The following is a 115343-nucleotide window of genomic DNA, read 5'->3' on the forward strand; positions in this document are numbered from 1 at the left end:
CCCCTCCAGGGTGTTTTCCTATCTAACATAGGCTCAATTGAAGTTTTCCCAACGATTCAATCGAGGTTTTCTTATCTCTAAGGAGCTAAGAAGAATATGGTGGAGGGGGACGGATTCGAACCATCGAAGGCGGAGCCGGCAGATTTACAGTCTGCTCCCTTTGGCCACTCGGGAACCCCTCCAGGGGTGTTTTCCTATCTCTTGGTGGATAGGCTTAAGAAATGTTTTTCCCAACGCATCTCTCAAGTGCGGAGCGCATCATAGCAAACACGTTTAACCTGTAAAGAGTTTTTCTTATGGTTTTGTGTTGAATGCTGCCTTTTTGGGCAAAGATAGCGAAAAGTGCGCGTTTTGCTCGGTAAGTGAACATATGTTCTGGCTGTACCGTATTGTCATCCTAAATTATTGAGCCCGTAATAGGGGCTCAAATAGCAGTTAAATGGACATAAGCGACGCTTACTTCAATTTGAACGCTATGCTATAGCCTCGAATGTCAGCGGAATTTAGCTACATTTACACTTCTTGACGTTACTCGACACTATCAGTTGATAGAATACGGTTAATTACTTTATAGAGATCTCGAATCTAACTTACAGACTATCGTTATGACACATAAATCCATTTTATCTCTACTTAGCTTATCTATCATCTTGGCGTCTCCAGCCGTAGTCGCTAAGCGCATGGGACCAAGCGCAGTAACCGTGGTTACTGAGCAGGTCGATATTCATCAAGTTAACCAGTCACTTTCACTCGTTGGTAAGCTAGAAGCGGAACAATCCGTGATCATCTCTTCGGAGATCTCTGGCAAAGTGGATTCTATTCACGTTAAAGCTAACCAAGACGTTAAGAAAGACCAATTGTTGGTTCAGTTGGATGACGATAAAGCGAAGGCCGCCGTGGCTGAAGCAAAAGCATATCTAAAAGACGAGCGTCGTAAATTGGCAGAGTTTGAGCGTCTTGTGAAAAGAAATGCGATTACTCAAACAGAAATTGACGCACAGAAAACCAGTGTTGAAATCGCGTTAGCAAGATTGGACGCGGCAAATGCCAACCTAAAAGATCTTCATATTTCAGCACCATTCTCCGGCACCGTGGGTTTTATTGACTTTAGCCGCGGCAAACTCGTCAGTTCAGGTACTGAATTGGTGACACTGGATGACTTATCTGTGATGCAGTTAGATCTTCAGGTTCCAGAGCGTTACCTAGCGATGCTTTCAAAAGGTATGACAGTAACAGCACGCACAAGCGCATGGGGCGATACTGAATTCTCAGGCACTGTCGTGGGTATCGACTCACGCATTAACACAGAAACGCTAAACCTGCGTGTTCGTATCCACTTCGATAACCCGAATGACTACTTAAAACCAGGTATGTTGGTTTCAGCTGAGATGGACTTCCCAGCAGTTGAAGCGCCAATCATCCCAGTACAAGCTCTGCAATATTCAGGCACTAAGCGTTATGTGTATGTTGTAGGCGAAGATAACAAAGCAACCCGTACCGAAGTATTCCTAGGCGCTCGTATCGATAACGAAGTGGTGATCGAGAAAGGCATCAATATTGGTGACAAGATCGTGGTTCAAGGCATTGTGAATATGCGTGATGGCGTACAGGTTCAAGAGCTTGGTGTGACGACGTCAGCAAAGCGTCAACCTCAGCAAGAGGAAGCTAACTAATGCTGTTATCTGATGTTTCAGTAAAAAGACCGGTCGCCGCACTGGTTCTAAGTTTGCTGTTAGTGGTGTTTGGTATTGTCTCTTTCAGTAAGCTTGCTGTACGTGAAATGCCAGACATTGAGAGCCCTGTGGTCTCGATCAGTACTCGTTACGAAGGTGCTTCTGCGACCATCATTGAAAGCCAGATCACCTCCAACCTTGAGGATCAGCTTTCTGGTATCAGTGGTATTGATGAGATTGAGTCGACGACACGTAATGGCTCGTCACGTATTACTATCACCTTTGAGTTGGGTTACGACCTAAATACTGGTGTAAGTGATGTCCGTGATGCGGTGGCGCGAGCTCAGCGTTCTTTGCCAGATGAGGCTGACGATCCGATTGTTTATAAGAACAACGGTAGTGGTGAGGCATCTCTTTATATAAACCTTAGCTCTACGGAGATGGACCGAACCCAACTAACCGATTACACCGAACGTGTGCTTATCGACCGATTCAGTCTGATTTCAGGTGTGAGCTCGGTGGACATCTCGGGTGGTCTCTACAAGGTAATGTACGTCAAGCTCAAGCCCGAGCTGATGGCAGGTCGTGGTGTAACCGCTACTGATATCACCACGGCGCTTCGCAATGAGAACATTGAGAGCCCGGGTGGTGAGGTACGTAATGACGCGATCGTAATGTCGGTTCGTACTGCACGTTCATATACCCAAGCTGAAGATTTCGAGTATCTGGTTGTTAAGCGTGCATCGGATAACTCTCCTATCTACCTAAAAGATGTTGCGGATGTCTATATTGGTGCTGAGAACGAAAACTCGACCTTCAAGAGTGACGGTATCGTCAACGTAAGTATGGGTATCGTGCCACAATCGGATGCTAACCCGCTTGAAGTTGCCGATCTGGTCCACAAAGAAGTTGAGAACATCCAAAAGTTCTTACCGGATGGTACGCGATTGGCGATTGATTATGACTCAACTGTCTTTATCGACCGTTCAATCTCTGAGGTATATAGCACCCTGTTTGTTACCGGTGGTTTGGTTATCTTGGTGCTGTACGTATTTATCGGCCAAGCTCGTGCGACCTTGATCCCTGCGGTGACGGTGCCAGTATCGTTGATCTCATCGTTTATCGCTGCCTACTACTTTGGCTTCTCGATCAACCTGATCACGCTGATGGCACTGATCTTATCGATTGGTCTGGTTGTGGATGACGCGATCGTAGTGGTCGAGAACATCTTCCACCACATTGAACGCGGTGAATCACCACTTTTAGCTGCCTATAAAGGCACTCGTGAAGTAGGTTTCGCGGTTATTGCAACTACGCTGGTTCTAGTGATGGTGTTCCTACCGATCTCCTTTATGGACGGTATGGTGGGTCTGCTGTTTACGGAGTTCTCAGTATTGCTGGCGATGTCGGTGATCTTCTCGTCGCTGGTTGCTTTAACCCTGACGCCAGTATTGGGCAGCAAGATCTTAAAAGCTAACGTGAAACCGAATCGCTTCAACCACTTCGTTGAGCGTGTTTTCGGCAAGCTAGAAAAAGGCTATCGCAGCGTTTTGCGTCGTGCGCTGGCTTGGCGTTTGGCTGCACCAATCATCATCATCGCGTGTTTGGGTGGTAGTTATGGCCTGATGCAACAAGTGCCTGCACAGTTGACTCCTCAAGAAGACCGAGGCGTTATCTTTGCGTTTGTTCGTGGTGCGGATGCAACCAGTTATAACCGCATGTCTGCCAATATGGACTTGGTTGAAGAACGCTTGATGCCATTGCTTGGTCAGGGTTTCTTGAAGTCGTTCAGCCTGCAATCGCCAGCGTTTGGCGGTAATGCAGGTGACCAAACGGGCTTTGTTATCATGATTCTAGAAGACTGGGATGAACGTGATGCAACCGCTCAAGAGGCGTTAGGACAAGTTCGTAAGGCACTCAACGGCATTCCAGATGTGCGTATCTTCCCATTCATGCCGGGCTTCCGTGGTGGCTCGAGTGAACCTGTTCAGTTTGTTCTTGGTGGCTCTGACTACCCTGAACTGCAAAAGTGGGCAGAGATCCTCAAGCAAGCAGCTGAAGACTCGCCAATGATGGAAGGCGCGGACATCGATTACTCAGAGAAAACGCCTGAGCTATTGGTGACGGTAGATAAACAGCGTGCCGCTGAACTAGGTGTGAGTGTTTCCGATATCTCAGACACACTAGAGATCATGCTGGGCGGTAAGAGTGAAACAACCTTCGTTGAGCGTGGTGAAGAGTACGACGTTTACCTGCGTGGTGACGAGAACAGCTTCAACAATGCCAATGATCTCAGCCAAATTTACATGAGAACTCAATCGGGTGAATTAGTTACGCTGGATACGTTGACTAAGATTGAGGAAGTGGCATCGTCGATTCGTTTGTCTCACTACAACAAGCAGAAATCGATCACTATTAAAGCCAACTTGATGGAAGGCTACACCTTAGGTGATGCCCTTGATTTCCTTGATGAACAGGCGATTGAGATGCTGCCGGGTGATATCTCGGTGAGCTACTCTGGCGAGTCGAAAGACTTTAAAGAGAACCAATCGAGCATTCTTGTGGTGTTTGCCTTGGCGATGTTGGTAGCGTACTTGGTACTAGCTGCTCAGTTTGAAAGCTTCATCAACCCACTGGTGGTGATGTTCACTGTACCTATGGGGATCTTTGGTGGTTTCTTAGGCTTGGTGCTGATGAGTCAAGGTCTGAACGTCTACAGTCAGATCGGTATGATCATGTTGATCGGTATGGTAACTAAGAATGGTATCTTGATCGTAGAGTTTGCCAACCAACTGCGTGACCGTGGCATTGAGTTTGAAAAAGCGATTGTTGATGCGTCGGCGCGTCGTCTGCGTCCAATCATGATGACGGCATTTACCACGCTAGCGGGTGCGATTCCATTGATTACCTCAACGGGTGCGGGTTACGAGAGCCGCGTTGCGGTAGGTACGGTTATCTTCTTCGGTATGGGCTTTGCGACGCTGGTAACGCTGTTTGTTATCCCTGCGATGTACCGCCTGATCTCGGGTGCAACAAGAGCTCCGGGTCACGTAGAGGCAGAGCTAAACAAAGCACTGAGTCACGACACGGTAGGTCGTACCTCACACGGATAAACAGTCTTTTGACTGAATACTAAAAAGCTCGGCTTCTGAATGGAAGTCGAGCTTTTTTATTGTTTGGAGTATGGGAGAGGAGCTGTTAGCTGTTACGCTCTCGCGATAACCTCTTTCACCAAACGTTCGATACCTGAGTTGGCTTCCGAAATAGAGCCAGCCAACATATAAGCAGGAGTAGAGACAATATTGTGCTGATCATCGATAACAATATCATCTACTGGGCACTCTTGGTGCGCACCTCCTAACTGCTGGAATGCGCTAGCGGTGTCTTCATCGTTACCGATTGTGCCCTTTGCTTGAGAAGCGTAAACCATAGGAATGATCACTGGCGCAATACACATGTAGCCAGCGGGTTTCTTAGCTTGTGAAAAAGAAAGGCATGCGTTCTTAACATCTTCATTGATCTGGCAATCTGCTTGAGCAACAGCAAAGGTGGTTAAGTTCTTCGCTGCACCAAAACCGCCCGGCACAATCAAGGCATCAAAGTCTTGAGCAACGAGCTGTTGGACATCCTGAACATTACCTCGAGCAATTCGCGCTGACTCGACCAGTACGTTTCGCGACTCTTCCGTTACCTCGCCAGTCAGGTGGTTGACCACATGTAACTGGTCGATATTAGGAGCAAAGCAATGCCATGTCGCCCCTTCTTTTTCAATAGCGTGTAGCGTTAATACCGCTTCATGGATCTCGGCTCCGTCAAATACACCGCAGCCACTTAAAATCACAGCAATCTTTTTCATGGTAGTCCCTAAGGTTTGATGGTCATTGTTAATGGTGCTCAACGTTTAATTGGCTCGAACATCTTTAACTCAGAGCCTTAACGTTGAACTGTTAATTTTGTTGTGTCGTTTGGGTTTCGAGGTATTGCAGTGTGTTTAATAGGTCTTGTACAGAACTATGGCCTTTAATTCGTACTAGATACTGCCCATTTACCACGAAGCTGGGGATTCTCGTAATTTGTGCTTGCTTAGTTTTAGACTCCGCATTTTTCATCAAAAAATCAACCTGTTGCTTCTGATTTATTGACATCTGTTCGGGTACTAATAAGTCGTATTTCTCAAACAATTCTCGTCGCTTGTTTTGATTGTTTGAAGAATATTTTTGTTGAAAATGAAAAAGGTCATTGAGCATTTCACTACTAATGCTTTTTTTCTGAACAAGGAACGCATAATAAAGATTTGCTGAAGCTCGGGTAGAGTCGTTGAATACTACGTGAACGCGGTTCAGTTCCAACTCACCAGATTGTTCACTGGGGTGCAATATAGAGGTCATCTTCCAGCACGGTCCACATGTTAACGAAAAGAACTTTTCATGCGGGTGGCTAGTTTCGTATGGTTCACTTAACTTTGAGTACTGCTTACCTTCAATTGGTGACGAAAAGCCAAGAGTGCTATGCAGTAGTAAAGCTGTCGAAATTAATATCTTAGTTAGATTGTACATAACACCTCTGTTTACATGATTAATTAAAATATCTCTCCATTATTGAAAATAATATATAAGAAATTAAGTAAGATAGTTTAAGGGACTGTAAGTCGCGTATCATATAGTTATGTTCACTTTTCTTACATTCTCTTAATATATATATCAGTTATTTATTGTTAGTTTTTTCTGGCTTGAAAAATTAGAAACACGATGGTTATGTTTTTATCTTGAGTTTAGCCATTATGTTGTTAGATAAACCAAAAAATCTGAGAAAATTATGTTCACAAAACTATACGTAAACACAAAGCTTGCACTATCTGAATTCAAAAAAGACCAGCAAGGTGTAACTGCAATTGAATATGCAATTATCGGTGTGGCAATTTCAGCAATCGTTTTGGCCGTATTTAACGGTGATAATGGTCTGAAAAGTGCACTTCAAGGCTCAATGACAACAATCACAGAGAATATTACTGAAGCCAATAAGTAAGTAAAAACCTAATGATCGGTAACCTTTCATTGGTCTGGTGGCTATTATTAGCCACCATTTCAATCTTAATTTGTTATTCTGATATCCGTTACCGAAAAATACCAAATGAATACTGCTTAATGGTTTTGGTTCTTTCGCTGATTCTATGGGTATCTTCAGAACGTGATTGGGGAACAATAACAATAAGCTTAATTTTTCTAATCGGCGGTTTTTTTCTTTTTCTAATCGGCGTTTGGGGCGCTGGGGATGCAAAGCTAATCGCTTCTTTCAGTCCTTTGTTTGATCCTAGTTTGTTACCTTTAGGTTTTTTTATTACCGCCTCTACTGGGGTCACTATTGGAGTCATACAGATAGCGATAAGCTATTTATTTGGCAATAACGAGAAGCATAGAGGTGTTCCATACGCCGTTGCGATATGTGTAGGGTCTTTATTTACAGCGCTTGCGAGCTTTTAGTGGTTTTATATGAAAACAAAAATCTTATTGGTCTTACCGATTTTGATAATTACGCTTGGTGTATATAGCTTGATACAAAGGTTGTCTCTTGACCAGATTGAAAGCACAGAAATCAAAGTTGAACCAGTTAAAAAAGTAATGGTTTATCGATTGAATAAAAATGTAATAAAAGGCGAGAAGCTAGAACGAAGCCATGTTGTAATCGAAAGTTTGACTGAGGAAGAGTCAAATAACATAGGCGTTAAAAAAGATGTGGAAATAGACTTTATTCTTGGCGGTTTATTTTTAGATGACATGGAAGGAGGAGAGTATCTGTTTCCAAATGACATGATTCGACCTGATGACGAAGGCTACATAAATTTCATTATATCTAAGGGTAAAGTCCCTTATTCCATAGCGTTTCCCCAATCACAGGTTTTCGGTAGTGGAATTGTTCAAGACAGCTATGTTGATATTATCTCTATTTCAGAGTCTGATTCTATCGCAGAAAATTATGTATCGATTGAACCGTTATTCATGAATGTTCGGGTATTAAAGGTCCAAGAAATAGAAAGCATTAATGATGATGTCAGTGAAACATCGATTAGCGTCATTTTGGAGCTGACACCTAAACAATTAACCCAGTTATTAGTTGCAAAAAGAGTTAGTGATTTAGATATCTACCAATCTACAGGCGAGAACAAGATTAATACGCTTCAGGCAGATAGTGGAGATGTTTTACCTTACTTTCATGCTGTTACTGAGTTTCGCGCCAAGAGTAAAACATTTAATTAGGTCAAAACATGAAATCATTATTAAAAGCGCTTTGGTTGGTTTCTCTGTGTTTGTTATGGACCAGTAAAGTGAGTGGCCAGTCAGATATGAGTCTGCTAGTCGATGAAGCGACAACACTTGCAACAAAAAGCTCAATCAAGTCCGTATTTATTGCTAATCCAGAGGTTGCAGATTACCAAGTGATAGGTAAAAAGCAGATTGCCGTATATGGAATCAATGTAGGTACGACTTCGCTAATTGTGTTTGATCATGATGATCAGGTGTTGTTGTCAAAAAAAATTGAGGTCGAGCGTAGTTTTAAATCGATCTCCCGACAAATAAAAAAACGATTTCCTGAATCAACCGTAGAGATTAGTAACCTTGATCAGCAAGTTATTATTAGTGGAACGGTTTCTTCACACAAGATAAAAGACCAAATCTATGCTCTCGTCGGTTCAATGTTAGATAAGAAAAAAGAGCAGCAACAATTTCACTGGACTTTTGAAGATGAAGAGTGGCCAGTTGATTTTATGACTCGTGATAAATACAAAGGTGTTATTAACAATATTGAAGTTGCTGCCGTCAAACAAGTTAACGTCAAAATTACTATTGCGGAAGTATCTCACCGAGTACTTGAAGAGTTTGGTGTTCAATACTTTAACAATAGCCTAGGTGAAGCAGGCGTATTCGTTAATAAACTTAGTTCATTCAGTGCATCGGATATCGTTTCTATTATTACTGCTTCAAATAACGGCAGCATTGGACAGATATTAGCCGAGCCAAACCTATCTGTTATTTCAGGTGAAACCGCCAGTTTCTTGGTCGGAGGAGAGCTACCTGTAGTAACCGTCATTGACGACAAAACCAATGTTCAATTTAAAGAGTTTGGTATTGGTCTCAACGTGATGGCGAAGGTTGCTCAAGACGACCAGATTAAGCTGTCGTTAATTCCGAAAGTCAGTTCCCTTGATACTCAATATGCCAATGATGCCTATGATTTACCCGCGCTCAAAACACGTCGAGCGATGACGACGATTCAATTGGGCGACGGGCAGAGCTTTGTATTAGGAGGATTGATGAGTTCAGAAGAGAAAGAGAGTCTGAATAAGATCCCCTTTGTAGGCGACATTCCTGTTCTAGGTGCTTTATTTAGACATACCCAAACTGAACGCAATAAAACAGAGTTGATTATTGTCGCAACAGTTAGCTTGATCAAACCGGTCACTTCGACAGAGATCCAATTGCCTGTAATGGAAAGAAGTTCGACATTGGGGCGCTTTTTTGCGTTGCCTGATACCTCCTCACCTGAGAGTAAACGTTGGGCGAAAGAGATCTTTTCAACTGGAGGTTTCATCCAATGAAACAAAATTTATTGTTACTAGTTGTCGTTGCAAGTTTGGTTTCTGGTTGCGCTGTGAAAGATAGAAAAGGCGCAGAACTGGAGCTTGTTCCTGTAACCCACTGTTTTCAAATTGACTTTGCCCCTGATGAGAATAAGTCGTTCAACCAACAGTTAGATGTTTTCCTAACCAGTAATCGAGCGCTGATACTTAGCAAACCTCTTGTTATTACTTGGGCTAATAAGCCCGGTTTAGAGTTTGCGACCAAAACTCGAGAGTGGCTTCTTAAAGTCGGTGTCGATAGCAGAAACATAACGTTTAGAGAAGACCCAAAAGAAGCCGATTTTACAATTAAATTTACAGACTATGTCGTGCGAAGTGGTGTTTGCAATTATCAAAAGCTTGGGAATTTTGACCAGAATAGTTTGGGCTGTTCGTTAGATGGGCTGCTTTGGAAGTCAAAGGTTAACCCTGAAAAAGTGATAGAGCGTAATTGATAGGGCTTGCTTGAGGTAAAAAATATGTTTGATCTTGTTGATCTACTCAAAACAGATTCGGTTAAAGAAGCGTATGAAGAAAGGATCACCACAGTTCTTTTCCAACAAACGCCAGAGTGTCGCAACTTGGTTGAAGAGGCGTATAGATTCGAAGGAATTATGTCACCGGTTGTTGTGAACAATAATGAAGAATCTATTCGAGAGCATGTTAGAGCATCTGCAATCGAAATCGTCATTGTTGAGCTAAATAATAGCTCTAATGTCACCCAAGATATGAGAACGATCAGTCACTTATTACCCAATGAGGCATCAGTCATTGTTGTTGGTAGTGAGGATTCGATTTCGACCATTCGTAATTTAAAAGATATGGGGTTCTATTACCTCTTTTGGCCTATTACTAAGCAGGAGCTTATCGATTTCGTGAGAAACGTGCATGAAAATCGTCAAAGAAAAGCAGGTTTAGGAAAAAATAGAGATGCAAAAAAAGTCGCTTTTTGGGGGAGTAAAGGCGGTGTGGGAACAACTTTACTAACCTCTGAAGTTGCTTATCTGTTGGCCAACGAGAAAGACAGCAAATGTCTCATCGTTGATCACGATTATTTAGGAGGCAATCTAGATATTTTTATGGGGATGAAAGGTTATGGAAAGAAACCCCTACAAACGGGTACGCTTTCAGCAAATCTGGATATCACCTATGCACAAAGCCTAGTCTCTAAGCAGAGCGACATGCTGTCCATATTGGGTGTCGATTCCAATGATATCAGTGAAGAGGAGCTTAAGTCTTATACACGCGCGCTATCAAGCCAATTAGCTAAAGAGAATAACTTTATCATTGAAGATCTGTCTCGTGGCGGTTGCTCCAAACTAGATGCAGAGCATCTATCAAAACATTGTCAGATCATCATTTTAATCGTTGAGCCTACGGTTTCCAGTTTACGAGAAACCGTTAAATTTATCACTCAGATGGAAGAGCTTAATTGCCGTTCTCGATACATAGTGGTGTTGAATCACCCACGTCCTGAACAGAGTGCGACGATTACAAAGAAAGAAATTGAAAAGTACCTCAACCAACCTATCGATGTGGTATTACCTTACGAACAGAGTGCTGGTGAACAGCTCATCTTAGGCAAAAAGCTGAGTGAGGGGAAACTGAGCATTCGTCAAGGGCTCAATGAGATAACGTCTTTATTGCTTGGAGAGACAGTAGCTGCAAATCCATCATGGTTCCAAAGATTGATGAGTAAGCGCTAATGTTAGATCAATTAAAAGATATTTTTATCCAGTTGCGCACGCAAATTTTTACTGCCCTTGAGGTAGAAAATGTTACCCAATTAACAAAGGAAGAGCTGACTAAGCAAGTTGCGAATGCGATCAATGTTCTACTTGAGCGTCAAAGTGTATCCGTTCCTGAAGTTGTTCGGAATGAGTTTGTTAAAAGTCTAGTTGATGAGCTCCAAGGGTTGGGTCCTCTTCAGTCGTTAATGGAAGATGAGTCCATTAGCGACATTATGATCAACGGGCCGGATCAAATCTACATTGAGCGTAACGGCTTACTCGAAGTATCGAAGGTTACTTTTATTGATGAGTCTCAGCTACTTTTAATTGCTAAAAGGATTGCCACACGCGTTGGACGACGAGTTGATGATTCATCCCCAACTTGTGATGCAAGATTAGAAGACGGTAGTCGCGTCAATATCGTGATTCCGCCAGTCGCAATAGACGGCACTTCAATCTCGATTCGTAAGTTTAAGAAGAATTCATTGGGACTAGACTCGTTAGTCAATTTTGGTGCGATGACTGATGAAATGTCAAAGATCCTAATGATCGCTGCTCGTGCCCGTTTGAATATATTGATATCAGGAGGCACAGGTTCTGGAAAAACGACAATGCTCAACGCTTTGTCTCAGTTTATTTCAGATAAAGAGCGAATTGTTTCTATTGAAGATGCGGCAGAACTAAAGCTTCAACAGCCTCATGTAGTCAGGTTAGAGACCAAGGCTGCTGGTATTGAAGGATCTGGTGCGGTAACTCAACGTGACTTAGTCATTAACTCTCTTCGTATGCGTCCAGATCGAATCATTGTTGGTGAGTGTCGCGGTGGAGAAGCGTTTGAAATGCTGCAAGCAATGAACACTGGACATGATGGCTCAATGTCAACGTTACACGCAAATACGCCACGAGACGCTCTCGCACGTGTCGAAGCTATGGTTATGATGGGAACGGAAAATCTCCCATTAGAAGCGATTAGAAGAACAATAGTCAGTGCTGTTGATCTTGTGATTCAGATAAGCCGATTGCACGATGGCAGCCGAAAGGTCATGAGTATTTCAGAGGTAGTAGGCCTTGAGGGAAACAGTGTGGTGATGGAAGAGGTCTTTAAATTCGTTCCCACTTCTAGCCAAGGGCCAAACGGCGAACTACGTGGCAACTTCATGACATCAGGTCTTATGCAACGTTCAGTTCTTGTCGAGAAAAGTCGTTTCTTTGGATTAGAAGAGCAGTTGCAACAAGTGTTTAAAAATGCAGAGGCCTTATGATTTTACCGATCTTTTTGATCACTACCGGCTGCGTCATTTTACTGTTCTCTTTTTTTGCATTTCGTAATAAAGGCAATAAAAAAGAGTACTTGGAATCGTTCGGCAAGACAGTGATTGTTGGTTCTTTAGATACTAATAAGCAGGCGTTTAACTTAAGTGCTTTAAGTAAAGAGTCTTTTATTGAACTACTCCAAAGATACGCCAAGAGTTTAGCGAATCAACTAGGGCCACTCTATCTAATTAAAATCGCCGTTTTTTGTTCGTTATTATTGATGTTCAGTCTGTATTTGAATTCAAACTTTTTGCGAATGAATCAAATGTGGGTCTCCTTGGTAACGCTTTTACTCGGTATGGTTTGGGGTATTTCATTCTTGAACAAGCGAGAAAAAGAGCGCTTCGAATCAACGTTCCCAGATGCTCTCAACATGCTTGCTAGCGCAGTGAGTGCGGGTGAGAGTATCACTCAAGCAATGGCATTCGTAGGAAGAAACCTCGCTGGCCCTGTTGGAAGTGAATTTAAGTTGATGGCGGACAGGCTTCAAGTTGGTGAACCGCCAGAAGTCGTTTTCAGCAAATCTTGCAACCGATTCCCGTATCCAACGTTTTATTTTTTCGTAATTTCGATGCGCGCCAATATGATTCGCGGTGGTCAACTAAAAGAGATTATTAGTCGTCTAAATCGCGTCATGTTTGATGCTAGGGCAGTGGACAAGAAAAAATTTGCCCTGACGTCAGAAGCCAGGATCTCAGCGAAGATAGTCGGAGCAATTCCGTTCTTATTTTTATTTGCACTTCAATACCTTAGTCCAGAAAACTTTGAGTATGTCATGTACTCCGACGCTGGACGCCCAATTCTCTATTACGTTCTCATTAGTGAAAGTATCGGTATGTTTATAGTTTGGCTGTTGATGAAGAGTGTCAGATAAATGTCGATTAAAGAAAGTGTTATGAGCTTGGATATTGCAATCATTACTTTGAGCGCTATTTGGCTGCTTTTTCTTTTAAAGAGCATCCTTTTAAAGCAAAAACGCAGCTCAATGCTCACTAAGAATACTGCTGAAAGCCAAACGATCTCGAAATCAATTCAAGGGATACTCTCCCAATTGAGTTTTTCCGGAAAAGATGACGCTGCGCAACTCTTTTCAGCTGCCGGTTTTTACAACTTTAAATACGCAAACCTGTTTCAACCAACTAAGTACGTCATGCTATTAGTTGGGGGAATAGCGATATGGAGCTACGTGCGCGAAACCCACGAATTGATGACGCAAGTAGCTTGTCTTTCGTTGTGGGTAATTACGATACTTCTATTTCCGGACCTGTATCTTAAACGCAAGAAAGACAAGCTTCAGGCATCGTTATCAAGTCAGTTGCCTTACTTACTTGATCTGATGGGAGTATGTGTGCAAACAGGCATGACGATAGAAGCTTCTTTATCTTATTTGTCTGAAGAGTTGGAAGGCTTTGATAAAGACCTAGCCCATATAGTTTCGCAAACAAACCACCGAGCAAAGGTAGTGGGCTTAGATATAGCGTTAGATGAGTTACAACTAAAAGTACCCACCACCGAAATGCGCAGTTTCTGTGTGACTCTGAAACAGAGCATTCAATATGGCACTTCAATATATTCAGTACTAACCATATTAGCGTCAGATATTAGGGAAGTAAATATGCTCTCTCTAGAAGAAAAAATAGGCAAGTTAGCAGCTAAAATGTCTATTCCCTTAATTACATTCATAATGATTCCAATCGTTATTTTAATTGCTGCGCCTGGTGTAATGAGGATGATGGAAAATGTTTAGAACATTGAGTGCGTTATGTTTGATATTTTTATTTGGATGCACCTCTTCGCACAAGTTTTCACAAGATTGGTTGGTGAAAGAGAAGTTGCTTATTGAATCCGATAACAACCAAGCATTGGTGATCTTATATAAAGAACAGCTGAAAAATCGTAATGATGTTGAAGTGATGATCAAGTTGTCACAAGCTTATCTAAAATTGAATGATACTAAATCTGCTCTGTTTTTTATTGAAAAAGTCAATCTAGAAAACGAACCTACAGAGTTATCTCTGTTTATTGAGGCATCAGCGCTCAATCAGCAAGGAAATAATGAAAAATCTAGAAGAGTCGCCTTATCTGTATTGGATATAAATAAAAAAAATACTGACGCAATTAACCTTCTTGGAGTGATTAGTTCGGAGTTGGGAGCTTATGAAGCCGCAAGTGAATATTTTAAAAAGGCAAAAGCTCTCTATCATGATGACGATGTAGTTAGTAATAACCTCGCTATTCTCCATATACTCAAGGGAGAATATCAGGATGCAGTTGATTTACTAATGCCAATTTTTAACAAAGATAGTGGCAATAGAAAAGTTAAATCAAATTTGCTATTCGCTTTGGCAAAGTCTAAACAAGTCGAGTTATGGTTTGAAGTATCAAGAAGTAGAAATGACCCAATGTGGAAAGAAAAATATATCGCACTTCAAAGTTCCTCTTTAGCCATAGGTGGAAACAATGAAGTCTAGAAGTTTTAACAAAGGTGTTGCGTCTATAGAATTTGTTTTCGGCTTTATGGCTTTTTGGTTGATGTGTGTTTGTTTTATTGAACTTAGTTATTTGTCATTTATTAGCTCAATCAATGACCTAATTATTACGGAATCAGTACGAGAATCAAAGATTAATCAGGGGAGCTATAAAGATAGTTTCAAACAGCTTGTGATTGAAAATACCAATATGTGGGCTGGAATTATTGATGAAAACAAGTTCCGCATGTCAATTTATTATATTGAATCAATAAACGCACTGGCAGGTGTCACTGAATCTTGTGCTTTTGATGAAGGTGAGAGTTTCACTCAGTGTGGGAATCCGAAGGGTAGTGCAATTGCTATTTATCACATCGAGTATCAATATAAAGCACTATTCGACTTTTTATTAACCGATGACTTCATTTTGAAAAGAGAAGTGTTATCTATTCAGGAATATGAACGTGACCAATTCTATATCTAGTCAAAGAGGTAGCTTTTCAATTGAGTTTGCAATAGTTGGTGTATGTTTCAGTTTGCTATTAATTTTTGCATCCGACTTAGTGGTTAAGATGTCAATGAAGGGAAAGTTAGATCGTCTCTCTTTTTCTGCAGTCAGTATTTTGAAAGAGAGAACCCAACTTTACGATCAAGTGAGTTCATCGAATTATAGCCAAGCTAAACAAATTTATGAGATTACTTCCCTTTCGTTAAACCGAATGTCTAACACTTTCAGCCGTGATAGGTTTGGGGTTCACGTAGAGGAAATGACCTTCTCTAAGACCGGCAAAAGGAACCCAATTGTAACGCATCAATTTGGCCTCCCGTTTACGACAAGTCAACTGATTACCGACTTAGAGTCTCTATCAGTACTCTCTAGTTGGGGCCGTCGAGTACCTCTTTATAGAGTTTCCGTCTGTTATCAAACTGATAATTGGTTTGGTAGCTTGATTGGAGCTAACTACGATTTAGTGTGCTCTGAATCCATAATGATAGGACGTTAAATACTATGTTCCGAATAAAGCAGCAAGGAGGCCATGCATCCATTCTCTTTGTTTTATTTATGCCCATGCTTTTTATGTTGTTTACGTTAGCTCTTGATGGTGCACATGCGATGCAAAATAAAGCTAGGCTTGGTGATGCTGCTGAATTAGCGGCATTATCGTTAAGCGCTCATGATGCATCAAATGGCAACTCTAGTGGTGAAGGTTCTGGTAGTAAAGTAAACAGAGATATTGCTATAAATGTGATTAACCATTACCTAGGTGGTAATGGGCAACTTAAAGACCTCAAGATATTTCGCTCTTCATGTGAAGATATTCCTGAGTGCTTGGAAAGACTAAAAAGGGGTGGAAAAAGATACCATCAATATAAGGTGAGTGCGATTTATGAAGAGTCTAGTTGGCTCCCAGGTTGGGGGCAGGATGAGGAAGTTGACAACATACTATTGGTTAGCGGTTCATCAACAGCGTTTAAATATCAAGCTGAAAAAGTGGATGTGTTTTTTGTAGCCGATTATTCTAATTCCATGAATGATAGTTGGAGTGGTTCTGGTAAGAAATATGAGGATATGAATAATGTTATTCAAGAAGTTGTTGATGAACTTAAGATGCAAGATAATCCGGATGTTAGCCGAAAACATCGAGTAGGAATTGTTCCATTTTTTATTGCAACACCGACAAAAGTCATAGGGGAGAAAAGTTATTGTAAGCTTTCTCAGGTTTATGAAAGAAATGAAGACTACGATATAAATTCAGCAGATCCAAAAATACCACAGTTGCAGTTCGAGTCAATAAATTATAGAGATGCCCTTAAGAATATTTGGAAGGAGAAAAGTGAGAAAAATTGTCTACCTATGGTTAAAAAAGACGCATATGTAGAGAAAGGGGAAAAAGCTTTTAGGAAAAACAAGAAACAGAAACGTTATGAAGTCTATACAGAAATGAAGCTTACATCAGACTTTAATTATTTTAATAGCCGTATTTCTGAATACCGTCCACTTGGGTGGGGAACACACTTTATATCTGGTTTAACAAGAGCAGCAAAGTTGTTAGAAGGTGATTCTTATAATTCGAAAAGAATAATTATTATTTTGTCTGATGGTGTAGAGGTTCCAAAGTATATATCTGGAAGTGTCGTTAAAGGTGGGCTATGCAAAATGGTAATGGAGAAGTTAAATACAGGAACAAACGATCTTGGAGAACCATTGCATACTCGAATAGCCGGCGTTGGGTTTGATTATGATACATCTAAAAACGTAGCTTTAATCAATTGTTTGGGAGAGGGTAATGTTTTCAAAGCACAAGATAGAGACGAACTAAAAAGTAAGATCCTAGAGTTAGTATCTGAAGAAATAGGTCGCCTTAAATAGAATGAAAAAAGGTAATAAAATGAACAATATTTATGGTTTAACTGTGGCGTTAGGGCTGTCTATTCTGATGCTAGCTACCAAGGCTTACTCTCAGAGTAATAAAGATGTAGAGGTCTTATGTTATCCGAATCAAACTCAAGGTAACTATCATGTTAAACCTAAAGACAATAAGCATATTGTAGCCTTAAATCAGGGAAGCTTTTCTGTAATCGAGAAGGAAGTGAATAGCCAAGAACAAGGTAGTATATCAAGTGAAGTTCTTAGTAAGGCATGTCATGAGTACCTGATTCGCTTTCGAGATAAAGAGAGCAATTCACGTTATGAAGCAAGAGTGTATTTTGATTTTGACCAGAGCGCCCTAACGGCAGCTTCGAAAGAGATACTAGATGAAATCGCTAATCAGCATCATCACGGAAATGTATTGAGCATTAAGGGGTATACTGACTCTACTGGATCGAAAAGCTACAACTACAATTTGGGCTTGGAGCGCGCAAAACGGGTTGCGAATTATCTAAGTAATAGAGGGATTGAGCTGAGTGAACTCCAAACTGAATCGCTCGGCGAATCGGACCCATTAGAGCCAAATTCCACTGCATCTGGCCGTTCGATGAATAGGCGTGTTATGGTTTCAATGTAATTCCTTTGATTTTCTTGAAAAGCCTGCGTTTGCTCCTAGAGAATCGCAGGCTTTTTTTGTATAACAACAAGGCTCAATAAAATAGAACAGAATAAGGAATGTAACGTGGCTGAATTCAAATATAAAAATCTGTCTCAAGAAGAACAAGACAAGCTGGATGCGGCGACTTTCCGTCGTTTGCTGGCCCACCTAGATGACAACAAAGATGTACAGAACATTGACCTGATGATCTTAGCGGGTTTCTGTCGTAACTGTTTCAGTAAGTGGTATAAAACTGAAGCGGAACAGCAAGGTCTAGACATCGATATCGATGATGCTCGTGAGCGCGTATACGGCATGACTTACGATGAGTGGAAACAGAACCACCAACCAAAGGCTACACCAGAGCAGTTAGCCGCTTTCGAAGCGAAGCAAAAACCAGAGTAAACAACTCGACCCTTGTTAAAAAAGCGGTATGAACCTTTTCATGCCGCTTTTTGTTTTAAGTTTTTCGGTGTTGTTTATACAAACGAGTTTTTACAGCTCGCCAGTTTGGTTAAACACTTTGAGTTTTTCCGCGAACGGTTCGATATCACCGATGTTTTCACGAATCCACTCGTCATCAAAGTAAGTGTCTAGGTAACGTTCACCGCTGTCACACAACAGCGTCACGATAGAGCCTTTCTCGCCACGTGCTTTCATCTCGCTTGCCAGCTGTAATACGCCATACATGTTGGTACCTGTTGAAGCGCCAACTTTACGGCCAAGCAGTTCTGACAACCAGTGCGTTGTCGCAATACTTGCAGCATCTGGAATGGTGCGCATCTCATCAATCACGCCGGTGATGAAGCTAGGCTCAACGCGAGGGCGACCAATACCTTCAATCTTGCTGCCCTTGTCGCCAGTGAGGTCCACATTACCTGTCTTAAAGAAATCATGGAATACCGAGTTCTCTGGGTCGACAACGCACAGCTTAGTTTCATGTTGTTGGTAGCGAATGAAACGACCAATGGTTGCAGAAGTGCCGCCAGTGCCCGGGCTCATCACGACCCATGCTGGGATAGGGTGATCTTCCATCTGCATCTGGTTGAAAATCGAGTTGGCGATGTTGTTGTTACCGCGCCAGTCGGTTGCACGCTCTGCATAGGTGAATTGGTCCATGTAGTGACCATTGAGCTCTTCAGCCAGACGACGAGACTCAGCATAAATCTGGTCAGAACGATCAACTAGGTGAGCTTGGCCGCCGTAGAACTCAATCTGCTCAATCTTTTTCTTGGCTGTGCACTTTGGCATAACCGCAATGAAAGGTAGGCCAAGCAAACGAGCGAAATATGCCTCTGATACTGCAGTACTACCAGATGACGATTCAATGATTGTGGTCTCTGGACCAACCCAGCCATTACAAATCGCGTATAGGAAAAGTGAACGCGCTAAGCGGTGTTTTAGAGAGCCCGTAGGGTGTGTACTTTCATCTTTTAGGTAGATATCGATGCCTTCAACACTCGGCAAATCAAGTTTGATAAGGTGAGTATCGGCAGAACGTTGAAAGTCTGCTTCGATTTTGCGGATGGCATTGTTGATCCATTTATGGTCAGTACACATAGGGGTATCTCCAGAATTTTGACGTTGTTATTTTTATCTTTGCTATGTCACTAAATTAGCGAGATCTGCAGAGAAAAACTTTGCTATATTTACTTCATATTGATGACAAAGTAGAAAAAATTTCTCTTTTATAGGCTTTTATTGAAAACATGATCGACGCCACAGACAAAAAGATACTACGTCTACTTCAGCAAGACAGCACACTGTCACTCAACGATATCGCTGAAGCCGTGAACCTAACCACAACCCCTTGTTGGAAGCGCCTCAAGCGTCTAGAAGAGGAGGGGGTGATAGAAAAACGTGTCGCGCTACTCAACCCTGAGAAGCTGGATCTCTCATTTACTGCTTTCGTATTGGTAAAAACCAGTGATCACTCACATGAGTGGTATGGCCGTTTTGTGGGCACTGTTACCGAATTCCCAGAGGTGATGGAGTTCTACCGAATGGCAGGTGAATATGATTACATGCTCAAAGTGCAAGTGAAGGACATGAAATGCTTTGATGAGTTTTACAAGCGTTTGGTGAACAGTGTTGATGGTATCTCAAACGTGACCTCGACATTTGCGATGGAGCCTTTGAAATACACCACCGCACTGCCGCTATAATTAGAGATAAACAATTTAAATCATAAATCTAAGATGAATAGCCTGCTGTTTCGAACTCGCAATCGAAGTAGCAGTATAAGAAGTTATAAATAGGGAAGTTTATGCAAGCAAGAATCGCGATGGCCATTCAACTGTTATTAGCCACGGCCATATTCTATTTGGGGTACAGTATTTTTTCTTTCACTAACAAAGTCGGAGAGGTGGTCGATACCTACCCGCAAGTGATTGATGATCTGTCTGTTGTGACCAAAGAGCTGCAAGTGGAAGAGTGGCTCGCATTAGCCAAGCATATTGATGAGCTTGCCCCAGAGGTGCTTGTGACGGTGGAAGCTGTGCGCCAGACCGTTGATGAGGTAAACCAGACTGTCGCCTCGGTTGATGGCAAGATCCCAAGTATCTTATCTGAAGTGAAAAGTGTCAGAACCGAGACCGTACCGTCGGTATTGAAAGAGATTGAAGTGCTGCGTACCGACGTCATTCCTCCAACACTCACTGAGGTAACCCGCTACCGTGTCGATGTTGTGCCTCCGGTACTGGCGGAAAGTCAGGCCTATCGTGAGCAGGTGATACCGGTTGTTGTTCAAGAGTCTGAACAGTTACGAGCGGATGTACCGGGAATTTTGACTCAAGCGACAGAGCTGGTGGATAAGAGTAAGGTCTTGGCACAAACGGCCACTCAAGGCGCTGTAGAAGGTACTGTGAAAGGGGTAGTGCTATCACCAATTAATCTTATTCGTGATGCTGGCAACGGAATCAAAGTACGCGTGCAAGGCGAAGAGGTGGAAGTGGTGCCTGTCGAAGAATAAGCGCTGTAGGACGAAATGCAGGACATCGATCAAAAGGGCTTGAGTGTGACTCAAGCCCTTTATTTTTTATGCTCACGCATTACTAACGAATATGGTTTAGCTTACTTAGTGAAGCGCATGACCCCTTCTTGAACCGCCGTTGCCACCAACTGACCTTGTTGGTTGTAGATCTCACCTCGAACTAAACCGCGCGTGTTGCTCGCGGTTGGGCTTTCAATCGCGTACAACAGCCACTCATCCATTTTGAATGGGCGGTGGAACCAGATTGAGTGGTCAATCGTGGCGACTTGGAAGTTTGGTGTCATCAAAGAGACTTCATGCGGATGCAGAGCCGTAACCAAGAAACCCCAATCAGAAGCGTAAGCCAGTAGGTATTGATGAATCAGGTGGTTATCGGGCATTTCGCCGTTGGCACGCACCCATAGGTATTGCTTTGGCTCAGTTTTCTTTGGCTTGAGTGGGTTTACCACGGTTACAGGACGCATTTCGATTGGCTTTTCACCGCAGAAGGTTTTACGTAGTTTCTCTGGTAAAAATTCCGCGATGTGGCTAGCCAGTTCAGTCTCCGAAGCAAAGTTCTCAGGGCCTGGAATATCTGGCATGGTATTTTGGTGCTCAAAGCCGGGTGCATCACCGTGGTAAGAGGCGGTCAGGTAGAAGATTGGTCGACCATTTTGAATCGCTTTAACACGGCGAGTGCTGAAGCTACGCCCGTCTCTTAGGTTCTCTACATCGTAGATGATCGGCTTTTCTGGATCGCCCGGAAATAGAAAGTAGCTGTGGAACGAGTGAACACTGCGGTCCTCTTCTACGGTATAGCGCGCAGCAGATAACGCCTGCCCGAGTACTTGTCCGCCATAGACTTGTGGTAAGCCGAGGTTTTCACTTTGTCCTCGAAATAGACCCTCTTCCAATTTTTCTAGCTGAAGTAAACTTAGTAGTTCTTTTAATGGTTGACTCATTGCCAGCATACCTCTTAATAAAATGAGAGCAGGTTAAAGGGTTAACCGGGCTGCTCAGTCAAATATCTGTCAATAAATCATAGGGTTTCAAGACAGAATATGAAAGCTCTCTTATAATTAGCATTCAGTTTTGCTATATCCGGCAAACACATTGAGAGAAATATCTTATGAAAAAGGCTTTATTAATCGCAACGTCTTTAATCTCATTTGGCTTCCTAGCTGGCTGCCAAACCACTGAACAAAGTGAGGCAGCTCAAGAGGTTGTCGCAGAGAACATGAAAATGGTAACCGGTACGGTAAGTTACCGAGAGCGCATTGCACTTCCTGAAAATGCACTAGTAACGGTAACACTAGAAGATATCTCACTGGCTGATGCACCTTCAAAGGTATTGGCGACTCAAGAATTCACAACCGATGGCAAGCAGGTCCCATTTGCTTTTGAACTGAAGTACGACGCTAGCCAGATTAAGGCGAACCATCGCTACAATGTGCGCGCAAGTATCCATGTTGATAGCAAGCTGCGTTTCACAACAGATACAATTGCACCTGTGATCACAGATGCAGCTAACACAGAATCACTGGATTTGCGTTTGGTTGGTGTTCGTTAATTCATTGTTCTCTAAGAGAACGAGCTGAATAAAGAACAATGGCAGCGTTACGGCTGCCATTTGTATTTTCTGAGTTTAATTTTACCTGTCTCACTCACCTCAACGCCTTCCTCTTCCAAATGACGCTTTTGTCGCTCGAAGTCCTCGCCTTTTAACGAAATCTCGCCTTTACTATTAATGACCCTAAACCAAGGGAGCTGACTTCCCTCTGGTAAATTGCCCAAAGCTTTGCCTACGTGACGCGCATAGCCTGGAAAGCCTGAAAAACGTGCTATGTCTCCATAAGTTGTTACTTTCCCATAGGGAATTTGGTGAATTACAGCAAAGATTTGGGGTAAAAATTGGTCCATACTAACTATTCCTAGTTCATTAATACCACGGATCGGTAGAAGGAGAGAGCTATGGTATTTTCAACGTTTCAGTTCTTAGTGACAACCCTATTAGCGGTTGTTTGTGCCCGAGCTATTAGTTTAAGTGACGGCGACATTCCCGTTTTGGCTATGGTTATCCCCGCGCTATGGATTTTGCCGCAAGGAGGAGTCGCAGGCTTAGCTTTGCTTGCTTCAATGACCGTATACGGCCTAACACTTCCAATGCAGCCTATAACTTTATCAGTCAGTGCGTGGGTGTTGTTCCCTCTTCTGATGGTTGTTTTCTCACGCCGTAGTAGCTTGTCAGTGCTTGTGGTATCAGGATTAATTGTCACGACTCTGCAAGTCGGCATTATGGTGACTCAGTCTGCAGGTAAGCTTGACGGTACGCCTTGGGTTACGGTTCTTCAAACCCTATCAATCATAGTCATCTGGTGGGCGGCGAATCACCTCAAACCGGCTAGTCGACATAGCTGGTGGTCACTGTTTCTGATATTGCCACTCTGGATAGCAGACTTACCTTATGCGGCACTAGTAGCCTTGTGTGTAACGGGCATCATGGCGTCAATGGAGGCGATGACTAAGCTCAAAACCTTCCGCTGGAATAAGCTGTTGTGCTGGACACTGCCCACAGCTGGTTTCGCTGCTCTGGTGATTACACCGAGCATTGAGGTACCGAGCCCAGTATTTGTTGTGTGGTTATGCTTGTTAGGCACTGCGTGGATGACGGACTACATTATTCGTACAGAAGATAACGAAGATATCGATATCTAAGCGTTCATAGCTCCAACGTCAGCATTTGTTTCCTATCTCTCTTTTTCACAGGTAAATGACCAATTTACCTGCGATTTAGTAGTGGTTTGAGTAAAGGATAAGCACTTAGACCACAATTGTTTAAAAATAGGGTGGAAGGGCTTGCAATGGTTGCGGGGATGCTTAATAATCCAGTCACTCTTTGAGGCAAGCCTCTTAGAAAACGAATCTATGGGGGCCTGGTCCTCCCGCAACAATAGCTCGTGAACTCGGTCAGGTCCGGAAGGAAGCAGCCGCAGCGAGTGACTTGTGTGCCGGGATGTGGCTGGGTTCCCACCCTTTAAAAAAGCCGCTCTTCATGAGCGGCTTTTTGCTTTTCTGGCCCCTTCCAATTCACCCTTCCAATTCACCTCTGTTTCTCCTCATCTCTTTGGTTAGAAATTGTTTTCTCTCGCTCTGTAGGCTTGGTATTCCTTGATAGCTTGAGTAATATGAACCGAACCCCCTTAGTTTTTATGGAATTATGACTGAGTTATTTGAGCAAAAAAATCTGCAGCCGCTGTACATTCAAGTCGCGGGAGAGTTAAAGCGTGAGATTGATAAAGGCACTTACCCTGCGGGCAGTAAGCTACCTTCTGAAAATCAGCTGGTTGATCTGTTGAAAGTCAGCCGAGTTACGGTGCGTAAAGCGTTGCAGCAGCTCAATGATGGCGGTTATATCTTTTCAGAGAAGGGCAAAGGCAGTTTTGTTAAATCCAATAAACTGCGTCATGACTTCTTATCTATGTCTGGTTTGGCGCAAGAGGCGGCAGGTGCGGGTCTAGAAGCGACCAATATTGTCGATGCCTTTGAGGTGCAACCTGCAGATGAGCTTGTCGCTCAAAAACTCAATATCGCTGTTGGCGAGCCCGTTAATTTTGCTCGTCGTTTAAGACTGGTTAACGATCAAGTCGTCTCATTTGAAGAGTTCTACATCCCACGAGTACTACTTCCCAACCTAACAAAAGACGATCTCAAGGGATCAAAGTTCGAATATTTGAGTCGTCACGGTATTGAGATGGTCAAGACGCAACAAAAGTTATTACCGGCGTTGCCTGATGTGACAGTTCAGCAATTTTTAGATGTTGGAGAGTTTGATCCCATCTTGATAAACCAATCTCAGAACTACTATGAAGAGCAGAAAATATATGAGTACTCAACGGTTTACTATAAATCTAGTTTGTATGATTTTGAGATAACCGCACGAGTTTAGAGAGTGTCGAATAGCCCACGTTTGTGGGCTATTTTTTTATCTATAGGTTTTTGAATGTAAGCAATCTTATGCATTTCAGGTAAACAACAAGTGTGACGAATAACAAAAAACGACAATGAAAAATACAACCTGTATCTAACCTGTATTAGTATAAATACAAGTTAGATACAGGTTGTTATTTCTTTGCACTCTTTGGAGACGAAATTTATGGCGCGAGATGCGAAAGTTGTAGCGAATAGAGTTATGGCCTTGCTGGGAGGTGAGGGCAATATCGCACAACTGAATCACTGTGCAACACGACTGCGTGTTGTGGCCAAGGAAGATGAAAAAGTCGACGCTGAAGGACTCAGCGCAACGGAGGGAGTACATGGATACTTCTTCCAAAATGGTCAGCACCAAGTGATCTTGGGGACGGGTTTTGTGGGTAAGGTTTTTGCCATCATGAAAGGCAATGACGCCATTGAAGAAGCCCCACAAACTGAAGAGAACAAAGACAAAGTCAGCACGTTCCAAACCGTAACACGTACTTTCTCTGACATCTTTGTTGCCATCATTCCTGCCTTGGTTGCAACCGGCTTACTTATGGGCTTGCGTGGGCTGTTGGTTAACGGCTTCGGTATTGAACTGTCGCCACAGTTAAATACGTTGTCTCAAGTTTTAACTGACACGGCCTTCATCTTTATTCCAGTGTTGGTGACGTGGTCTGCCATGCGCGTGTTTGGTGGTAACCCAGTGCTCGGTATTGTATTGGGTCTGATGCTGGTGGCACCGCAGTTGGCGAGCAAATGGGATGTTGCCTTTGGTAACGCAGAAGCGATGATGATTCCATTCATGGGCTTCGAAATTGCGGTAACTGGCTTACAAAGCTCGATTCTTCCAGCGGTATTTATGGGTTGGTTTGCTGCCTTAGTTGAGCGCACATCACGCAAACATATCCCTGAAGTGCTGGATTTGATTCTGACACCATTTATTACGTTGTTGGTCTCTCTGATTGCAGGCTTGGTGTTCGTTGGTCCAATCCTACTTGGCATTGAAAAACTCATTACCGAAGCCGTGCTCTATTTCTTACAAATCCCATACGGCATTGGTGGCTTGATTTACGGCGGCGCAATTCAATTCATGGCGGTGACAGGCATGCACCACACCATCGTGCCTATCACGATTGCAATGGTGACAGACACAGGCTTTGACTATATCAACCCATTGGGTACGGCAGCTATTGCAGGCCAGTTTGGTGCGGCAATGGCGGTTATGTCGATGCAGACAGACAAAGTGAAGCGTACCGGTATGTTTGGTGCAGCGTTGCCAGCTCTATTCGGCATTACTGAACCAGCCATGTTCGCGATTACCTTACCTCGCGTAAAACCTTTCTTGTATGGCTGTATTGGCGGTGCATTAGGTGGCTGTTTGGGCGCGATTGCGGGTATTGGTTCTGCGGGTACGGGCGCAACCATGTTACCGGGTGTTCTGCTTTACCTTGGCGGCGGTCTAGGAATGTATGTGCTGGTTATGTTGGTGGGTGCGGCTTCGGCTTTCGCATTAACCAAGCTGCTTTACAAAGAGCCTAAATAATTTTTCACCACCTATTTGAGTGAATATCTTTTTCTTGGAGTTGTTATGGATTTTTCTAATCGTCAAAACCGCTTTGTCCGAATTCACGAGGTGAGCGAGGAGTATTTGGCGGATATTGAACACAAAACACAAACAGACCCGTTTTACCCGAGCTACCACATTGCACCAAAGCACGGTCTGTTGAATGACCCGAATGGTTTGAGCTACTTCAATGGCGAGCACCACATTTTCTACCAGTGGTTCCCGCTTGGCCCAGTGCATGGTTTGAAGCACTGGTACCACGTATCGACCAAAGATTTCGTGAACTTTACTGACCGCGGTATCGCGATGTACCCAGACCAAGATTACGACCATCATGGTTGTTATACCGGTGTTGGTGTACCACACGATGACCAGCTGTACATATTCTATACGGCGAATTTAAAAAAGGAGAATGACCAACGTCATCCGACTCAAGTTCTCGCGATTATGGACAAGCAAGGTAACGTGGAAAAGAAAGGTATCGTGGTTGACTTCGATCCGAGTGCGTATACCGCAGAGATTCGTGACCCGGTGTTGGTGTGTCGTGACAACGATTATCACATGTTGATTGGCGCTCAAGATCACAACGAAAAGGGCACGCTGGCTTATTACCACGGTAACGACATTGATGATTACCACCACATGGGTGACATCGATGTGGGCCTCGAAGACTTTGGCTATATGTGGGAGTGTCCGAACTACTACGAAACCGATGATAACGGGGTTTACATCTTCTCACCTCAAGGCGTGAGTTCAGATAATAAGTACGATCTTAAGAACGTCTTCTCAGTGGTTTACATGGTCGGTGAGCGTATTGATTTTGAATCAAAAGTATTCAACAACCAAGGCTACCGTGAGCTGGACAAAGGCTTCGATTTCTACGCGCCACAAACTTATCTGGATGACCAACAACGTCGTATTCTTATTGGCTGGCTCGGTAACTCAAAAAGTGACTACCCAACCGATAAGAATGGCTGGGCACACATGCTGACTCTGCCACGTGAGTTGACGATTGATGGTAGTTACCTAATTCAGACACCACTGAAAGAGCTTGAAGCGCTGCGTCAAAACTCAGTGGATGTTGAAGGCTCTACTCCTGTGGCATTGACGTCACGTGCGTTTGAGTTGGAACTGAATGTAGATGAGTCTTTCACTCTGACTCTGGCTAACCAGAAAGGTGAACAGATGGTGTTCCAAGGTGATCGCGATGAGCTGATTCTGGACCGCTCTCATGTTTCACATCTACATGCGGAAGCATACGGCACAGTTCGTTACGCACAGCGCCTAGATCAAGCACAAACCATTCGCATCTTTGTCGATAACTCAGCGATTGAAATTTTTGCTGACAACGGCAAGACAGTGTTTACCTCTCGCATCTTCATTGATGAGCTGTCTCTGGTCACGCTAGATAATGCGACTGGCACACTGCATTACATGTCTGCGATACAGGCTACTCGCTAGCCACCAATAAATTATTCCAAAACAAAAAAACAAGGCCCTCGTCGGGGAGGGCCTCTTATTGCCAAAATATAGGGTTTAGCATGAAAAATACACTAAAAATGTCGCTCGCTGCGGCTTCAGTAATGGCTGCAATGACAGCGAACGCTGGAATCAGCATTGTTGATACGGAAGAAGGTAACTTCTCTGTTGGCGGTAACGTCGAGTTGAACTTCAACTACCAAGACCGTGAATCACACGATAATAATGACAGCGAATTTAACCAAGACGGCCGCGTTCTAATCGAATTTGCTGGCGAAAAGTACACGAGCAATGGCCACTATGTGGGTGTTAAAGCACAGCCTCTGTTTGAGAGCACAGGCAATATTGCACTGGATGATGCGTACTTTGAGTTTGGTAAAAAAGACGGCTGGGCAATTAAAGCGGGTCGCTTTGAAGCTTATGACATGTTCCCTGTTGGTCTTGATGTATTCCTAGAGTACTCAGGTGACACTGCTAACGACCTGTATTCAGACGGTGCAGCTTACACGTACCAAGCGAAAGAGGCGCGTGGTCGCGGTTCAGACGGCCAAATCATGTACAGCCAAACTTTTGGCAACTTGTATGTTGAAGTTGGTGCAATGCTCGGTGACCGCTCTAACCTGTTCGATGGCGGCATTGAAGGTAAATACCACGGTGAGCAAATCGATACAGTTAAAGATTCATTCCTAGTGCGCCCAGTTGTGGCTTACCAAATGGGTGATTTCAAGGTAGCCGCTTCGGTGGAAACCAACCTAGTTTCAGACGCGATTGTGGCGAACGGTGTTGATATCTCAGATCGTACGGGTTACGGCTTGACTGGTAACTGGACCAGCGGCGATTGGAGTGTAAATGCGAACGTTGCTTACATGGATGCTGTAGACGAAAACAATCTAACAGCGGGTGTTAATGCACTTTGGAATAACTTTGGTCTAGGCTACATTCACGCAGTCAATGAGTATGAAAACAAAGAGTTTTCTTCTTGGGCTGAAGGCGACGTAAATGTATCAACATGGTATGCATCTTACGCATTCCGTGATGTACTTGAAGTACAAGATTTTTCAATTCTTCTAGGTACATACTACACGATGGTTGATAACAAACTGGACCAACAATCGGACGCATCAGCCTTTGCTGAAGAAGATGATTTCGGTGCTCGTGTACGTCTGTTCTACGAATTCTAATTTAAACGTCGTTACGAGAGGCAAAGTGATATGAACAAGGTTTGGGTAACTGGAGATGCTGTTGTGGATTTGATTCCAGATGGCGACACTCGTTATTTAAAATGCCCAGGTGGCGCACCAGCAAACGTTGCTGTGGCCATCTCTCGATTGGGCGGTGATACCGCTTTCTTTGGTCGAGTTGGGCAAGATCCGCTAGGACGCTTTATGAAGCAAACCCTAACGGATGAGAAGGTGAATACCGATGACATGCTTCTGGATGAGGCTCAGCGAACATCTACAGTGATTGTCGACTTAGATGATGATGGTGAACGCAGCTTTACCTTTATGGTTAAGCCAAGCGCAGACCAATTTTTCAGCGTCGAAGACATCCCAACATTTGCATCTGGGCAATGGATGCACAGCTGTTCTATCGCTTTGGCTAACGAGCCATCACGCAGCGCAACGCTCGAAGCGATGAAGAGAATGAAATCAGCAGGCGGCTTTATCAGCTTTGACCCTAATCTAAGAGAAGAGGTATGGGCTGAACCATCACAAATCAAAGAAGTTGTGATGAGTGCGGTGAATCTGGCAGATGTGGTGAAGTTTTCTGAAGAGGAACTAACGTTCTTAACAGGAACTGAAACACTAGATTCAGCTTTGGACGCGCTACATGTTGCACCTAACAAGCTGATCATTGTGACGCTAGGCGCACGTGGTGCATTGGCGGTTTACAATGGCGAACGTCGAGTGATTGAGGGCACTAAAGTTGAGCAAGTTATTGATACAACAGGTGCGGGTGATGCATTCGTTGGTGGCTTGCTAGCCAAGCTGTCTCAGAATACTGACTGGCGCTCTTGGGCTCAGGTCGAAGCTGCGGTGCACTGGGGCAATGGCTGTGGCGCACTTGCGACCACGCAAAAAGGTGCGATGACGGCACTGCCTTCTTTGCAGCAATTAACTGAGCTAGTGGGCTAGCGATCTAGGTTAGCCATTTAAGTGTCTATCTCATAACAAAGCCGCTTATAGAGAGCGGCTTTTTCGTTCTATTGAGTCACAGTGTTGCTTTATTCGTAAATACTGTACGAGAAGTACTTGCTAGCAATTTTTGCATGCTGACCGTTGTCGATCAGTCTTTGAATGCCATCGTTAATCAGCAGTTTTAAATCATCATCTTGCTTACGAACAGCGACACCGATACCACGACCAAACCACTTCTCTTCAGTGAATTTTGGTCCGGTAAAGTGATAATTTTTACCCTGTTCTGTTTCTAAGAATCCGGTATTTAAACCCATAGAGCCACCAAATACTGTATCAAGACGACCGTTTAGTAAGTCGGTAAAGGCTTCATCAAAGTTACCGTAGCGGCGGATATCGACGTTAGGGTAGATTTCTGAAAGGTACTTATCTCCGATAGTTGCGCGCTGCACTCCAATCGTAAGTTCGTTTAAGCTGCCATCTTCCATGTTAATTTCACGACCGTTTTCCATAACGAAGCGAGTTGGTACTTTAGCGTATGGGATGGTGAAGTTAACTTTCTTTTCGCGCTCTTCTGTGATGGTCATTGCAGCGATAATCGCATCGTGCTTGCGACTAAGCAGAGAAGGGATAATGCCATCCCAATCGGTTTTCGATATCACGCATTTAACTTGGAGCTCATCGCACAGTGCGTTGGCGAGGTCGACTTCAAAGCCTTCTAACTTACCTTCTTTCGTTGTCCAACTAAACGGAGGGTAAGCGCCCTCTACAGTAAATCGTATTTGCTTCCACTCTTTTGCGTAAGTGAACGCAGAAAACAGACTAACCAACGCAACTAATATCCACTTCATTTCATTATGTCCTTATATTAGAGATGGATATGCATCATTAACGATCCATTAACAACTATCAATGCAAATGCATATCCTTGTGAACTAAGGCATAAATTTTAATCAATGGCTCTCTTCTATCTTTGCGATTTGGTCGAGTGTATCGATGGTTAAAAAGATCAATTTGCAGGCAGGATTACGGCTGAGTCGTCACTTTCGGTTTGCTCATCATCGCTAGCGGCTTGTTGTGCCAGCCAGTTAATGGCTTGGGTTAGGTAGAGCTTATTAGCCTCGGCATCACACCAAGTTTTGGATAGACCTCTACGATTAAATTCTGCACCGATTGCTGCGAGCGTTTGGTTACTTGGTCGGCCGTAATAGAGAGTGTCGCACAGCTGCATGTTCGACATCGATTGTGCATACACGTTGACCGAAGAGGTATTGGCACTTAATGCTTTAGATTGGTTATGCGTACACCCTGCTAGGCTGAGGAGCATTATAAGCGCACCGATATATTTCATATGAGTTTGTATTTTGAGACGTTGAAAGTGGCTCAATGTGAACACAGTTGAGCCACGCTAATGTCAACGTTTAAACAAACTCAGTCGAATCGAGATCTTTATTGCAATTCGTCATTTGCGGTTGTTTTGAATCGACCTTAACCATCAATCCTGTCGATTGTTTTTCAAGTAATTGTTGTGCGGTTAAGGCTGGCATCGGCTTATAGAAGTAATATCCTTGTATCTCATGGCAGCCAAGTTGCGCGATAGTCCTAAATTGGGACAAGGTTTCAACGCCTTCAGCCACGATATTGAGATTAAGCTGATCGGCAATCAACTTAGTGCCCTTGATAATCGCTTGGTTCTTCTTGTTATCAATCGCATCTGAGACGAATGATCGGTCAATTTTTACGGTATCGATAGGGTAGAGGTTGATACAGCTTAAAGATGAGTAGCCTGTGCCGAAATCATCGAGCGCGATGCTCACTCCATACTCTTTGAAGCCTGTCAGTACTTCCAGAGCAACATCTTCATTATCGATCAGAGCGTTTTCAGTGATCTCCAATTGGATGTTATGTGGGTTGATTTTATGAGCCTCCATAATCTGAATATACTTGTTTAAAACCGCATTGCTGCGCAGTTGAATGGCCGAGAGATTGATAGAGAGTCGAACATCGCTCAGCCCTTGGCTTTGCCACGTGTGGTACTGAGCACAGGCATTCTCAAACACCCATTGGTCAATTTGGCCTATCAATCCCAGCTCTTCGGCTAATGGTATAAAGTTATTGGGTGGCACAATCCCCAGCTCTTTGTTTTGGATTCTCACTAGCACCTCAAAACCGATGATTTTTCCGGTTTCAACCGACACTTGTGGTTGATAGTGGAGCACAAAACTATGGGTCGCAATCGCCTCACGCAGAATCACCTCATGGGTATTGCGTCGAATGTTTTTCTGTTCAATCTGCTTGTTGTAAAAGGCGTAACCATTTCTTCCTTGAGATTTGGCTTGATACATCGCGCTGTCGCCACGCTTTAATAGTGTTTCAGCATCGAGCCCATCATTCGGGTAGATACTGATCCCTAAACTCAGTGTGACAAAAATAGGCTTATCACAAACGATCACCTCACGTTTGAGGCTCTCAAAAATCCTCTGAGCTACGTCGACCATTTCTTGCTCGGTTTTGATATCCGGTAGAATAATCACAAATTCATCACCACCGAGTCGCGCCAACACGTCTCTAGAGCGGAGTGACTGATTGAGGCGTTCGGATAGCTTAACGAGCAACTGATCGCCGGCTGCATGCCCCATCGAATCATTGATGTATTTGAAGTGATCCAAATCGATGAACATGATGGCGAACTTCTTGTTATCTCGAGAAGAGAAGCGAATGGTTTCATCCAGCTTATCTTGGAAGAGCGTTCGATTGGGGAGTCCAGTGAGCACATCCGAGTAGGCGAGGTTCTTGATTTTCTCTTCTTGTAGACGTTTTTCTGTAATGTCTTCGAATACGCCCCGATAACCACTAAAAGCACCGTTTTTGGTGATCGGCTTTGCTGAGGCTAATAGACAGACGATCCGTCCATCTTGATGCTTGAACCAGCACTCGACGTCGACCAGATTTTGTTGCCCTTGCATCGCGTTAATGTAGCTATTGTTGTCTTGAATATTGTGCGAGTTGATCGGCTTGCCAATCAGATCGCTTGGTCGGTAGCCGATGATCTCGCTGGATGAGTGCGAGCAGTAGGTAAAACAGTTATCGAGATTGGTCTCCCAAAGCCAGTTTGAGGTGCTATGCGCAATATCACTGAAGCGCTCTTCCGCTTTCTTTAGATCTTGAATCAGCATTTCGTTTTTGAGTGCAGAACTAATAATAGCGCGCAAGTTTTCAAATGCGGTGCCTTTACGGTTGCTCAAGTTCACCGTCATAAAGCCGATCGGCTTGTTGGCAAAAGAGAGCGGAAATACCATTAATGAGTAGCGCTGCTGGTAAGCCTCAACGTTACTCGGGATCAGATGACTCGCATTGAATACCTGCTTGTCTGATGGAATCGGCTGTTTATTGCGAACCGAGATAATGTTGGTGGCCGTTAGAGTATCGGCATGGGCATCGTTGAAAATTGAGATATACATCTCAGAGAGTTTTAGGATATCAATGGCGTACTTTTTGATGGTTCCCAAGTCGAAAGAGGCGTTGAGATTATTGACGATGGCGCGGAAGTAGTTGAGGTAGTACTCGGTCTCAAAGCTCTGAAATTTAATCGCAGTCTGCTCAATTCTATTTTTAAGTGTGGTGAGTGCGGCAATAAAGCGAGTTAAAGCGGCTGGGTCTGAACTCAACTCAAAATAACGCAGGGCATTAATCTGAAATTTCGAGCTCACCTCTAGCCAAAACAGCACATCGTCGGACTCTAATGAATCATCTAAGTTTTGCTTCAAACTAGTCAACAAATCAGCATAGTTGTTGTTTTCTAGTGCATCTTGAAACTGATCAAGGGCGTGTTGAACAAGCTCGTTGCTGATGGCGCCTTTATGCTGGGCAATGACCTGAACGATGTGTTCGTGAGTATCGTCAAAGATGCTTTGCTTACTGATGTGATGAAGGCTATCAGCTTGTGTTTGGTTGTTGGTTATTAGTTCTGGGGTGTTACATCCACATGACTCGCGAATAACCAGTGAGGTTGGGATTTTCACTTCATCGACAGGCGCGTGTCCCTCGATTTGTGCAATCACCTCTATCGCTGCGGCTCGACCCAGTTCAAACAGCGGCTCCCTGATGCTGGTCAGCGGCGGTTCAGAAAAGGCACCCTCTAGTGTGTCCATTGAGCCAACAACCGCCAAATCTTGAGGCACTTTAATCTTAAGCTCTTGGCAAGCATCGACCACGCCCAATGCTTGGTTGTCGTTAATGGTAATCACAGCATCGATGGGTTTGTTTTTGTCTGACAAGAAGCATTCTAATTCCTGCTTGGCAGAGCGTCGTTTTAGATCGGAGTAAAGTACGAGATCAGGATCAAAAGGGATATCGTATTTTTCAAGTTGCTCCCTGTAGATGTGCATCCTTTTTTCTGAAGACGCGTGATGTTCAGGGCCGCGAATTAGGAGAATCTTGCGAAAGTGATGAACATTAACAAAGTGGTCAAAGAGCTCAGCAAAGCCCGTTTCGTAGTCGGTAGAGATACTGGTGTATGGGCTGATTTTACTGCCAATGTTAACGATGGGAACTTTGGAAAATTGATGGATGAACTCTGCACTTTCTCTTACATTAACAAAGCGCATATGAGAACTGAAGGGGCTAATAACACCAGAGATTAGCCCCATATTGACGAGGTCGAACACCTTATCTCGCGCGAGTGTTAGATGATCGGTTGATTTGATCACGCCACCACAAAATCCAATCACATTGTAATTATGTTGCTCGGCTACATGGGCGGCTCCTCGCATGATGCCTTCATGATAGTGGGAAGTCATAGACCCCACTAAAACGGCTATCGTGGGACGTCCATTTTGTAAGCCCATTATTGGTTTTTGTAGCGAGTCACTCATCATACTAACGACCTTGTTATTGGTGTATTTGTATTATTTATTTGTGTAGTAAAAACGCAAATCATCAATTATGGGAGCGTGATCTCGTTAGCTATCCATACACAGTTCGAATGGATAGTTATGAGGTGAGTCATGTTTTGATGTGGTAGATAAATGGATAAATTGGCGCATATGGTCTGATTTAGCTGGGGGCTGACTCTGATTATTTTTGCCGAGTAAAACCGCAATTTTGTACAAAAGCTTGGTTAACTTATAAAGTACACTGATGGGTTGAGAGGATGGTGGTAGCTGAAGGAATAGCGAGATGAAAAAGGCGAAACGGGAGAAAGCGGATTACAAGATAACTGAAGAGCTTGGTGGCCTTGAGATCTTGAACGCGGAATACGAAAAACAGAACTTCTCTCGCCATAGCCATGAAGGGTATACGCTTGGAGTGATCGAGCAGGGCGCGCAACGCTTCTATCGCACTGGTGGTCATCATGTAGCACCTCAAGACGCGATTATCTTGGTGAACGCCGATGAAGTGCATAGCGGGCATTCGGCCACAGAAGGTGGTTGGGCGTATCGCGCTATGTATCCACTGCCAGAGCAGCTTGCGAAAATAACCCAAGAACTTAACCTACCGAACTACGGCGCGCCTTACTTTCCGCGTGCGGTGGTGGAAGACCCAGAACTCGCTAACCAATTACGTTTGGTCTTCAATACCATTGATGAATCGGACAATCGCTTGTTACGTGAAACACTCATGTACGGCATGCTAGTGAAACTCATCAGCCGTCACGGAAAGAGCGCCCTTAAACCTCAACTTGATAGTAAAACGCAGCGACAATTGGTGTTAGTGAAAGAGTTTTTGGATGACTTCCCACAAGCGGATGTCTCTTTGGAAGAGCTTTCTAAGTTGGCCGCTCTTAGCCCATATCACCTTGTTCGTTCATTTCAAAAAGAGTTTGGTTTGCCTCCGCACGCTTATCAAATCCAGTCTCGATTGCGCATGGCGAGAACCTTACTCAAACGTGGTCACTCTATTTCAGACACTGCTCAAGAGTGTGGCTTTCACGACCAAAGCCATTTTCATCGCCACTTTAAAAAAGCCAATGGCTATACGCCGGGGCAGTACATCAAGATGTTGTGACGCTCAGTATCGAGCAAGTTTGTACAATCGCGATTAAGTTAAGCCGACTAACTTGTTCCCTAAGATTTAATGGAATTGAAATGGAAGTATCAATATGACGAGAAAATCTCAGCTTTGGAAAGGGGTATTAGCCGGGATGCCATTGAGTATTGCGGTGATTCCATGGGGAATACTCGCGGGTTCGTATGCGATAGATGCAGGGCTTGATCCACTGCAAGCGCAGGCAATGTCTGCGATCTTATTTGCAGGTTCAGCACAACTGGTTGCGGCAGGCATGTTTAAGGCCGGTATTGGTTTAGGCACTATGTTGCTGACTACCTTGTTCATTACCTCACGCCACTTTTTATACAGCGTTTCGATGCGCGATAAAATCAGCGGTTTGCCTGCGCGCTGGCGTTTGCTGTTGGGTTTTTGGTTGACCGATGAATTGTTCGCAATATGCAGTGGTCAGTCTAAACAAGAGTTCAATCGCTGGTACGCGGCAGGTGTCGGTGGCGTGTTTTATCTGTTCTGGAATATGGCGAGCTTTGTTGGCATTGTCGCAGGGAGTCAAATCCCATCACTGAATGAGATAGGTCTCGATTTTGCTGTCGCGACGACCTTCATCGCACTGGTGTTCCCGCTGATTAATACTATGCCGGTTATTGTGTGTGTAATGGTTTCACTGCTGGTGTCTGTTGTGTTGTCGGTGCATCAAGTAGAGGGTGCGCTGATGATCGCGTCGATAGCCGGCATGATTTCTGGATACCTATGCGAGAGCTATAAAGACGGAAACCTGACGAGCCACTCGGTAACAGAAGGAGAGTCGTCATGATTTGGTTAACCATACTCTTAATGACCGCGATAGTGTTTGTGAGTCGTTACTTATTTCTTGAGCCAGCGGTGCCATTGCGGCTCAATAGCTCTGCACGCAGGTTACTTCGTTATTCAGGTCCCGCAGTATTGACGGCGATTTGGGGGCCGATTGTATTTGCTCCAGAGAAAGAGCTTTGGCTAAGTGTTGAGAACCCATATCTGATCGCTGGGGTGGTGACTTTCTTATTGATTTGGAAGACGGGCAATGTGTTGCTGACGATTGGTATCAGTATGGCGGTGTTCTTGTTTTATAACCTTGTTGCGGTTGATTTTTTATTCTCCTGAAGGCCAAGCTAGGTTTGATATGTTATTCATAAATTGAGGGCGGTATATGATTACTTGTTACGTTCGGTATGTGATTGATCCTAAGAAGATTAAGGAGTTTGAGGCCTACGCGAAAATGTGGATTCCGCTGGTGGCTAAATTTGGCGGTCAACACAATGGCTACTTCTTGCCTTCGGAGGGCGCAAATAATATTGCCTTGGCGCTGTTCTCTTTTGAAAGCTTGGCGGCTTATGAAGAGTATCGAACGCTGTCGTTAAACGATCCTGAGTGCATTAAAGCCTTTGAATTTGCCGATGAAGTTGACTGTATTGTGAGTTATGAGCGCAGTTTCTTTAGACCTGTTTTTGAGTGATTGACCTTGCAACACTCAGCGCTGTGACTTCTAATGTACTGATTCACTACTTGTGTCGTTAGGTTTTGGTAAGGAGTTAGTTTGGCTAAGAAATATTATGTGGTTTGGAAAGGTCGTAAACCGGGTATTTTTACCACTTGGAATGAGTGTAAAGCGCAGGTAGATGGCTTTGCTGGGGCGAAATTCAAGTCGTTCCCTACATTAGGTGAAGCTGAGTCTGCTTTTGGTGGTAGCTCTTCTGCTTCTGCTAAACCTGCATCAGGTTCTAACTCGGCGTTTTCCAATTCAAGCACGACACGTAAAGCCAAGACTCCACCTCTTACTCAGCAGCAAATCATTGATATGCCGTTTGATATCAAGATTTTTACAGATGGTGCATGTGAGCCAAACCCCGGAGAAGCGGGAACGGGCTTAGCGGTTTACTTGAAAAATGAGCTTTCTGAGCTGTGGTATGGCTTGTACCAGCCGATGGGAACTAATAATACCGCTGAGTTACAAGGTTTAGAGCAAGCCTTTATTCTTGCAAAAGAGAAACTGCAAGCAGGGTTATCGGTTGCCATTTATAGCGACTCAAGATACTCGATAGACTGCATTACTAAATGGGCATCAGGCTGGGAGAAAAAGGGCTGGACCAGATCTGGTGGTGAGATAAAAAATCTCGATATCATTAAAGCGGCGTATGCACTTTACCAAGAGCTTGCTTCCCAAATCACCATCTATCACGTCAATGGTCACGTTGGTATTGAAGGCAATGAACTTGCCGACCGCATGTCTATTGTGGCGATCTCTTCGAAAGAGCAAGGCTTAAGCCGTTATACCGAAACCGACGATCTGACTGAGATCTTAGCCTTACGAGCGGGTTAGCCAGAAAATAAAGTTATCCAAATTACGCAAAAACAAAAACAGGGCTCATTGAGCCCTGTTTCTTTAATCTATTTGGCTTACTTGTAGAATGCTTCTACTGTGCCTTTCAATGTGATTAGCATTGGACGACCGAAACGGTCTAGCGCTTTAGGAGAAGGGATTTTTACCCAACCTTCGCTGATGCAGTACTCTTCAACGTCAGTACGCTCTTTACCGTTTAGACGAATGCCAATGTGGTGCTCAAAACACTCAGCTACGTGATGTGGGCTGCGTGGGTTACCCGCTAGGCGATCTGGTAGAGCTGGCTTTTGTGTGTTATCTGTCATGATGATTACTTACAGTAAATAAAAAGTGCGTCATTGTAGACAAAATAAGACCTGAGCATCAAGAAAAGTTGTCATTATTCTAGGGTTATTTTGTGGCATTCAAGAGTGACTGATACTGATAACCCCTATCGTTTTCCAATTCCCCTCGCTATACATAGACAGAGCGTTTACCATGTAGCAAAAATTTGTATTTGGAAGTAATTACTATGTCTTTCCCTCCTTGCCCGAGCTGTAGCTCTGAATATGTTTATCAAGACCAAAGCCACCTTGTGTGCCCTGAATGTGCTTATGAGTGGAACCCTGAAGAGGTTGCTAAAGAGAGCGAACTCAATATTAAAGATGCGAATGGCAGCTTGTTGGCGGAAGGGGATAAGATCACGCTTGCGAAAGACCTAAAAGTAAAAGGCAGCTCTTTGGTGTTAAAGATCGGCACAAAGGGTGTGATTAAGCGTATGAACGATGGCAAGGACCATCAGTTAGATTGTAAGCTTGATGGCGCTGGTGAGATGATGGTAACCGCCAAGTACGTGAAAAAGGCATAGTTAGTCGCTCGTCAAAGTCAGCTTGGTATCGTTTGTCGCCTAATGATAAGAGTGTGTATTGCACCTCAAAACCAATATTTGTTTTGTTCGAAAGTGCTAAGTATGCAAAAAGTCGACACTAATAAATGATATATACTGAAGTCACTGCTTTGTAACAACGAAGGTGACGGAATGTCGAAAACCACTAAGCTACAGAACGAAGATAAACTGTTTAAAAAGGCGATGGAAGTCGGGACCAAGCTTGCAGAAATGCAGGGGTTTAAACTTAATGACCCGAGCATGTCACAATCAGTGAAAGCAAAGGCTATCTACCTGTTTTTAGTCGATGCAAAGCAAATAACGCCTCTCCCTGCTGATAAGCAAGAAGGGAAGGATATTAAGAAACGCTTAGCCGTTTGGATTCACAGTGCATTGCCAGAGGGCGACCCTCTTAAATAGTCAAACGAATACAAAAATCCCCAATCAGTCTAGCCACTGGTTGGGGATTTTTTTGCATGTCAAAAGCCTTGGAGTCGTAATCTACTTCGGTGAGTAGTGATTACGCTTTGCAGTAAACGCGTGCGTCACGTGGTGTGTAAATACCAAAAGTCACGGTGCGCAGCAGGCCGTTTACGAACGTCTCTTGAACTTCTACTTTCGCGACTTTGTCGATACCGCCACAGACTTTCGCTGCATCAATTTCTTTCTCTTGCGCTAGACCGTTAATAAAAAAGTGTTGAGGCGCATCGGTTGTGACTTCTGCTTCGTCAGGAGCCATAACAAATGTTTGTTGAGCACAGCCAGTTGCTACCATAGATAGTGCAGCGATAAGCATGAATTTTTTCATCGTTCTCTCCAATCAAATAATGTAAAGGGTTGGCTTATCGTTATGAGGTATGTGGGATAAGCCGTTTGATGGAGAAAGTATTCCAAACTTGATGCGTGCTTACTGTATGGGTTTGTCAGCGTCAGAATTACATTTTGGGAAGTGCAGTGTAAATTGCGCACCACCCAGCAGCTTACTGCGACGAACAGCGGCGTAACCACCGTGCTGCTCACACACCTTCTGAACAATAGAAAGCCCTAAACCGTGGCCGCTCTTGCCCTTGTTACGCGCTTTATTGCCGACATAGAAAGGGTCGAACAGATGCGCGACATGTTCGTCATCGACGCCCGGTCCGTCATCATGAATATGAATCGCGAGGTATTTTCCATTGCTAGAGGTATTTTCCACCTCTGATAGCTCAATGAATATTTGCGCCTCGGCAAACTTGAACGCATTGCGAATCACATTATCCAGTGCTCTTTTGAGAAGGTTTTCGTCGGCGTTTATCTTCTCTTCCTTTAATGCCGTATCGACAGACAGAAGCACAAGGTTGAGTGAGGTTTCTCGATGCCAGCGAGGCAGGGTGACACTGAGGTAGTCACTCAAGGTTAACTCTGCTAGCTCTGGCTCAACTCTTTGATTGTCGAGTTTCGAGAAATAGAGCAGTTCATCGACCATGCTTTCCATCTCTTCGGTATCTTCGACGATGCTCTCAATTGTCGTGCGCTGCTCGTCGCTCAGCTCTGTATCTTTAAGCAGTTCTGCTTGCCACTGGATTCTAAAAACAGGTGTGCGCAGTTCATGAGCGACGGCATTGGTGAGTGAACGATTGGTGCTAATCAGGTGTTCAATACGATCTGCCATGACATTGAATGACTGATTCAAAGTACCAATGGCACTGCCGCTGGAGGTGGTAACACGGGTTGATAAATCACCAGAGGCAAAGCTTAGGGTCGCCTTCTCAAGCTTTTTGACACGGCGGAAAATGATAAGTAAATGACCCAGCGTGTAGACAACAAAACTGGCAATAAAGAACAGCCACAGTAAGTCATCTTCTAGCTCAATCTTTTGACGGACTAGAGTCTCTTCGTCGGGAGCATAGCGATAAATTGCGTCTGAGCCTGCGAAGTGAAACCAGAGATCGCGCTCTTCATCATATAGGGTTGATGTCTCTGGATAGCGACTAAAAAAGTCACTGATGGCAACGGGGGCTGGATCTGCATTTGAATAACGGGTGAGTGTATAGCGAGTGGTCTCAGCAAATTGTGCAATGGCTTTTTCCGCCTCTGCCACACCTTGGTTTAACGCAATATTCTCAACCAATTGCTGGTAGGCGCTTGCTTCATAATCTTCTAGAACGAACTCATAATCCGTTGTCCATCGGTAGACTGAAAACTCATAAGCAACCAAGCCCGCCATAAAGCAGGCGAATAAGCCTAAAATGGATTCCAGATAGATGCGTTTCATTGTTCTCTCGCTATTGAATTGGGTGGCGCGAACTAATCCCAAGCGGTGGAAACAAACAAGTAACCTTTGCCTCTCAGCGTTTGTATTTTGTCTGCTGGGGAGCTGTCGTCGCCGAGCAGTTTTCTAAGGCGAACCACTTTATTATCGACAGTGCGGTCAAACCCGTCATACTCAATCCCTCTGAGCTCCTGTGTCAGCAAGTCTCTTGAAAGGGCGGTATCGGGTTTGTTAGCCAGTATCCACAGTAAGTCGAATTCACTGTCAGTCAGAGGTATCGCGGTTTGTTCTAGTTCGCAGCGTTTGTATTTGTTATTTAGAATCAGTTGACCGAACTGCAGCACATCTTCGTCTTTCTCAACCGCTGGGCTTTCGCTTTGGCGACGTAGAAGGCTGCGGACTCTCGCCAGTAAAACACGAGGTTTAATCGGCTTTGTAACATAGTCGTCGGCCCCAGTTTCTAACCCCGCCACATGGTCAAAATCATCATCACTCGCGGTCAGCATTAAAATCTTACCGTTGAAGTGCGCACGTGTCTGTCGGCAGATTGTAAGGCCGTCGATGACAGGCAGCATCAAATCCAACAAAACGATATCAGGCTGGGCCTCGCATATTAGCGTCTCTGCTTCACTGCCATCATCGAGGGTTGTAACGTCGAATCCCTGAGTTACAAAGTACTGTTTTAAAAGTTGTTGAAGCTTTAAGTCATCTTCAACAATAAGCATGCGTGGTTGTGTCATATCGGGCGACCGTTTGTTTTTCAGTATTCGTGTCGTTGTCTTAATACAGCGTGGCGAAAGCTAGAATCGACTTATCTTTGATTTATAAGTATATCGAACGTGATGTTAACACTTATAAAATATCGAGATGTATTGTAATGATATGCAAATACATTTCCATACATCATTGATACAGCGAATTACAGAGGGTTCTTTTAGCATTCTCCCCATCAAACATGTTGGGAGAACAATCATGAAACTATCTCGAACCCTATTACTTTCGGTTCCTTTACTGATCCTTGCGGGCTGCAACTCGAGTTCAAATGGGACTCACCAAGCTAAGGTCACTAAGCCAGAGGCCAACTATAAATTTACTGAAAGTGCCCTAAAAGAAATCGTTGAAGAGCGAGAGGACTACTTTGAAGGCATGAACCTCACATACGGTGGTAAGTATTACAATCGAATTATGTACGCTGAGGCTTTCGGTGATGATTTGCTGATCACCAAAATGGTGGATGATCATGGTAATACCCTTGATGTCGCTGTCTACAACGACAGACCCTACTGCTATCTTTATGCGCCAAGCGGTCAACTCAGCATTTTTGATTGTGGTTCTAATAAGCGTACGACATCGGGAGAGCAGACACTGATCCAGTCAGACATTACTGGTTCTGGCGATTCGATACAGATCGAATATTACACTGACGGGTTTGAGGCGATGGGTTCTATCGGCTCGACAGTGTTAAGTGCGTCTGAATCGGGTGCAAAAGTGAATATTGTTACCTCATTCGCCTTTGACGATATCTATCGAGAAATTCAGCCAACAGATAGCCCTCGCAACAACTCAACGCTTGGCGTAACGACGTATTTGCAGCTCAAAGACATCGTAGAAAAATACACGGGCCAAGATATGTGGGTGAAGTTTGACAATCATATTGGTGGAAGCGCGGACGACGACATCAATATGTATACGGGCCTACTTATCCATGAGAACAAGATGCATACCGTGGTGACGCCTAACGGTTCCGTGTTCTCTGGTGGCACCGATCTATTCGCCGCGGGTGAATCCCGTACACTGCAGCGCGCGAACAAGGTTGATAACTTTGAAACGCTTGAGCAAATCGGTGTTCACAGTTGGGGTTCTGCCGATAAGACCGCGAAGGATTTCCCATACACAGATGAAAGCCATCGCAAGCAAGCGACGTACTTTGATGCGGTGATGGGGGATAAAGGCATCGACTTTTACCTGTTCACTCTCGACTCGGCTCCGTTTAATGGGCAGCACTGGCTAACCCAAGCCGATTCAGACAAGTATCAATTCATCACTCATATTGAGTAGATTGACTTAACTGAGTGTCATTACCTTAAATACCGCAGCGATTGCGGTATTTTTGTACGTGCCGCACGGAGCAGAAAGGGAACGACTTGCGCGACAATACGAAAGCCAAGATGCTGATTTTTTTGAGTTAAAAATCCTGTTCAAATGCATATAGTTTTCTATCCTTAATTCTATGGATGACGAGTTTTAAGTTCGAATACAAGGATAGGGGGCAGCTTTGATGACTATGAGACTTTTCTTAGGAAAGCTAGGTTCGATAATGGTTTTGTCGCTTGGGCTTTTGGTAAGCCCAATTCATGCATCAGAAAAGACCGAGTTGGTATTTGGTGTGGTGCCGCAGCAATCGGCGGCTAAGCTGGCGAAACAGTGGCAGCCACTCATTGAGGCGTGGGGAGAGCAAGCTGGCGTATCAATACGATTTGCAACCGCGAGGGATATTCCAACCTTTGAGCAGAGGCTCACCAATGGTGATTACGACATCGCCTATATGAATCCGTACCATTTCACCTTGGTCAATAAAACCCCGGGCTACACTGCAATTGCTAAGGCCAAAGACAAAAAGATCACGGGCATCATTGTGGCGAAAAAGGGTTGGGATGGTCAGCTGCAAGACTTCAATGATAAGCAGATGGCCTTTCCTGCACCAAGAGCCTTTGCCGCGACCATTATTAACCAATCAGAGTTGACCAACCAAGGCGTCATCATTGAACCTAAGTATGTTGGTTCTCATGATTCTGTCTACCTAAGCGTCGCCAGAGGGCTTTACCCAGCAGGCGGTGGGGTTTCTCGTACCTTTAACAGCCTCCCAAGTGAAACCAAAGACAAGCTAGAGGTTATCTACCAAACAGCAGGTTACACCCCTCATGCGATTGCGGTATCAAACAGCGTTTCTTCTGATGTACTCGACGCCCTGCAACAAGCCCTGTTGGCATTGGATGATGATTCTAAGGCGAAGCAGAGTTACCAGATGTTGAAGATCAAAGGGCTTGAGCCAGCACAAGACAGCGATTGGAATGATGTTGTTGATCTTGGTATATCTCTATGAAGCTTCGAACCAAGACGATCATTGGTATCGCGCTGATTGAGGCGTTAGCACTAGGGATCTTGATATTCAGTGGCTTGAATTGGTTAAAGAGCTCGAATGAAAAGAGTCTCGAGCTTGGTAGCCAACAGCTAGTGAGTGTGTTTGCTAAAGCGTCTCGTGATGCGGTGATCGCCACCGATTTGGCCTATCTAGATAGTTTTGCTCAGTCGGTCGTGAGTGAGCATAACTTGGCTTATATCCGGATATTGAATCAAGACAAACTAGAGCTGACACTGCAAGGTGATTATGAGGGCGTCAATACACAAGCTCGTCCTTTTGAGGTCAGTGATGGTGTTTATGACGTCAGCAGCGTAATCACGTTGGATGGTCAGCCCTACGGTTATGTTGAAATGGGTGTCCGAGTCGACGGCATCCATGAAATTCTTAGCCTTGCCACACAGGCGAGCTTTGTCATCGCGATTGTCGAAATCACATTAGTGGCACTGTTTTCATTTGCTCTCGGTACTTACTTAATGAATCGCTTAGATATTTTGAGAAAGGCTGTGGTTAAGGTCGAGCAGCATGGTCCCGGCGCGAGTATCGATATCAAGGGCAATGATGAAGTGACGGATGTGTGCCGGGCGTTCAATAAAATGTCGCATTCATTGAATGTTGCCCAGCAAGAACTTGAGCAAGAGGCAGAGAAACAAAGGGTTCTTTCTCAAAAGGTCTCCGAATTAGCGCAAGTGGCGGAGCACGCCCGTGATGTCATCATAATCACCAACCCTGACGGTAAGATCTCTTGGGTCAATCCGGCCTTTGAGAAGCTGACCGGCTATGCAATGCAAGAAGCAGTAGGCAAGTCTCCGGGCGAACTTCTTCAAGGGGAGCACACCAGTCCTGATACAGTTGAACAGCTTTCCAATAGCATTAAACAACGCGAGCCTATCCGTGTTGAGATACTTAATTACACCAAATCGAGAGAAGCGTATTGGGTTGAGCTTGATTTGTCTCCTGTACTGGACGAGCAAGGTGAGCTGCAGCGCTATATCGCCGTCGAACGTGATATTTCAGACAGGCGTGAAATTGAAGAGAAGCTGTCACTGGCGTTGGAGCGTTCCAACAAGGCTGCTAAAGCCAAGTCTGAGTTTTTGGCCAACATGAGTCATGAGATCCGTACTCCAATGAACGCAATCATGGGGATCAGTGAGTTGCTGGTGGAGAGTGAGCAACGCGCAGAACAAAAAGGGTTGCTGCAACTACTCAATAAATCAGCCAATAACTTAGTTACCGTCATCAACGATATCCTCGATTACAGCAAGGTTGAGGCAGGCAAACTTAACCTTACCAATCAGGTGTTCGACCTAAGAGAGTTGGTCGAAACCTGTACCTCTCTGTGTGCTTATCAAGCTGACAAGAAGCAGCTGAAGTTACTGGTCGACATGCCCTTGTCACTCAACAGCACGGTCAAAGCGGACAAAGGCAGGGTCAATCAGATCTTACTGAACCTAATTGGCAACGCGATTAAATTTACAGAGACGGGACACGTGCTGCTTAAAGTCAGTGAAGTCGAAAAGGAGGGGTTCAGTTTCTATCAGTTTGACGTTATTGATACGGGTATTGGCATCCCCGAGGATCGTCTACCTTACATCATGGAGAAGTTCGAGCAGGTCGATAACTCAGTGACGCGTAAGTACGAAGGCACTGGGCTTGGGCTTGCGATCTCCAAGCGTTTGATTCAGATGTACGATGGTGAACTCAAGGTGCATTCAAGTTTGGGTAAAGGCTCATGCTTTAGTTTCTGTTTGAAGCTAGAAACGCAAAGCGAAGCGGATAAAACGAGCGCCAAACTCAAAGACTGCTCTGTGCTTTATATTGATGACTACCAGCCACGAGTCGAGCTGTTTAATACCTTGGCCTCGGAGTTGGAATTGCAGGTGACACATTATCAACACCTTGATCAAGTCCCCACCCAATGGGCGACTGAACCAAGGTTTGATCGTATGCTGGTCAATGTGCAACAGGAGGGGGAGATAAAACAGGCGCTTCATCTTGCGAAAGAGGTGCTTGATTGTGAATCTGTGTCTCTGCTCGAGCCGCTATCGGCTGAAGATTCCAGTCATTGCATTAACGAGCGCTGCGAGGTCCTGCATCAGCCAATAACGCATCACAAGGTGCAGAGTCTGTTTAAAAACCTCGTCAGCACTAACGTACCGCTTGAAACAGAGGATCAAGTTGACCTGACAGGCGTGAATCTATTGGTTGCCGAAGACAGCAGTATTAACCGAGTGCTGATTGAAAAAATGTTAGATGGCACAGGTGTAGAGCTAACCATGGCTGAAGATGGTGTGATTGCAGTGGATGTCTATCAGCAACTCAAACCAGACTTAGTAATTACCGATATCTCGATGCCAAATAAGGATGGTTACAGCGTGACTAAGGAGATTCGAGAGTTTCAGGATCAAGGGTTGGCGTCATGGTGCCCGATCATTGCTTTCTCAGCGCACGCCCTGCTTGAAGACCAAGAGAAGGGCGCGGAGTTTGGTATGGATGACTATCTGACTAAGCCGGTGCAAAGAGCCGACCTACTCAACATGATTGCTAAGTGGAGCTCGCAAAAGGCGAGCTGATTTACGCCTGCTGCTGGGTGATTTCATCAAAGAACGCACGGGCAGCAGGAGAGAGTGAATCTATGGGTTGCTTCATCACAAGATAAAACTGACTCTTGAGGTGCCATTTATCGGGCTGAAGGGCGATCAGTGCTTGGTCGTAGTGCCCTCTGTCGATTAGGTGTGATGGCAAAAAGCTCAGGTGTGTGCCTGCCAAGGTCAAAATCACACCTGATTCGACATGCCAACCGTCGAACGGTTTCACCGAGTCATACTGCTCGATGTTCAACAGTCGCAGCATATCGTCTTTGGCATAGCCGCCCATATTGATTCGACAGCCATCTAGTGAGAAATCCCTGTCCATGATCTGTTCTGCTAAGTCGCGTCTTGCGTAGAGGTAGCTGTCTTCATCAAACAGTGGGTATTTATGTTGAAAGGCTGACTTTTGATGTGACCCCAACACCACGATCATCATATCAATATGGTTCTTAGCCAATTTCTCATTGAGTTGAGTAAAGTCGCCGACATCGACGCTCACTTCCACACTATCACTCAATTGATAAAATGACTCGATGGCTTTAGGCAGAGGGTTGTTGGGCAGGGTAACTGTATTATCGAGACACCCAATGCGAACATGCCCTGATAGCTCGGTTTGTACGCCGCGAAGCTTATAGGCAAAGTCTGTCAGTGTTGATTTGAGTTGATTTGCATATTTATAGACTTGCTCACCCTCATGGGTAAGCTGAAATCCTTTTCGACCACGTTGGCATAATGTTAATTCTAAGCTTTTTTCCAACGCAATAAGTTGATTACTGAGCACAGGTTGGCTGATCCCTGTACTGGCGACTGCCTGATTGATACCACCTTGCTCGACGATCTCACAAAATAACTCCAATCTTCGGATGTCTCTTTTATCTAACCTATTGTTTGGGTTCATCTTCTCATTCACATTTGTTTTTTGTTATGTTTGTATTTAATTATATTCATTTATTAACCATAAATACATCAGTATGCTTTATTCACACTTATGGAATAACAATGCATGGATGGCGTTATGGCAACACAAGCTTATATGAAAGAGCAAGCGACTGAGCAGAGCCACAAGAAGATTGATGACTTCGAATTAGAGCCTGTACCGGAGAAAGCCAAACGCTCTTGGTGGGTGATTAGCCTGATCTGGTTAGCGATTGGTATTGATATCTCAGGCTTGTTCCTAGGTTCCATTCTAAGTAGCGGGATTGGTTTTGAAGACGCGCTTATTGCCACTTTTGTCGGCTCAGGGCTGCTCGCTGTTATCGCCATGCTTTGTGCCAACATCGGCTTTCAAGCTGGGGTATCTACTCCGCTGGTCAGTAGCGCGGTATTTGGCCGCAATGGCGGTAAGATTTTAGGTCTTATCAACGGTGTTTCTCTGGTCGGTTGGTTTGCTTTTCAGGCCGATTTTTTCGCCTACATCATGGTCGATGCGCTCATGAAATACGACATCATGGTGTCTCACCTGACCGCGCTGATTGCTGGCAGTGTCCTCATGATGATGACGGCAATTTATGGCGTGCGTGCACTCGGCAAACTCAGTACCTATTCGGTGCCGCTTATGGTCACTCTGATTACCGTTGGCCTGTTTATGGCGGCCGATTATCAAGGCGGTGCTGCGCCAAGTATTACGGACCCTCTCACCTTGGGTCAGGCGATCTCGTTTGTTATGTCTATCTGGATTCTGGCAGCCGTGGCTGCTCCTGACATTGCTCGTTATGCTAAAACTCGTAAAGACGCCATTCTAGGTGCGGGCATCGGCTTTTTAGTCGGCAACAGTGCCATCATCCTTATCGCGCTTATTCTTACCAAAATGACCGGCACAGATGACCTTGTTGAAGTGTTCTTCAGCTTAGGTCTTGGTATGGCTGCCATCATTGTGTTGGTGTTTGCCCAATGGACGACCAACAGCAGTAACCTCACTTCGGGTGGCTTGTGTATGTCGATGGTACTGCCAAATATTCCACGCCCAGTGTTAGTGGTGCTGATGACCATTGTTGGGATTGGTATCGCGCAGCTTGGCATGGTGAATAAGTTTACCGATTTCTTGATGCTATTGAGCGTGACCATTGCGCCTGCAGCCGGTGTCTATATTGTTCAATACTACCTGATTGATGCGAGCAAAATGAACTTTGAGCGCATTCAACAAGTGCCCAATTGGATGTTTAAGGGCCTTGTTTCATGGGCATTTGGTACCGCCTTTAGTGCCTGTACCGCGCCAGAGTTTTTCGAGTTGTTCTCGCTTACCAGTATCTCAGCCCTAGATGGCATTCTAGCGGCAGGTGCTCTCTATTTTGTGTTAGTGAAGCTCAGTGCTGTTTCGGACAAGAGCCGTTCTGCGAGTGATAAGGAAGAGTCGTTGTGATTATTACTGAACAGATGATTGATGATATTGCGTTGGGTGCCACGGTATTAGGAACTGGTGGCGGTGGTGACCCCTACAGCGGCGCGCTTATGGCAAAACACGCCATCGCGACGGCAAAGCAACCCGTCCATATTATTGCCTTAGACGAGGTGGAAGATGGTTGGATGACCGTGCCATCTTCAATGATAGGTGCGCCAACGGTCGCGGTTGAAAAACTGAATTCAAAAGATCAAATGCTGGTAGCGTTTGAAGCGATGGAGAAGGCACTGGAAACCAACATTTCAGCGACGTTTCCGATTGAAGTTGGTGGTTTTAATTCGCTGATTCCAATCATGGTCGCGGCGCAAAAAAATATCCCAGTGGTTGACTGTGACGCCATGGGACGCGCGTTTCCAGAGGCGCAAATGGTGACGTTCTTCTTGGATGACCTGCCTTCAGCACCCAACACCTTAGCCGATGAGCGCGGCAACGTTGTGACCCTATATCCGGTTGATGGGCTTTGGTCAGAAAAGTTTGCTCGCCCGATCACTGAGCAGATGGGAGGATCTGCAGCGATGTGTGATTATCCAATGCGTGGGCACAATCTAAAACGCAGTGCGCTTCCAGCAACCTTAACTCAAGCAATGAATATCGGTGCCGCGATTCGCGAGGCGAACGACAACAATCAGAGTGGCACTCAAGCCGTGCTTGATATTGTCGGTGGACACACTCTGATAAGCGGGAAAATTGTGGATATTCAACGTGAAACGGATGGCGGCTTTGCGACTGGTGGCGTGGTGATTGAGAGGCTCGCTCAGTTTGAAGATACCGGCGTCGACAGTGTTTTCGTACAGTTTCAGAACGAGCTATTGCTGGCACATAAAGGGCGTAGCCGAGCAGATATGTCCCAAGAGAATTTACTGGCATCGACACCCGATCTGATTTCGATTCTGGATCATGAAACCGGCAAACCTATCACCACAGAGCAACTGCGCTATGGGCAACGAATCGACCTTATTGCTTACCCTTGTGACCCGAAGTGGCGCTCTGAAAAGGGTATACAGGTCGCAGGTCCAGGGTATTTCGGATACAGCGTAGATTATCAGCCAATTGAACAATTAAAAGCGGTACTAAAGGGGAAGTCGTATGAGCAATAATCAGATTGATTACTGTCGTCTCGGGATCGACGTTGGCGGTACCAACACCGATGGTGTACTACTGGATGCAAACCTCAATGTGATCGCGAAGATCAAAACCGCTACCACGCATGACATCTCTAGCGGGATCGATAACGCCATTACGGCTCTGCTCTCACAGGCTGGAGTAGAGGGACATCAAGTTCAGCACGCGATGCTAGGAACCACGCAGTGCACCAACGCGATTGTTGAGCGCAAAGGCTTGGATCGAGTCGGTATGATTCGCTTGTCACTGCCAAGTGGTGATAGCGTGCCTCCTCTGTGTGGCTGGAGCCAAGCATGGCAAAACTTGTTGGGTGAACATTTCTATCAAGCCCACGGTGGGTATGAATATGACGGCCAGTTGATCGCTGATATCCAAGAGCAAGAAATCCGCCATATCTGCCGTCAGATGAAGGGACAAGTTGAGTCGATAGCGATATGCGGCGTATTTTCTCCAGTAAATGGTGCTCAAGAACGCCAAGTCGCGGAGTGGGTCGAGCAAGAGTTGCCAGACGTGAATATCTCGCTTTCGCATAAAGTGGGCAGTTTAGGTTTATTAGAGCGCGAGAATGCGACGATCTTAAATGCGGCTCTGCAAGGCACAGCCAAACGCTTTGTTGATGGTTTTTGCAATGCACTGGTTAAACACAATATTCAAACCACGCCCTATTTTGGACAGAACGATGGGACTTTAATGTCGCAAAAATTTGCACTTAAATACCCAATTCTCACCGTTGCTTGTGGCCCAACCAACTCTATTCGCGGGGCGAGCCATTTAACCAAATTACAAGATGCGATTGTGGTTGATGTTGGCGGAACCACCTCTGATATCGGTGTCTTGACCCACGGTTATCCACGAGAATCGAGCCTTGCGGTAGAGATCGGTGAGGTGAGAACCAACTTCCGTATGCCTGATATTCTTGCGCTGGCGATTGGTGGCGGCACCATGGTTCGATTTGAGGGTGAGGACATTCTGCTTGGCCCTGAGAGTGTAGGTCACACATTGACACACAGCGCACGCAGTTTCGGTGGCGATCAGCTTACCCTTACCGATATCGCGTTGAAAACGGAACAAATGACTTGGCAGGCTGAGCATAATCTTCAATCCAATATTGGTATCGATAAAGCAGAAGCCGAGCGCGTATATCAGCAGATGGTTCGCGATGTGGAGGAGGGGATCGATAAGATGAAAACCTCAGCAGCCAGTGTTCCTGTGATCATGGTGGGTGGAGGCAGCGCCCTGTTTCCCGACCATTTTGAAGGGGTCAGCGAAGTGGTGCGCCCTGAGCATTTTGAGGTGGCTAACGCTATCGGTGTAGCCCTCGGTGAGATCTCTGGGCAGTTCGATAAGATCGTCTCTATCGACCCGAATGATCGAGAGCAAGTGATGCTTGAACTAGAAGAGCAAGCCAAACAAATGGCGATTGAAGCGGGTGCTTGTTCTGACAATGTGACCGTAATAGAGCGCAGCGAAATCCCACTCAGCTATCTACAAGGGAATCGCGTACACGTAAAGATCAAAGCGGCAGGGCACATCAAGTTGTCAGCTTAGGTTAAGAGCGGTGGCTTTTTGCTGCCACCGCTAGCCTTTACTGTTGCTCTTATTACCGATGTCACAACCATTACTGTCACAACGAGCAACGCCAGTTAACCAGTAAGAGATTTTGTAGCGGTTGTTAGCAAAACGCAGGTAACACCAGTCTGCTAATGGTTTGATGATTGGCCAACGAAGTGGTGCGTATAGCCAGCCTTTGCCAACCAAATCCCACGCTTTATGAGTGACATCTAAACCCAGAATGAGTTGCCCCTGTGAGTCCAAAGCATGCAGAACCGTGTTGGCGGCATTGGCATCAATATTTGGATAGTCAGCAAACTCTTCACTGTAGATATCGACGGTTTTGATGTGGTTGTCGGTATCTTGCTTGGTTAAGGCTGCCATCTCTTTTGAGCACAAGGGGCAGGTCCCGTCGTAAAAAATCGTCAATTGTGGCATCACTTCTCCGTGGCTTTTCCAATTTACTTCCTTGTTAGACATACGCAATGCCGCATCTGTTTGATCATCCTTGTGAGCCTAAGGACTGATTGATAAGACGGTCATCACGGAAATACTATACTTAGGCGAGGTAAGCCTAGCATTGCTGTTTTGCGGGTTCTAGGTAAACTCCCCCTTTAAACCATCATCCAGAGTGGGTATCCATGATAAAAAGAGCAATGCAATTTTCTTTGCCGATGATCGCCATATTGGCCTTGGCAGGCTGTGCCAGTTACAGCATCACAGAGAAAGACATGACTGACTATTTGCAAGATTCGGTTGAGCTTAACCAATCGGTCGGTGTTGAAAACATGATGTATGCGCAAGTCGCCGTCGAAGATCTGCAGGTAAAAATTGGCCGAGCAGATGCCGATCGTGTGTCGGTTTTTGCCAACACCAACGCGCAGGTTCAAGTCTTTAATATGCAAAATATTGGGATGGATCTCGACATCGAATTCAGTGCGATTCCAGAGTATGACAAAGAGAGCGGAGAGGTGTATTTAAAATCTCTGCGTTTAGAAAACTTCAATGAAAGTGGAAAGCAGTTACCTGACAACATTGCTAATTTACTGCAACCAGCCGTGTCGATGATCGGTCTAGCGTTATCACAACAGCCAGTTTATAAGCTTGATGGCGCGAAGGTGCAAGAGGCACTTTTGAAGTCGGCAGAGCCAAACTTAGTGATTAAAGACAATAAGTTAGTCATTGAATTGTTCGATTAACGTTGCTTAAAGTTGTTTTGATCTCGCTTTTTAGATTCAAAGATAGAGCGGGATCATTTGGCGCCAAAAGCGGCCACGGTGCGCTCGACCATCCCATTCGTACATCCGGTGACGGATCCCTTTCCGATTTAATATTTGGCTCAATTGATGGTTGTTCTCTAAGAACGGATCCTCTTTACCAATCGCAAACACGATATCGCTATTTTTGATCTGCGTTAGTTGATCTGAGGGCGGCAAGCCTGGAAGAAAGTGGGTTGGAGTATGGTAGTAGATTTCATCATTGTATTGACCATCGAACAGATCTTTGAATGATTCAGTGCTCCAAGTGAGGTCATAACGGCCTGAGAATGCGACCAGTTTTTGGAACAAGTGGGGATGGCGGAAGAATAAAGTGGCAGCGTGATAGGCTCCTAATGAACACCCATGAGAGATAGTACAAGGGTGGCTGTTCTTATTTGCCATTAATGGCATGACTTCTCTGAGAATATACTCTTCATACTGGCAATGGCGATGCATTCGGCCAAAAGGATGCGCCCAAAAACAATACATGCTTTCGGTATCGATACTATCGACGCAGTAGAGCTGCAATTGCCCAGCATTAATCTTATCGGCAATGGAGTCGACTAACCCGAGGTTTTCATATTCATAGAAGCGGCCAGTACGTGTCGGAAACACCAATACCTTTGCCCCAGCATGCCCAAATACAAGCAACTCCATATTACGATTTAAGTTGGGGCTCCACCACTTATGGTACTCACGATTCATCGCAATCCCCCAGCGTTTTAAAGAAAGCCTCTACGCTTTTACGCAGCTCGCGTCGTTGCTTGCCTTCCCCTCGATAGATAAAGTGACCAGCCTCTAATACAAACAGCTCTTTATTCCCTTTGCAGGCGTTATAGGCACTGAATTGCCCGGGAGGTGCAACATAAGGGTCAAACATAGCGAGCCCCCAATGTGAGGGTTGAGTAATAAATTTTGCGGCACATGAGGTATCGAAATAGGGCAGGTTGCGGGCGAGCAGGGCTTGATTCCCAAAATCAATCAATGCCTGTGTGCTGCCAATCGTAGGCATAGTTAAGCGCAGCGATACATTACCAAAGGTTGGCACATGAAAGTGACAGCGTTTGATGCGCTTATCAAAAGCAGTGGCGAAGATGGCAAGTCCGCCACCTAGGCTGTTGCCGATCATACCTACCTTGTATTTCAGGTTTGGGTAAAGCGTTAACAGCGCAGAGATACCACACCACAAGTCTTGAACACATCCGCCTAAAATGTAGTGCTCTCGGTCTTGAACATTATGAAGAACGTGCCAATAGGGATCGTCTGAGATCGGAGGGTGTGGGCTGCGACTAATGCCACGAACGCAAGGGACCAAAATCGCGGTATGCTTTAATCGCCAGCTGGTGTCAGGCTCATCAAGTCCGCCATAGCCATGTGCCCAAACCACCGCGCAGTTGATCTCTTCTTTCTCGGGCAACAACAACCAGCCACCGATGCGAATGCCATCCGTTGAGTTGTAGTAGCAGTCAAAAACACGCCAGTGATTCACAATACGTCCAGTGTCTTGCAAGCTAACATAGGGCGTCACCTGCAGTGCTCGCTCATACTTCTGTTGCCAAAAGTAGGCGAAGTCCGCTGGCGTAATACTCGCTTCAACTTGTAAGAGTTGGTCTAGGTCGTATCCATAGGTCGGATCGAAGTCGTAATTGTGTTTAAAAGTCACGGGTGTCTCGCTACGGTTTATTAGCGTGGAAAGAAAAACAATAATGATTTCATGTTACATGTTTATTGCGAACACCGTGTTTGAGCTAATCCACAAACTTATTTGAATAGTGGTTCACTTGATTTGGCTGAAATGACGGTGCCTTCTTTATTTATAGACCGACAAATAGCACCCTATCCAGTTGAAATGTAATTAAATTAAGAAGGAATGATAAAGAAAAAGCCGCCACAGGGGCGACTTTATACATAAAGAGGATAAGACCTAACTGCTTATGCACTTTTTTTAAACGGCTTGAGCAGCTGCTTTCCAAACACATTGATAAGTGCGCCCGTCACAATCAGACCACCGCCAAGATAAGTCCAAATTGATGGTACTTCATTGAATATCCATACGCCCAATAGCGCTGAGAATACGATTTGCACATAAGAGTATGCTGACGCTTTGCCTGCCGCTTGAGTCTGCATCGCTTTGGTTAGGCCGTATTGACCAATCTGAGTAAACACGCCGACAAGTACTAGCATCACAGTGATGAAAAGACTTGGCCACACAAAGTCGTTCCAGATCAGTGCCAGTGATACCGGTAGCGCAACCAAGGGAAAGTAGAAAATAATCACTGAGCTGTCTTCGGTCTGGCTCAGCCTGCGTACAATCACATAGGCGATAGAACTACCAAATGCGCCAATCAGAGCAATCATGATGCTAAATAGCGGCAGGTCGTTGGTGATGTCGCTGCTCATATTGGGTTGAACCATGACAAAAAGACCAGCAAGGCAGAAGGCAATGCAGATCATAGTCGATGTCTGTATGCGCTCTTTGAGAAATAAAACACCGAGTAGAGCAGTAAATACGGGATGAACGTATTGAAGAATGGTTGCTTCTGCCAGTGGTAAGGTGGTGACGGCGTAGTAAACACACATTAAAGCCGCAGTACCTACTGCGCCTCGGACAAATAGCAGCGGCTTGTTGTTACCCCAAACTGAAATCCCTTTTCGCTTCACATCGACGTAGCTAATGATCAGTGAGACCAGAGCCCTAGCCGCGACAATCTCAAACACCGGAATACCGTAGTTACTCACGTACTTTACACACGCTGACATCAGTGCAAAACCTAATGCTGAGAGCAACATAAAGCGAACCCCAACGGGGATGAATGAAAATGATAGTGAAGGCATACGGTCGTCTTTGTGAGTTATATAAGAGCTGAAATCGAATCATACCCTAATTGCGTTGCTGGAACGTAAGCGAATTGAAAATTATTCCCTTTTGACCGTTCAACCTCATTCGACTATTTGGGCATTATTAGTGTTCGAAAATCATACTGGACAAGTTTCTTATAACCTCTTACTTTGGTCTTAATTTCACAAATAAGGACAGTTTATGTTTAGCCATGTTTTTCTAGGTGTACAAAGTATCGAGAGAGCAAAATCATTTTACGATGCGACACTAGCAGCGTTAGGGCAGGGCGAGGGTGTGGTTGACCCCAAAGGTCGTTGCCTCTACTTATCAGAACACGGTGTGTTGGGGTTAACTCAACCTATTAATGGCGACCCTGCCAGTGTTGGTAACGGAATGACAGTGGGCTTTGTTGCGACTTCACCAGAAGCGGTCGATGAATGACACCGTATCGGCTTAGCAAATGGTGGCACCAGTATTGAAGATGCGCCGGGAATAAGAGACTCAGGCGTTCGTCGACTTTACATGGCTTATTTGCGTGATCCCGATGGCAATAAGGTCTGTGCGACCCATTTTATGCCATAGTTGCATATACTAATGGTAGAGGCCAAGTTAGGAGAGTTAGATGGAACATAACGAACGTTTTTACGAGAGCTTTGAGCGATGCCGAATTGACCAAGAGTTTCTAGAGTCATTCTTGGCGGATTTCTGTGAGCACAACCCACGGTTTTCGGAGCGATTCGCCAATGTCGGGTTAGAGCAGCAAACCAAGATGCTCAAAGCTTCAATCATCTTGATCTATAACTCTTCTGGTTTACCAAGTGTGCGAAATTCCGTAAAGCGCTTGGGTAAACAGCATAAAGATTTAGGAATGCACATCTCTGAGCAAGAGCTTAATGAGTGGTTTCAATCTCTCCTCAATACGGTCAAAAAATTCGACCCGCACTATGATGCGCAGGTCGAACAAGCCTGGACAGAAACACTCGATGTCGGCCTCAAAATCATGAAGCAAGAGTGTGTTGTTAAATAAGCCTCGTATAGCACGAGGCTATTGTATCGTTGGCTAGAGATTATTAGCGAACGATTAGCAGGGCTATTAGAAAGTGAAGCCTGCTTGAATTCCTAATACTGATTCCGTTGTGTACCAGCCACTTGAGCCACCAAATTCGTACCAATCAAATCCTACGCGAGTTAGTAATTTAGAGTTTCCAAATACAGGTTGTGTTGATTTGTATTCTGCACCAATACCATAAGTTAAACCAATATCGCTATGGGAGCCTTTTGACACCTCGCTGTTTTGGTTAGAGTAGTTGAAGGTCAATTTTGTGTCTGAGTGTGAGAAGAACAAACCGGCTTTACCAAAAATAGCGAAATTGTTACTAAAACTGTGTTTGTACATAGGGGCTACTGAGAACATCAAAGTATCGAACTTCTCTTTTTTCTCAATAGTGTCATTACCATTATTGTAGCTATAGGTGTCATCTAAGCTAATCGCAAGCAACGTTGATTCAACATGCCAATTGCTGTGCATGATTTGACTACCGAAGGTGAATTGACCACCGACATCACCACTATCAATGCCTACGCCACCCAAAGCATACATCTCATTTGATGCTAGTGCTGAAGTTGACGCCATAATACACATTGCTAAAACTAATTTTTTCATTGTTGTCACTCTAGTTGATAAATTTCGGGAGAGGATTCTAGTGATATTTTGAAAATAAAAAACACCGTTCAAATAGGTTTAAGAGCAATTAAATTTATCAATAACTAAGCTGGTGGTTTTGAAGGGGGTAATTACATTTTTTTAGATGTGATGGGTGAGGGTGTTGCAAGTCTTAGGTTCTGATTATTAATGGTTTATTTTATGTCTTCTATCTAAAATAGACTAAAAAAGCCCTAGAAAATTAACTGTTTCTAGAGCTTAAATAGGATTGAATTAGGGGGTGTTTTAATAGAAGTTAAACACAAACCACGGTTAGTATGCGAGTTGGTGTTCACTGGTAAAGAAAATACTGATTTAAAAATGAGCAGCCCAGCCGATGAGGAACCCCTGTGATGCGGTGTCATACTCAAAGGTCCCTTTGTTTTCGTAATCAACCCAGGTCGATTTGTAGGCGATGTTCAAGTCAGACCAATCGTTAATTTGATAGCGTGCACCGAGAAGCAAACCTGAAGTAAAGTTGGTATCGCTGCCTAGGCCAATATCAAGGCTTGCATGTGTTTTCCAACTAGCATTGAGTTCTTGTGTCCAACGCACCCCAACCAGATAATCGATCCAATCCTCTTCCAATGAACGCGAGTTATTGATCAAACCTCCACCACCAGTAGAGTAAAGTTTGGTATCGATGTCGTTGTCCCACCATCGAAAACCCACCATGTAGTCGATCATACCGAAGTCGTATTGATAACGTTTAAAACCCTTGGTTTCGAGTACGCCTTGCCTGATGTCTACTTCGCCTTTCAACAACCCTAAATTGCTCCAAATAGAATCGGCTTTACCACTGAGCTTCATAAAGCTGTAGTCAATATAATAGCCCCATTGATTGTCGTAGATGCCCTCGAGTCTCAACATGGCGCCCATGTCTAGATGATCCATGATAAACGAAGGATCTACATCAACGTCGGTAGAGAGGTTTGCAATCGAGGTGTCACCACGAATATTAAGAGCCAACGCGTAGATCTCTACGCTGTGCTGCCATTTCTTTGTTGAATCACGACCCTCGTCACTTTGAGCTTCTGAGATTAAGCCCGTACAGATAACAGGAGCAAGTAAGTATTTCCATTGAGCCATATAAATATCCCTATAACGTTTCAATGTTCGAATGAATGACTGAATAACTATGACAAGAAACTTATTTGTTAGATATGCAACTTGTTTAAAATTGATTGTAGGCTATGTTTTCTAAAACAGGTCAAATAAAGAGCAATCGCATGAATCCACAGAGTATTTTTCTCATTGTTGCTGCCATTGGGCTAACACCCATTGCCCTCTCTTATGGCTATGCGCCAACGGTCTCCCTTGATTATCTTTTCGCTATTGATGCTACCCCAGTTAACGTTTCTCACATCTTTAGAGCGGTAATGGGGCTGTATTTGGCTTTGGTGCTTTTCTGGCTTTCTGGCGCAATGATTCAAAAGTATCGTCTTCCTGCTCTTTATAGTTTGGTCATCTTCATGCTAGGTCTTGCTGCTGGACGAGTGTTCAGCTTGGTGGTCGATGGCATGCCACATTGGTTGTTAGTGGTGTATCTGGTGCTTGAGATTGGCTTTGGCTTGGTGGGAATAAAAATGATCAATAACGAACAGTCTAAAACTGCATAAGGAACAAACTATGAAAAGGATGCTTCACTTGCTGCTGATGGTGGTCTTAGGGAGTTGGTCACTGTCCGCTTTCTCGGCTCAAGATAAACCAAACATCTTTGTGATCTTTACTGATGACATCGGCATTTCTAACTTGAGTGCCTACCATAATGGCGTCATGAGTAGTCAGACACCGAACATCGATAGCATTGCTGAAAAGGGCATGCTGCTCACGGATTACTACGCACAGCCATCATGTACTGCTGGGCGCTCTGCGTTCTTAACAGGTCAACTTCCTGTGCGAACGGGCATGCACACAGTAGGCTTGCCGGGAGGGCCTGTAGGATTACACGCCGATACACCAACACTGCCAGAAATTCTCAAAACCATGGGGTATGTGACAGGTCAGTTCGGTAAAAACCACTTAGGTGACCGTGATGAATTCTTACCAACAATGCACGGCTTTGATGAGTATTGGGGCTGGTTGTATCACTTGAATGCGATGGAATACACCGAAGATCCAGACTGGCCAAAAGATGGCTCGTTAGATGCCTTCGCACCTCGTAACGTGATTTACGCGAAATCCGATGGCAAAGGCGGTCAAACCATTGAAGACGATGGCGCGCTAACTATCGAGCGTATGCGTACTCTGGATGATGAAGTGAATAAACACGCCATTAACTTTATCGAAAGAGCGGTTGAGGCGGATAAGCCATTCTTCACTTGGTATTGTCCATCACGTGGTCACGTTTGGACGCACCTTTCACCTGAATACGAAGCCATGCTCGGCCAAAATGGTTGGGGGCTTCAAGAAGTGGTGATGAAAGATCTCGATGATCATGTCGGTGAAATGATGGCGAAAATGGAAGAGCTCGGTATCGCTGACAACACCATCATCATTTTCACTGCGGATAACGGCCCTGAAATCATGACATGGCCAGACGGTGGCATGACGCCATACCACGGTGAGAAAGGTACAACGTGGGAAGGTGGCGTTCGTGCACCTGCTCTCGTGAGTTGGCCGGGTAAAATTCCTGCTGGTAGCGTGGGTAACGGTATTTTTGATGGCATGGACTGGTTACCAACGCTTGTTGCAGCTGCTGGTGGTCCTGCAGATCTGAAAGAGAAAATGCTCAAAGGTCACGATGGATTTAAAGCACACCTAGACGGCTATAACCAAGTCGATATGTTGACTGAGAAAGGTGAGTCGAATCGTAAAGAGATTTACTACTACGAACGAGACAAGCTACAAGCGGTTCGAGTAGGAGATTGGAAGGCGCATTTCGTGGTACAGAATCATGGTTGGAGTGGCCCGAAAGAAGAGCTTAATGCACCGCTACTGTTTAACTTACGTCGAGATCCTTACGAGCGAGCAGCGGAAGAATCAGGCATGTACTTGAAGTGGATGGGGCAGAAGATGTGGGCATTTGGCCCTGCGCAAGCGGCTGTACAGCAACATCTAGCGACCTTCAAAGAGTGGCCACCTAAAACGCCAGAAACTCAGCCAGACAATACCGGTGGTGTGGGTAATTAATTAAATATCCAAATAAAAATCCCGCTCTAGATGAGCGGGATTTTTTATTCGAGAGTGTCTTAGTTTTGGTTCTATTTGAGCGTCGTTTTTCTCTCAATAAACTTCACCGGAACCATGAGTTTTACTAGGCTAGTGTCTTGGTCTTGAATTTGGTTCACTACAATCTTTACTGACTCACGAGCAAGGCGTTTGAAATCTTGCTTGAACGTGGTGAGCTGGTAGTTAAGCCACTGCGTTTGAGGAATATCATCAAAACCAATCACTTGCAGATCTTCAGGGATGCGTAAGTTGAACTCTAATCGAGCTACGTCCATGACTGCCATCGCCAAGTTATCCGTCGCGCAGAATATCGCTTCTGGCGTAGATGACTCTGCAAACATTGCTCTAATTGTTTCTAATGCATCAAGGTAGTCATAATCCGCTTCGATAATGCGAGCTTGATTACCTGTTAGATCTTCGAACTCAGAGCAGAAGCCGGCTTCACGTTCGCCGTTGGTGTAAGTAGGGACATTACCGGTTAGGTAAACCGCTGACTTTGTTCCAACGCTATGCAAGTGCTGAGCGGCAACTTGGCCTGCTGCATAGTTGTCGCTTACGACATGGCTACTCTTAGTACCTTCCACTACGCGTGCATACTGAACAATAGGGATGTCGAACTCTTCACACTCTTCATAAAGAGACTTATTGAAGGTTGCTGATGCGGCGATCACACCATCGACTCGATATTGGAAGATGTTAGGAATCGAGTGGTTGTCGTTACCATCGACTTGCCACGGAATCAGTACTGCTGAGTAACCTTGCTTTTGCAACTCTGTTGAAATGAGTTGCAGGGTTTTCATGTGGATAGGGTAATCCGCATCTGGGAAAACCAATCCAATCAATTTAGATTCGTTGGTCGTCAGGCTTCGTGCAAAAGCGTTAGGGCGATAGTTGAGTGCTTTGGCGGCTTCAAATACTTTCTGCTTGGTCTTTTCAGAAACCGAACTGCCCGGGACAAACACACGAGAAACAGTAGATTGGGAAACGCCAGCCAGTTTAGCGACATCTTTTGAAGTTACGGTTGCTTTCGGTACCGAAGCGTGTTTTGGAGAGTTCATAGACCATGCATTTTAAGCCGAATTAATGGCGTGTAGAGTATCATAAGTAGGTACGTATTCAAAAAAACAATGCACCCAAGTTCTATGTTAAATAAGGCTTGGGTGATCTAATTGGGTTGTAAGCTGGGTATAACCCAAAAAGCTCTGCCTCGTTAATGGGATAACGGGGCAGAGCTTTATTTAGGCAGTGGTTATACGACTTGGTCGTGAGAACCAGAGATTAGAAGTAGTAACGGATACCTGCAGCGAACTGGTCATCACGGTTTTCGAATGTGTTACCAACAAGCTGATCTTTGCCTAGGTCGAATTGGTACTCAGTCCAAACTAGGAACTTGTTTTTCTGGAAGTGGTATTCAACGCCAGGAATAAGCAAGTTACGCTCATAGCCTTCTGTCTCGTCACCACGATCTTCCATGTAGTTATAGTTCAACGTAGGGCGTAGGCCATTTTCGAAGTGGTAGTATGTGTAGATTTCACCACCAAGGGTATCCATTAGTACATTGTTTGTTGTTGAAGTCTCAACAGACTCCCAGTTCTCGCCTACATGGAAAGTCGCACCAGCGTAGAAGCCGCCGTTGCTGTAGTTGGCACCCAACAGCATGATGCGCATGTTGTCGCCATCTTTAGCTCCTTCAACGCTAGTTGACAGGTCTGCTAATTCATTTTGATGGTAGGCCGCACCAAGTGTTACGCCATCAAACGGTTTGTAAGTGATCGACGCACCCATACCGTTCTTCAAAGTAGCTGTTGCTCGATTGTCTGTTCCTGAATTTGAACTACGGTCTGAGCCAGACAGAGCAACGTCTTCACGTGTTGTTTGGTAAGTAAAGCCGTAGCTTACTTGGTCGTTGATTGAATTGCGGTAAGTGATGGAGTTTTCAGCACGGCCTGCACCTGAAGCAATACCCCAATCAGACAGGTTGTAAACACCTGAGCCACGAGTACCAAAGACACGGCCTAAGTCTGTGTACCATGCTACATCGTAGAAAGTAGACCACTGCTTAGTACCTGCAGCAATCTTGCCGTATTTGTCGTGCTCTACGCCAGCGTATAGAAGTCGGTCGTAAATATTGTCGCCGTTAGCACCAGAATTGTAACCCCATTCAGCATGACCAAAACCGGTCCAGCCGTTATCTAGGCCCATTTGACCTTTAAGGCCGAAACGAGAGCTACCGCTGTTCCATTCTCCGTTATGATCGCCACCTTTATCTTGGTAACGAAGGTCAAAACGACCATCCAGTGTTAGGCTATCGCCCGCGTCATTGGTAAAGGTGTGCGCTGCAAAAGCAGAGCCCGAAGTAAGTGCTGTTAGGATCACTGCAGAAAGAATCGACTTTTTCATTGTAATTCTCTTTATTCAGGCCGTAGAAAGCTACCGTGCTTTCAAGCCCGTTATATTAGTAATGGTTTGGCAGGGGGTGCCCATCCGTGAGGCACAAATTGATTATCTTGGGTGGAGCAAGTTGCCGAGGGCGAGAAGGAGCCCTCGGCAGTCATGTTTATCTAGTGTAGGTATGGACTAGATAGACAATAGGACACAGTTACAGTGTTGGGTTCAGGATTGAAGCAGTACGCTCGAATACATCTAGACCTTGCTGTTTTAGCCAGAAAGGAAGGTCGATCAGTACCCAGTTTTCAGATAGCTTGTCACCGTCACGGTAGTAAACGTCAACTACTTGCATGTCTGCACGTACTTCACCACCCGTCATACCAAGGAAACCACCAACGGGTGTGTTTGATAGGTTTGGCCAACCAAAGAAGCAAGAGAAGTTACCTTCTGCGAAGCGACAAACGTGACCGTTAAACTTCTTGTCTTTCAGGTTGTTACGGAAAGGTAGTTGGTGCTGCTGTTGGTAACGAGGGATAGTGTAAGACGCACCGATACCACAAGGGCCGTACCAGATCATGTCTTTAGACCAGCTCTTCTCTAGTACTTCTGGTGGGCAACCCATTGCGCCGCTGTCGTTAAGTGCAGATAGGTCATCAACCATCTTGTTTACAAGAGCAAGTGTTGCAACGCCTTCTTCTGGAGCTGCATCTTCGAATAGTAGACCGTCGTGGTTACGTGGACCAGGGTATACGAAGTGCTTACCTGTTGATGGTGGTAGTGGGTAGCAACCCGCTTGATCCATCATGCCTAGTAGGTCAAGGAATAGGCCTGTCTTAGTGATCTTGCCGTCAACAACACAGTTAAATTCTGCGTAGCGAACGTTCATGATTTTACCAGTCGGGCGCATGCCTAGGTATTCAGCGTCGAATAGACCCATGAAATGACCCATGCTCATTACCCAAATTTCATCTGGATTGATTTCGTTGTTACCACCGATGAAGATATCTTGACGGCGCTGCATGCGAGTCATTGATTTCATCATTGGAGCCCAGAATACGTCAGCAGCAGCTTGCGCGCCTTCTTGCTCACGGAATGGGTAGACACCACGCCACAAGTAATCTTCAGAAGTGTGTGCTTTTAGTACTTCAGCAACGTTTTCGTGAGTTGCACTTTCCATTGCATCAAAGTATTCGCGAACAATGCGCTTAGCTTCTTGATATTTAGACATAATCATTTCTCTTTGTGTTGTCGAGTCAACTTTCGGAACAGGACTCGATTTGGATTTTGATACCGGCTGACTTGTCAGCCGGCTTTAATGTTTCGTATTTGAATCTCTGAATTTCAGCGTGTGAATTTCGAATTAAGCTTTTGCTGCTTCAGTTTTCTTGCTTTTATCGAAGATGCCGCCTTTCAATGTCTCTGGCAGTGTTAGCCATAGAAGACCAGCAAGGATCCAGACGATTGGTGAACCCCACATCGCAGTTTGTAGGTCGGTACGCTCTTGAATGAAGATAAGTACCATTGGCGCCCACATACCCAGGATACGACCACCGTGGAATAGAGCTGCACCGTAGCTACGTAGGTGTGCTGGGAACAGTTCTGAGAAGTAACCACCCCATACCGCTGAAGAAGACAGACCGAAGTTGTAAATCAGGCCAAGTAGAGCCAGCATGTTTAGGCCGCCAATCACCATGTCGCCAGGCGCTACGAAGAAGATTGAAACCATGATGCCCGCTAGGATGAAACCGAACGCGTTCACCTTACGACCGTATTTGTCAGCCGCCCAACCCCAGAACCATGCACCAAACAGTGAACCAAACGCTGAGATAGAGAAGATAAGACCGATGGTTGCACCGTCGAACATACGTACATCACGTAGGTAAGTGGTTACAAAGCCACCGAAGAATTGGAAACCGTAGAAGTTAAGGCCAGCCAGTAATAGACACGTTAATGTGATCTTACGGTAAGACTTGCTGAGCATTTCGCCCCAAGAACCTTTCTTCGCTGGTGCATCTGTCGTTTCAGCTTTTGCTTGCTCTTCTTCACCGTAAGCGATCACTTTACTATCGCTTGGTAGAACAAAGATCATCACTACTGCTGCTGCCAACGGTGGGATACCACCTACAAGCATTAGGCTTTCCCATGGCGCATTGATGCTTGAAATGAATGCTGCATACGCACCCATTACCATCAGAGCAACAGAGAACATAGAAGATGCGAACGCGGTCAACTTACCACGTACATTCGGTGTGAACAGGCCGATCATCAGGCTTACTGCTACTGTGAAGTAACCACCCAGCGACAAACCAATGATAAAACGCATTGCAGCCCAAGTTGCGTAGTCGGTGAACATCATGTTGACGATGGTTGCACCACCATTTAAGGCTGTGATGACAATAAGAGTGGATTTCTTACCAAATTTTGTTGCGAACCAAGCACAGCTCAAAGCACCAATCAGTGCACCAACCGACTGCCATGTATAGAACTGGGCAGTGTCTGACAGGCTAATACCATCATACGCTTCAACAATGTATGGGCGTACGTAGTCAATAATTACAAAGTTATAACAATAGAAAAAGTAACCAACCAGTATCGCTAGATAGGCAGCTACCCTTTGAATCATAGGAACTTCGCTCATGTGTTTTTTGGTAGTCATGACCGATAAACCTTTATTTCATATAGGGTGTTTATAGTTTTGATTCCAGTGTGGGTATGATTAATATCTAGCACACTGTCTTCGTTTCGGTAGAGATAATAGAATTTTTGTGGATATTAGATCCGTGATCGAAGTCAATTTTAAAATGAGTGCGTACCCAATTTGTCTATTTTAGTGATCTAGATCTCATTAAAGGGCGGTTTTGGCCAATTTGAGCGTTTATTCGTCTATCTTAGTGATAATAGTCACAGTTATTGTGGGTTTTTGAGGGAATAAAGACAATTTTCAGTAATATTGGCGGCGAATGATTAGAAGAATACAATAAACGGAATCTCAAAATGGTTACGTACTCAAGTTTTGTGGTGATTGCTCTTTATGTGCTAACTACAATATTTATCAGCTACTTAGTAAATAAGCGTTATAGCGTAGGTGGCGACTTTTCAACTGGTGGAAAACAATTTGGTTGGTTTACGGCAGGTGTGTCGATTCTTGCAACCTACATCAGTGCGATGACGTTCGTTGGCATGCCGGGCTGGGTTTACAGTTCTGGTATGGAAGCAATGAGCGTGCATTTGAATTATCCAATCGTGATCTTTTTTGCGGTGATTTTCTTCGTGCCAGTGTTTTATAAACTCGGACTGACTTCGATTTATGAATACTTAGAGCACCGTTTTGGCATTGTTGCTCGTACGATCAATTCAATCGTGTTTCTTGTTGTCCAATGCATTTCAGCGGGCGTCATTCTCTATGCTGTTGCTTTGATTCTGGTGCAAGTGCTGCCTATCGATATTTCAGAGGCGATCATTTACATCAGTTTGTTTACTGCTTTGTATACCTATGCGGGTGGTATCTCAACGGTAATATGGACCGATATGCTGCAGTCGGCGGTGCTGATTATCGGTAGCATTGCGATCTTTGCTTTGTTGCTTATGAAAATTGATGCGGGCGAGGTTTTGTCTCCCGAGCACCTGAATATTATTAACCTTGAATTCGATTTGGGTGTCGACACCACGTTGTGGGCGGGTGTGGTAGCCGTTAGCTTTTTACACCTCAGTGTATACGGCACTAACCAGTTGATTATTCAAAGAACGCTCGCGACAAAAGACGTTAAGACGGCACAGCGATCTATGCTGCTGTGTGGTTACGGTGCGTTCTTTATCTATCTATTTTTCGCGGTAATGGGCGTTCTGTTGAGTGTCTTTTATCGAGACACCAGCTTTGAAAACAGCAACGAAGTGATTCTCGATTTCGTGTTTAACCACACAAATTCAATCATTGTTGGTTTAGTGATCGCAGCGCTATCAGCCGCTGCTATGTCGACGCTGGATTCAACCTATAACTCAATGGCGACCGTTGCGACCTTTGATTTCTATAAGCGATTTTTCCGCAAGAAAGCTTCAGATGCGCATTATGAATCGGTGGCGAGAAAAATGAGCCTTGTTGCTGCCGCTTCGGTGGTGGTGCCTGCTTTGTTGGCCGTTTCAAACGAATCGGTGTTGAAAACCATTGCCAGCCTAACTTCGATTTTCGTCGGTATTCGTCTTGGCTCTTTCATTCTTGGTCTGTTCTTTAAACAGGCGAATGAAAAGGGGGTGATTGCGGGCAGCATTGGTAGTGTGGTTGTGGTGTTTATTGCTAAATACAGTGGTATCTCTTGGCCGTGGTTTGCACTCATTGGCACAGTAGTGTTCTTAGTGTTGGGTGTGCTTGTCAGCCGCTTCTGGGGAGAGGTTACACAGCAACAAAACGAATTTATCGCCAAGCAAAAGCATTTGTTCGCCAAGCCGACGGCAAGTCATTATGGTTTGTTGGTCTTCGCTGTGGTGACGGTGGCAGCTTGTACTGTTATTCCTGATTGGCTCTATGCCGTTCTTTCTTAATTGACCGATTTTTTACTGGTATATCTATGTTATCGATCTTTGATATCTACAAAATTGGTGTAGGGCCATCAAGCTCTCACACCAACGGCCCAATGATTGCGGGTTTTCATTTCACTCAATTAGTTGAGGAGAGAATCACGGATGTGGTTCGAGTACAGGTCGACCTTTATGGTTCACTGTCGCTGACCGGAATCGGGCACCACACTGATAGAGCGACCATTTTAGGTTTGCTGGGCAATAAGCCGGACACGATAAAAATATCCAGTGCGAATGAAGCGATGCGCCGCGCAATCGACAGTGGTGAAATGCAGCTGAGCGGCAGCCACACTATCGGTTTCAACTACCAAACAGATATGCTGTTTCATGAGGATAATCTGCCACTGCATGAGAACGGCATGAAGATCACGGCGTTTGATAACGTTGGAAACGTGATTGTCGATGAAACCTACTACTCAATTGGTGGTGGCTTTATTGCAACTGCGGATGAGTTGCAAAACGGCACTAAAACAGAACCAGTTGCGGTGGCTTACCCATTTAATAATGCAGAAGAAATGCTGCAACAAGCAGAACAAAACGGCATGAGCCTAGGCGGCATGATTCTGAAAAATGAGTCGGCTTTCCAAGATGTAGATGCGATTGCAGAAAAGGCCGACCAAATTTGGCGTGTAATGTCGCGTTGTATGGAGCGTGGCTTTGAAACTGAAGGCATTCTTGATGGTGGGTTGAACGTCACTCGTCGTGCGCCAAATCTACTGAAAAAGTTAGAAGCGAATGCTGCGGTTGAAAACGATCCAATGGAAATCATGGATTGGATTAACTTGTTTGCCTTTGCCGTGAGTGAGGAAAACGCAGCGGGCGGTCAGGTGGTGACATCACCAACCAATGGCGCAGCAGGCGTGATTCCTGCGGTGTTGATGTATTACCATCGCTTCATTAAAGAGCTCGATACTAAGCAGCTAAAAGACTTCTTAGCGGTCTCGGGCGCGATTGGCATTTTGTACAAAACCAACGCTTCAATTTCAGGTGCCGAAGTAGGGTGCCAAGGTGAAGTTGGCGTATCCTCTTCTATGGCGGCTGCGGGTTTAACTGCATTGCGCGGTGGCAGTAACGAGCAGATTTGCATTGCCGCAGAAATCGCAATGGAGCACTCCTTGGGCATGACGTGTGACCCAATTGGTGGCTTAGTACAAGTACCGTGTATCGAGCGAAATGCGATGGGTGCGATGAAGGCGATTAACGCGTCTCGTATGGCACTGAAACGTAATAGTAAATCTTTGATCTCGCTGGATAAGGTTATCGCGACCATGTATCAAACGGGTAAAGACATGAATAAGAAGTATCGTGAAACGTCATTGGGCGGTTTGGCGCTTATTCATCTTGCTCACCCTTGTGAGTAGATCCGGATTCAGTCTCAACGGTTTGTAAGAATTAGGTTTCTGTAAGAACTAAAGCAAAAAGCCCAGTCGCGTTATCGCTGACTGGGCTTTCTTATTTGGAAACCAACTAATCGGTAAGAGGGAGTTGGTAGCTGTTCTTGAGCTCTTTCACAGAGATATTGGACTGAATTGCGCTGACGCCTTTTACTCGTCGAATTGAACTGATTCGCTCGAAATACTCTTCCAGATCTCTCGCCAACACCTGAATCATGTAATCTGCTCCGCCTGCAATGCAGTGACACATGGTTATCCAGTCTGTCACTGCGACAAACTCTTCAAAAGGCTCGGTGTTTTCAACCTCATGATTACCGAGTGTCACTAAGGTGAAACCTGCCACATGAAGGCCAAGCTTTTTACGGTTGAGCTGCGCGGTATAGCCATCGATATAGCCCGTCTCTTCCATGCGCTTCCAACGACGCCAGCAAGGTGTTTCACTCAGGTTGACCTTCTCGGCAAGCTTACTGTTACTCATGCGACCGTCTTTTTGGATATGCCCAAGAATGGCAATATCCGTATCATCCAGCACTTCGTTGGTGGATTCTTTCACTTTCATGATGATTTTAGAAAAAGTCTGCTCAAATTTGATTTAATACTAACGCATATAGCAATTTAATTCCTACTCGAATCTGTAAACTCTTCTCCCACTAACGTTTTATCAACTAGGAGAGAAAGAATGAGCGCTCAATTAATGCTGGCGTTCTTGTTGTTTTCAATATCGATTGGAATTACACCGGGAGCAGGAAACATTGCATTGCTTGGGATATCAAGCCGATATGGATTTGCGGCAACATTGCCTTTTGTCTCTGGTAACGCTTTTGGCATTATCATCATACTGGCGGGTTCAAGTGCTGGCTTGGTGAGCCTGTTTACCCTTTACCCAGAGATCTACACGGTAATGAAGTACCTTGGGGCGGCTTATTTACTGTTTATGGCGTGGTCGATTGCCAATATGGAAATTGAGCAAGAAGAGTCGGTGAATCGTTCAGGGTTTATGTCTGGTGTGTTGATTCAAGTATTGAACCCGAAAGGTTGGATAGCGTCACTCACTGTATTCTCTCAGTTTATTACCACGCAGACAGACTACCTGATTCAAGTGGTGACAATCACAACCATCATGGTTGGAACCGGCGTATTGTGTATGTTGGTTTGGGCGTATTGTGGAACCATGTTGCAGCGCCTTCTGCAATCACCAAAACAGATGGTGATGGTGAATCGTTGCTTGGGTGGCAGCTTGGCCATGGTCGTGGCTTTCATGCTGCACCAACCTGCGTAAGCTAACCCGTTTTATAGCCGAGTCATGTAAAGTGACTCGGCTTTTTTGTTTTTTGTGATTTGCTTTTTCTGCCGTTTTCTCAGCGTTACGTGTTTCAACTACTGTAGTTTTATTGAGTTCACATCAGACCATCTATATCTGATAAAATAAAATTATCATTAATATAATTTATGATAATTTAAATTAATTAATTTTTCTGACTATACTCTCTTCATCGAAACGAAATACCGAAGCTAGACTTCGCGAAGCACAGAACAAAACGAATTGGAGAAAGTTATGAAAATGAATCACGTAGGCATCATGGTAGGCGACATGGACCAAGCAGTAGAGTTTTACACTAAAGCTTTAGGTCTGAGAATCGTGATGAACAACACTAAAGTGATGGAAGAGCGCGAATCAGCAATCGGCCGTATGTGTATTGCTGTGTTTGGCGAAGGCTTCAAAGGTTTCAACATTGCGCACCTAGTAACTTCAGATGGTATCGGCGTTGAGCTATTCGAAATGAAAGAGCGTCAAGAGCGTCACGAAGTGGACTTCTCTCGTTTAGGTATCTTCCACTTCTGTGTGCAGCTACCAAAAGAGCAATTTGATTCAGCAATTAAACGTGTAGAAGAGTATGGCGGTAAGGTGCGTATGGACATCATGCGTTACCATCCAGAAGACGAGCTAAAACAAGCGCAAATGGTTTACCTAGAAGACCCGTTTGGCAACCTGTTCGAGTTCTACTCACACTCATACGAAGACACTTACTCAACTGATTACGAGTAATGGTGTGACTACCTTGCATTAGGTAGAAAAACCGAAACATTCCTAAAGAGGATTGGTAGAGATACCAATCCTTTTTTGTTTTAGTTTGAGAGAGATACGTAAAGCTTGGTGAATTTTGACGTTAGGAAGATAAAACCTTTCATAGATATGACGCCACCCATTAGGGCACATGAAAACATTGAGGAACCATACCGGATAGTGGAATTGGTTGAGCAGTATCTATACTTAGCACTGGGTCGCTAGGTTACTAGGTTACTGGTCACCACGACAAACTACACCAATAACAACGCATACGGACACACATGAAGAGAATCGAATCTCTAACTAGCAAGAAAAAATTCCACCTTATCTTTACCGCGCTTATTCTGACGCTATTAGCCGGATGTACCTCGACATCTGCTGTCGGTAGTTCAAAGACTAAAGAGTATGCCAAGTCACATTCACTGACGGGGCAGGCATCTTGGTATGGCAAACAGTTTCACGGCAAACTCACAGCCAGTGGTGAGACCTACAATATGTATAACTTCACGGCAGCGCACAAAACCTTGCCTTTTGGCACTGTTGTCAGGGTAACGAACACGGCGAACAACAAATCCGTCGATGTGAAAATCAACGATAGAGGCCCTTACGTATCAGGAAGAGTGATCGACCTTTCTTATAAGTCTTTTGCACAAATAGGTAATACGACCAAAGGAACGGTACCTGTTAAAATTGAGATTATTGACGACAGTAATACCTTTAGATACAAACATTAACGCGAGTTTGCTGAAAGAGGCGGGAATTACATTTCGTAACTTACTGAAGTAATTATGAAATATAGCTGAAACGGTTTTGAAATTTTTGATGACTAATTTATAGGATTCAAAAGCACTCAAATAAGGAAATACCCGTGAAGTTTACACCTGTCGTTGCCGCCATCATCATGTCTTTCAGCTCAGCCAGTTATGCATTCAGCCTTCAACAGTCTGCGAATGACAATACAGAAGACCTAGTATGGACGGGGCACCTTAGCCCAGACAGCGACACGGTGATGTCTGCAATGTTAGCGGCTCATATCTATGGTGGTACCGCGACGGTGCCAGAGGCGATTAATCCAGAATCTACGTTTATCTTGAACTACTGTAATGCTGAATCCCCACGTATTGAGACAGATTACTCTTCATACCGTGTCGGGCTGGTGGACTTTAACCAAGTGACTCAACTCGCGCCGACCATCGACCAATCATCGATAGTGGCAGTGGTTGATCACCATGCGATTGGTGGTTCACCGATTAATACCCCACAAATTGTTGAGATGGATATTCGAGGTTGGGGTTCGGCTGCGACGATTCTGGCGGACAACGCTGAAAAGCTGGATGTAACCTTGCCTCAGCACCTTGCTTGTGTCGGTTTAGGCGCGATCCTTTCTGATACAGTGGTGTTCCAATCAGCCACTACCACTGAACATGATCGTGAATACGCAGAGAAGCTCGCGAAAATTGCAGGCGTTTCAGATATTCAAGATTTCGGCCAACACATGCTCATAGCTAAATCGGATTTGAGCCACTTATCTTCAGAGACAATTCTGACACTGGACTACAAGAACTTTAACTACGGCGGAAAACAGGTAGGCATCGGTGTCGCGGAAACGCTAACTGCGCAGCAACTGATCGATCGTAAAGATGAATTACTCGCCGCGATGAAGGCTTACAAGCAAGAAAATGGCTTAGATCACCTGTTCTTCTCAATCACAGACACTAAGAATAAAGAAGCAAACCTGCTGTGGGTGGATGAAAGCGACTATCAAGTGATTAAATCGGCGTTCAACGCTGAACCAACAAGTGACATGCTAACCCTAGAAGGTGTCACTTCACGCAAACGTCAAATCGGCCCAGCAGTCCAGCAAGCGATTGAGAGTTTGTAATTGGTATAAGCCGGTACTGTATAAGTAAGTGCTGAAAGGGATTGGTAGAGATACCAATCCCTTTTCGTTTAGCTGCTTAGAGTAAATTGGAACAACTCAGAGTGAAGAAAAACGAATTTTAATCCCGTTTGTTGACTGAAAAAGCAGGTGGATATCCAAAGGCTTTTTTGTAGGCATTGGTGAAGTTAGAAGGGTGGCGGTAACCAGCATAGTAAGCGACCTCGGTGATCGAAGCTAAACCTTGTTCTAGATGCTTGCGAGCGACTTCCAAACGACGACGTCTGATGTAGCTTTTGATGCTACAGCCGATCACCTCTTTGAATTTTCGTCTAAGGTTGGATTCACTGGTGGTCGCGTATTCCGCCAGAGCCTTCACGGAGAGCTCGGAATCCAGATTGTCTTCAATGTAGTTAATTAACCCATCAATTGAGCTTTTCGCACTGTCTGTTGTCGCTTGTTGAAGCTGCAGTGTTATTGGCTCAACGGGGCGATCACTGTTGGTTAGCTGTTCGAACACCTCCAATATAAGGCTTTGAGTTAGCGCTTCTAACTTAATCTTCTTGAAGGTGTCATGACCGTTATGCAGCTGAATGATCTTGTTTATTAGCTCACGTAAGTTGTCGTTGGAGTGCAAGTCAAAATTGGCTAAATGTTGTGAAATGAAATCGTCAACTCGGCTACCTGCCTCTATGCGTTCTTGAATCCACTCTTGTGGAATAAGCACTTTTAGCTTAGAAACCTTGTTGCCTTTTTGGACAGTCCGTCTGAACGTTGCTGGCTTTGCAAGGTTCACCATCAAGCCCTGGTAGCCATGGTTAGAGTCCATTACAAAGTTCGAATCGTCGTAGCTAAAATCGAGCTTTCCTTCCGTTAAAATGATGAAAATTAGAGCCTTACGCGCCGTTGAAATAACTTGGTGGTCCTTGAGCTCGGTTGTTGTTCCCCAATGGAGTGAGAAACTTTCTTTTACCTTACAAGTTTCCACATTGCCTTCGATAAGTGGATCGGTTTCGGTAAGCTGTTCAGAGACCATTTTATGTTTCTCGTCACTCTCTACCCAGCGAACGAGGGCACTCTTTCTAAACGATGAAGATATTCGACTATTCATAAGCTCCTGCCAATTTTCATAACAATCCAGTTACTTTGGATAACTCAATCTGCTGTTACCGAAGGAAAAAGAAAATTACCATAAATGATAATTAATATCATTAACAGCAATTGGTTTATCATGAAATGGATTCTTCTCGTAACGGCTTTGTTCACTCAAATCACGGGTGTTCAAGCAATGATCGTTAAAGCAAACACGCCACAGCATATTGAGCTGAATACACAAAACAGTACCTTTTTAAAGGTTGATGAACCTGGGTATTACCGAGGCTATATCCGTAGCGAAGGCTATATTGAACAGGTTATCGCCTTTAACTCCTCGGGCGACCCAATCAAGAAGTTGCTCAATCATAGCTCTCGTGAGACGGAGATTTTCTGGTACGTAGACCAAGCGGATACTTACAAAATTGAAGTCGATGTTGCCGAGCAGCAGTTATCAAAGATTGAAATGCAGCTCAACCCAGTGCCGTTGAAGAAAGATCAATATGTGTCTCCCAAGCTACCTATGCTCAGCCCAACGCTGTCACAAGCCGCTGCCGATATTGAGGGTGGTGTAAAAGATGCGGAAAAAAAGTTCTGGCAAATCATTGAGTCTCAGGGCGCACCATTAGTTGAGTACCAACCTAACGACAAAGCGATCATCACTTTCTTGTTTCGAGGCGATGTTAACAATGTTCGTCTACTAGGCGCGCCCTATGGAGGGCATGCGCAGCTCAGCCACATTCAAGGCAGTGACATTTGGTTTCACTCCTTTGAAGTACCGGATAGTGCGCGTCTCTCTTACCGAATTGCGCCCAATGTTCCGCAATTAAAACAAGATGTTAATCGCGAACAAAGAAAGGCGGTACTTGCAACAGCGGCGCCGGATCCACTGAATCTTCTTCCTACTTTTGGCGCAGATACTGGCGTATTTGGGTCTGCTTCTACACTGACTCTTAATCGTGCCTCAAGCGATAGCGTGACGACTGAGCAAGACAACCCGAAAGGTCAGGTAACTGATATTAGTTACCGTGAAACGGCAGGCGGTGATGCAAGAAAGCTCAGGCTCTATGAACCGAGTGGAAGCTATTCATTAAACAAGGCATCACCGCTTCTGGTTCTGTTTGATGGTGAAGCGTATCTCGACAAAGTGCCAACCCCAATAGTGATGGATAACCTAATCGCGAGTAAGGCGATCCCACCAATGCGGGTGTTGTTTGTAAACCCGATTAGACCAAGCTTTCGTGCCAAAGAGTTAACGCCGAATAAAGCATTCGCCAACATGCTTGCCGATGAGCTGATGCCTTGGTTGTGTCGTGAGCGCTCTATCTGCCCGAGTGCAGAAAATACCGTGATCTCAGGCTCTAGCTTTGGTGGGCTCGCTGCGATGTTCATTGCTTTGCAGCACCCAGAACGCTTTGGAAAAGTATTGAGCCAGTCAGGTTCATTTTGGTGGAAGCCACGCAACGCAAAGGATCAGGCAAATCAAGAACACAGCTGGATGAGTGAGCTTGTTGAATCAAGCACCAAAAAGAACATTCAAATATACCTCAATGCTGGCGTGTTTGAGACAGAGCCAGTCAACGCAAGTATCTATCAAACCAATCAAAAACTATTTACCACTCTAAAAGAAAAAGGGTATCCGGTTACGTTCAAAAGTGTCGCCAGTGGCCATGACTACTACAGTTGGCGCGTCTTGCTTGCGGACGGATTAACCACTCTGTTCAAAGATTAACCCCCCTGTTTAAAGATTAATGACCAAGGAAATCCCCAAGAAATGGAACACATGAAAACGATTAGAACGAAAAAGCATGCATTAGCATTGGCCGTTACATTGGCGGCTACAACCTCGTTATCTGCAGTGGCGAGTGAAGCGAGCAACCCTACTGAAACTATGGTGGTGACGGCGAACCAGTACGAAACCGCGATAAAAAATGCGCCGGCATCAATATCGGTAATTACCCGTGAGGAGATCGATAAACTGCCAGCCACTGATATTTCAACGGCACTTGAGAGTGTGGCCGGCGTACACGTTGCAAGAACAACAGGTGCAGAGCCAAGAATCATCATTCGTGGTCTGCAGAACCAAAATTCAGCCAACGGAAATTACACACTGTTTTTGATTAACGGTCGTCGTATCAGTTCAAGTGAAACCGTGATTCGTGGAGCATCATTTGATTTGTCGAGCATTCCAATGAGTGCCATTGAGCAAATTGAAGTGGTTCGTGGGCCTATGTCATCGCTGTATGGCAGTGAGGCGATTGGTGGTGTCGTGAACGTGATTCTTAAGCAAGCTTCAACAGAGACGAAGGTTTCGGGTAGCTTGACCTACAGCATGCCTGAGGATAATAAGGCGAACGCACTACTGTCTGATGCCGACGGCGAGCTGAAAAGCGGTAATGTGTTTGTGAGCGGCTCTATCATTCCAGATGTGCTGACGTACACAGCAACTGTCGATGTGAGTGAGCGTAATGCGTGGTTCCCGGAAGATGCGGGTGCGAGCTTCTCTCCACAGACAGAGCAGAAGCGTAACGTATTTCGTGGCTCTCTGAACTGGTTTGTTACAGATCGAGACGACATCTATCTTGATGTGTCGTACTCAAAAGATGATCGAGTTGAGAACAGCTACTTTAGTGATTTCAATATGCTCGCGACCAGTTACTACGACGGCAAGAAACTAACGAGTACACTTGGTCATACGCGCAGTTGGGATTGGGGTGAATCGGACACGAGTTACTTCTACGAGACCGCCGAAGTGCATGAAAACAACTTCCACCCAATGGTGGATGAAGCAGAGCTTAGCCAAGATAATCACACTGTTGATGCCAAGTTTGTGGTCGACCAATTTGAAAGCCAGATCCTATCATTCGGCGGCCAAGTCTCTTATACCAGTGTGGAAAATGAGCGTGATTACTCAAGCTCCCGCTCGGTAACGCAGAGTGCTGTTTACGTTCAAGATGAGTACTTTGTGACGGATGATTTTGCGGCAACACTGAGTGGTCGTCTTACACATAATAACCAGTTTGGTAACGATTTTAGCCCACGCGTCTACTTTGTTTATAACGGTATCGACAATGTAACCTTCAAGGGTGGATACGGTGAAGGCTTTAAGTCACCAACGCTTTTCCAATCGTCTGAGGACTTCTCATTAGTCAGCTGTGGCGGTCGATGCACACTGATAGGCAACCCAGATCTGAAACCACAAACCTCCAAGACTTACGAGTTCTCTGCGATGTACTCGGGGGCCGATGGTTATGTGCAAGCGACAGGCTTTTTCAATGATGTTAAAAACCTGATTGATCGTGACTTAACACCGTACTTCAATGGAACCTCGACCATTATTCAATATGAGAACGTCGATAAAGTTGAGACTAAAGGTGTTGAGCTAGAGGGCAGTTATGAGTTTTCAGCAAGTTGGTCATTGACTGCCAACGCAACCTATACCGATGCAGTAAACAAAGTAGACGATGAAGATATTGCTTACACACCAGAATGGTTAGCCAATGCAAATATCAACTGGTTTGCAACGCGTGATTTAGCCTTCTTTACGGGCCTGAACTATACCGGTAAGCAAAAAGACGGGAATGATGAAGAGCTGGATGCATACTCTATCGTATCGCTTGGCGGTTCATATGCGTTTAACGAAAACTTCAAGCTGCGTGCTGGTGTGACAAACTTGACGGATGAGCGATTAGACCAATCAACGCAGGTGTATGAAGAGACAGAAGTGGGTCGCACCTATTATGTGAAAGTGGATTTCGATTTCTAACCATTCACTCAAACAAAAATGGAACGCATGAGCGTTCCATTTTTTTAAGCCAATTATCCTCAAGAGCAACATCTATGACACTTGCTCGCTTGGCCATCCCCATATCAGTTCGTATGCGAAAGGGCCATAGCGGCTGAGCGCAAATCATTTGTTTTGTTCCGACCTTGACCAAAAGTCCGATAGGTCGTTAAAAAGATCATCGTTATCTAAGATACTAAGATGGTCTTCGTTGTAGCCACGAATTTGGTCGGCATTTAGTTGAGCAGGGCGCGAAAGTTGGCTGGAAAGGTTGATGACACCATCATTGCTTTTGGTATTAAACAGTTCGCCAGAGTTATAGCCAAAGGCCAAAAAGTGCGGTGCATGAGTCTTCTCAACGTCACTAAACAGATCAGCAATAAATTGGCCGTCTGGGTTCAACTCTACCCACGCTGGCATGACGACAGGCGAATAAGCTATCCCTTTCTTAGCCGATGCCACGCCAGCGAACGGGGAAGAGATGGTGCTGATGCTACTAACAAAATCGCACAGATGACCCATTTGACACTGACGAATACTGTTGGCGACGATAAGGCCGCCCATGCTGTGAGCGACAACATGAAGTTGGTTTATCTGGTATTCAGTCACGACAGTGTGCAACAGGTTATTTAGGCCTTTGGAGTTCAATGCCAGAGACAAGCCTGAAGGGTAGTTGAAGACCCAGATCTGATATTTAGATTGGTCGACTTTTTCAATCAGTGGGGCAAAGTCTAATGCGGTGGCGTTAATGCCATGCACAAATAAGATCGGGATTTTATCTGGGTCGTATTCTGACAAAAAATAGAGCCCGGCATTATCCTCAAGTAAAAACGTCAGAGGTTGCCACATCCCCAGCGCTGCATTATCCCTGTTAAAGGGCGGATCCGAAAGATTCACCACGGTGCCGATATCAACCAAATCCAGTTCGATCTTTAGCAGCGAAGAGAGTGAGCGATCAACAAAGGCGCGCGGAACTTCATTCTTATTGACCTCTAGTGAGACGTCGATGGCTGATTTATCTTGGTGATTACGAAGGTTAACGATACTGAACGGCTCGTCGGCTTGTAGGGTTAAGTCTTGATTCTTATCTTCAAAAACCAGCAGATAATGGATGTTATTCGATAGCTGTAAGTCGATACGGTCGCCATCGATAATGCCGTCGTAGCCGTCCACCTCGCTTTTATTAATGTCTTTGATTTGCTCAATCACCACCGCTGAATCTGTCGCAGGTTGACTCAAAATGAGTTGGTACTGGTTGGTAATCGAATCAATCGCTTCTATTTCTTGAGATAAGTGTCGAAAGTTACTGCACCCGAACAACACTGAACTGGCGAGTAGCAGTGACGAAAACCGTGTTGCCAAAGGTAAGCGTGCAGTCCGTGTTTTTCTCATTCGAATATCATCCTTATTTCCAGTCCGATTTATCCATAAATCAACAACCTGTGTTTAATAGTAGCAAGAAAACAATGCCTAATAAAAAGGCAGCTTGCCTTGGTAGGTAGAACGTCGTTGAACACACAGAGTGTGAACTCGCTTGATGGAACGGTTGTCGGGAGAACAATCGACAATGATCAGTTGAAGATGGTGGTTCGCGTCGCTTCTTTTTCGTCTCTCATTCGATAAAAATAGGGAGCTATCTATCTTTTGTATGGGAAGTTTGAGTTTGTTGGGTTTGGCTTTTGCATTTGGTGAGGTGTCATGAAATGGTAAGTTTTCGAGAATCTCTAGCGCTAGACTGTACACAAATCGAAGTTAAGAAAGCAGAGAGAGAACAGAATGAGCAAAGTAGAAAAGGTTTACGGATTCAATACACCACAACGTCTATTCGTAGGTTACACGTTAGCTGTGCTGGTGGACCTAGTTGTGCTTAACTTTTTCGATGAGTATTGGGAGTACGTTAATATTGAGTCGTTTACTATCTCATTCATCGCTGCGATTCTTCTTCAGCTGTTACTCAAACTGTCTATTGGGTTAGAGCATAAGATTGCCGATTACTTTAAGAGTAAGCCGGGCACAGCACCGAAGGTGTACCGAGGCATTTCGACGTACATCATCCTTGTTGGTTCTAAGTTCGTGATGTTGGAAGCGATTAATATTTTGTTTGGTGACAAGGTGAGTTTTACTGGCCCGCTGAATGGTGTGGTTGCCTTCTTCGCTGTGGTATTTGTTATCTTGATTTCAGAAGTTGTGGTTTCAAAGATTTACTTTGCACTGGATGACAGTGATAAAGAGTTAGCTGAACAGTCGCGAGCGTAAACCCGCCTATAGAATAACAAGAGCCAGCACAGCGCTGGCTCTTTTACTTTGCAACGAATGATTAGGCAATGCTACTCCGACTCGTAAACAATCTTGCCTTGTAACACCGTCATGAGCACTTGAGTTTTGGCTATTTGTCTTGCTGTGAGGGTTGTTATGTCATTGTCTAAAACCACCAAATCGGCCGACTTTCCTACCTCAATCGTGCCTGTAATATCATCAATACCTAAGCTTTTTGCTGGGTAGAGGGTATACGCATCAATGGCGGTGTAAATGTCGGTAAGCCCTGTCTCGCCCATAATCAGGCTATTGGATATGCCCACCAATGGGTTGATATCGTGGACATTCCAATCGCTACTGAGCGTAATATTGGCTTCGGTTCTTTGTATTGCATTAAGGTTCATCATGGCTCTGGCTCGTCGGGCGCCTAAGAAGGCAATCGCCCATTCGTGATCGTGTTGTGCCACGTAGTCCGAGCCTACCTGAAAGTCAGCAGATACGTTCAACTGGCGAAAACGTGGAATATCTTGTTGGTCGATCAGTTCAACGTGGGTCAAGGTGTAGGGCTTTTTAGAACCAAGACCGCGAACATGTTCGATGGCATCGAGTGACTCGCGTACAGCACCGTCACCAATCGCATGGATATGAGCACTAAATCCAATCTTATCCAGAGCGGTGAGCCACTCTTTCATCTTCTGCGGTGGAATGTAGTTAATCCCATTTGGCGAGTCGGTAAGGTAGGTCTCTAGATAGGGCGCCAATGTTTTTGCGGTGCCGTTAATCACAATACCATCGCTGTACATTTTCACCTGATCAACCAAAAGCAGGCGTGACTTGTCGTTGGAGTGCATTTTCTCGAACACTTCAAGCTGAGAAGGTATCGCCATTTCTGGATACACCCAAGGGCGAAGTGACACTCGCGCGGTCAAATCTTGGTTTCGTTCAGCCTCTTGCCAAACATCATACCAACCCCGTTTCCAATACATTCGGCCATCGCCAATGGTGGTAATACCGTGTGCCGCCGCTTCGTCTAACCCTGCCATCAAGCCTTGGTAGCTCTGTTCAAATAGCTCACTTTGGCTATTCCAAGCAATCTCCATAACTTGGTCACCCGCATTGTCGAGTAAGATGCCGTTGAGCTTGCCCGTCTCTTCATCTTTTAGGTAGTAGCCACCTTGTGGGTTTGGAGATTGGTCGCTGATGCGAGCGATCTTTAGAGCCTTCGAGTTCACCCACATGGAGTGTGAGGTTTGCTCCATGATCACCACTGGACGATCGGGGAAGATTGAGTCAATGATCTCAAGTGGCGTGTAGTCGGAAGGGTGATTCAAAATGGCCTCTAGTGAAAAGCCGTAACCCATTAGCCAACCCTTTGAGTCATCGCCCGCACATACTTCAAGGTAGGGGATCTGTTCTTCAAGCGTGGCTTCTGAGTCGAGTTCACAATTGCCACTCATCTCTGATGCGGCCTCAAATACATGGTTGTGGTTGTCAATGAAGCCCGGCATCACAAAGGCGTTCTCTAAATCGATGACATCGGTTTGAGATCCTTGGAAGGACTGAGCTTGCGATAGATCACCGATGAAGATGATGTTTCCTTGGTGAGTGACGATGGAGTCTGATTCACGATGCCCATAGATGTCGACATTGGTGAATATCTGATCGGCGGATTTGGCTGGTGAATCTGTGTGGGTTTGAGCAATAGCGGATGGAATACCCCCTAGGCTCGCAAGTAAGAGAACCGATGCCATGCGAGATAGCGTGAGTTTTTTATTCATTATTTTTCTTCCATGTTCCACTGTTTTATAAGTATAGAAAGCGAGTGGCGAGAAGCATATCGTGAAGTATTAATAATAAAGTGTCCCAGATTGCGCTCTCGTTTAGGTGCTCTCTGAGTATATTGAAAAGAAACACAGTTATACACTAATGAAATAAGGATTGGTTAACTCATTTACAGGCGAAATAATTTCCATAAGCCGCTGAATAATTTACTGTTATATGAACCAATACAATGGATTTGGCGTATTACCAAGGATGTAAGTTGAAGCTCTTCTTAGACTTACTCGAATTATGATTAAAACAAGTCGAGGTTAGGATGAAAAAATTATTATTGTTGCTGAGCGTGGTCCTATTAGGGGGCTGTGTTGGTATGCCTGAAACGGTTAAGCCCGTTCAGCAATTTGAGTTGGATAGGTACTTAGGGAAGTGGTACGAAGTGGCTCGCTTGGATCACTCATTTGAGCGCGGACTTACTAGTGTGAGTGCAGAATACAGCTTGCGTGATGATGGTGGCGTAAAGGTGATTAACCGCGGCTACTCAGCAGAAGATGGTGAGTGGAATGAGGCGGAAGGCAAAGCCTATTTTGTGGAAGGCAGTGAGCAAGGCTACTTGAAAGTGTCGTTCTTTGGTCCATTCTACGGTGCTTATATCGTCTTTGAATTGGATAAAGAGGATTATCAATACGCATTTGTTTCTGGTCCGAATACCGATTATTTGTGGCTACTCGCCAGAACGCCAGAAGTCGCCCCAGAGGTGATGGAGAAGTTCAAAGCCATGTCTAAAGAGCGCGGCTTCAATACCGATGAGTTGATTTATGTAGAGCACAGTAAATAACCTTGTGCCCGCCTCTTTTTGTCTTTACCTAACTTTACGTAATTACCATATAAAATGTAATGGTAATAGGTAAAAATAGCGTCAGGTATAGAGACATTAAGTGGTCATTATGAATAAATCGTTATCGAAACAGACTGTTGTTTTTCATTGGCTGACAGGCATCTTGTTCCTTGTTGTGTTTGTGATTGGACTTCAATTCGAAGGCATGCCGCGTGGCCCTGAAAAAGGCGAATTGATGGGGCTGCACAAATCTTTGGGCTTGATTGTTCTATTGGCAGCACTTTTACGCTTGGTATGGCGCATTAAAGAGGGCGCGATTGAGAGTGTTGCGGTATTAACGCGAGCTCAAGAAGTTGCCGCGAAAGGCGTCCATCACTTCTTATTATTGGTTACATTAGCGATGCCGATTTCTGGCGCTGTGATGAGTGTTGCTGGTGGTCGAGGTCTGGATCTGTTTGGTATGGAGTTGATTGCGGCTGGTGAGAAAACAGAATGGTTGCAGTCTGCGGCATCATTTATTCATGTCAACTCTGTGAACTTGATTATTCTAGCGCTGGCTTTGCATGTACTGGGTGCATTGAAGCATCAGTTTGTCGATAAAGATGGCACATTGAGCCGCATGCTTGGTCGCTCATAGACTTTTCATTTCTCTTGTTCAAGACTCTCTTAGATGCGAAAACACTCGGTTTATACCGAGTGTTTTTTGTTTATGTTTTCTTACGTCTGGTTAAGCTTGTTTTCGAACCTGCAAAACGCTCAATACCGATAAGGAAAGAAAGAACGCTGGGTCGCTCCAACCAAAGCCAACAAAGATGCTCGTGAACGCGGCGTATAAGGTGATAATCGCCCCTAACATATTGGTCACTACTAAGCCTTGGATGAGTTTCTTAGCACTCACGCCTGGTTCAATATCGCGTAATAACCAAGTGATGGCTGCGATACCGCCAAGGAAGATGCTGGTGTGTTGAGACAGAAAGTACGCGTACTTATCGTTGATCTCCACACCGTACATTGGCCACATAACCGTTGGCAGGAAAAACAGCGCAATGGCAAAGCCTGCGTAAATAATGCCGTGTAGGCTTAAAAACGTTTTATTGTTCATCTTGTATCTCTCTATCTCGAGCCTGTCACTGGTTCTTTTTTATTTCACGATTTCTAATTTGTTTTCAATAGCTTTGTTGCACTTCAATAGTACAAAGCTGACTTAGCCGTGGATTGGACCTTTGTTTATGGTCGTTAATGGCTGATTAACATCAAAAATGACGCCGCGCACCTCTGTTACGCCCATCTCTTTTAATCGAGCACTGTGCATTGCGAGATAAGTCTCAGCACTCAGTTGGTCCTCAAAAAGATAAATCCCGCCACCCAGTTTTTCGACTTCACTCTCTGTCCAAATTTTCCAGATCATACCCGGCTCGTTATTGATCGATTTTGCTAAATCAACCAGTGTATTTGCCATCTCTTCGCCAAATGGGCCTGCAAAATCAAAATCGACTTGTAGTAGTTTCATGGTGCTTCTCCGTAGTAATTAAGTATTACGGCAAGCAAAAGGGTTGTTGCTTGCTGATGAGTTAAGTATTGCCTGTAAAAAATGCACAGAAAAGTTCATAATATTGCCAATAACTCTCAAAAAATTAGACCATGAGAATAAAAACAACCTTAGACCAATGGCAGACTCTTTATGAGATTGACCGCGCGGGTAGCATTCAGGCTGCGGCTCTACAGTTAAATAAGAGCCACACCACCTTGATTTATGCATTGCGCAAGTTGGAAGATCAGCTTTCGGTCTCCTTAGTGCAGGTAGAAGGCCGCAGAGCGGTGTTAACTGAAGATGGTAAATCGCTGCTGAGAAGAGCAAGCACCATGCTTGAGCAGGCTCGGGAGCTAGAGGTGATCAGCGAGCAGCTTTCGAAAGGGATAGAGTCGGAGATCACCATCGCTGTGGATCACCTTTGTGACCCTACATGGGTCTACTCGGTGATGGCGAAGTTTCTTGGGTCCAACAGCACGACCTCCGTTCAGATCATCGAGACATCACTGTCTAAAACGACCGAAATGGTGACGCAGCAGTTAGCTGATGTGGCGATAATCAACTTGCCTGTCACCAATTACCCAGCAGAAGCATTTGGCGTGACTTCGCTGAAACCGGTGGTCGCCGATTCACATCCATTAGCGAAACAGTCCTTGGTTACTTTGAGTGAGTTATCGACACTGCCACAAATTGTGGTTCGAGATTTAGGCTCGGTTGAAAAGCAAGCTGACAAAAAAGATGTGGGTTGGTTGAAGTCGAGTCAGCGCATTACGGTGGACAACTTTGACCACGCATTTCGAGCGGTGGAACAAGGTGTCGGGTATTGCCGTCTTCCGCATCATATTGTAGAGAGTCGTGGCACTGGGAAGCTCAGTGTCTTGAATGTTGAACATTCACATAGCTACCAAGTTCCACTGCATTTGACGCTACCGAAAGGTGCGAAAACCGGTTCTGCAGCGCAGTGTTTTTACGACTTATTGCTCGCTTCTGCGGCAAAACGCATCTAAGTGGTAGATAAAGTCGGATTATTAACGGTTACCGTTTAAGAACAGAGCCACACATTCGCGAGTGTAGTTGAGCCTCTCTTGATCGGATTCTCCGCTGTCGTGTCCGAAGAACGACCAATACGCCGACTTTCCATGAAACATAAGTAGCAGCTGACGCGCAGCAATGATCGGTGAGCTTGAAGTAGACAGGGTTAAGTCACCAGAATCGATCTTATTTTGCAAGTAATCGGCAAGCAGCTTGGTGGTTTTTTGAGGGCCTGTTTCTAGATAAATAGAGGCGATCTCTGGGTGGGTGTTTGATTGGCTCACCGCATTTTGGAAAGTCTGCCTAGACTGCTCATCAAGCAACAAGTCTTGAAACTTCACACCAAACTTCACTAACTCATCCACCACTTCAGCATTCATATCAAATGCAGCCGGGCTCAGTTCGCGCTCTGCACACTTGGTCTGCATGCAGGTTTCGAAAAGCTCGTCTTTGTTTTTAAAGTGAGAGTAGACCGTCTGCTTAGAAACGTTCGCTGCCTTGGCGATCTGATCCATATTGATCTTGAAGCCATGTTCAGAGAAAAGCTGGCTTGCTGCGGTTAAGATCTGCGATCTCTTCTGCTCACTCTTGATGATTTTTGTCACGTCTCTGTTTCTCGTTGTTTCGCTATTTGTCAGTCTTTAGCGTGCAAAATGCGGTGCCATTTGTCACAGGGTAAGCATTATGCGTTTTGTGATGGTTTTATCAATCAATAACGATGAAACTTATTTTTAACATAATCAAACTAGACAGTCTAGTTTGGTTTGGTTAGTCTAAAAATAGGACGATTACATACTGCACAGGAACAGTATTATGTACAAATTGATGAAGAGCAGCGCAGTAGCTGTCGCGCTTTCGACTCTTCTTGCTGGGTGCGGTGAAGCAACTCAAGCGGAGATCGCGGTCGAGCCAACCATTCTTACGGTGGAAACACTGATTTTAGCTCAGTCTGATTCTTACTCAGTGCAGCGCGAATATGTCGGTGTCGTAAGAGCGGGGCAGCAGGCGAACCTTGGCTTTGAGTTAGCGGGTAAGGTTGAAGATATTATGGTTGATGTGGGTGACACAGTCACAAAAGGTCAGCCACTCATTCAGCTTGATACTCAATTACTGGAAACGGAATCAAGCCAACTTAAAGCGCAGGCTGAGGAAGTGAAAGCTCAGTTGAACTTGGTGGCAGCGAATCTAAAACGTCAGCGTTCCCTGAAAGAAAAAGGGTTCAGTGCTGAGGCTGAGATTGATTCATTAACCAGTGAACAGCGTGTTCTTCAAGCCAATCTATTACGCATCGATGCTTCGTTGAAAGCTAATGATCTACGACTGATCAAGTCGACTATCCTTGCTCCGTATTCTGGAACCATTGCGACACGTTTTGTATCTCTGGGTGACGTGGTGAATGTCGGCAACCCTACGCTGACGTTACTAGCATCTGAGGGGAAAGAAGCCTTTATCGGTATTCCTGCTCATCAAATGCAGAAGGTGAGCTCACTCTCTGCTCCCCATATCCGTGTTGGGAATGAGTCATACGATGTGAGCCTCGTGAATCCGGGCGCAATGGTGGATACCCAATCCCGCAGTGTTGGCCTTCGCTACCTATTTCCTGAACAAGCGCCTGTGTTAGAAGGGCAGTTGGCATACCTTCAGTTTGACGAAAATATTGATGATCAAGGCTTTTGGATCCCGCTAACAGGCTTGATTGATGGCTTACGTGGTGTATGGAATGTGTTTGTTATCGGCCAAGATAATCTGGTCGAGAGACGCAGTGTTCAGGTTCTGTTTGCCAACAACCAACAGGCTTACGTGACAGGCGCGATCACTGAAGGCGAGCATGTGATTGCGAGTGGTCTTCATCGCTTGGTTCCCGGACAAACGGTAAGCCCGACCGAATTGGCGTCTAAGTAGGTTGCCCATGAAGATCATAGAGACGATTTCAAATACGCGACTGCTTATTTTAATGACCGCTTTGCTGATGGTGAGTGGTATCTCCGCTTTCATGACTCTGCCACGCGCAGAAGATCCGGTCATCGAAAACCGCTACGCTAACATCACCACCAGTTTTCCGGGGGCTAGTGCCGAGCGAGTGGAAACCTTGGTGACAGAAGTCATCGAGAACAAACTCCGTGAACTCAGTGAAGTGAAGTTGGTGAGTTCAACCTCACGTCCAAATGTTTCTATCGTCACGCTCGAGTTGGATGACACCATTACCGAGCCTGAACCTGTTTGGTCACAGGCCCGTGACAAGCTATCGGATGTTGAACCACTGCTGCCAGCAGGCGCTCAGTCTCCTGACCTCGACAGCGACCATACCTATGCCTTTACCACTATAACGGCTCTCACTTGGACAGGTGTTGGTGAGCCTGATCGATTAACGCTTGGACGCTATGCCAAAGAGCTTGCCAAGCGTTTGAGAACCTTATCGGGTACTGAGTTTGTTGATGAATACGGTATGCCGCAAGAAGAGATTCAAATCAGCTTACGTACCGCTGATACGGCAGCACTAGGGCGTTCAAGTGCCAACATTGCGGAATCGCTTGAAGGCGCAGACGCTAAGAACTCTGCCGGTGAACTCGTCAGTGCGTATTCTCGATTCGGTCTAGAGATTGAGTCTGAACTTGACTCTATTGAGCGCATCAAACAAGTACCGATAGCAACGGATGCCAATGGGCACATCATCCGATTGGAAGATATCGCATCGGTATCACGAGGCGAGAAAACACCCCAAGATCAAATCGCCATTATCGATGGTGAGCCGGGAGTGATTGTTGCTGCACGCATGCACCCAGATCTGCGAGTGGATAACTGGACGTCGCGCGCCAATGCGGTTATCGAAAAGTTTGAACAAGAGCTGCCAAGCAACGTTCACGTTAATGTGCTTTTCAATCAGCAAGGCTACACCGAGACCCGTTTAGTCGATTTGGGTGAAAGCTTGATGATCGGTTTTGTCCTTATCTTGATTGTATTGTTCGTCACGCTGGGCGTTCGTGCAGCCATCTTGGTGGCGATTTCACTGCCTTTGACCTCGCTGTTAACGCTCTCGATCATGAAAATGACCGGGGTTCCGATCAACCAAATGTCAGTGACAGGCTTGATTGTTGCGCTCGGTATTATGGTGGATAACGCGGTGGTGATGGTCGATACCATTCAAGCATATCGACTTAAAGGTCAGCAGCGTGCACAAGCGACTATGAATGCATTGAAGCACTTGTGGGTACCGCTGCTTGGTTCAACGCTCACTACAGTACTGGCATTCGCCCCAATCATTTTGATGCCGGGTGCCTCTGGCGAGTTTGTGGGTGGTATTGCGATTACGGTGTCATTCTCATTGATTGGTTCGTACGTTATCTCTCATACACTGATTGCGGGCTTGGCAACTAGGCTGCTACCTAAGCAATTGAGCGACGTCGATAAGCAAGGTCAGCATCACTGGTACATGACTGGGTTACGCATTCCTGCACTGACACGCTGGTTCTCGTCATCGGTACGTTTTGGTGTTACTCATCCAATCGTCACTATTGCCTTGGTTCTTTTAGTGCCGTTTACTGGCTACTGGAGTATGTCTCAGCTTACTGAGCAGTTCTTCCCACCATCAGACCGAGATATGTTTGAGATTCAGGTCTACATGCCGCCTCAAGCAAGCGTGTATGCGACCAAGCAAACCTCAGAGCGTATTGATGAAATCATTCATCGTTACCCAGAGGTAGAGCGTATCGACTGGTTAGTAGGAGCAAATTTCCCATCGTTCTACTACAACCTGCAAGCTAGGCAGAATAACGCACCTTACTTCTCACAGGCGATGGTCAAAACCGGAGACTTTGTACAGGCAAACGCCTTGATACCCGAGTTGCAAAAGGTCTTAGACAAGGAAGTGCCTGAGGCGCAAATATTGGTTCGTAAACTGAATCAAGGCCCTCCGTTTACTGCCCCTGTGGAGCTGCGTGTATACGGTGAAAACCTCGATACATTGAAAGCGATAGGTGAAGACGTTCGTTTGATTCTAGCGGGCATTCCGCATGTCACCCATACTCGCGAGACTTTACAACCGGGTACGCCAAAAGTGTGGCTCAAGGTGGATGAAGACACCGCCAAGTTGAATGGTATTTCATTGAATCAGTTTGCTGGGCTTCTGCAAACAACATTAACGGGGCGTGAGAGCGGCTCGGTGATTGAGGGCAGTGAGTCCGTGCCAATTCGTGTACGTGTCGCTGATGATGCTCGTGAAGACTTAACTCACCTGAGCAATATTCGCCTGCCGATTAACTCAGAAGTTTATTCAACCGGGATTAATGTCTCGACACTTGCAGAGCTAGAGCTGACGACCAGTCGCGGCGCGATTACTCGTCGAAATGGCCAGCGTGTGAACACCATTGAGGGCTACATTGAAGCGGGTGTTCTACCACAAACCGTACTTAATGAGTTCCAAGAACGCTTAGAAAGCTACGAAATTCCATCGGGCTACAGTATCGATTTTGGCGGCGAGTCGGCAGAGCGCGATCACTCAGTCAACAGTCTGATCTCAAATGTAGCGGTCGTGGTGGTATTGATGGTTCTGGTGGTCGTGATGTCGTTCAACTCGTTCAGGCTAAGTACCATTATCTTTATGGTAGCAGCCTTGGCTGGTGGACTTGGATTGCTGTCGGTGTGGATATTTGGCTACCCGTTTGGCTTTACGGTGATCATCGCAATGCTGGGTATTGCCGGTCTTGCCATTAACGCAGCGATCGTCATTCTTACCGAATTGAAGCTCGATGAAGAGGCGTCGTCAGGCAGTGTCGATGCAGTGGTTAACGCAGTAATGTCGTGTACACGTCATATCACCTCAACCACAATCACAACGGTGGGTGGCTTTATGCCACTGATTATTGCTGGTGGTGGCTTCTGGCCTCCATTTGCAGTCGCGATTGTTGGCGGTACAGTACTGACTACCTTGATTTCATTCTACTTTGTGCCTGTGGTTTTCCACCTAATGACACGCAAAAAGGGCTTGAACACCTCAACTGCTATCGCTCATTAGCGAGCGTATGAAATGAAAAAGGTGAGGCCACAGAGCCTCACCTTTTCGTTTGTACTGAGCATTCGAACGTGCTTGTTAAGCGTCTTTCTTACCACGCACCTAAGTACGACTTGTACGATTGCAGGCGAACTGTGGCTGCGCCGATTACATCGATGAAGCCCCAGAACGGATGCGGCTTTTCTGCTGAAATCCAAGCTGCGCCCGTTGCACCGATTGGGATGTTGTAGCCTTCTGGTTCGATGATTTCTAGAACCACGGTACGACCTAAGCCATTGCCGTTACGTACTACGTGCTGACCAACGCTTTGTGGGCCTTGGAATGGCGAAATACCTGCTTCGCCAGTACCTGCGTTAAAGCTGTGTACTTTAGCGCGGAAGACGTGGCCTGGGTACGCATCAACGTAAAACTCCGCAAAATCACCCTCTTGAACGTAGCCATAGGTTTGGTCAGAGACGCGCATCTCTAAGAACTTTTTACTGGTGTTGTAGAGGTGCATGTTACCCATCACTGAGCCTTCAGCGATGTTAACGATAGAGACCTGTCCATCAAACTCTGCGGTAATGGTCTTCTTCTTTTGCGCCCAGTTTACTTTCTGTAAGTCAGCTTTTAGAGAAGCAAGTTGAGAATTCATTACACGCAGGTCTGAGTTGTATTTCTCGATATCACGCGCATTGAAGATCTCTGGAGAGGTATCCGCTCGATCAATATCGCGTGTCATCTGTTTGATTTGCTCTTCTTTCTGCACAATTGACGACTCAATCTTGGCTTTGTCCGCCGCTGAGTTGATGTCGACTAAAGTGTAAAGCACATCGCCTTTTTTCACATGTTGGTTGTGATCAACCATGATCTCGTCGATCTGTTGGCCAAACACAGGTGACATCACCGCATGGGGCGCCTTTATTGTGGTTGAATTAGTAAGATCAACCGGTGCCCATAGGCGAGAAATAACCGCCAATACAGCAAGAATTAGCACACCACCAATCGCGGCCCATGTGTAGTTCTTAATGGTTTTCTTGAGTGCGCCTGTAGCAAACAGCGACCATACAATCAGAATGTATGGGATCATCATCTCTTTCATTATGCAGCCTCTTTTTCGGTACGAGGGGTGTCTTCATTTCGGACTGGGCTTGGTGGTGTAGTCGGCGCTATTGGCTGGATACCGCGGCGAATCACCTCACTGAGCGATTGACCAATGTGTTTCCAGTTCGCCAATGCAATCACAAGTGCAATCACCCAGAAGGTTTTGCTGATAAATAGACCGCAGAGTGAGAGTGCGAATACGATCTGTACATGGGCGCTTTTGTGCTCTTTTGCTTTGTGAACACCAAGCTCATGCAGTTGCCATAAACCGTAAATCGCCGCAAGTGTCACAGCTAAGGTGACGGCAAACAGGTAGCCAGAAAAATATTCAGATTGGAAAAAGTTCATCATCATTTCGTTGGGATGATTATTGAATTGGGACAGGTCGATGTCTTTTGAGTGAATCTTGCCCAATGGAGCAAGCGCCCAAGCACCTGCAATCATGACGGCCATAAATAAACAGAATTTCACCAGCACCATGACGATGGCGAAGATCTTCTGCAAAACAGTTTTTAGGAATTTCATATCTCTACCTATTAATCTAACAAGAGAGAATCAGGCCTAGAGTGTCATGTGGCACTTTGAAAATTGATGGCTATTACGCGTGTGATAATAGACAAAGGTGTCGTCGAAAGTGGCATTGTTTAATCTAAGCAACGAATTCTCAGTACATTGAGGAGTTACCCTCGAACAAACCAGTCGTGCTAAATCGCCACGTCATAGAAAACAATGTGCATTATGTAAATGTGGCGAATCCATACCTGATGCATTTATTTGTATTTTGTTTCGCGGTCGGATTAATTTGTTGGAAGGATAATAGGAAGAGAATTTGAGCGTATCTACGAAGAATTACGATTTGATAATATCGTAATTACGATATTTCATTGGGTGAATAATTAGAGGTGTTCAAATAGTTTGAAAGCGATCAAATTGGTTTGTCGATCATTTGATGATAGATTGGTCAAGATCAAAGAAGCGGTGATTATGTAAGCTAGCTGAATCACGGTATTCCTTTACATTATAATGATTATAACAGCTTGAGAGGTAATGCCTCAAATTATCGATGATCATTTAGATAAACCCAATATCCATCAAAGCTGTGGCTTAATCAACCGAATGCATTGGTTATATTGTTTATGTGCAAAGTACCAATAGATGGAATTATTGAGTTTGTAATATCGTAAATCCGATACTATGGTGGTCATAATATCCTTTCTAAGGTGAGTTATGAGTAACGACATTCCCAACTTCAATCTCTTGGCTGTGTTTTCAGCTGTCATGGAGCAAGGCAGTTTGAGTAAGGCGGCCAGCCAGCTTGGTACCAATCAGTCGACAATAAGCACGTCTATAAACCGTTTAAAAATAGAAGTCGGGCAGGAGTTGTTTGTTCGAAAAGGGCGCGGCGTGGTACCGACTTCTTATTCTCTGATGCTCTATCAACAAATCAAAGCACCGATTGAACAGCTTAATGGAGTGTTCAGCTCGATGTCTGACTTTGACCCTTTGAGCTCTCATCGTAAGTTTCTTATCTCTAGCCCGGAACACCTACAATGGGCGCTGCTTGACCACTTTGCTTCGCTACCCAACCCAAATCTAAAGCTGAATGTCTACGACCAAGATGACGACGATGAGCGAATTTATGATGACCTCCTGACCAACAAATACGATGCAATGATCGATATTCTGGTGCCAGAGCATCCAAGTATTGAGAGTGTTCAATTGTTTGAAAGCGATTTTGTCGTGGTTTGTAGAGAGGATCACCCTAGGGTTCAAGGCAAAATTACGCAAGAACAGTTCTTTCAAGAGAAGCATGCGGTACTGGAGCGAAGACGCCGCAAGGCCAGAAGCCTTGAGCATTATACGTCGCTTGATTTGTCCCAAAGGGAGGTCGTGTTTCGTGGTAGGTCGCTCTTTGGCATTATGTTGCTCGTGAGCCAGTCTGATTACATCACGGCGCTGCCGACATCGTTGGCGTTGCAGTTTCAACAGCAGCTCAAGCTACAGATTTTTAAGCCACCTTTCGAGTATCAACCCATTTCTCATTATCTGATCTGGCTTAAGCGCCAAACGACAGACCCTGCGCATCGCTGGTTTAGAGAGCAGTTGTTGGGCTCAACTCAAAAAATGTCAGAGATAACCAACGACAAAATACTGCACTTCTAGCTTCTCAGGCGGCTTAATCATCAGCCAGTCTGAGATTGTTCCGTCTCGCGTTGCTATTTGGCTCGAACTCTTCTTGATAACAAAAAATTATTAGATTGATAGCTAATGATAATTTCACGGTGGCGAGTTTAGTCCGTAAGATTCACCTCAACAAATGGCTTGTGCCGATGATTTTTTTGCTGCGATTACGCAGACCCTATTAAGGTGAAATTATGAAATTCCTACATACTATGATTCGCGTCGCTGACCTAGATAAATCTATCGAGTTCTACACTAAGGTGCTAGGTATGAAAGAGCTAGAGCGTCACGAAAATCAGGAATATCGCTACACACTTGTGTTTGTTGGTTATGAACAGGGTGGTACGACTATCGAACTGACCTACAACTGGGACACCAACGAATACGAAATGGGCAATGCTTTTGGTCACTTGGCGCTAGGCGTAGAAGACATCTACTCGGCATGTGCAGATATTAAAGCATTGGGCGGTAATGTTTCTCGTGAGCCGGGTCCAGTTCTAGGTGGCACAACACACATCGCGTTTGTGAAAGACCCAGACGGTTACGCAATCGAACTTATCCAACTAGAAAAATAATAAGGGCAGAATAATGAAAGACGCACTATTTCAACCAATTCAAATGGGTTCATTGTCGCTAGCGAACCGTATCGTGATGCCACCGATGACACGCTCACGTGCAACACAACCGGGCAATATTGCTAACGAGATGATGGCGGAATACTACGCGCAGCGTGCTTCTGCTGGTCTTATTATCGCTGAAGGTACGCAAATCTCGCCAATGGGCCAAGGTTACGCTTGGACTCCGGGTATCTACACTCAAGAGCAGATTGCGGGCTGGAAAAAAGTAACAGACGCTGTACATGAAAAGAACGGTAAGATCTTTGCTCAACTATGGCACGTAGGTCGCGTGACTCACCCAGACAACATTGGTGGCGAGCAGCCGATCTCATCGTCAGCACTGAAAGCGGAAAACGTAAAAGTATTTATCGACAACGGTACCGACGAACCGGGCTTTGTGGATGTGGTTGAACCGCGTGAAATGACCAAAGATGACATCAAAATGGTTATCGAGCAGTACCGCCAAGCGGCACTGAATGCGATTGAAGCGGGCTTTGATGGTATTGAGCTTCATGCTGCGAACGGTTACCTAGTGAACCAGTTTATTGATTCTGAAGCGAATAACCGTACTGATGAATACGGTGGTTCAATTGAAAACCGTCTGCGCTTCCTAGGTGAAGTGGTTGAAGCTATGGTTGAAGCGATTGGAGCAGACCGTGTTGGTGTTCGTTTAGCACCTTTCACTTCATTGAATGGTACCGTTGATGCGACACCTGTAGAGACTTACACGGCAGCAGCAGCGCTACTTAACCTTTATAAGATCGTTTACCTGCACATTGCTGAAGTGGATTGGGACGATGCACCAGAAACGCCGAAAGCATTCAAAGCTGCGGTACGTGAAGCGTATCAAGGTGTGTTGATTTGGGCTGGTCGTTACAACAGCGAACGTGGCGAAGAGGCAGTAGCAGAAGGTACAGCGGATATGATTGGTTTTGGTCGCCCATTTGTTGCGAACCCAGATTTACCAGCACGTATTCAAAATGGTTACCCATTGGCTGCGCACGATCCTAACACCTTGTTTGGTGGTGCAGAAAAAGGTCTAACGGATTACCCAGAATATACTGCCTAATCAATAAAGACGGTTTATACTGTTTCATTTTGTAAAATAGCAACCTTGCTTACGTGGGGTTGCTTTTTTTGTTCAGGCTCGGATATTTGGCTAGCTTGGGCTGGCTGTAGGAATGGGATTGATGAAATTAAAAGCTCTCGGTGGTGAGATTTATCTATTAGGCGCAACCTTATTGGCGGCGGTCGGATGGATTGCTTCAAAGCTGGTGGTTCTGGAGATGCCGGGACCGCTATTTATCGGTGTGCGCTTTTTCATTGCGAGCCTGATTTTATTGCCGTTCTGCTTTCGGTTGATTCGTCAATTGAGTTGGTCACAACTGCTCTCTATTGCGGGTGTGGGGCTGATTTTGTCAGGGTCGCTTCAGGTGTGGGTGTATGCGGTCTCAATCACCGATAGCTTGTCTGAAGGAGCGTTCATTACCAGTTTGGCGATGATCATCGCACCGTTTGTCTCTTGGCTCATTTTCCGCGTGAAACCCAATCGCGCATTCTGGCTATCTTTCCCTGTTTCCATTATCGGTATGTTGCTGCTGACACTCACCAATGGCTGGGCGTTTGAGGAGAGTCAGGGGTACTTCTTACTGGCTTCGATATTATTGTCACTGCATTTTGTGATGAACAAGCGCGTGACCAACAATGTAAAACCAATCGCTTCTATCTGTATTCAGCTATTTATGGTTGGCATTAGTGGGATGGCATTTGCCGCGATGACGGGACAGCCTGAATTCGAAATCACAGGTTCGTTGATATTCTGGTTTACGGTTTCTGCTGTAGTAGCAACGGCGATTCGTTACTTGCTACAAACATTAGGGCAGCACTCTGTGAATATGGAAGTGGCGGCGCTCATTATGATTTTAGAACCTGTATGGACGCTGATTTTGAGTGTGACGCTATTAGGTGAAATGGTTGAGTTACAAAAGCTGGCCGGTGGAGCGGTGATCATTGGCTCACTGTTTTGCTACATTCGCCTGTCTCGAAGAGGTTAATACGCCACGGCTGCTATGGTGCAAGCGTGGCGCAGGGACAGCGATTACATATCAGCGACCATTTTTTTAAGTAGTCCAATCATCTGCTGTTGTTCAGATTCATCAAGAGCATTCAGTAGCTCTTTGTTGAGTCGCATTGGGATTGGGATCAACGTCTCTTCGAGCGCTTTGCCCTTCTCAGTGAGGTAAATTCTAAAAGAGCGGCGACTTTCAGGGTCGGCTCTACGCTCAACCAATTCCAGTTTTTCCAGCTTGTCTAAGGTGCGAGTGGTGGTCGAGTTCTCCACCTTAGATTTGATCGCGATGTCTTTCTGAGTGACGCCTTCTTCTTCCCACAAACACATCAGAGTTGGCCATAAGGCGATGGTTAAGCCATGTTGTTTTAGCTCATGGTCAAAATCTTTGGACGCTTTGTTGGCTACAACATTGATCATCCAGCCAAAGCTATTTTGTCTATCAAACGTCTCAGACATTATCTAACACCTATCTAGAATAGTGATACTACAACTATTGCCATCGTAACTAATACCGCCGCAATTAGCACGATAAAAGCCTTGGTATTTGAGGCGAAGTGTAAAACATCACCGGTATCGATCTGCTCGTCACTTGGGATCATTTTTTTGCGTCCGCTGATCATCGCCCAGACTAACGGCTTTGAGCGCAGCTTATAGATCGCAATTGCGGCTAGATGCAACACAACAAATACCACCAGAGCACGTGCAGCAACCACGTGAATCGTTACCATCATGTCGAATAGATCATCCGTTAACAGCTGATCAAGCAAATTATCCAACAAACCCGCGATAACGATGCCGGTCACACACTGAATGGTTAAGGTGCCAATCATCGCGATCACCATCCATGCGCCCAAAGGGTTATGACCTTGCTTGGTTGATCCTTTGCCGGTTAGGTATCGAATGATCATTACTGGCGAAGAGATAAATTGAGTAAAACGACTGGTGTCACTTCCTACTAGACCCCAAGTAATACGCCAAAGTAGCAGGGCAAACAGTGCTAGCCCTAGATAGATGTGTGGCCCTTGTCCATTAAAACCAGAGGCGGCCAATCCAATGAACAGTGCCGCTTGCAGCCAGTGGTAAAGGCGAGTCGGTAGATCCCAAATCTTCATAATGTCATTCCAAATTAAGTAGGTTTGAATTTAATTTACACTGCAATAGTTGCAACTGCAACTATTGCAGTGTAAATTAATGTTCATTGAGTTTACCAACCGCCCGGAAAATCGGCCAGAATAGAGAATCGACTATGAATAAATTTAACGTGAAACCATTATCTTTAGCTGCCCTTGTTACACTTATCGCTATATCTCCACTTTCTGCTTCTCACGCTGCCGCTGAGCAAACGGTGGATGCGGTACAAGCTCGTCAAGATGCCTTTCAATCAATTGAAAAACTGAACAAATCGACAAGCTCTGCGCTAAAAAAGAGCAATGTGGAATGGGCTTCAGTGCAACAGAGCAGTCAACAATTAACAGCGCACGGCGAAACCTTGCTAATGAGTTTTGATAAAGGCAGTGAGGGCGGCAAAGCCAAAGCCGATGTTTGGAATAAACCAGAAAAGTTTGAGCGTTTGATGCTGGAAATGAATCAAGGCTACCAAGAGTTACTGCAAGCAAGCTTGGAACAGAACAAATCTGCAGCACAAAGTGGTTTGGACAAGGCTAATGGAACATGCCGAGCGTGTCACCGCAGCTACCGTTCACGTTGGTAATATGAAAAACGCCCAAGAGTTTTCACTGTTGGGCGTTTGTGATTTTATGAGGAGCAGCTTAGGCCTAAATATTCTCGCCTAGGCTGAAATAAGCGAGTACTTCATTCTCATTGTTATAGGTGAAGTCCATGCGAACATTGATTCGTTCTTGGCGCATTAATCGGTAGCGTAAACCTAAGCCGACCATAGAGAGTAAATCACTGTCATTAAAGCTATGGAAAGGGTCGGTCGGATTGAGTCGCTCACCAAAAACCTTACCTACACCGGCTAACCCGACAACAGCAACATTGTTGAGAAAGTTAATGCTGGAGCCATTGATAGAATACCGATACTCCAGCTCAAGGTTAGTCATGTGCGAAGCAATGTGATCACCAGCTACAAATCCTCGCTGTACTTCTCTGCCTTGTCGACCGTAAGTGCTGTATGCACTGCTTGGCGCTTGTTCTGCATCCAATAGATAACGAGCTACCCAGCGACTGGCGATGATATGGTTGTCGTTATGGGTGAGGCTATGGAAGTAACGATAGTCTGAAAATATCGACGAGTAGGTCTCCTCGTCATCATTGCCTAACCAAGCTCCATGATTTTGGTAAGTAAGCTCGAACATAAACCCGTGGTAAGGGTAATAGTAGTGCTCTCGTTCATCCCACAGAAAAGACAGTTTTGCACCTACATCGGCTTCATATTCATCACTAAATCCAGTGAGTTTTAATAAAAACTTATCTTTTGGGGTATCTGCTAGATAGCGGGCGCTCGAGTAATCAAGGCCAACACCGAGGTACATGTTATTGTGCACTTTAAAATAGAAGTCGCCATCAAATGAATACTCTTGATGGTTGGTATCCACGAGATCGACCAAGGTGATATTGGTGCTGGAATAGCCCATCTCACCTGAAAAGCGTATCGAGTCACCACTCAACAATAAATCGGCATTGCCTTTGATGTAGTAGCTGTCGTTTTGGGTATAAGTCAGCGTGGCAGATAAGGTTGAGGCATTTTTTGTCTCGCCTTCACCATAAAAGTTATAGATGGGTACGATTGAGATTCCGGTGTCGACACTCGGGTCATAAAACGGAATGGCAATGACGCGAAACTTATCGTCGACGATAGGTTGATTTGACTCTCGCGTGTCGACCTCAAAAGCAAAGCTGCTCATGCAAGCGGTCGAAGAGAGAAGTGTCGTAGCCCAAAGGGAAGTTCGCGTCATTATCGGTATTACATCCAATGTAAAAGAGTTCGTAGTGACTCTGCCTAAATTCGGGCGAATAATATCACGTACGGTCTACCTAATAATAGCTGTTAATGACAAGTTAAATGAATGATTTTGTATAGAATAAAATACAGAATGCTACTCGTTGAATAGCGACTGGGGTTAAAGTAGCGGCACATAGAGCTTATCGACGTGCCGCCTAGTATGCGAGAGTTAATCTAAGCTGATTCGTTTTGATTCACGATAGAGAAGTTTACTGTTTAACGGTGACCTTTGAGATAACAATATCTTCACAAGGTACATCTTCGTGGCCCCAACGTGTCGTGGTTGGTGCTACACCAATCTTTTCAACGACGTCCATACCGGCCGTTACTTTACCAAATACCGCATAGCCCCAACCTGCATTCGTGGTTGCCGTGTGATCAAGGAAATCGTTGTTATCTAGGTTGATAAAGAACTGAGCCGTTGCCGAGTGAGGTGCATCAGTACGTGCCATAGCGATAGAGCCAATAACGTTTTTCAGACCACGATTGGCTTCGTTGACGATAGGTGCACGTGTTGGTTTTTCTGTCATATCAATCGTGTGACCGCCACCTTGAATCATGAAACCGTCAATCACGCGGTGAAAGGTTGTGCCTTCGTAGAAGCCTTCTTCACAGTACTTTAGAAAGTTCTTAGAAGTGACGGGTGCTTTATCAAAGTTAAGCTCGATTTCGATATCACCAAAGTTGGTCGTCAAAATGATCATAGAGTTACTCGTTGTCTTGGCTAGAGCCAGAATGGATGTTACGGGAAGTATACGTATAGAAACGGGAACCGCCAGCACAAACACTGACGGATTTGAGTGTAGGGCAGTTAGCGTTGGTACTGCTTTAAAAACATCTGAACACTCGACTCGATAATGTGCTTGCGCTGAGCGGCGTCTGGAGAAGGTGCATGGCCGATGATTTGCGGCCAAAACGCAAAAGACTTCAGCAGTGCGATAAATTGTGTCGAGGCAAAGTGTGGGTCAAGCTCGATTAGACGCTCGTCCGCCAGTGCTGCTTTTATCCAAATGGTTAAGCCGCTCTCTGCCTGAGAGTATTTTTCCATCGCTTGGTACGCGAGTTCTTTGTTATGGAAGTACTCAGAAAAAAGCACTCTAGAGAGATTAATAAAACCCTCGGTCTCAAGCAGGTCGAGCTCTTGATTGGCAATCGCAGTCAGTTGTTCAGTCAGTGACAATTCTTGCTGATAAGGGAAGTGAGTCGCCGCTAAGGTTTTGCTCCAGATGCTATCGAGAATTTCGTCTAGTAATAGTTCTTTGCTGGCAAAGTGGTTGTAAACGGTACGTTTTGAAACCTCTGCTCTGGCCGATATCTTATCCATGCTGGTGGATTTATAGCCGTGCTCAGTGAACTCTGCAATCGCTGCTTCAACAATAGCTTCGCGTTTCTTTTGGCTCAGTGTTTTTTTAAAGGTCATTAGAAATACAACTCAATCTAAAATTAGCATGGTGTTCTATTATTTTACACTAACTAGTTTACTTTTAGTATCCGCGATTGTGTAGAAGCGCTTTGCTTGGCTCGCCGGGTAGCATAGAATCGAGGAAGGTATCTTAATTTTTAGTTGTTAGAGAGAAGAGAATTAGACATCAATGAGTAGTATTTTAGAGTGTATTCGTACTGTTGGACGAGGAGAAAGGGGTCGTAAGCCTCTGACGTTTGAACAGGCCTATCGCATCATGGATGAGTATTTAAGTGGTCAAGTTGGAGACGACCAGATGGCGATGCTACTGATGCTAATTCGCGTACAGAACGAGACTAATGAGGAGATTGCTGGTTTTGTTAAAGCATTCCAGTCTCGAGTCCCGGACTTAGGCGCGGACATTGATTGGCCTTGTTATGCTGGTAAGCGCAATGATTCCAGCAGCGGCAAACCGTGGAACCTACTGGCGGCAAGAATTTTAGCCGATAGTGGCTATAAGATTTTGATGCATGGCTATATGGATAAGCCAAGCGGCCGCACTCACGTAGAAACACACCTCGACGATGTGAATGTACAGTGTGCAGACAACCCGGAGCACGCCAAAGAGGTTTTAGAAAAAGAGGGTATTGCTTACCTTCCTTTAGCCAATTTTGCTCCAGAGGCACAAACTATGATTGGTTGGAAGCATCGTTACGGATTGCGTACTCCAATTAATACTGTGGTGCGTGCACTTAATCCTGGTGGTGGTCGATTGGGCGTTCGCGGTAGCTTTCACCCGGGCTTCCCTCAACTGCACGCAGAAGTCGAGCATGTCATTGGCAATAAATCGCACTCAGTGATCTCTTTCAAAGGTCAAAATGGTGAGTCGGAATACAACCCCAAGGTAAGCCAAACGGTATGGCTGAGTTCTCCGGAGAAAGTTGAATCTTTTTATTGGAAAGGCACCATGCATGAAGGGCTTTCAGTCCCCGATAGCTGCGTACTCGGCACGCCTGAAGATGAGATGGAGATGATGGCCAACAGTGTGGTGGATACCATGACGGCGGTTCTGTTTGCTGAAACTCACGATAAACCAGAAGCGTACAAGCGTGCTTCTGAACTATGGGAAGCGTACTGTCGTCGTTAGCTTTCGAACATCGACAGCGTAAAAATCATTAAGGTCAGCGGTGCTGGCCTTTTTTGTGTGCGATTACTTTACTCGCATCAAGCGGTGTGATGTTTCTCCTAGCTGTAATTCAATCACCTGAGAGATACCCATTTTCTCGACACGTTCCAGCATGTTCTGACTATAACCACGCTTTTTCATCCACTCTAATGGCTCTTTAAAACCATCCTCATTGATCACAAAAGACTGGTCGGTGATCGCCTCTTCCACAATATGAATAACCCAGATGCGCGATTGAAAATCTAACACTTCATTGAAAAAGGATTTGATTTTTGTGAGTAGGGGAGAAGTCATAATGTGCCTAAGTTGAGCAGAAACAACACTGAGAGTCTGGATGATATTGATGCGTTACCATACGGAAACTTGTCGCTGAATTCAATTTCTGTCCTAGTCTGTTTTCACGGCACAAATAGGCTATAGATCAGAGTGTCGTTAAATCAATAACTTGGCTTATGGCTTTACGAAGCGGCTAAAATCTATCTCATGCTCTTTCTGATACTTAACCAGCTTTATCTTTAATTCATGTTTAGCGGCATGCTCAATCGCAGCATAGGACATTTGCGTGATCTCTTCGCTGCAATCCGAAATGAAGGGGCGCTCTTCGTTATTAAAGTGGCCAACGAGGGTTTTATTCATGCCGTTAGCGTCTAAATAGACAAAGGCATACAGGTTTTCTTGATGATGCATAAATCGTTTGCTGATTCAAAATCGTACATAGCAAAGAGATTACAGGATCTCATCAGCCAAAAAAGTGCGAATAAGTAAGGGGTTGTAAGAGGTTTCATTACAATTAATGCACCTCATTTTATGTGCTTCAGCCCTTGTGTTTCCTCACATTTCTTGGGAATAAGGTTTTGCCTATCAATAAAATTGTTGAAATCCATTTAGTAAAATCAAGATTTTAGACAACAATTAACTTATAGGTAAGACATAAGACCTGGCTAAGAGTTTTTAGGGAGAAAGCGATGAATTCGATTAAAGTGAAAGATTACATGACGCTACAGGTTGTGACGTTCACTCCTGATATGCCGTTAAGTCTCGCGCTAGACAAAGTAATGCGCAGTCACCACATGGGTGGTCCTGTTATTGATGAGAGTGAGAAGGTTATTGGCTTTCTCTCTGAACAAGATTTATTAGAGAAGCTTGTTAAGGTGAGCTACTTCTGTCAAGACACACACACTGTGGGTGATTGTATGTACCGTGAGGTGCTTTCAGTATCTCCAGACCTATCGATTATCGAACTCGCAGACTTAATGAAGGTGGGTAAGCCGAAAGCCTACCCAGTGATCGATAACGAAAGACTGGTCGGCATCATCACTCGTACTGATGTTTTAAGAGCGATTGGTAAAAATCTAGATGATTGCTTCCAACATCCGGTATAATCTGTTGTTAGAAATGATAATTTTCACGAATAACCTGAATTGACAAAAGGCGCACTAGCGCCTTTTGTTATTTATAGAATTCTCACTGCTTTCACGCTTTCAATCACGGGGACGATTTATGTCAAATCAAACGGCCAAGTTTGTCGAAGGTTCAACAATGCGCCACATTTTGGTGATGTCAGGTGCAGGCTCTGTTGGTTTGATGGCTCTATTCGTGGTCGACCTGCTAGATATGCTGTTTATCAGTATGTTGGGTCAGGTTGAATTGGCGGCCGCTGTTGGTTTTGCAGGTACACTAACGTTTTTCTCTACCTCTGTTTCGATTGGTACCTCGATTGCCATGGGCGCATTGGTCTCCAAAGCGATAGGTGCTAAAGATAGAGACCACGCCAAACAGCTCAGTGTCAGTATCATGATGACGGCGTTTGTGATCAGCTCGTTCGTTGCCGCTTTGATGTATGCCCATATTCCTGAACTACTGAGTGCGATTGGCGCACAGGGGCTTGCCGCAGAAAGGGCACAAGCCTATTTACAGATTCTTCTTCCGAGTGGTCCATTCTTAGCGTTAGCAATGGCGGCAGGTGCCGGGCTAAGAGCTGCTGGTGATGCTAAGCGTTCTATGTGGGCAACCCTGTCGGGGGGCATCGTGAATGCGATTCTCGACCCCTTGTTCATTTTCGGATTTGGGTGGAACATTGAAGGGGCTGCTATTGCCTCGGTCATTGCACGTTTTACTGTGTTGTACTTCTCTCTTTACCCACTGATTCGCAGTCATGATTTAGTGGCAAAACCTTCGGTTACCCATTGGCGTTTCAATCTTCGTCCAATTCTTGCTATCGCCTTGCCAGCCATTATTACTAACACCGCAACGCCAATTGGTAATGCAATCGTGACAACGGGTATTGCGCAATATGGCGAAGATTTTGTTGCAGGGTTTGCGGTAATTGGCCGTTTAACACCGGTCTGTTTTGCTGTGATCTTCGCTCTGTCCGGCGCTGTAGGGCCAATCATTGGGCAGAACTTTGGCGCCGAGCGTATGGATCGAGTGAAAGAGACACTCAATAACTCGTTGTTGGTGACCACTGTCTACACCATTGCCGTGTGTATCTTGCTCTACTTCCTCCAAGACTATGTGATTCTAATGTTCAGCTTACAAGGAGATGCGTCCATCATTGTTGCGGCATTCTGTAGTTATGTTGCTATCACCTTTACCTTCAATGGTGCGCTGTTTGTTGCGAACACCTCGTTCAACAACTTGGGCAAACCTCTCTATTCAACGGCGTTAAACCTAGGTAAAGCCACTTTAGGGACGCTGCCTTTTGTCTACTTTGGATCTCAATGGTTTGGTGCTCTTGGCGTGTTGTACGGCCAAGCGCTGGGTAATGTGCTGTTCGGGATACTTGGCGTGTTAGTGCTGCGTTTCCATATTGCTGAGCTGATGAAAGGCTCGCAGGTTGAGGTTGAGCAGGAAGATGTGTCGATGGTGAGTTTGAACACTCAGCCATTCTGTTCTCATGATGCGGTATTGATTGATGACGTTTCAGCGAACCGAGAAGAGTTGAGCGACGCAAAAACTTAAGCATTTTTCTCGTGATTTCTCCTTGACCTTGGAGATGACTCCAAGGTTTATACTTCAGGTGTACTGGAGGGGAATTTAGCCTATCTCAACTAGGAACCCCTTCAGCAGTCGAGTATTAAGGAGAATTTATTATGTGTGCAAAACATGCCGCGTGCCGCTCAACCAAAGCGGATATTCAAAGCAAACCCGTAGTTTCAAGCTGCGGTAGTCCCAAAATTACGAGCATTACTGCAGCTTCTACCAGCTCATCTTCGTGCTGTGCAACGACCGAGTCGTCTGCCGGTGGAGAGAGTTGTTGTGGTTCAGACAGTGGAGAAGCGGACCGGCTGTCCTCCGTTGTTGAACTAAAGAGCAAACTCACTAAGAGTTGGCTTGTTGCAGGTATGGATTGTCCAGCCTGTGCGCGAAAAGTAGAAAAAGCTGTTTCAGCTATTCCCGGCGTTGTTGAAGCTAAGGTTCTGTTTGCGACAGAAAAATTGGTCGTGAAATACGATCAGGTAAATCTCGTCGAAACCATTGAAACCGCTGTTCAAAAAGTTGGGTTTAGTTTGAGTGAAGTCGGCGCTAAGAAAAAGCAAGAACCGACTACCTTCTGGCAATCTTATATCCAGCCAAACCTCCAGATCATTGCGATTGCCGCAGCAATGTTGTTTGCCACACTAATCAAAGACCTTAGCCCTGTGGTGAGTGAGCGATTATTTATTATCACCTGTTTGCTGGGTCTCTATCCTGTGGCGAAACAGGCGGTGAAGTTAGCTCGTTCTGGTACTCCCTTTGCTATTGAAACCCTGATGAGTGTAGCCGCTCTAGGCGCGCTATATCTGGGTGAGACCGTCGAAGCAGCAATGGTGCTGTTGTTATTCTTAATTGGTGAGCGCTTAGAGGCCTTTGCTTCGTCTCGCGCACGCAGTGGTGTTCAAGCCTTAATGGCGCTAGTGCCGGAAAACGCGACTCAGATTATTAATGGTGAACGTGTTGACGTTGCGGTGAACGAGCTTCAGCCCGGTGATGTCATTGAAGTCTCTCCTGGTGCTCGACTGCCAGCAGACGGCCGATTGATCACAGACGCAGCCAGCTTTGATGAGAGCGCGTTAACAGGCGAATCAGTGCCAGTTGAGCACATCAAGGATAGTGTCATCATGGCGGGAGCTGTGGTGGTCGATAAGGTGATTCGCATTACCATCACCTCTAAGCAAGGTGAGAATGCAATAGACCGTATTCTTCACTTAATTGAAGAAGCGGAGTCACGCAAAGCGCCACTGGAGCGATTCTTAGATAAGTTCAGTCGCTGGTATACACCGCTGATGATGTTTGTCGCATTGATGGTGATTGTGATTCCACCGAGTTTGTTTGCTCAACCGTGGGAAACGTGGGTTTACCGTGGTCTAGCACTACTGCTAATCGCGTGTCCTTGTGCATTGGTTATCTCAACGCCAGCAGCGATAACGTCTGGTTTAGCAGCAGCGGCCAAACGTGGCGCGCTAATCAAAGGTGGTGCAGCGTTAGAGCAACTGGGCAAAGTACAAACCATCGCATTCGATAAAACGGGTACGCTGACCGAAGGCAAGCCACAAGTTACCGACGTTGTACCGATGCAGAACTGGCAAGAATCGAGTCTAATGCGCGTTGTTGGTGCGATTGAGGTCGGTTCAAGCCACCCGTTGGCCGTATCTTTGGTTGACAAGGTGAAAGGGTTAGGCATTGATATTCCAGAGTCTGAAAACAAGCGTGCGCTTATTGGTAGCGGTGTGGAAGGGGATGTTGATGGTCTCACTTATCAGGTGCTTGCACCTTCAAAAGTGACGTTTACGCTCGATACTTCGGTACAAGAACGTATTGCCGCTTTAGAAACGCAAGGTAAGACAGTGGTGGTAGCGATTGAACTGCCTCAACAAGTCATTGGCTTGATTGCTTGGCAAGATACGCTGCGCAGTGATGCTAAAGCGGCCGTCGAGCGTTTAACTCAATTGGGTGTCGAGTCGATTATGCTAACGGGAGATAATCCACGTAGCGCTGCAGCGATCAGCTCGGTCGTGGGCATGCAATACAAAGCAAGCCTGCTACCTGCCGATAAGGTGAGCTATGTTGAGAAGCTAACACAGCGCTCTCACGTCGCCATGGTCGGTGATGGTATTAACGACGCACCAGCGATGAAAATCGCCAATGTAGGTATTGCTATGGGCGGCGGCACAGACGTCGCGTTAGAGACTGCCGACTCTGCGCTGACGCACAACCGCTTGACCGAATTGCCAGCCATGATTGAGTTGTCACAGGCGACCATGAGAAACATTCGCCAAAATGTCACTTTAGCACTTGGCTTGAAAGGCGTTTTCTTGGTGACCAGCTTGTTTGGCATTACTGGTCTATGGGTTGCGGTACTTGCAGACAGTGGTGCTACGGCATTGGTGACTTTAAACGCGCTTAGATTGTTGCAATTTAAGTCAAAAGCAGACTGATTAGTTAGTACCGACTGACTACCAACGCCTCTGGTTTATGAAGTGCAGATGAACAATTCTGCGTTTTATGAACTGGAGGCGTTTTTTTCGTCATTATTATGCAACGAAGTCTGACGATTGCGGTGAAAGTGTGATACCAATCGGTTTTTCGTGAAACTTGAGTGTATGTTGCGTGGCTAGGTGTGACGATTGTCACTTCATTTTGTAAATAGCTTGGTTAGAGTAAACACGTACCCCACAAACTTATAATGCGCTTAGATAAGGGTGATGAACACTCAATAAGCCACAAGGAGCAAACTATGTCTCAAGCTGTTTTCCACTTAGGTATTACTGAAGCAGATCTTCAAGGTGCGACACTAGCGATCATCCCAGGTGATCCAGCACGCGTACAAAAAATTGCTGATGAAATGGAAAACCCAGTATTTCTAGCGAGCCACCGCGAGTACACACTATACCGCGCTGAGCTAGACGGTAAGCCTGTGGTTGTTTGTTCTACTGGTATCGGTGGTCCATCTACATCTATCGCTGTAGAAGAGCTAGCGCAACTTGGTGTACGCACTTTCCTACGTGTTGGCACAACGGGTGCTATCCAACCTCACGTAAACGTGGGTGACATGATTGTAACAACGGGTTCTGTTCGTCTAGACGGTGCAAGCCTACACTTTGCTCCAATGGAGTTCCCAGCAGTAGCTGACTTCGAAATCGCAACAGCAATGAAAGCGGCAGTAGAAGAGTCTGGTGCAACGGTTCATACGGGTGTTACAGCATCAAGCGATACGTTCTACCCAGGTCAAGAGCGTTACGACACGTTCTCTGGTCGCGTTGTTAAGCGTTTCCAAGGTTCTATGCAAGAGTGGCAAGACATGGGCGTTCTTAACTTCGAAATGGAATCTGCAACACTCCTAACTATGTGTGCAAGTTCTGGTCTGAAAGCGGGTTGTGTTGCGGGCGTTATTATTAACCGTACACAGAAAGAGATCCCAGATCACGAGACGCTAAAAGAGACAGAAGCACGCTCAATCAAAGTGGTTGTAGAAGCTGCACGTAAAATGCTGTAATCGAATTGAATTTGACGGCAATTCTGACTTTAGTATTGCCAGTTGAATGATGAAGAAGCTGCACTGAGAGGTGCGGCTTTTTTGTATTTGTCGGTCTTGGTTTTGGGGTGGAAATTAGGGCAAACAAAAAGGCGCACAAAGCGCCTTTTAGAAGTTTGAATGGTTAGCGAGTGACACTTAGTAGATTACTTACTTAGTACTCTAGGTCTTCGTGACCGCCTGCTGCTGCAAACCAAGACGTTAAGTGCGTCTTAAGATCTTTCAATTCATCAGGGCCAATCAAAGCTAACCCTAAATCCTCAGCGCGAGTGATGTCGTTATGGCGAAGTGGACGGAAGCTCACCAACATAGCACGGGCCTGAAGACCGCCCAGTAGGTCACGCAGCGATTCCAGTTTGTAGAGAGTATCGTCGCCATCATCGCGCATACCCTTGGTCTTACACTCGATGATGTGCAGTTTATTGTTTACTACCGATGCAACATCCAGTTCGTTACGCACTTCACGCTCACCAAGCTGACGATATACCTGAACGTTTAACGAGCGGTCTTGAATGGTTGGCATGTCATCTTGAATCTGTTTCACCGTGCTGTGTACCAGTGTTTCTAACCATTCACCGTTGGAGAAGCGGCGTGCATCTTCGTTCGCAAAGGTCAAAATACCGTTTTGGTAGGTCGCGATTTTTGCTTCAACCAGGTCGGTCAGAAGCATGTTGAGCTCACGGTAGCCTTGCTGCTTTTCAGACAGCTCTACATCAAGCTTCTGTTCTTTGCGACACGTCGTTGCGAGGTAGTTGAGTGTTGCTAAACCTGGCCCTAACTCTAGAGCGTTACTCGCCCAACGTTCACCCAGTTCGTACAGTTTCTGATCTAGCTGAGGTGGCAGCTCGAAATCATTGAATTCGCCGCGAGCACCAAACACGGTTAGGTAGTCATCAATGGTGATGCGGTCTTGAACTTGCGCATCCTCTTTGCCGTTCGGGTATAACCAACACAGCTTGTCACTGTTTGGTTCAACCACAAAGATTGGCCAGTGGTAAGTGCGGAATACTTCGTAAACAGAAAGCAGGCGGTGTCTTAGGCCGCAACTCGCGTTGAGTTTCACTTCTTGCCCGCGCGCCTTTAGGTCTTCGGCAAGGTTTTGAATCGACTCTTTGATAACAGAGGTGTTGACTATGGTCGGGATTTCAAAGAATTCGCTGGTAATATCACGCTTTTTCAAGACGTTATGAAGGCGTAGATACATGCCTTCTTGGTTCTTGTCGCCAATAAAAACGATGTGAGAGCTAACAGTTCGATTATCCAGTAACGGAGTAATCAAGCGAATAGGGTCTTGATCAATAATGCCAACGTGAACAGCCATATATATTCCTTAATATTGGCTCGCTCAAAATGGGATCGGAACGGAAAGCAGCAAGCCATAATACTCATATAATGACAAAGCCCTAAAAAAACAAGGGTAACCTTTGATAAAAGTTACCCTTGTTCAGTCAGTTAACGATTTGGTGCGAGCAAAGTCTTACCTTTATTCGCTTTAAAGTGGACCTAGAGTTTGAATTGGTGCACTAAGTCGCCCTGTTGATTCGCAAGAATGGTGAGGTTTTCACTCGCTTGAGCAATCGACGACATCGCTTGATAACTTGCGTCCGCAATATGATTAATGTCTTCGATGTTTCTAGCGATGTCGCTCGACGTCTCGCTCTGCTCAGCAGCGGCTTGAGAAATGTGCGTACTCATGTGGCTGATCTCTAAGATCAGAGCCTGAATCTCTTCCATTGCACTGTTAGCGTTGGATGCCTGTTCGACCGACATCTCCATATCGTTCATACAGCTCTCAATCACATTACCCGCCGTCTTAGAGCTGGATTGTAGATTGCTGATCATGGTCTCAATCTCAGAGGTCGATTGCGTGGTCTTTTGAGCAAGCACTCGAACCTCATCGGCTACTACGGCGAAACCGCGACCTTGCTCACCCGCACGAGCGGCCTCAATCGCTGCATTCAATGCAAGTAGATTGGTTTGTTCTGCGATACCACGAATTACATCTAGGATTGAGCCAATCTGGCTACTCATTTGTTGCAATTCACCTACAGCGACAACCGACTGGTTGAGGCGAGTCTCAAGCTGGTTAATCGTGCTGATGTTGGTGTTCATGATTTGACGACCAGACTCAGACGCAGATTCTACTTGTTGAACCATAGTCAATGAACTTTGTGCACTGCTTGCCACTTCTTGCACCGAATGTGACATCTCTGTCATTGCGGTCGCGACATTCGCAGTTTGTTCACGCTGGTTGCTCAGCTGATCTTGCGTTGTTGAAGAGGTCTTCTGGTTGATGCTTGCTGTTTCAGTTAGCTCATCAGACGCTTCATTCAGCTTAACTAGGATATTATGCAGGTTATCAGCAAGAGTGTTGATATGACGGCTCACGCGGCTAAATTCGTTGTCGTAACGAATGTCGATACGCTTAGTCATATCGCCCTGTGTTAGTCCTTCAAGTGCATGCAAGATACGAGTCAAAGGTTCACGCACACTGTGAGCGATGTGGTAGCCAATCGCTGCTGCGAATACAGTCACTACAACACCAATCGCGATAGCTTTCATTAGGCCTTGGTCGTAGACTTCGCCTGCATCTGCCAGTGAACTATTAAGCTGTTCACCCGCCGTGACGTTGAATGAGTCCAGTACTGCCATTGCTTGGTCAACGTCTACCGCTAGGTTAGCGATGTTGATATAGAGTGCCTTCTTCGCTTGCAGGTAGTTATTGTGTTTATCAAGTACACCGCCTTTCTGACCAACGTCTTTGGTGAACTTTTGTACCGACTCATCGAACGCGCCTTTTAGTTCTGGTAGCTGAGTTGTTAAGCCGCGGTAGGCGTAATTAAGGTGAGTTACTGCTTTTTTGTTCTTGTTAACGGCGCCTTGTACCAGATCGACATCAGAGCTCGCCAACGCATCAGAAGTGATTACCTCAGCATCTTTTAGCTTAATGAAGTAGCTCTTAGCCATTACCTTAACTGAGATGCTTTTCTGATCGGCGATGTACTCTTTCATTCCTACGGTAAGTTCTGAGTGTAGGCGTTGGAATTCACGAGAGGCTTTCTGTACTTGCTCTTGTGCTACGAACATGGCGACGTAGTTGTTCATCGCTTCTTCCGCTTCGGCGAAGTAACGTTGTTCCAGCTGTTTTAGCTGTTCAACACGCTCTACGAGTGTTGGGTTGGTCGCACTTGCCGCTTCTAATTGCTGTAGAACAGCAGAAAAAGCTTGTTGTGATTGTGAGAATTCACTGCGCATGGCGGTCATACGCTCTTGATTCTGTGTGGTTAGGTAGTCTTTAAATGACTTATCGGCCGACAACAATTGCACACTGGTTTGGTTAGAAAGGGTGACAAGAGGCAGCGAAGATTTTGAGACGCTTTCGAAATTACTGTGTATCTGATTCATGCTACTCATCATGATTGTAATCGTAATTGCAAACATGATGATGATCAGTGCGAAGCCCGCGTACATGCGTTTGATCACTGAGCCTTTCATGGCCTTCTCCCTAAAAATAAAATGCAAGACCGAAATTCCGGTCCAAAACAAAGTAACAAAAGTGTCAGCATTCTATTGAGTTCCAGTCACACGTTTTATGACGCACCCTTCAAAAATAGCGGTAGCCTATATACGGGATCGTATTCTTTTGCGCTTGGTTGGGTTTTCTTTGATTTGAACACTGTTTTTTATTATGCTTTGGCTCAGGTTGATTGAGGTTTCTACTGGCTTGACGCATACTCAAAGCTCTTAGAAGTAAATGTTTTATTGGAGAAAAACATGGCTGAAGAAACCATTTTTAGCAAAATAATCAATAAAGAAATTCCTGCGGATCTTCTCTATCAAGATGATTTAGTGACTGCGTTTCGTGACATTAACCCTCGTGCGCCAAGTCATATTCTAATCATCCCTAATAAGTTGATCCCAACCGCTAATGATGTGGAAGCGGAAGATGAAGCTATGATGGGACGTCTATTTACAGTGGCGCGTAAACTCGCGAAAGAAGAAGGCATCGCTGAAGATGGTTACCGTTTGATCGTGAACTGTAACTCGCACGGTGGCCAAGAAGTTTACCACATTCACATGCATCTCGTTGGTGGTCGCCCATTAGGCCCACTATTGATGAGCTAATTGGAAAAAAATGACTTTCTATACCAACTTTAACCTTGAACTGTAGTCCAAAGCGTTGGTTGGTATAGATAGGCAGGAGTTAATCTTTGAAACAGTACGTTAAGTTCGTTTCAGTCGCTATGATTTCGGCATTGACTGTCGGGTGTGCGAGCATGTCGGCGGGCAATTTGTTTAGTCACTACAGTGCTCAGAACCAGAGCGTTTACCAAGCGCTTAAAGCGGGTGACTATTCTGAAGCGCAGCAAGAGCTACCAGACTACGCTGCAGGCGACATTTTGGATAACCTTGAAAAAGGTCGTGTCTATCTCTTAGACCAGCAATACCCAGAGAGTAAGTCTTGGTTTGAACAAGCAGACCAAGCAGTGAGGGTTCAGCAAGATAAAGCCGTGGTGTCAGTATCTGACAGTGCCGCCAGTGTTGGTGCATTGGCAGTTAATGACAACATCACAGAATATACCCCAGCTGATTATGAGTTGGGCTTTTTACACCTTTATCTAGGACTCAACTACCTCAAACAGAATGATTTAGAGGGTGCATTGGTCGAGATGCGCCGCGCTAACCAAGTTCAAGAGCAGGCAAAGAAGCAGCGCGAAGCTGAGCTTCAAAGAGCGGCCAATGATGCCAAATCAAAAGGAATTTCGGCGAACGTTGGCAGCATTCTTTCGAACTACCCGGATGCGGGTAAAAAATTGCAGTCGGTTCAGAATGCTTATTTGATGTTCTTATCTGGGCTGCTGTATGAGGCATCCAATGACCTCAACAGTGCTTACGTTGATTACCGCCGCGCATTAGCTGTGATGCCAGATAACCAACAGGTGATTGAGCGTGCAATGTTAGTCGCTCAACGCTTAGGCATGCGTGAAGATTTAGCGAAAATGAAAAAGCGCTACGCGATGCCAGCTGCTCTTAAGAGTGGGCAAGGACGAGTTATCGTCTTAGATGAGCAGAGCGTTGTACAAGCCATGGACAGTTGGCGTCTGGATTTACCCATTTATGACAGTCGTGACCAAGGCGCCATATATTCTTTAGCTCTGCCATACTATTCAAATCAGCCGAGCGAAAGGTTCGCATCGATTCGTATTAACGGTACAGCGCTTAATGGCAGCCTATTGACCGATGTTGATGCGATGGCACAGAACGATCTATCAGAGCGTTTGCCAAGTATTGTGATTCGCCAAGCGCTGCGTGTGGTTGCCAAAGACCGAATTCGTAAGGAAGCAGCAAACGGCGATGATGTTGGCAACTTGCTGTTCAATGTCTGGAACACCTTGACTGAGCAGCCAGATACCCGCAGTTGGCAGTCACTGCCTGCTCAAGTTAAGAGCAGCACCTATGTTGCTAACGCTGGTAACTACACCTTAGAAGCGGGTGGTAAGTCATATCAGTTTGATGTGCGAGATGGACAAACCACCTTGGTTTGGGTTTCTCGCCAAGGGAATAACGCCACAATGTGGCATAAGCAGCTAGGGAGGCTGTAATGAAGAAATGGTTAGTGAGCTTGGCGGCTGTTGCAGCCTTAGCAGGTTGTGCGGATAACACAGCAGGCGTGCGTGTTGATGGTCTAACTCAAAACGTATTTTTTGGTGACAAGGTTCTTGGTAGCCGATTGTTGGTCGATGATGTAAGAACCGATCAAGTCGATGGTCATACGCGTGGGCTTGTGCGTCTAACGAGCGACTACAAGGGTGATCAAAATATCCTGTATCGTTTCTATTGGTATGACGATGCCGGCCTAGAAGTGAACTTGAAACAGGGCCCTTGGAAGCAAGCGATTGTTCGTGGTTTCGAGACGATTACCTTGTCAGAAATTTCAGTGAACCCGAAAGCAACTCAATTTCGAGTACAGTTTCGGGAACAGTAATCTTTAGTGGCTAAGCGGAGTCGGCCTAACAACGGCATTCAGCTTAGCCTTCAAAATTTGTGAGTAGGGCGCTGTTCTACTTTGATATGTGAGGAAATAAAATGAAAAAGAGTGTCATTGCGCTATTGGGATTAGCTGTAATTCTAGGCGGTTGTTCAAACAAAGTAAGTTATGGTGATGCGCAAGCGGTAGAAACCACGACCATCGATTTCGGTTCAACGGACCTTCAAACGATTGCTGGTGAAATGGTTGATAGCATGATGGCTTCTGGTTCGGTTTCTTACATTACCCGTGATCAGCGTCCAATCGTGTTTGTTGAGCGCATCAAGAACAAAACCAGCGAGCACATCGATACTGAGTCAATCACGGATACCATCAGCACTAAAATGCTGAACTCGGGTAAATTTCGTTTTGTTGATATGGATCGTGTAGAGTCAGTTCGTGAACAACTGAACTTCCAAAACAATGATGAGCTTGTGAATCAAAGCTCTGCTAT

At 45.2% G+C, this 115343-nt stretch carries 112 protein-coding genes, 1 tRNA gene, 1 other RNA gene and 1 pseudogene (1 of these 115 running past the window's edge); 73 read left to right on the forward strand and 42 right to left on the reverse strand.

From position 1 onward, the window contains the following. Positions 1-97: 97 nt before the first annotated feature. Positions 98-182, reverse strand: a tRNA-Tyr gene (locus KI655_RS07115). A 423-nt stretch (positions 183-605) separates the two neighbouring features. On the opposite strand from KI655_RS07115, the gene KI655_RS07120 reads away from it, so the two are divergent. Both KI655_RS07120 and vexH read left to right on the forward strand, forming a co-directional pair. Beyond that, positions 606-1673: an efflux RND transporter periplasmic adaptor subunit gene (locus KI655_RS07120; protein WP_285403085.1), complete on the forward strand. Its 1068-nt coding sequence runs from the start codon at positions 606-608 to the stop codon at positions 1671-1673. Next, entirely contained in the window at positions 1673-4786 is a 3114-nt protein-coding gene (gene vexH, locus KI655_RS07125) for a vibriobactin export RND transporter permease subunit VexH (protein WP_285403086.1), read from the forward strand. The genes KI655_RS07120 and vexH overlap by 1 nt, the downstream gene beginning before the upstream one ends. Before the next feature lie 92 nt (positions 4787-4878). Here the strand turns inward: vexH and elbB are convergent, their stop codons facing one another. After that, positions 4879-5529 (reverse strand): isoprenoid biosynthesis glyoxalase ElbB, encoded by a 651-nt coding sequence (gene elbB / locus KI655_RS07130; RefSeq protein ID WP_285403088.1) that lies wholly within the window; start codon positions 5527-5529, stop codon positions 4879-4881. A gap of 91 nt (positions 5530-5620) precedes the next feature. Beyond that, on the reverse strand, positions 5621-6229 hold the full coding sequence (locus KI655_RS07135; protein WP_285403090.1) for a peptide permease: 609 nt from the start codon (positions 6227-6229) through the stop codon (positions 5621-5623). Positions 6230-6488: 259 nt separating this feature from the next. On the opposite strand from KI655_RS07135, the gene KI655_RS07140 reads away from it, so the two are divergent. The 15 genes from KI655_RS07140 (at position 6489) to KI655_RS07210 (ending at position 18234) form a co-directional block, all read left to right on the forward strand. Beyond that, positions 6489-6698: a Flp family type IVb pilin gene (locus tag KI655_RS07140; protein ID WP_285403092.1), complete on the forward strand. Its 210-nt coding sequence runs from the start codon at positions 6489-6491 to the stop codon at positions 6696-6698. An 11-nt stretch (positions 6699-6709) separates the two neighbouring features. Continuing rightward, entirely contained in the window at positions 6710-7153 is a 444-nt protein-coding gene (locus KI655_RS07145) for a prepilin peptidase (protein WP_285403094.1), read from the forward strand. A gap of 9 nt (positions 7154-7162) precedes the next feature. Further along, complete coding sequence (cpaB, locus tag KI655_RS07150) at positions 7163-7927, forward strand: Flp pilus assembly protein CpaB (RefSeq protein WP_285403095.1); 765 nt, start codon at positions 7163-7165, stop codon at positions 7925-7927. Positions 7928-7935: 8 nt separating this feature from the next. Beyond that, complete coding sequence (locus tag KI655_RS07155; protein WP_285403096.1) at positions 7936-9267, forward strand: type II and III secretion system protein family protein; 1332 nt, start codon at positions 7936-7938, stop codon at positions 9265-9267. Then, positions 9264-9743: a hypothetical protein gene (locus tag KI655_RS07160; RefSeq protein ID WP_285403097.1), complete on the forward strand. Its 480-nt coding sequence runs from the start codon at positions 9264-9266 to the stop codon at positions 9741-9743. The genes KI655_RS07155 and KI655_RS07160 overlap by 4 nt, the downstream gene beginning before the upstream one ends. A 24-nt stretch (positions 9744-9767) precedes the next feature. Continuing rightward, positions 9768-10994, forward strand: a complete 1227-nt coding sequence (locus KI655_RS07165) for a chromosome partitioning protein ParA (protein WP_285403098.1) — start codon at positions 9768-9770, stop codon at positions 10992-10994. Continuing rightward, positions 10994-12280, forward strand: coding sequence for a CpaF family protein (locus tag KI655_RS07170; RefSeq protein WP_285403099.1), 1287 nt, complete (start codon positions 10994-10996; stop codon positions 12278-12280). The genes KI655_RS07165 and KI655_RS07170 overlap by 1 nt, the downstream gene beginning before the upstream one ends. Next, positions 12277-13206, forward strand: coding sequence for a type II secretion system F family protein (locus tag KI655_RS07175; RefSeq protein WP_285403100.1), 930 nt, complete (start codon positions 12277-12279; stop codon positions 13204-13206). Before KI655_RS07170 ends, KI655_RS07175 begins: the two co-directional genes overlap by 4 nt. Then, the gene (locus KI655_RS07180) at positions 13207-14079 is read left to right on the forward strand and encodes a type II secretion system F family protein (protein ID WP_285403102.1); all 873 of its coding nucleotides are present in this window, start codon (positions 13207-13209) and stop codon (positions 14077-14079) included. Beyond that, positions 14072-14803, forward strand: a complete 732-nt coding sequence (locus KI655_RS07185; protein ID WP_285403103.1) for a hypothetical protein — start codon at positions 14072-14074, stop codon at positions 14801-14803. The genes KI655_RS07180 and KI655_RS07185 overlap by 8 nt, the downstream gene beginning before the upstream one ends. Next, positions 14793-15284: a pilus assembly protein gene (locus KI655_RS07190; RefSeq protein ID WP_285403105.1), complete on the forward strand. Its 492-nt coding sequence runs from the start codon at positions 14793-14795 to the stop codon at positions 15282-15284. The genes KI655_RS07185 and KI655_RS07190 overlap by 11 nt, the downstream gene beginning before the upstream one ends. Further along, positions 15259-15804, forward strand: coding sequence for a tight adherence pilus pseudopilin TadF (tadF, locus tag KI655_RS07195; protein WP_285403107.1), 546 nt, complete (start codon positions 15259-15261; stop codon positions 15802-15804). Before KI655_RS07190 ends, tadF begins: the two co-directional genes overlap by 26 nt. 5 nt (positions 15805-15809) lie before the next feature. Further along, a complete protein-coding gene (locus KI655_RS07200) occupies positions 15810-17171 on the forward strand; it encodes a pilus assembly protein TadG-related protein (protein WP_285403109.1) in 1362 nt (453 codons plus the stop codon). Position 17172: 1 nt separating this feature from the next. Continuing rightward, complete coding sequence (locus tag KI655_RS07205) at positions 17173-17808, forward strand: OmpA family protein (protein ID WP_285403111.1); 636 nt, start codon at positions 17173-17175, stop codon at positions 17806-17808. Between the two features lie 105 nt (positions 17809-17913). Next, on the forward strand, positions 17914-18234 hold the full coding sequence (locus KI655_RS07210; RefSeq protein ID WP_285403114.1) for a DUF1244 domain-containing protein: 321 nt from the start codon (positions 17914-17916) through the stop codon (positions 18232-18234). 90 nt (positions 18235-18324) lie between these two features. Here KI655_RS07210 and KI655_RS07215 read toward each other — a convergent pair whose 3' ends face one another. After that, positions 18325-19389: a PLP-dependent cysteine synthase family protein gene (locus KI655_RS07215; RefSeq protein ID WP_285403116.1), complete on the reverse strand. Its 1065-nt coding sequence runs from the start codon at positions 19387-19389 to the stop codon at positions 18325-18327. Positions 19390-19538: 149 nt separating this feature from the next. On the opposite strand from KI655_RS07215, the gene KI655_RS07220 reads away from it, so the two are divergent. Both KI655_RS07220 and KI655_RS07225 read left to right on the forward strand, forming a co-directional pair. After that, positions 19539-19994, forward strand: a complete 456-nt coding sequence (locus KI655_RS07220) for an Lrp/AsnC family transcriptional regulator (protein WP_285403118.1) — start codon at positions 19539-19541, stop codon at positions 19992-19994. A gap of 101 nt (positions 19995-20095) precedes the next feature. Then, entirely contained in the window at positions 20096-20800 is a 705-nt protein-coding gene (locus KI655_RS07225) for a hypothetical protein (RefSeq protein ID WP_285403120.1), read from the forward strand. 101 nt (positions 20801-20901) lie between these two features. Here the strand turns inward: KI655_RS07225 and tesB are convergent, their stop codons facing one another. Then, positions 20902-21762, reverse strand: a complete 861-nt coding sequence (tesB, locus tag KI655_RS07230; protein ID WP_285403122.1) for an acyl-CoA thioesterase II — start codon at positions 21760-21762, stop codon at positions 20902-20904. 167 nt (positions 21763-21929) lie between these two features. Between tesB and KI655_RS07235 the strand changes: the two genes are divergently transcribed. Beyond that, on the forward strand, positions 21930-22370 hold the full coding sequence (locus KI655_RS07235; protein WP_285403124.1) for a YbaY family lipoprotein: 441 nt from the start codon (positions 21930-21932) through the stop codon (positions 22368-22370). A 47-nt stretch (positions 22371-22417) separates the two neighbouring features. Here the strand turns inward: KI655_RS07235 and KI655_RS07240 are convergent, their stop codons facing one another. Then, positions 22418-22720: a DNA base-flipping protein gene (locus KI655_RS07240; protein ID WP_285403126.1), complete on the reverse strand. Its 303-nt coding sequence runs from the start codon at positions 22718-22720 to the stop codon at positions 22418-22420. A gap of 51 nt (positions 22721-22771) precedes the next feature. On the opposite strand from KI655_RS07240, the gene KI655_RS07245 reads away from it, so the two are divergent. From KI655_RS07245 to KI655_RS07275, 7 genes are all read left to right on the forward strand, one after another. Then, entirely contained in the window at positions 22772-23515 is a 744-nt protein-coding gene (locus KI655_RS07245) for a hypothetical protein (protein WP_032549572.1), read from the forward strand. 216 nt (positions 23516-23731) lie between these two features. Beyond that, positions 23732-23828, forward strand: an RNA gene (gene ffs / locus KI655_RS07250) — signal recognition particle sRNA small type. A 189-nt stretch (positions 23829-24017) separates the two neighbouring features. Beyond that, positions 24018-24746, forward strand: coding sequence for a GntR family transcriptional regulator (locus KI655_RS07255; RefSeq protein WP_285403129.1), 729 nt, complete (start codon positions 24018-24020; stop codon positions 24744-24746). Between the two features lie 207 nt (positions 24747-24953). Beyond that, positions 24954-26318 carry a PTS transporter subunit EIIC gene (locus tag KI655_RS07260; protein ID WP_306416354.1) on the forward strand — a complete coding sequence of 455 codons (1365 nt, stop codon included), beginning with the start codon at positions 24954-24956 and terminating at the stop codon, positions 26316-26318. 45 nt (positions 26319-26363) lie between these two features. Then, positions 26364-27800, forward strand: a complete 1437-nt coding sequence (locus KI655_RS07265; RefSeq protein WP_285403133.1) for a sucrose-6-phosphate hydrolase — start codon at positions 26364-26366, stop codon at positions 27798-27800. Between the two features lie 80 nt (positions 27801-27880). Next, positions 27881-28999 (forward strand): carbohydrate porin, encoded by a 1119-nt coding sequence (locus tag KI655_RS07270; protein WP_285403135.1) that lies wholly within the window; start codon positions 27881-27883, stop codon positions 28997-28999. A 30-nt stretch (positions 29000-29029) separates the two neighbouring features. Next, complete coding sequence (locus KI655_RS07275; RefSeq protein ID WP_285403137.1) at positions 29030-29953, forward strand: aminoimidazole riboside kinase; 924 nt, start codon at positions 29030-29032, stop codon at positions 29951-29953. An 89-nt stretch (positions 29954-30042) separates the two neighbouring features. Here KI655_RS07275 and KI655_RS07280 read toward each other — a convergent pair whose 3' ends face one another. From KI655_RS07280 to KI655_RS07290, 3 genes are all read right to left on the reverse strand, one after another. Then, positions 30043-30804, reverse strand: a complete 762-nt coding sequence (locus KI655_RS07280) for a transporter substrate-binding domain-containing protein (protein WP_285403139.1) — start codon at positions 30802-30804, stop codon at positions 30043-30045. A gap of 158 nt (positions 30805-30962) precedes the next feature. After that, positions 30963-31304, reverse strand: coding sequence for a hypothetical protein (locus tag KI655_RS07285; RefSeq protein ID WP_285403141.1), 342 nt, complete (start codon positions 31302-31304; stop codon positions 30963-30965). A 70-nt stretch (positions 31305-31374) separates the two neighbouring features. After that, on the reverse strand, positions 31375-34830 hold the full coding sequence (locus KI655_RS07290) for an EAL domain-containing protein (RefSeq protein ID WP_306416436.1): 3456 nt from the start codon (positions 34828-34830) through the stop codon (positions 31375-31377). Between the two features lie 301 nt (positions 34831-35131). Between KI655_RS07290 and KI655_RS07295 the strand changes: the two genes are divergently transcribed. The 5 genes from KI655_RS07295 (at position 35132) to KI655_RS07315 (ending at position 38315) form a co-directional block, all read left to right on the forward strand. Next, complete coding sequence (locus tag KI655_RS07295; RefSeq protein WP_285403162.1) at positions 35132-35959, forward strand: AraC family transcriptional regulator; 828 nt, start codon at positions 35132-35134, stop codon at positions 35957-35959. Positions 35960-36053: 94 nt separating this feature from the next. Further along, positions 36054-36773: an AzlC family ABC transporter permease gene (locus tag KI655_RS07300; protein ID WP_285403164.1), complete on the forward strand. Its 720-nt coding sequence runs from the start codon at positions 36054-36056 to the stop codon at positions 36771-36773. Beyond that, positions 36770-37099, forward strand: coding sequence for an AzlD domain-containing protein (locus KI655_RS07305; RefSeq protein WP_285403166.1), 330 nt, complete (start codon positions 36770-36772; stop codon positions 37097-37099). Before KI655_RS07300 ends, KI655_RS07305 begins: the two co-directional genes overlap by 4 nt. Positions 37100-37145: 46 nt before the next feature. Then, a complete protein-coding gene (locus KI655_RS07310) occupies positions 37146-37451 on the forward strand; it encodes an NIPSNAP family protein (protein WP_285403168.1) in 306 nt (101 codons plus the stop codon). A gap of 81 nt (positions 37452-37532) precedes the next feature. Then, positions 37533-38315, forward strand: a complete 783-nt coding sequence (locus KI655_RS07315) for a ribonuclease H family protein (RefSeq protein WP_285403170.1) — start codon at positions 37533-37535, stop codon at positions 38313-38315. A gap of 77 nt (positions 38316-38392) precedes the next feature. Here KI655_RS07315 and KI655_RS07320 read toward each other — a convergent pair whose 3' ends face one another. Then, positions 38393-38641, reverse strand: coding sequence for a DUF3297 family protein (locus KI655_RS07320; protein WP_285403172.1), 249 nt, complete (start codon positions 38639-38641; stop codon positions 38393-38395). Positions 38642-38847: 206 nt separating this feature from the next. On the opposite strand from KI655_RS07320, the gene KI655_RS07325 reads away from it, so the two are divergent. Next, on the forward strand, positions 38848-39183 hold the full coding sequence (locus KI655_RS07325) for a zinc ribbon domain-containing protein YjdM (protein WP_285403173.1): 336 nt from the start codon (positions 38848-38850) through the stop codon (positions 39181-39183). 171 nt (positions 39184-39354) lie between these two features. Beyond that, a complete protein-coding gene (locus tag KI655_RS07330; protein ID WP_032549558.1) occupies positions 39355-39621 on the forward strand; it encodes a DUF5062 family protein in 267 nt (88 codons plus the stop codon). 100 nt (positions 39622-39721) lie between these two features. On the opposite strand, the gene KI655_RS07335 is transcribed toward KI655_RS07330, so the two are convergent. The 3 genes from KI655_RS07335 to KI655_RS07345 all read right to left on the reverse strand — a co-directional run bounded on the left by KI655_RS07335 (position 39722) and on the right by KI655_RS07345 (position 42192). Then, a complete protein-coding gene (locus tag KI655_RS07335) occupies positions 39722-40009 on the reverse strand; it encodes a Bor family protein (RefSeq protein WP_285403176.1) in 288 nt (95 codons plus the stop codon). A 99-nt stretch (positions 40010-40108) separates the two neighbouring features. After that, on the reverse strand, positions 40109-41455 hold the full coding sequence (locus tag KI655_RS07340; protein ID WP_285403178.1) for a cell wall metabolism sensor histidine kinase WalK: 1347 nt from the start codon (positions 41453-41455) through the stop codon (positions 40109-40111). Between the two features lie 32 nt (positions 41456-41487). Then, positions 41488-42192, reverse strand: coding sequence for a response regulator transcription factor (locus tag KI655_RS07345; RefSeq protein WP_285403179.1), 705 nt, complete (start codon positions 42190-42192; stop codon positions 41488-41490). Between the two features lie 232 nt (positions 42193-42424). On the opposite strand from KI655_RS07345, the gene KI655_RS07350 reads away from it, so the two are divergent. From KI655_RS07350 to KI655_RS07360, 3 genes are all read left to right on the forward strand, one after another. Then, positions 42425-43510 carry an alpha/beta hydrolase gene (locus tag KI655_RS07350; protein ID WP_285403180.1) on the forward strand — a complete coding sequence of 362 codons (1086 nt, stop codon included), beginning with the start codon at positions 42425-42427 and terminating at the stop codon, positions 43508-43510. 220 nt (positions 43511-43730) lie between these two features. Next, on the forward strand, positions 43731-44555 hold the full coding sequence (locus KI655_RS07355; protein ID WP_373417295.1) for a phosphate/phosphite/phosphonate ABC transporter substrate-binding protein: 825 nt from the start codon (positions 43731-43733) through the stop codon (positions 44553-44555). Continuing rightward, positions 44552-47164: an ATP-binding protein gene (locus KI655_RS07360; protein ID WP_285403182.1), complete on the forward strand. Its 2613-nt coding sequence runs from the start codon at positions 44552-44554 to the stop codon at positions 47162-47164. Before KI655_RS07355 ends, KI655_RS07360 begins: the two co-directional genes overlap by 4 nt. Position 47165: 1 nt before the next feature. Here KI655_RS07360 and KI655_RS07365 read toward each other — a convergent pair whose 3' ends face one another. Continuing rightward, entirely contained in the window at positions 47166-48080 is a 915-nt protein-coding gene (locus KI655_RS07365) for a LysR family transcriptional regulator (RefSeq protein ID WP_306416353.1), read from the reverse strand. 105 nt (positions 48081-48185) lie between these two features. Here KI655_RS07365 and KI655_RS07370 point away from each other — a divergent pair, with 105 nt between their 5' ends. From KI655_RS07370 to KI655_RS07380, 3 genes are read left to right on the forward strand one after another with little or no spacing between them, the layout of a single operon-like run. Then, the gene (locus KI655_RS07370) at positions 48186-49541 is read left to right on the forward strand and encodes a cytosine permease (RefSeq protein ID WP_285403186.1); all 1356 of its coding nucleotides are present in this window, start codon (positions 48186-48188) and stop codon (positions 49539-49541) included. After that, complete coding sequence (locus tag KI655_RS07375; protein WP_285403188.1) at positions 49538-50677, forward strand: DUF917 domain-containing protein; 1140 nt, start codon at positions 49538-49540, stop codon at positions 50675-50677. The genes KI655_RS07370 and KI655_RS07375 overlap by 4 nt, the downstream gene beginning before the upstream one ends. Beyond that, positions 50667-52250, forward strand: coding sequence for a hydantoinase/oxoprolinase family protein (locus KI655_RS07380; protein ID WP_285403189.1), 1584 nt, complete (start codon positions 50667-50669; stop codon positions 52248-52250). The genes KI655_RS07375 and KI655_RS07380 overlap by 11 nt, the downstream gene beginning before the upstream one ends. Before the next feature lie 30 nt (positions 52251-52280). Here the strand turns inward: KI655_RS07380 and KI655_RS07385 are convergent, their stop codons facing one another. Beyond that, on the reverse strand, positions 52281-52691 hold the full coding sequence (locus tag KI655_RS07385; protein ID WP_285403486.1) for a thiol-disulfide oxidoreductase DCC family protein: 411 nt from the start codon (positions 52689-52691) through the stop codon (positions 52281-52283). A gap of 218 nt (positions 52692-52909) precedes the next feature. Between KI655_RS07385 and KI655_RS07390 the strand changes: the two genes are divergently transcribed. Beyond that, complete coding sequence (locus KI655_RS07390; protein WP_285403190.1) at positions 52910-53452, forward strand: DUF1439 domain-containing protein; 543 nt, start codon at positions 52910-52912, stop codon at positions 53450-53452. Positions 53453-53488: 36 nt separating this feature from the next. Here the strand turns inward: KI655_RS07390 and KI655_RS07395 are convergent, their stop codons facing one another. The 3 genes from KI655_RS07395 to KI655_RS07405 form a co-directional block, all read right to left on the reverse strand. Then, entirely contained in the window at positions 53489-54217 is a 729-nt protein-coding gene (locus KI655_RS07395; RefSeq protein ID WP_285403191.1) for an esterase family protein, read from the reverse strand. Next, complete coding sequence (locus tag KI655_RS07400) at positions 54207-55175, reverse strand: acetylxylan esterase (protein ID WP_285403192.1); 969 nt, start codon at positions 55173-55175, stop codon at positions 54207-54209. Before KI655_RS07400 ends, KI655_RS07395 begins: the two co-directional genes overlap by 11 nt. Positions 55176-55444: 269 nt before the next feature. Further along, a complete protein-coding gene (locus KI655_RS07405; RefSeq protein WP_285403193.1) occupies positions 55445-56347 on the reverse strand; it encodes a DMT family transporter in 903 nt (300 codons plus the stop codon). A gap of 205 nt (positions 56348-56552) precedes the next feature. Between KI655_RS07405 and KI655_RS07410 the strand changes: the two are divergent. Beyond that, positions 56553-56933 (forward strand): annotated as a pseudogene (locus KI655_RS07410) (VOC family protein). Between the two features lie 40 nt (positions 56934-56973). Then, entirely contained in the window at positions 56974-57378 is a 405-nt protein-coding gene (locus KI655_RS07415; RefSeq protein ID WP_285403194.1) for a globin, read from the forward strand. A 66-nt stretch (positions 57379-57444) separates the two neighbouring features. Here KI655_RS07415 and KI655_RS07420 read toward each other — a convergent pair whose 3' ends face one another. Both KI655_RS07420 and KI655_RS07425 read right to left on the reverse strand, forming a co-directional pair. Continuing rightward, complete coding sequence (locus KI655_RS07420) at positions 57445-58014, reverse strand: outer membrane protein (RefSeq protein WP_285403195.1); 570 nt, start codon at positions 58012-58014, stop codon at positions 57445-57447. A 354-nt stretch (positions 58015-58368) separates the two neighbouring features. After that, complete coding sequence (locus KI655_RS07425; RefSeq protein ID WP_285403196.1) at positions 58369-59142, reverse strand: hypothetical protein; 774 nt, start codon at positions 59140-59142, stop codon at positions 58369-58371. A 140-nt stretch (positions 59143-59282) separates the two neighbouring features. On the opposite strand from KI655_RS07425, the gene KI655_RS07430 reads away from it, so the two are divergent. Next, positions 59283-59672: a DUF4345 domain-containing protein gene (locus KI655_RS07430; RefSeq protein ID WP_285403197.1), complete on the forward strand. Its 390-nt coding sequence runs from the start codon at positions 59283-59285 to the stop codon at positions 59670-59672. A gap of 10 nt (positions 59673-59682) precedes the next feature. After that, positions 59683-61185: an arylsulfatase gene (locus KI655_RS07435; protein WP_285403198.1), complete on the forward strand. Its 1503-nt coding sequence runs from the start codon at positions 59683-59685 to the stop codon at positions 61183-61185. A 71-nt stretch (positions 61186-61256) separates the two neighbouring features. Here the strand turns inward: KI655_RS07435 and KI655_RS07440 are convergent, their stop codons facing one another. The 4 genes from KI655_RS07440 to KI655_RS07455 all read right to left on the reverse strand — a co-directional run bounded on the left by KI655_RS07440 (position 61257) and on the right by KI655_RS07455 (position 66268). Then, positions 61257-62282 (reverse strand): LacI family DNA-binding transcriptional regulator, encoded by a 1026-nt coding sequence (locus KI655_RS07440; RefSeq protein ID WP_285403199.1) that lies wholly within the window; start codon positions 62280-62282, stop codon positions 61257-61259. A 220-nt stretch (positions 62283-62502) separates the two neighbouring features. Further along, the gene (locus tag KI655_RS07445; RefSeq protein WP_285403202.1) at positions 62503-63624 is read right to left on the reverse strand and encodes a porin; all 1122 of its coding nucleotides are present in this window, start codon (positions 63622-63624) and stop codon (positions 62503-62505) included. A 199-nt stretch (positions 63625-63823) separates the two neighbouring features. Continuing rightward, positions 63824-64840, reverse strand: a complete 1017-nt coding sequence (locus KI655_RS07450) for a nuclear transport factor 2 family protein (protein ID WP_285403204.1) — start codon at positions 64838-64840, stop codon at positions 63824-63826. A gap of 132 nt (positions 64841-64972) precedes the next feature. Further along, positions 64973-66268, reverse strand: coding sequence for an MFS transporter (locus KI655_RS07455; protein WP_285403206.1), 1296 nt, complete (start codon positions 66266-66268; stop codon positions 64973-64975). Positions 66269-66606: 338 nt separating this feature from the next. Here KI655_RS07455 and KI655_RS07460 point away from each other — a divergent pair, with 338 nt between their 5' ends. Beyond that, entirely contained in the window at positions 66607-68148 is a 1542-nt protein-coding gene (locus KI655_RS07460) for a sodium/solute symporter (protein WP_285403207.1), read from the forward strand. Positions 68149-68174: 26 nt separating this feature from the next. Then, positions 68175-69545 (forward strand): L-serine ammonia-lyase, encoded by a 1371-nt coding sequence (locus KI655_RS07465; RefSeq protein WP_285403209.1) that lies wholly within the window; start codon positions 68175-68177, stop codon positions 69543-69545. 106 nt (positions 69546-69651) lie between these two features. Here the strand turns inward: KI655_RS07465 and KI655_RS07470 are convergent, their stop codons facing one another. Continuing rightward, the gene (locus KI655_RS07470; RefSeq protein ID WP_285403211.1) at positions 69652-70137 is read right to left on the reverse strand and encodes an Lrp/AsnC family transcriptional regulator; all 486 of its coding nucleotides are present in this window, start codon (positions 70135-70137) and stop codon (positions 69652-69654) included. 120 nt (positions 70138-70257) lie between these two features. Here KI655_RS07470 and KI655_RS07475 point away from each other — a divergent pair, with 120 nt between their 5' ends. The 4 genes from KI655_RS07475 to KI655_RS07490 all read left to right on the forward strand — a co-directional run bounded on the left by KI655_RS07475 (position 70258) and on the right by KI655_RS07490 (position 73528). Then, complete coding sequence (locus KI655_RS07475) at positions 70258-70857, forward strand: LysE family translocator (RefSeq protein ID WP_285403213.1); 600 nt, start codon at positions 70258-70260, stop codon at positions 70855-70857. 276 nt (positions 70858-71133) lie between these two features. After that, on the forward strand, positions 71134-71625 hold the full coding sequence (locus tag KI655_RS07480; protein WP_285403215.1) for a VOC family protein: 492 nt from the start codon (positions 71134-71136) through the stop codon (positions 71623-71625). Between the two features lie 302 nt (positions 71626-71927). Further along, entirely contained in the window at positions 71928-72380 is a 453-nt protein-coding gene (locus KI655_RS07485; protein WP_285403217.1) for a septal ring lytic transglycosylase RlpA family protein, read from the forward strand. 134 nt (positions 72381-72514) lie between these two features. After that, the gene (locus KI655_RS07490; protein ID WP_285403219.1) at positions 72515-73528 is read left to right on the forward strand and encodes a manganese-dependent inorganic pyrophosphatase; all 1014 of its coding nucleotides are present in this window, start codon (positions 72515-72517) and stop codon (positions 73526-73528) included. A gap of 118 nt (positions 73529-73646) precedes the next feature. Here the strand turns inward: KI655_RS07490 and KI655_RS07495 are convergent, their stop codons facing one another. Then, complete coding sequence (locus KI655_RS07495; RefSeq protein ID WP_285403221.1) at positions 73647-74636, reverse strand: helix-turn-helix domain-containing protein; 990 nt, start codon at positions 74634-74636, stop codon at positions 73647-73649. A gap of 120 nt (positions 74637-74756) precedes the next feature. On the opposite strand from KI655_RS07495, the gene KI655_RS07500 reads away from it, so the two are divergent. After that, complete coding sequence (locus KI655_RS07500) at positions 74757-76349, forward strand: alpha/beta hydrolase-fold protein (RefSeq protein WP_285403223.1); 1593 nt, start codon at positions 74757-74759, stop codon at positions 76347-76349. 42 nt (positions 76350-76391) lie between these two features. Further along, on the forward strand, positions 76392-78383 hold the full coding sequence (locus tag KI655_RS07505; protein WP_285403225.1) for a TonB-dependent receptor domain-containing protein: 1992 nt from the start codon (positions 76392-76394) through the stop codon (positions 78381-78383). Positions 78384-78527: 144 nt separating this feature from the next. On the opposite strand, the gene KI655_RS07510 is transcribed toward KI655_RS07505, so the two are convergent. Further along, entirely contained in the window at positions 78528-79793 is a 1266-nt protein-coding gene (locus tag KI655_RS07510; RefSeq protein ID WP_285403227.1) for an alpha/beta fold hydrolase, read from the reverse strand. 384 nt (positions 79794-80177) lie between these two features. On the opposite strand from KI655_RS07510, the gene KI655_RS07515 reads away from it, so the two are divergent. Beyond that, complete coding sequence (locus KI655_RS07515) at positions 80178-80657, forward strand: hypothetical protein (protein WP_285403229.1); 480 nt, start codon at positions 80178-80180, stop codon at positions 80655-80657. A 71-nt stretch (positions 80658-80728) separates the two neighbouring features. On the opposite strand, the gene KI655_RS07520 is transcribed toward KI655_RS07515, so the two are convergent. Continuing rightward, positions 80729-82435, reverse strand: coding sequence for an amidohydrolase (locus KI655_RS07520; RefSeq protein ID WP_285403230.1), 1707 nt, complete (start codon positions 82433-82435; stop codon positions 80729-80731). A 317-nt stretch (positions 82436-82752) separates the two neighbouring features. Here KI655_RS07520 and KI655_RS07525 point away from each other — a divergent pair, with 317 nt between their 5' ends. Together KI655_RS07525 and KI655_RS07530 are read left to right on the forward strand one after the other, a co-directional pair. Continuing rightward, on the forward strand, positions 82753-83271 hold the full coding sequence (locus KI655_RS07525) for a lipocalin family protein (protein WP_285403232.1): 519 nt from the start codon (positions 82753-82755) through the stop codon (positions 83269-83271). A 109-nt stretch (positions 83272-83380) separates the two neighbouring features. Further along, positions 83381-83908 (forward strand): cytochrome b, encoded by a 528-nt coding sequence (locus KI655_RS07530; protein ID WP_285403233.1) that lies wholly within the window; start codon positions 83381-83383, stop codon positions 83906-83908. A gap of 90 nt (positions 83909-83998) precedes the next feature. Here KI655_RS07530 and KI655_RS07535 read toward each other — a convergent pair whose 3' ends face one another. Together KI655_RS07535 and KI655_RS07540 are read right to left on the reverse strand one after the other, a co-directional pair. Next, the gene (locus KI655_RS07535) at positions 83999-84373 is read right to left on the reverse strand and encodes a hypothetical protein (protein ID WP_285403235.1); all 375 of its coding nucleotides are present in this window, start codon (positions 84371-84373) and stop codon (positions 83999-84001) included. Between the two features lie 102 nt (positions 84374-84475). Continuing rightward, a complete protein-coding gene (locus KI655_RS07540) occupies positions 84476-84781 on the reverse strand; it encodes a monooxygenase (RefSeq protein WP_285403237.1) in 306 nt (101 codons plus the stop codon). A 131-nt stretch (positions 84782-84912) separates the two neighbouring features. Here KI655_RS07540 and KI655_RS07545 point away from each other — a divergent pair, with 131 nt between their 5' ends. Then, entirely contained in the window at positions 84913-85809 is an 897-nt protein-coding gene (locus KI655_RS07545) for a LysR family transcriptional regulator (protein ID WP_285403239.1), read from the forward strand. A 21-nt stretch (positions 85810-85830) separates the two neighbouring features. Here KI655_RS07545 and KI655_RS07550 read toward each other — a convergent pair whose 3' ends face one another. Then, positions 85831-86439 (reverse strand): TetR/AcrR family transcriptional regulator, encoded by a 609-nt coding sequence (locus KI655_RS07550; RefSeq protein WP_285403241.1) that lies wholly within the window; start codon positions 86437-86439, stop codon positions 85831-85833. Positions 86440-86647: 208 nt separating this feature from the next. Between KI655_RS07550 and KI655_RS07555 the strand changes: the two genes are divergently transcribed. Beyond that, a complete protein-coding gene (locus tag KI655_RS07555; RefSeq protein ID WP_285403242.1) occupies positions 86648-87736 on the forward strand; it encodes an efflux RND transporter periplasmic adaptor subunit in 1089 nt (362 codons plus the stop codon). Positions 87737-87743: 7 nt separating this feature from the next. Beyond that, on the forward strand, positions 87744-90845 hold the full coding sequence (locus KI655_RS07560; RefSeq protein ID WP_285403244.1) for an efflux RND transporter permease subunit: 3102 nt from the start codon (positions 87744-87746) through the stop codon (positions 90843-90845). A gap of 88 nt (positions 90846-90933) precedes the next feature. Here the strand turns inward: KI655_RS07560 and KI655_RS07565 are convergent, their stop codons facing one another. Together KI655_RS07565 and KI655_RS07570 are read right to left on the reverse strand one after the other, a co-directional pair. Beyond that, positions 90934-91923 (reverse strand): HlyD family secretion protein, encoded by a 990-nt coding sequence (locus KI655_RS07565; RefSeq protein ID WP_285403246.1) that lies wholly within the window; start codon positions 91921-91923, stop codon positions 90934-90936. Beyond that, a complete protein-coding gene (locus KI655_RS07570) occupies positions 91923-92450 on the reverse strand; it encodes a magnesium transporter (RefSeq protein ID WP_306416352.1) in 528 nt (175 codons plus the stop codon). The genes KI655_RS07565 and KI655_RS07570 overlap by 1 nt, the downstream gene beginning before the upstream one ends. Positions 92451-93152: 702 nt before the next feature. Here KI655_RS07570 and KI655_RS07575 point away from each other — a divergent pair. The 4 genes from KI655_RS07575 to KI655_RS07590 all read left to right on the forward strand — a co-directional run bounded on the left by KI655_RS07575 (position 93153) and on the right by KI655_RS07590 (position 96777). Continuing rightward, on the forward strand, positions 93153-94088 hold the full coding sequence (locus KI655_RS07575) for a LysR family transcriptional regulator (RefSeq protein ID WP_285403248.1): 936 nt from the start codon (positions 93153-93155) through the stop codon (positions 94086-94088). 212 nt (positions 94089-94300) lie between these two features. After that, complete coding sequence (gene gloA, locus KI655_RS07580) at positions 94301-94681, forward strand: lactoylglutathione lyase (protein WP_032549520.1); 381 nt, start codon at positions 94301-94303, stop codon at positions 94679-94681. A 13-nt stretch (positions 94682-94694) separates the two neighbouring features. Next, positions 94695-95792 carry an alkene reductase gene (locus tag KI655_RS07585; protein WP_285403251.1) on the forward strand — a complete coding sequence of 366 codons (1098 nt, stop codon included), beginning with the start codon at positions 94695-94697 and terminating at the stop codon, positions 95790-95792. A 118-nt stretch (positions 95793-95910) separates the two neighbouring features. Continuing rightward, the gene (locus KI655_RS07590) at positions 95911-96777 is read left to right on the forward strand and encodes a DMT family transporter (protein ID WP_285403253.1); all 867 of its coding nucleotides are present in this window, start codon (positions 95911-95913) and stop codon (positions 96775-96777) included. A gap of 44 nt (positions 96778-96821) precedes the next feature. On the opposite strand, the gene KI655_RS07595 is transcribed toward KI655_RS07590, so the two are convergent. Continuing rightward, entirely contained in the window at positions 96822-97250 is a 429-nt protein-coding gene (locus KI655_RS07595) for a MarR family winged helix-turn-helix transcriptional regulator (protein ID WP_285403255.1), read from the reverse strand. Positions 97251-97264: 14 nt separating this feature from the next. Further along, positions 97265-97906, reverse strand: coding sequence for a cytochrome b/b6 domain-containing protein (locus KI655_RS07600; RefSeq protein WP_285403257.1), 642 nt, complete (start codon positions 97904-97906; stop codon positions 97265-97267). 134 nt (positions 97907-98040) lie between these two features. Here KI655_RS07600 and KI655_RS07605 point away from each other — a divergent pair, with 134 nt between their 5' ends. Beyond that, positions 98041-98505, forward strand: coding sequence for a cytochrome c (locus KI655_RS07605; protein WP_285403259.1), 465 nt, complete (start codon positions 98041-98043; stop codon positions 98503-98505). 64 nt (positions 98506-98569) lie between these two features. Here the strand turns inward: KI655_RS07605 and KI655_RS07610 are convergent, their stop codons facing one another. The 3 genes from KI655_RS07610 to KI655_RS07620 form a co-directional block, all read right to left on the reverse strand. Beyond that, positions 98570-99661 carry a BamA/TamA family outer membrane protein gene (locus KI655_RS07610; RefSeq protein ID WP_285403261.1) on the reverse strand — a complete coding sequence of 364 codons (1092 nt, stop codon included), beginning with the start codon at positions 99659-99661 and terminating at the stop codon, positions 98570-98572. Between the two features lie 307 nt (positions 99662-99968). Continuing rightward, the gene (locus KI655_RS07615) at positions 99969-100463 is read right to left on the reverse strand and encodes a peptidylprolyl isomerase (protein WP_285403263.1); all 495 of its coding nucleotides are present in this window, start codon (positions 100461-100463) and stop codon (positions 99969-99971) included. A 107-nt stretch (positions 100464-100570) separates the two neighbouring features. Continuing rightward, the gene (locus KI655_RS07620; protein WP_285403265.1) at positions 100571-101179 is read right to left on the reverse strand and encodes a TetR/AcrR family transcriptional regulator; all 609 of its coding nucleotides are present in this window, start codon (positions 101177-101179) and stop codon (positions 100571-100573) included. 172 nt (positions 101180-101351) lie between these two features. On the opposite strand from KI655_RS07620, the gene KI655_RS07625 reads away from it, so the two are divergent. After that, positions 101352-102308: a glycosyl transferase family protein gene (locus KI655_RS07625; protein ID WP_285403267.1), complete on the forward strand. Its 957-nt coding sequence runs from the start codon at positions 101352-101354 to the stop codon at positions 102306-102308. A gap of 63 nt (positions 102309-102371) precedes the next feature. Here KI655_RS07625 and KI655_RS07630 read toward each other — a convergent pair whose 3' ends face one another. Both KI655_RS07630 and KI655_RS07635 read right to left on the reverse strand, forming a co-directional pair. Next, a complete protein-coding gene (locus tag KI655_RS07630; RefSeq protein ID WP_285403269.1) occupies positions 102372-102641 on the reverse strand; it encodes a hypothetical protein in 270 nt (89 codons plus the stop codon). A 156-nt stretch (positions 102642-102797) separates the two neighbouring features. After that, the gene (locus KI655_RS07635) at positions 102798-103034 is read right to left on the reverse strand and encodes a hypothetical protein (RefSeq protein WP_285403271.1); all 237 of its coding nucleotides are present in this window, start codon (positions 103032-103034) and stop codon (positions 102798-102800) included. Between the two features lie 278 nt (positions 103035-103312). On the opposite strand from KI655_RS07635, the gene KI655_RS07640 reads away from it, so the two are divergent. From KI655_RS07640 to udp, 4 genes are all read left to right on the forward strand, one after another. Next, the gene (locus tag KI655_RS07640) at positions 103313-103729 is read left to right on the forward strand and encodes a CBS domain-containing protein (protein ID WP_285403273.1); all 417 of its coding nucleotides are present in this window, start codon (positions 103313-103315) and stop codon (positions 103727-103729) included. A gap of 118 nt (positions 103730-103847) precedes the next feature. After that, the gene (locus tag KI655_RS07645) at positions 103848-105308 is read left to right on the forward strand and encodes an MATE family efflux transporter (protein ID WP_285403275.1); all 1461 of its coding nucleotides are present in this window, start codon (positions 103848-103850) and stop codon (positions 105306-105308) included. A gap of 131 nt (positions 105309-105439) precedes the next feature. Next, on the forward strand, positions 105440-107764 hold the full coding sequence (locus tag KI655_RS07650; protein WP_285403277.1) for a zinc/cadmium/mercury/lead-transporting ATPase: 2325 nt from the start codon (positions 105440-105442) through the stop codon (positions 107762-107764). A 299-nt stretch (positions 107765-108063) separates the two neighbouring features. Then, positions 108064-108822 (forward strand): uridine phosphorylase, encoded by a 759-nt coding sequence (udp, locus tag KI655_RS07655; RefSeq protein WP_285403279.1) that lies wholly within the window; start codon positions 108064-108066, stop codon positions 108820-108822. A 193-nt stretch (positions 108823-109015) separates the two neighbouring features. On the opposite strand, the gene KI655_RS07660 is transcribed toward udp, so the two are convergent. Then, on the reverse strand, positions 109016-110182 hold the full coding sequence (locus KI655_RS07660) for a DUF1887 family protein (RefSeq protein ID WP_285403282.1): 1167 nt from the start codon (positions 110180-110182) through the stop codon (positions 109016-109018). A gap of 182 nt (positions 110183-110364) precedes the next feature. Then, positions 110365-112356, reverse strand: a complete 1992-nt coding sequence (locus tag KI655_RS07665) for a methyl-accepting chemotaxis protein (RefSeq protein ID WP_285403283.1) — start codon at positions 112354-112356, stop codon at positions 110365-110367. 279 nt (positions 112357-112635) lie between these two features. Between KI655_RS07665 and hinT the strand changes: the two genes are divergently transcribed. The 4 genes from hinT to lpoB all read left to right on the forward strand — a co-directional run. After that, positions 112636-112986, forward strand: a complete 351-nt coding sequence (gene hinT, locus KI655_RS07670) for a purine nucleoside phosphoramidase (protein WP_150871736.1) — start codon at positions 112636-112638, stop codon at positions 112984-112986. Positions 112987-113138: 152 nt separating this feature from the next. Beyond that, a complete protein-coding gene (locus tag KI655_RS07675) occupies positions 113139-114464 on the forward strand; it encodes a COG3014 family protein (protein ID WP_373417312.1) in 1326 nt (441 codons plus the stop codon). Beyond that, the gene (locus KI655_RS07680; RefSeq protein WP_032549503.1) at positions 114464-114847 is read left to right on the forward strand and encodes a YcfL family protein; all 384 of its coding nucleotides are present in this window, start codon (positions 114464-114466) and stop codon (positions 114845-114847) included. Before KI655_RS07675 ends, KI655_RS07680 begins: the two co-directional genes overlap by 1 nt. 101 nt (positions 114848-114948) lie before the next feature. Beyond that, a protein-coding gene (gene lpoB, locus KI655_RS07685) for a penicillin-binding protein activator LpoB (RefSeq protein ID WP_255231045.1) crosses the window boundary here: on the forward strand, positions 114949-115343 show its 5' portion. It continues 196 nt past the right edge of the window; only the first 395 of its 591 coding nucleotides appear in the window; it begins with the start codon at positions 114949-114951; its stop codon lies off the right edge, out of view.

The sequence above is a fragment of the Vibrio sp. D404a genome, assembly GCF_030248535.1.
Lineage (GTDB): Bacteria > Pseudomonadota > Gammaproteobacteria > Enterobacterales > Vibrionaceae > Vibrio.

Bases quoted from the DNA above. Each gene is read 5' to 3' on its own strand.
- KI655_RS07285 (WP_285403141.1), bottom strand. From the start codon at position 31,304: ATGAAATATATCGGTGCGCTTATAATGCTCCTCAGCCTAGCAGGGTGT.
- KI655_RS07260 (WP_306416354.1), top strand. From the start codon at position 24,954: ATGGCGCGAGATGCGAAAGTTGTAGCGAATAGAGTTATGGCCTTGCTG.
- udp (WP_285403279.1), top strand. From the start codon at position 108,064: ATGTCTCAAGCTGTTTTCCACTTAGGTATTACTGAAGCAGATCTTCAA.
- KI655_RS07205 (WP_285403111.1), top strand. From the start codon at position 17,173: ATGAAAAAAGGTAATAAAATGAACAATATTTATGGTTTAACTGTGGCG.
- KI655_RS07145 (WP_285403094.1), top strand. From the start codon at position 6,710: ATGATCGGTAACCTTTCATTGGTCTGGTGGCTATTATTAGCCACCATT.
- KI655_RS07520 (WP_285403230.1), bottom strand. From the start codon at position 82,435: ATGAATAAAAAACTCACGCTATCTCGCATGGCATCGGTTCTCTTACTT.
- KI655_RS07420 (WP_285403195.1), bottom strand. From the start codon at position 58,014: ATGAAAAAATTAGTTTTAGCAATGTGTATTATGGCGTCAACTTCAGCA.
- KI655_RS07495 (WP_285403221.1), bottom strand. From the start codon at position 74,636: ATGAATAGTCGAATATCTTCATCGTTTAGAAAGAGTGCCCTCGTTCGC.
- KI655_RS07200 (WP_285403109.1), top strand. From the start codon at position 15,810: ATGTTCCGAATAAAGCAGCAAGGAGGCCATGCATCCATTCTCTTTGTT.
- KI655_RS07645 (WP_285403275.1), top strand. From the start codon at position 103,848: ATGTCAAATCAAACGGCCAAGTTTGTCGAAGGTTCAACAATGCGCCAC.
- elbB (WP_285403088.1), bottom strand. From the start codon at position 5,529: ATGAAAAAGATTGCTGTGATTTTAAGTGGCTGCGGTGTATTTGACGGA.
- KI655_RS07390 (WP_285403190.1), top strand. From the start codon at position 52,910: ATGCAATTTTCTTTGCCGATGATCGCCATATTGGCCTTGGCAGGCTGT.
- KI655_RS07500 (WP_285403223.1), top strand. From the start codon at position 74,757: ATGAAATGGATTCTTCTCGTAACGGCTTTGTTCACTCAAATCACGGGT.
- KI655_RS07570 (WP_306416352.1), bottom strand. From the start codon at position 92,450: ATGAAATTCCTAAAAACTGTTTTGCAGAAGATCTTCGCCATCGTCATG.
- KI655_RS07120 (WP_285403085.1), top strand. From the start codon at position 606: ATGACACATAAATCCATTTTATCTCTACTTAGCTTATCTATCATCTTG.
- KI655_RS07660 (WP_285403282.1), bottom strand. From the start codon at position 110,182: ATGGCTGTTCACGTTGGCATTATTGATCAAGACCCTATTCGCTTGATT.
- KI655_RS07680 (WP_032549503.1), top strand. From the start codon at position 114,464: ATGAAGAAATGGTTAGTGAGCTTGGCGGCTGTTGCAGCCTTAGCAGGT.
- KI655_RS07350 (WP_285403180.1), top strand. From the start codon at position 42,425: ATGAAACTATCTCGAACCCTATTACTTTCGGTTCCTTTACTGATCCTT.
- KI655_RS07555 (WP_285403242.1), top strand. From the start codon at position 86,648: ATGTACAAATTGATGAAGAGCAGCGCAGTAGCTGTCGCGCTTTCGACT.
- KI655_RS07445 (WP_285403202.1), bottom strand. From the start codon at position 63,624: ATGAAAAAGTCGATTCTTTCTGCAGTGATCCTAACAGCACTTACTTCG.
- KI655_RS07225 (WP_285403120.1), top strand. From the start codon at position 20,096: ATGCAAGCAAGAATCGCGATGGCCATTCAACTGTTATTAGCCACGGCC.
- KI655_RS07180 (WP_285403102.1), top strand. From the start codon at position 13,207: ATGTCGATTAAAGAAAGTGTTATGAGCTTGGATATTGCAATCATTACT.
- KI655_RS07280 (WP_285403139.1), bottom strand. From the start codon at position 30,804: ATGAAGTGGATATTAGTTGCGTTGGTTAGTCTGTTTTCTGCGTTCACT.
- KI655_RS07425 (WP_285403196.1), bottom strand. From the start codon at position 59,142: ATGGCTCAATGGAAATACTTACTTGCTCCTGTTATCTGTACGGGCTTA.
- KI655_RS07235 (WP_285403124.1), top strand. From the start codon at position 21,930: ATGAAAAAGGCTTTATTAATCGCAACGTCTTTAATCTCATTTGGCTTC.
- KI655_RS07600 (WP_285403257.1), bottom strand. From the start codon at position 97,906: ATGAAGATTTGGGATCTACCGACTCGCCTTTACCACTGGCTGCAAGCG.
- KI655_RS07430 (WP_285403197.1), top strand. From the start codon at position 59,283: ATGAATCCACAGAGTATTTTTCTCATTGTTGCTGCCATTGGGCTAACA.
- KI655_RS07650 (WP_285403277.1), top strand. From the start codon at position 105,440: ATGTGTGCAAAACATGCCGCGTGCCGCTCAACCAAAGCGGATATTCAA.
- KI655_RS07415 (WP_285403194.1), top strand. From the start codon at position 56,974: ATGGAACATAACGAACGTTTTTACGAGAGCTTTGAGCGATGCCGAATT.
- KI655_RS07220 (WP_285403118.1), top strand. From the start codon at position 19,539: ATGATCGACGCCACAGACAAAAAGATACTACGTCTACTTCAGCAAGAC.
- KI655_RS07360 (WP_285403182.1), top strand. From the start codon at position 44,552: ATGAAGCTTCGAACCAAGACGATCATTGGTATCGCGCTGATTGAGGCG.
- KI655_RS07530 (WP_285403233.1), top strand. From the start codon at position 83,381: ATGAATAAATCGTTATCGAAACAGACTGTTGTTTTTCATTGGCTGACA.
- KI655_RS07255 (WP_285403129.1), top strand. From the start codon at position 24,018: ATGACTGAGTTATTTGAGCAAAAAAATCTGCAGCCGCTGTACATTCAA.
- KI655_RS07635 (WP_285403271.1), bottom strand. From the start codon at position 103,034: ATGCATCATCAAGAAAACCTGTATGCCTTTGTCTATTTAGACGCTAAC.
- KI655_RS07480 (WP_285403215.1), top strand. From the start codon at position 71,134: ATGAAAATGAATCACGTAGGCATCATGGTAGGCGACATGGACCAAGCA.
- tesB (WP_285403122.1), bottom strand. From the start codon at position 21,762: ATGAGTCAACCATTAAAAGAACTACTAAGTTTACTTCAGCTAGAAAAA.
- KI655_RS07575 (WP_285403248.1), top strand. From the start codon at position 93,153: ATGAGTAACGACATTCCCAACTTCAATCTCTTGGCTGTGTTTTCAGCT.
- KI655_RS07470 (WP_285403211.1), bottom strand. From the start codon at position 70,137: ATGAAAGTGAAAGAATCCACCAACGAAGTGCTGGATGATACGGATATT.
- KI655_RS07185 (WP_285403103.1), top strand. From the start codon at position 14,072: ATGTTTAGAACATTGAGTGCGTTATGTTTGATATTTTTATTTGGATGC.
- KI655_RS07595 (WP_285403255.1), bottom strand. From the start codon at position 97,250: ATGTCTGAGACGTTTGATAGACAAAATAGCTTTGGCTGGATGATCAAT.
- KI655_RS07610 (WP_285403261.1), bottom strand. From the start codon at position 99,661: ATGAGCAGCTTTGCTTTTGAGGTCGACACGCGAGAGTCAAATCAACCT.
- KI655_RS07615 (WP_285403263.1), bottom strand. From the start codon at position 100,463: ATGATCATTTTGACGACCAACTTTGGTGATATCGAAATCGAGCTTAAC.
- KI655_RS07515 (WP_285403229.1), top strand. From the start codon at position 80,178: ATGAGCAAAGTAGAAAAGGTTTACGGATTCAATACACCACAACGTCTA.
- KI655_RS07560 (WP_285403244.1), top strand. From the start codon at position 87,744: ATGAAGATCATAGAGACGATTTCAAATACGCGACTGCTTATTTTAATG.
- KI655_RS07380 (WP_285403189.1), top strand. From the start codon at position 50,667: ATGAGCAATAATCAGATTGATTACTGTCGTCTCGGGATCGACGTTGGC.
- KI655_RS07545 (WP_285403239.1), top strand. From the start codon at position 84,913: ATGAGAATAAAAACAACCTTAGACCAATGGCAGACTCTTTATGAGATT.
- KI655_RS07245 (WP_032549572.1), top strand. From the start codon at position 22,772: ATGGTATTTTCAACGTTTCAGTTCTTAGTGACAACCCTATTAGCGGTT.
- KI655_RS07135 (WP_285403090.1), bottom strand. From the start codon at position 6,229: ATGTACAATCTAACTAAGATATTAATTTCGACAGCTTTACTACTGCAT.
- KI655_RS07675 (WP_373417312.1), top strand. From the start codon at position 113,139: ATGTCGGCGGGCAATTTGTTTAGTCACTACAGTGCTCAGAACCAGAGC.
- KI655_RS07525 (WP_285403232.1), top strand. From the start codon at position 82,753: ATGAAAAAATTATTATTGTTGCTGAGCGTGGTCCTATTAGGGGGCTGT.
- KI655_RS07630 (WP_285403269.1), bottom strand. From the start codon at position 102,641: ATGACTTCTCCCCTACTCACAAAAATCAAATCCTTTTTCAATGAAGTG.
- KI655_RS07435 (WP_285403198.1), top strand. From the start codon at position 59,683: ATGAAAAGGATGCTTCACTTGCTGCTGATGGTGGTCTTAGGGAGTTGG.
- KI655_RS07265 (WP_285403133.1), top strand. From the start codon at position 26,364: ATGGATTTTTCTAATCGTCAAAACCGCTTTGTCCGAATTCACGAGGTG.
- KI655_RS07395 (WP_285403191.1), bottom strand. From the start codon at position 54,217: ATGAATCGTGAGTACCATAAGTGGTGGAGCCCCAACTTAAATCGTAAT.
- KI655_RS07540 (WP_285403237.1), bottom strand. From the start codon at position 84,781: ATGAAACTACTACAAGTCGATTTTGATTTTGCAGGCCCATTTGGCGAA.
- KI655_RS07370 (WP_285403186.1), top strand. From the start codon at position 48,186: ATGGATGGCGTTATGGCAACACAAGCTTATATGAAAGAGCAAGCGACT.
- cpaB (WP_285403095.1), top strand. From the start codon at position 7,163: ATGAAAACAAAAATCTTATTGGTCTTACCGATTTTGATAATTACGCTT.
- KI655_RS07640 (WP_285403273.1), top strand. From the start codon at position 103,313: ATGAATTCGATTAAAGTGAAAGATTACATGACGCTACAGGTTGTGACG.
- KI655_RS07320 (WP_285403172.1), bottom strand. From the start codon at position 38,641: ATGACAGATAACACACAAAAGCCAGCTCTACCAGATCGCCTAGCGGGT.
- KI655_RS07665 (WP_285403283.1), bottom strand. From the start codon at position 112,356: ATGAAAGGCTCAGTGATCAAACGCATGTACGCGGGCTTCGCACTGATC.
- KI655_RS07405 (WP_285403193.1), bottom strand. From the start codon at position 56,347: ATGCCTTCACTATCATTTTCATTCATCCCCGTTGGGGTTCGCTTTATG.
- KI655_RS07605 (WP_285403259.1), top strand. From the start codon at position 98,041: ATGAATAAATTTAACGTGAAACCATTATCTTTAGCTGCCCTTGTTACA.
- KI655_RS07565 (WP_285403246.1), bottom strand. From the start codon at position 91,923: ATGAAAGAGATGATGATCCCATACATTCTGATTGTATGGTCGCTGTTT.
- KI655_RS07240 (WP_285403126.1), bottom strand. From the start codon at position 22,720: ATGGACCAATTTTTACCCCAAATCTTTGCTGTAATTCACCAAATTCCC.
- KI655_RS07175 (WP_285403100.1), top strand. From the start codon at position 12,277: ATGATTTTACCGATCTTTTTGATCACTACCGGCTGCGTCATTTTACTG.
- KI655_RS07345 (WP_285403179.1), bottom strand. From the start codon at position 42,192: ATGACACAACCACGCATGCTTATTGTTGAAGATGACTTAAAGCTTCAA.
- KI655_RS07365 (WP_306416353.1), bottom strand. From the start codon at position 48,080: ATGAACCCAAACAATAGGTTAGATAAAAGAGACATCCGAAGATTGGAG.
- KI655_RS07355 (WP_373417295.1), top strand. From the start codon at position 43,731: ATGACTATGAGACTTTTCTTAGGAAAGCTAGGTTCGATAATGGTTTTG.
- KI655_RS07215 (WP_285403116.1), bottom strand. From the start codon at position 19,389: ATGTGTACTGACCATAAATGGATCAACAATGCCATCCGCAAAATCGAA.
- KI655_RS07335 (WP_285403176.1), bottom strand. From the start codon at position 40,009: ATGAAAAAATTCATGCTTATCGCTGCACTATCTATGGTAGCAACTGGC.
- KI655_RS07585 (WP_285403251.1), top strand. From the start codon at position 94,695: ATGAAAGACGCACTATTTCAACCAATTCAAATGGGTTCATTGTCGCTA.
- KI655_RS07290 (WP_306416436.1), bottom strand. From the start codon at position 34,830: ATGATGAGTGACTCGCTACAAAAACCAATAATGGGCTTACAAAATGGA.
- KI655_RS07165 (WP_285403098.1), top strand. From the start codon at position 9,768: ATGTTTGATCTTGTTGATCTACTCAAAACAGATTCGGTTAAAGAAGCG.
- KI655_RS07275 (WP_285403137.1), top strand. From the start codon at position 29,030: ATGAACAAGGTTTGGGTAACTGGAGATGCTGTTGTGGATTTGATTCCA.
- KI655_RS07340 (WP_285403178.1), bottom strand. From the start codon at position 41,455: ATGAAACGCATCTATCTGGAATCCATTTTAGGCTTATTCGCCTGCTTT.
- KI655_RS07475 (WP_285403213.1), top strand. From the start codon at position 70,258: ATGAGCGCTCAATTAATGCTGGCGTTCTTGTTGTTTTCAATATCGATT.
- KI655_RS07485 (WP_285403217.1), top strand. From the start codon at position 71,928: ATGAAGAGAATCGAATCTCTAACTAGCAAGAAAAAATTCCACCTTATC.
- KI655_RS07325 (WP_285403173.1), top strand. From the start codon at position 38,848: ATGTCTTTCCCTCCTTGCCCGAGCTGTAGCTCTGAATATGTTTATCAA.
- KI655_RS07155 (WP_285403096.1), top strand. From the start codon at position 7,936: ATGAAATCATTATTAAAAGCGCTTTGGTTGGTTTCTCTGTGTTTGTTA.
- KI655_RS07270 (WP_285403135.1), top strand. From the start codon at position 27,881: ATGAAAAATACACTAAAAATGTCGCTCGCTGCGGCTTCAGTAATGGCT.
- hinT (WP_150871736.1), top strand. From the start codon at position 112,636: ATGGCTGAAGAAACCATTTTTAGCAAAATAATCAATAAAGAAATTCCT.
- gloA (WP_032549520.1), top strand. From the start codon at position 94,301: ATGAAATTCCTACATACTATGATTCGCGTCGCTGACCTAGATAAATCT.
- KI655_RS07295 (WP_285403162.1), top strand. From the start codon at position 35,132: ATGAAAAAGGCGAAACGGGAGAAAGCGGATTACAAGATAACTGAAGAG.
- vexH (WP_285403086.1), top strand. From the start codon at position 1,673: ATGCTGTTATCTGATGTTTCAGTAAAAAGACCGGTCGCCGCACTGGTT.
- KI655_RS07305 (WP_285403166.1), top strand. From the start codon at position 36,770: ATGATTTGGTTAACCATACTCTTAATGACCGCGATAGTGTTTGTGAGT.
- KI655_RS07140 (WP_285403092.1), top strand. From the start codon at position 6,489: ATGTTCACAAAACTATACGTAAACACAAAGCTTGCACTATCTGAATTC.
- KI655_RS07160 (WP_285403097.1), top strand. From the start codon at position 9,264: ATGAAACAAAATTTATTGTTACTAGTTGTCGTTGCAAGTTTGGTTTCT.
- KI655_RS07505 (WP_285403225.1), top strand. From the start codon at position 76,392: ATGGAACACATGAAAACGATTAGAACGAAAAAGCATGCATTAGCATTG.
- KI655_RS07450 (WP_285403204.1), bottom strand. From the start codon at position 64,840: ATGTCTAAATATCAAGAAGCTAAGCGCATTGTTCGCGAATACTTTGAT.
- KI655_RS07190 (WP_285403105.1), top strand. From the start codon at position 14,793: ATGAAGTCTAGAAGTTTTAACAAAGGTGTTGCGTCTATAGAATTTGTT.
- KI655_RS07620 (WP_285403265.1), bottom strand. From the start codon at position 101,179: ATGACCTTTAAAAAAACACTGAGCCAAAAGAAACGCGAAGCTATTGTT.
- KI655_RS07170 (WP_285403099.1), top strand. From the start codon at position 10,994: ATGTTAGATCAATTAAAAGATATTTTTATCCAGTTGCGCACGCAAATT.
- KI655_RS07510 (WP_285403227.1), bottom strand. From the start codon at position 79,793: ATGAGAAAAACACGGACTGCACGCTTACCTTTGGCAACACGGTTTTCG.
- KI655_RS07465 (WP_285403209.1), top strand. From the start codon at position 68,175: ATGTTATCGATCTTTGATATCTACAAAATTGGTGTAGGGCCATCAAGC.
- KI655_RS07460 (WP_285403207.1), top strand. From the start codon at position 66,607: ATGGTTACGTACTCAAGTTTTGTGGTGATTGCTCTTTATGTGCTAACT.
- KI655_RS07385 (WP_285403486.1), bottom strand. From the start codon at position 52,691: ATGCCACAATTGACGATTTTTTACGACGGGACCTGCCCCTTGTGCTCA.
- KI655_RS07300 (WP_285403164.1), top strand. From the start codon at position 36,054: ATGACGAGAAAATCTCAGCTTTGGAAAGGGGTATTAGCCGGGATGCCA.
- KI655_RS07625 (WP_285403267.1), top strand. From the start codon at position 101,352: ATGAGTAGTATTTTAGAGTGTATTCGTACTGTTGGACGAGGAGAAAGG.
- tadF (WP_285403107.1), top strand. From the start codon at position 15,259: ATGAACGTGACCAATTCTATATCTAGTCAAAGAGGTAGCTTTTCAATT.
- KI655_RS07330 (WP_032549558.1), top strand. From the start codon at position 39,355: ATGTCGAAAACCACTAAGCTACAGAACGAAGATAAACTGTTTAAAAAG.
- KI655_RS07455 (WP_285403206.1), bottom strand. From the start codon at position 66,268: ATGACTACCAAAAAACACATGAGCGAAGTTCCTATGATTCAAAGGGTA.
- KI655_RS07440 (WP_285403199.1), bottom strand. From the start codon at position 62,282: ATGAACTCTCCAAAACACGCTTCGGTACCGAAAGCAACCGTAACTTCA.
- KI655_RS07310 (WP_285403168.1), top strand. From the start codon at position 37,146: ATGATTACTTGTTACGTTCGGTATGTGATTGATCCTAAGAAGATTAAG.
- KI655_RS07535 (WP_285403235.1), bottom strand. From the start codon at position 84,373: ATGAACAATAAAACGTTTTTAAGCCTACACGGCATTATTTACGCAGGC.